At 32.6% G+C, this 115,343-nt stretch carries 116 protein-coding genes and 5 tRNA genes (1 of these 121 running past the window's edge); 69 read left to right on the top strand and 52 right to left on the bottom strand.

Annotation, left to right across the window (positions count from 1 at the left end):
• From H277_RS0111875 to H277_RS0111815, 13 genes are all read left to right on the top strand, one after another.
• Positions 1-721: the 3' portion of an MlaD family protein gene (locus H277_RS0111875; RefSeq protein ID WP_019975817.1), read on the top strand. 254 nt of this gene lie to the left of the window's left edge; the window shows 721 of its 975 coding nt (coding positions 255-975); the start codon falls outside the window, past its left edge; the stop codon is at positions 719-721.
• A gap of 53 nt (positions 722-774) precedes the next feature.
• Positions 775-2,100: a 4Fe-4S dicluster domain-containing protein gene (locus H277_RS0111870; RefSeq protein ID WP_026357564.1), complete on the top strand. Its 1,326-nt coding sequence runs from the start codon at positions 775-777 to the stop codon at positions 2,098-2,100.
• A gap of 68 nt (positions 2,101-2,168) precedes the next feature.
• Complete coding sequence (locus H277_RS0111865) at positions 2,169-2,597, top strand: LNS2 domain-containing protein (protein ID WP_019975815.1); 429 nt, start codon at positions 2,169-2,171, stop codon at positions 2,595-2,597.
• A gap of 37 nt (positions 2,598-2,634) precedes the next feature.
• Positions 2,635-3,426, top strand: coding sequence for a (Fe-S)-binding protein (locus H277_RS0111860; RefSeq protein ID WP_019975814.1), 792 nt, complete (start codon positions 2,635-2,637; stop codon positions 3,424-3,426).
• A gap of 171 nt (positions 3,427-3,597) precedes the next feature.
• Positions 3,598-4,065 (top strand): hypothetical protein, encoded by a 468-nt coding sequence (locus tag H277_RS0111855; protein ID WP_019975813.1) that lies wholly within the window; start codon positions 3,598-3,600, stop codon positions 4,063-4,065.
• A 109-nt stretch (positions 4,066-4,174) separates the two neighbouring features.
• Entirely contained in the window at positions 4,175-4,783 is a 609-nt protein-coding gene (locus H277_RS0111850) for a LemA family protein (protein WP_019975812.1), read from the top strand.
• A gap of 15 nt (positions 4,784-4,798) precedes the next feature.
• Positions 4,799-5,239 (top strand): TPM domain-containing protein, encoded by a 441-nt coding sequence (locus tag H277_RS0111845; protein WP_019975811.1) that lies wholly within the window; start codon positions 4,799-4,801, stop codon positions 5,237-5,239.
• Positions 5,220-6,017 carry a TPM domain-containing protein gene (locus H277_RS0111840; protein WP_019975810.1) on the top strand — a complete coding sequence of 266 codons (798 nt, stop codon included), beginning with the start codon at positions 5,220-5,222 and terminating at the stop codon, positions 6,015-6,017. The genes H277_RS0111845 and H277_RS0111840 overlap by 20 nt, the downstream gene beginning before the upstream one ends.
• Before the next feature lie 94 nt (positions 6,018-6,111).
• Entirely contained in the window at positions 6,112-7,479 is a 1,368-nt protein-coding gene (gene dgt, locus H277_RS0111835) for a dGTP triphosphohydrolase (RefSeq protein WP_019975809.1), read from the top strand.
• Between the two features lie 98 nt (positions 7,480-7,577).
• Positions 7,578-8,030: a GNAT family N-acetyltransferase gene (locus tag H277_RS0111830; protein WP_019975808.1), complete on the top strand. Its 453-nt coding sequence runs from the start codon at positions 7,578-7,580 to the stop codon at positions 8,028-8,030.
• Between the two features lie 277 nt (positions 8,031-8,307).
• A complete protein-coding gene (locus H277_RS0111825) occupies positions 8,308-9,180 on the top strand; it encodes a hypothetical protein (protein WP_146810435.1) in 873 nt (290 codons plus the stop codon).
• Between the two features lie 9 nt (positions 9,181-9,189).
• Positions 9,190-10,041: a hypothetical protein gene (locus H277_RS0111820; protein WP_146810433.1), complete on the top strand. Its 852-nt coding sequence runs from the start codon at positions 9,190-9,192 to the stop codon at positions 10,039-10,041.
• A gap of 2 nt (positions 10,042-10,043) precedes the next feature.
• A complete protein-coding gene (locus tag H277_RS0111815; protein WP_019975805.1) occupies positions 10,044-10,886 on the top strand; it encodes a hypothetical protein in 843 nt (280 codons plus the stop codon).
• Between the two features lie 51 nt (positions 10,887-10,937).
• On the opposite strand, the gene H277_RS0111810 is transcribed toward H277_RS0111815, so the two are convergent.
• A complete protein-coding gene (locus H277_RS0111810) occupies positions 10,938-11,468 on the bottom strand; it encodes an RNA methyltransferase (RefSeq protein WP_019975804.1) in 531 nt (176 codons plus the stop codon).
• An 80-nt stretch (positions 11,469-11,548) separates the two neighbouring features.
• Between H277_RS0111810 and mutS the strand changes: the two genes are divergently transcribed.
• From mutS to H277_RS0111785, 5 genes are all read left to right on the top strand, one after another.
• Positions 11,549-14,104, top strand: a complete 2,556-nt coding sequence (gene mutS, locus H277_RS0111805) for a DNA mismatch repair protein MutS (protein WP_019975803.1) — start codon at positions 11,549-11,551, stop codon at positions 14,102-14,104.
• A gap of 10 nt (positions 14,105-14,114) precedes the next feature.
• The gene (locus tag H277_RS0111800) at positions 14,115-14,918 is read left to right on the top strand and encodes a M48 family metallopeptidase (protein ID WP_026357562.1); all 804 of its coding nucleotides are present in this window, start codon (positions 14,115-14,117) and stop codon (positions 14,916-14,918) included.
• 97 nt (positions 14,919-15,015) lie between these two features.
• Complete coding sequence (acs, locus tag H277_RS0111795) at positions 15,016-16,917, top strand: acetate--CoA ligase (RefSeq protein ID WP_033422694.1); 1,902 nt, start codon at positions 15,016-15,018, stop codon at positions 16,915-16,917.
• A gap of 101 nt (positions 16,918-17,018) precedes the next feature.
• On the top strand, positions 17,019-17,666 hold the full coding sequence (locus H277_RS0111790) for an O-methyltransferase (RefSeq protein ID WP_019975800.1): 648 nt from the start codon (positions 17,019-17,021) through the stop codon (positions 17,664-17,666).
• The gene (locus tag H277_RS0111785; RefSeq protein WP_019975799.1) at positions 17,666-18,427 is read left to right on the top strand and encodes a C40 family peptidase; all 762 of its coding nucleotides are present in this window, start codon (positions 17,666-17,668) and stop codon (positions 18,425-18,427) included. Before H277_RS0111790 ends, H277_RS0111785 begins: the two co-directional genes overlap by 1 nt.
• A gap of 62 nt (positions 18,428-18,489) precedes the next feature.
• On the opposite strand, the gene H277_RS0111780 is transcribed toward H277_RS0111785, so the two are convergent.
• The 4 genes from H277_RS0111780 to H277_RS0111765 all read right to left on the bottom strand — a co-directional run bounded on the left by H277_RS0111780 (position 18,490) and on the right by H277_RS0111765 (position 21,332).
• Positions 18,490-18,906 (bottom strand): hypothetical protein, encoded by a 417-nt coding sequence (locus H277_RS0111780; protein ID WP_019975798.1) that lies wholly within the window; start codon positions 18,904-18,906, stop codon positions 18,490-18,492.
• A gap of 136 nt (positions 18,907-19,042) precedes the next feature.
• Positions 19,043-19,822, bottom strand: coding sequence for an alpha/beta fold hydrolase (locus tag H277_RS0111775; RefSeq protein WP_019975797.1), 780 nt, complete (start codon positions 19,820-19,822; stop codon positions 19,043-19,045).
• Between the two features lie 83 nt (positions 19,823-19,905).
• Positions 19,906-20,472: a guanylate kinase gene (gene gmk / locus H277_RS0111770; RefSeq protein WP_019975796.1), complete on the bottom strand. Its 567-nt coding sequence runs from the start codon at positions 20,470-20,472 to the stop codon at positions 19,906-19,908.
• A complete protein-coding gene (locus H277_RS0111765; protein ID WP_244874891.1) occupies positions 20,472-21,332 on the bottom strand; it encodes a YicC/YloC family endoribonuclease in 861 nt (286 codons plus the stop codon). The genes gmk and H277_RS0111765 overlap by 1 nt, the downstream gene beginning before the upstream one ends.
• A gap of 149 nt (positions 21,333-21,481) precedes the next feature.
• On the opposite strand from H277_RS0111765, the gene H277_RS0111760 reads away from it, so the two are divergent.
• Positions 21,482-22,792, top strand: a complete 1,311-nt coding sequence (locus H277_RS0111760) for a DUF4026 domain-containing protein (protein WP_019975794.1) — start codon at positions 21,482-21,484, stop codon at positions 22,790-22,792.
• Here the strand turns inward: H277_RS0111760 and hutI are convergent.
• From hutI to hemH, 7 genes are all read right to left on the bottom strand, one after another.
• On the bottom strand, positions 22,782-24,011 hold the full coding sequence (gene hutI / locus H277_RS0111755; protein WP_019975793.1) for an imidazolonepropionase: 1,230 nt from the start codon (positions 24,009-24,011) through the stop codon (positions 22,782-22,784). The genes H277_RS0111760 and hutI overlap by 11 nt on opposite strands.
• A gap of 53 nt (positions 24,012-24,064) precedes the next feature.
• Entirely contained in the window at positions 24,065-24,262 is a 198-nt protein-coding gene (locus H277_RS0111750) for a hypothetical protein (protein WP_019975792.1), read from the bottom strand.
• Between the two features lie 120 nt (positions 24,263-24,382).
• Complete coding sequence (locus H277_RS20420) at positions 24,383-24,565, bottom strand: hypothetical protein (RefSeq protein WP_019975791.1); 183 nt, start codon at positions 24,563-24,565, stop codon at positions 24,383-24,385.
• A gap of 6 nt (positions 24,566-24,571) precedes the next feature.
• Positions 24,572-24,781 carry a hypothetical protein gene (locus tag H277_RS0111740; RefSeq protein ID WP_146810431.1) on the bottom strand — a complete coding sequence of 70 codons (210 nt, stop codon included), beginning with the start codon at positions 24,779-24,781 and terminating at the stop codon, positions 24,572-24,574.
• A 71-nt stretch (positions 24,782-24,852) separates the two neighbouring features.
• Complete coding sequence (locus H277_RS0111735; RefSeq protein WP_019975789.1) at positions 24,853-25,905, bottom strand: DUF3078 domain-containing protein; 1,053 nt, start codon at positions 25,903-25,905, stop codon at positions 24,853-24,855.
• 27 nt (positions 25,906-25,932) lie between these two features.
• Positions 25,933-27,033: a DUF3078 domain-containing protein gene (locus H277_RS0111730; RefSeq protein WP_019975788.1), complete on the bottom strand. Its 1,101-nt coding sequence runs from the start codon at positions 27,031-27,033 to the stop codon at positions 25,933-25,935.
• An 82-nt stretch (positions 27,034-27,115) separates the two neighbouring features.
• Positions 27,116-28,099 (bottom strand): ferrochelatase, encoded by a 984-nt coding sequence (hemH, locus tag H277_RS0111725; protein ID WP_019975787.1) that lies wholly within the window; start codon positions 28,097-28,099, stop codon positions 27,116-27,118.
• Between the two features lie 107 nt (positions 28,100-28,206).
• Here hemH and ruvB point away from each other — a divergent pair, with 107 nt between their 5' ends.
• The 7 genes from ruvB (at position 28,207) to H277_RS0111690 (ending at position 32,802) form a co-directional block, all read left to right on the top strand.
• The gene (ruvB, locus tag H277_RS0111720) at positions 28,207-29,244 is read left to right on the top strand and encodes a Holliday junction branch migration DNA helicase RuvB (protein WP_019975786.1); all 1,038 of its coding nucleotides are present in this window, start codon (positions 28,207-28,209) and stop codon (positions 29,242-29,244) included.
• A gap of 11 nt (positions 29,245-29,255) precedes the next feature.
• Complete coding sequence (locus H277_RS0111715) at positions 29,256-29,546, top strand: DUF1272 domain-containing protein (protein ID WP_019975785.1); 291 nt, start codon at positions 29,256-29,258, stop codon at positions 29,544-29,546.
• Positions 29,547-29,559: 13 nt separating this feature from the next.
• Positions 29,560-30,507: a tRNA epoxyqueuosine(34) reductase QueG gene (gene queG, locus H277_RS0111710; RefSeq protein ID WP_019975784.1), complete on the top strand. Its 948-nt coding sequence runs from the start codon at positions 29,560-29,562 to the stop codon at positions 30,505-30,507.
• Between the two features lie 61 nt (positions 30,508-30,568).
• Positions 30,569-31,249, top strand: a complete 681-nt coding sequence (locus H277_RS0111705; protein WP_019975783.1) for an SH3 domain-containing protein — start codon at positions 30,569-30,571, stop codon at positions 31,247-31,249.
• The gene (locus H277_RS0111700) at positions 31,242-31,772 is read left to right on the top strand and encodes a hypothetical protein (protein WP_146810429.1); all 531 of its coding nucleotides are present in this window, start codon (positions 31,242-31,244) and stop codon (positions 31,770-31,772) included. Before H277_RS0111705 ends, H277_RS0111700 begins: the two co-directional genes overlap by 8 nt.
• Complete coding sequence (locus tag H277_RS0111695) at positions 31,762-32,256, top strand: hypothetical protein (protein ID WP_019975781.1); 495 nt, start codon at positions 31,762-31,764, stop codon at positions 32,254-32,256. The genes H277_RS0111700 and H277_RS0111695 overlap by 11 nt, the downstream gene beginning before the upstream one ends.
• Before the next feature lie 30 nt (positions 32,257-32,286).
• The gene (locus tag H277_RS0111690) at positions 32,287-32,802 is read left to right on the top strand and encodes a hypothetical protein (protein WP_019975780.1); all 516 of its coding nucleotides are present in this window, start codon (positions 32,287-32,289) and stop codon (positions 32,800-32,802) included.
• A 61-nt stretch (positions 32,803-32,863) separates the two neighbouring features.
• Here the strand turns inward: H277_RS0111690 and H277_RS19010 are convergent, their stop codons facing one another.
• A complete protein-coding gene (locus H277_RS19010) occupies positions 32,864-33,913 on the bottom strand; it encodes an endonuclease (RefSeq protein WP_019975779.1) in 1,050 nt (349 codons plus the stop codon).
• Between the two features lie 78 nt (positions 33,914-33,991).
• Entirely contained in the window at positions 33,992-34,873 is an 882-nt protein-coding gene (locus tag H277_RS0111680) for a helix-turn-helix domain-containing protein (RefSeq protein WP_019975778.1), read from the bottom strand.
• A gap of 217 nt (positions 34,874-35,090) precedes the next feature.
• On the opposite strand from H277_RS0111680, the gene hemA reads away from it, so the two are divergent.
• From hemA to hemE, 4 genes are read left to right on the top strand one after another with little or no spacing between them, the layout of a single operon-like run.
• Positions 35,091-36,317 carry a glutamyl-tRNA reductase gene (hemA, locus tag H277_RS0111675; protein WP_244874890.1) on the top strand — a complete coding sequence of 409 codons (1,227 nt, stop codon included), beginning with the start codon at positions 35,091-35,093 and terminating at the stop codon, positions 36,315-36,317.
• A gap of 7 nt (positions 36,318-36,324) precedes the next feature.
• Positions 36,325-37,251 (top strand): hydroxymethylbilane synthase, encoded by a 927-nt coding sequence (gene hemC / locus H277_RS0111670; protein ID WP_019975776.1) that lies wholly within the window; start codon positions 36,325-36,327, stop codon positions 37,249-37,251.
• Entirely contained in the window at positions 37,251-37,928 is a 678-nt protein-coding gene (locus H277_RS0111665; protein ID WP_019975775.1) for a uroporphyrinogen-III synthase, read from the top strand. Before hemC ends, H277_RS0111665 begins: the two co-directional genes overlap by 1 nt.
• Entirely contained in the window at positions 37,915-38,943 is a 1,029-nt protein-coding gene (gene hemE, locus H277_RS0111660) for a uroporphyrinogen decarboxylase (RefSeq protein WP_019975774.1), read from the top strand. Before H277_RS0111665 ends, hemE begins: the two co-directional genes overlap by 14 nt.
• A 117-nt stretch (positions 38,944-39,060) precedes the next feature.
• Here the strand turns inward: hemE and H277_RS0111655 are convergent, their stop codons facing one another.
• Positions 39,061-39,861: a coiled-coil domain-containing protein gene (locus tag H277_RS0111655; protein WP_019975773.1), complete on the bottom strand. Its 801-nt coding sequence runs from the start codon at positions 39,859-39,861 to the stop codon at positions 39,061-39,063.
• A gap of 418 nt (positions 39,862-40,279) precedes the next feature.
• Here H277_RS0111655 and H277_RS0111650 point away from each other — a divergent pair, with 418 nt between their 5' ends.
• A complete protein-coding gene (locus H277_RS0111650) occupies positions 40,280-41,056 on the top strand; it encodes a superoxide dismutase (protein ID WP_026357558.1) in 777 nt (258 codons plus the stop codon).
• A 72-nt stretch (positions 41,057-41,128) separates the two neighbouring features.
• Here the strand turns inward: H277_RS0111650 and H277_RS0111645 are convergent, their stop codons facing one another.
• The 10 genes from H277_RS0111645 to H277_RS0111600 all read right to left on the bottom strand — a co-directional run bounded on the left by H277_RS0111645 (position 41,129) and on the right by H277_RS0111600 (position 48,946).
• Positions 41,129-41,452 (bottom strand): T9SS type A sorting domain-containing protein, encoded by a 324-nt coding sequence (locus H277_RS0111645; RefSeq protein ID WP_019975771.1) that lies wholly within the window; start codon positions 41,450-41,452, stop codon positions 41,129-41,131.
• Positions 41,453-41,579: 127 nt separating this feature from the next.
• Positions 41,580-42,404, bottom strand: coding sequence for a translation elongation factor Ts (gene tsf, locus H277_RS0111640; protein WP_019975770.1), 825 nt, complete (start codon positions 42,402-42,404; stop codon positions 41,580-41,582).
• 113 nt (positions 42,405-42,517) lie between these two features.
• Positions 42,518-43,264, bottom strand: coding sequence for a 30S ribosomal protein S2 (gene rpsB, locus H277_RS0111635; protein WP_019975769.1), 747 nt, complete (start codon positions 43,262-43,264; stop codon positions 42,518-42,520).
• A gap of 124 nt (positions 43,265-43,388) precedes the next feature.
• Positions 43,389-43,775, bottom strand: a complete 387-nt coding sequence (rpsI, locus tag H277_RS0111630) for a 30S ribosomal protein S9 (RefSeq protein ID WP_019975768.1) — start codon at positions 43,773-43,775, stop codon at positions 43,389-43,391.
• 9 nt (positions 43,776-43,784) lie between these two features.
• Positions 43,785-44,240 carry a 50S ribosomal protein L13 gene (gene rplM, locus H277_RS0111625; protein WP_019975767.1) on the bottom strand — a complete coding sequence of 152 codons (456 nt, stop codon included), beginning with the start codon at positions 44,238-44,240 and terminating at the stop codon, positions 43,785-43,787.
• Positions 44,241-44,658: 418 nt separating this feature from the next.
• Positions 44,659-45,519 carry a fumarylacetoacetate hydrolase family protein gene (locus H277_RS0111620; protein WP_019975766.1) on the bottom strand — a complete coding sequence of 287 codons (861 nt, stop codon included), beginning with the start codon at positions 45,517-45,519 and terminating at the stop codon, positions 44,659-44,661.
• 122 nt (positions 45,520-45,641) lie between these two features.
• The gene (locus H277_RS0111615; RefSeq protein ID WP_019975765.1) at positions 45,642-46,781 is read right to left on the bottom strand and encodes an acyl-CoA dehydrogenase family protein; all 1,140 of its coding nucleotides are present in this window, start codon (positions 46,779-46,781) and stop codon (positions 45,642-45,644) included.
• A gap of 26 nt (positions 46,782-46,807) precedes the next feature.
• A complete protein-coding gene (porT, locus tag H277_RS0111610) occupies positions 46,808-47,590 on the bottom strand; it encodes a type IX secretion/gliding motility protein PorT/SprT (RefSeq protein WP_019975764.1) in 783 nt (260 codons plus the stop codon).
• Between the two features lie 26 nt (positions 47,591-47,616).
• A complete protein-coding gene (gene ubiE / locus H277_RS0111605) occupies positions 47,617-48,357 on the bottom strand; it encodes a bifunctional demethylmenaquinone methyltransferase/2-methoxy-6-polyprenyl-1,4-benzoquinol methylase UbiE (RefSeq protein ID WP_019975763.1) in 741 nt (246 codons plus the stop codon).
• Between the two features lie 25 nt (positions 48,358-48,382).
• Positions 48,383-48,946, bottom strand: coding sequence for a hypothetical protein (locus H277_RS0111600; protein ID WP_019975762.1), 564 nt, complete (start codon positions 48,944-48,946; stop codon positions 48,383-48,385).
• Positions 48,947-49,071: 125 nt separating this feature from the next.
• Here H277_RS0111600 and H277_RS0111595 point away from each other — a divergent pair, with 125 nt between their 5' ends.
• Both H277_RS0111595 and aroC read left to right on the top strand, forming a co-directional pair.
• Positions 49,072-50,148 carry a 3-oxoacyl-ACP synthase III family protein gene (locus H277_RS0111595; RefSeq protein WP_026357557.1) on the top strand — a complete coding sequence of 359 codons (1,077 nt, stop codon included), beginning with the start codon at positions 49,072-49,074 and terminating at the stop codon, positions 50,146-50,148.
• Positions 50,149-50,157: 9 nt separating this feature from the next.
• Complete coding sequence (aroC, locus tag H277_RS0111590) at positions 50,158-51,222, top strand: chorismate synthase (RefSeq protein WP_146810427.1); 1,065 nt, start codon at positions 50,158-50,160, stop codon at positions 51,220-51,222.
• Positions 51,223-51,456: 234 nt separating this feature from the next.
• Here aroC and H277_RS19005 read toward each other — a convergent pair whose 3' ends face one another.
• From H277_RS19005 to H277_RS0111575, 3 genes are all read right to left on the bottom strand, one after another.
• Positions 51,457-54,066: a M36 family metallopeptidase gene (locus H277_RS19005; protein ID WP_185093392.1), complete on the bottom strand. Its 2,610-nt coding sequence runs from the start codon at positions 54,064-54,066 to the stop codon at positions 51,457-51,459.
• A 220-nt stretch (positions 54,067-54,286) separates the two neighbouring features.
• Complete coding sequence (locus H277_RS0111580) at positions 54,287-55,084, bottom strand: DNA alkylation repair protein (RefSeq protein ID WP_019975758.1); 798 nt, start codon at positions 55,082-55,084, stop codon at positions 54,287-54,289.
• Positions 55,085-55,717: a peroxiredoxin-like family protein gene (locus H277_RS0111575; protein ID WP_019975757.1), complete on the bottom strand. Its 633-nt coding sequence runs from the start codon at positions 55,715-55,717 to the stop codon at positions 55,085-55,087.
• Positions 55,718-55,857: 140 nt separating this feature from the next.
• On the opposite strand from H277_RS0111575, the gene H277_RS0111570 reads away from it, so the two are divergent.
• From H277_RS0111570 to H277_RS19000, 3 genes are all read left to right on the top strand, one after another.
• Positions 55,858-56,199: a winged helix-turn-helix transcriptional regulator gene (locus tag H277_RS0111570; protein ID WP_019975756.1), complete on the top strand. Its 342-nt coding sequence runs from the start codon at positions 55,858-55,860 to the stop codon at positions 56,197-56,199.
• Positions 56,200-56,209: 10 nt separating this feature from the next.
• Entirely contained in the window at positions 56,210-57,094 is an 885-nt protein-coding gene (locus tag H277_RS0111565; RefSeq protein WP_146810425.1) for a hypothetical protein, read from the top strand.
• Between the two features lie 172 nt (positions 57,095-57,266).
• On the top strand, positions 57,267-58,358 hold the full coding sequence (locus H277_RS19000) for a hypothetical protein (RefSeq protein ID WP_019975754.1): 1,092 nt from the start codon (positions 57,267-57,269) through the stop codon (positions 58,356-58,358).
• Between the two features lie 129 nt (positions 58,359-58,487).
• Here the strand turns inward: H277_RS19000 and H277_RS0111555 are convergent, their stop codons facing one another.
• Complete coding sequence (locus H277_RS0111555) at positions 58,488-59,378, bottom strand: alpha/beta hydrolase (protein WP_019975753.1); 891 nt, start codon at positions 59,376-59,378, stop codon at positions 58,488-58,490.
• 358 nt (positions 59,379-59,736) lie between these two features.
• Entirely contained in the window at positions 59,737-60,294 is a 558-nt protein-coding gene (locus H277_RS0111550) for a hypothetical protein (RefSeq protein ID WP_019975752.1), read from the bottom strand.
• A 370-nt stretch (positions 60,295-60,664) separates the two neighbouring features.
• Here H277_RS0111550 and typA point away from each other — a divergent pair, with 370 nt between their 5' ends.
• Positions 60,665-62,467 (top strand): translational GTPase TypA, encoded by a 1,803-nt coding sequence (gene typA, locus H277_RS0111545; protein WP_019975751.1) that lies wholly within the window; start codon positions 60,665-60,667, stop codon positions 62,465-62,467.
• Positions 62,468-62,522: 55 nt separating this feature from the next.
• Here the strand turns inward: typA and H277_RS18995 are convergent, their stop codons facing one another.
• From H277_RS18995 to H277_RS0111530, 3 genes are all read right to left on the bottom strand, one after another.
• On the bottom strand, positions 62,523-62,837 hold the full coding sequence (locus tag H277_RS18995; RefSeq protein ID WP_019975750.1) for a hypothetical protein: 315 nt from the start codon (positions 62,835-62,837) through the stop codon (positions 62,523-62,525).
• Positions 62,838-62,839: 2 nt separating this feature from the next.
• Positions 62,840-65,122: a choice-of-anchor L domain-containing protein gene (locus tag H277_RS0111535; protein WP_019975749.1), complete on the bottom strand. Its 2,283-nt coding sequence runs from the start codon at positions 65,120-65,122 to the stop codon at positions 62,840-62,842.
• Positions 65,123-65,215: 93 nt separating this feature from the next.
• The gene (locus H277_RS0111530) at positions 65,216-65,614 is read right to left on the bottom strand and encodes an SRPBCC family protein (protein WP_019975748.1); all 399 of its coding nucleotides are present in this window, start codon (positions 65,612-65,614) and stop codon (positions 65,216-65,218) included.
• A 41-nt stretch (positions 65,615-65,655) separates the two neighbouring features.
• Between H277_RS0111530 and H277_RS0111525 the strand changes: the two genes are divergently transcribed.
• The 4 genes from H277_RS0111525 to H277_RS0111510 all read left to right on the top strand — a co-directional run bounded on the left by H277_RS0111525 (position 65,656) and on the right by H277_RS0111510 (position 67,943).
• Positions 65,656-66,252 (top strand): NUDIX hydrolase, encoded by a 597-nt coding sequence (locus H277_RS0111525; RefSeq protein WP_019975747.1) that lies wholly within the window; start codon positions 65,656-65,658, stop codon positions 66,250-66,252.
• Between the two features lie 10 nt (positions 66,253-66,262).
• On the top strand, positions 66,263-66,829 hold the full coding sequence (locus H277_RS0111520; RefSeq protein WP_019975746.1) for a DUF4920 domain-containing protein: 567 nt from the start codon (positions 66,263-66,265) through the stop codon (positions 66,827-66,829).
• A gap of 81 nt (positions 66,830-66,910) precedes the next feature.
• The gene (locus tag H277_RS0111515; protein ID WP_019975745.1) at positions 66,911-67,339 is read left to right on the top strand and encodes a hypothetical protein; all 429 of its coding nucleotides are present in this window, start codon (positions 66,911-66,913) and stop codon (positions 67,337-67,339) included.
• A 214-nt stretch (positions 67,340-67,553) separates the two neighbouring features.
• Entirely contained in the window at positions 67,554-67,943 is a 390-nt protein-coding gene (locus H277_RS0111510) for a hypothetical protein (protein ID WP_019975744.1), read from the top strand.
• A 64-nt stretch (positions 67,944-68,007) separates the two neighbouring features.
• Here the strand turns inward: H277_RS0111510 and H277_RS0111505 are convergent, their stop codons facing one another.
• Positions 68,008-69,234 (bottom strand): exo-beta-N-acetylmuramidase NamZ family protein, encoded by a 1,227-nt coding sequence (locus H277_RS0111505; protein ID WP_185093391.1) that lies wholly within the window; start codon positions 69,232-69,234, stop codon positions 68,008-68,010.
• A gap of 76 nt (positions 69,235-69,310) precedes the next feature.
• Here H277_RS0111505 and H277_RS0111500 point away from each other — a divergent pair, with 76 nt between their 5' ends.
• From H277_RS0111500 to H277_RS0111475, 6 genes are all read left to right on the top strand, one after another.
• On the top strand, positions 69,311-70,540 hold the full coding sequence (locus tag H277_RS0111500; protein ID WP_019975742.1) for an ABC transporter permease: 1,230 nt from the start codon (positions 69,311-69,313) through the stop codon (positions 70,538-70,540).
• A gap of 33 nt (positions 70,541-70,573) precedes the next feature.
• Positions 70,574-71,935 (top strand): pyridoxal-phosphate dependent enzyme, encoded by a 1,362-nt coding sequence (locus H277_RS0111495; RefSeq protein ID WP_019975741.1) that lies wholly within the window; start codon positions 70,574-70,576, stop codon positions 71,933-71,935.
• Between the two features lie 30 nt (positions 71,936-71,965).
• Positions 71,966-72,694 carry an LPS export ABC transporter ATP-binding protein gene (gene lptB / locus H277_RS0111490; protein ID WP_026357554.1) on the top strand — a complete coding sequence of 243 codons (729 nt, stop codon included), beginning with the start codon at positions 71,966-71,968 and terminating at the stop codon, positions 72,692-72,694.
• A 44-nt stretch (positions 72,695-72,738) separates the two neighbouring features.
• Positions 72,739-73,581 (top strand): helix-turn-helix domain-containing protein, encoded by an 843-nt coding sequence (locus tag H277_RS0111485; RefSeq protein ID WP_019975739.1) that lies wholly within the window; start codon positions 72,739-72,741, stop codon positions 73,579-73,581.
• Positions 73,582-73,639: 58 nt separating this feature from the next.
• Positions 73,640-74,791, top strand: a complete 1,152-nt coding sequence (locus tag H277_RS0111480; RefSeq protein ID WP_019975738.1) for an alpha/beta hydrolase-fold protein — start codon at positions 73,640-73,642, stop codon at positions 74,789-74,791.
• A 101-nt stretch (positions 74,792-74,892) separates the two neighbouring features.
• Positions 74,893-75,687, top strand: a complete 795-nt coding sequence (locus H277_RS0111475; RefSeq protein ID WP_081623216.1) for a polysaccharide deacetylase family protein — start codon at positions 74,893-74,895, stop codon at positions 75,685-75,687.
• Between the two features lie 15 nt (positions 75,688-75,702).
• Here the strand turns inward: H277_RS0111475 and H277_RS0111470 are convergent, their stop codons facing one another.
• On the bottom strand, positions 75,703-75,945 hold the full coding sequence (locus H277_RS0111470; RefSeq protein WP_019975736.1) for a hypothetical protein: 243 nt from the start codon (positions 75,943-75,945) through the stop codon (positions 75,703-75,705).
• Positions 75,946-76,144: 199 nt separating this feature from the next.
• Here H277_RS0111470 and H277_RS0111465 point away from each other — a divergent pair, with 199 nt between their 5' ends.
• Together H277_RS0111465 and H277_RS0111460 are read left to right on the top strand one after the other, a co-directional pair.
• The gene (locus H277_RS0111465) at positions 76,145-76,729 is read left to right on the top strand and encodes a hypothetical protein (RefSeq protein WP_221406900.1); all 585 of its coding nucleotides are present in this window, start codon (positions 76,145-76,147) and stop codon (positions 76,727-76,729) included.
• A 4-nt stretch (positions 76,730-76,733) separates the two neighbouring features.
• The gene (locus tag H277_RS0111460; RefSeq protein ID WP_019975734.1) at positions 76,734-77,111 is read left to right on the top strand and encodes a hypothetical protein; all 378 of its coding nucleotides are present in this window, start codon (positions 76,734-76,736) and stop codon (positions 77,109-77,111) included.
• 45 nt (positions 77,112-77,156) lie between these two features.
• Here the strand turns inward: H277_RS0111460 and H277_RS20010 are convergent, their stop codons facing one another.
• Entirely contained in the window at positions 77,157-77,285 is a 129-nt protein-coding gene (locus H277_RS20010; protein ID WP_019975733.1) for a 30S ribosomal protein THX, read from the bottom strand.
• Positions 77,286-77,422: 137 nt separating this feature from the next.
• Between H277_RS20010 and H277_RS20305 the strand changes: the two genes are divergently transcribed.
• The 3 genes from H277_RS20305 (at position 77,423) to H277_RS0111440 (ending at position 82,030) form a co-directional block, all read left to right on the top strand.
• Positions 77,423-77,578, top strand: coding sequence for a hypothetical protein (locus tag H277_RS20305; RefSeq protein ID WP_019975732.1), 156 nt, complete (start codon positions 77,423-77,425; stop codon positions 77,576-77,578).
• A 3-nt stretch (positions 77,579-77,581) separates the two neighbouring features.
• Positions 77,582-78,787 (top strand): metallophosphoesterase family protein, encoded by a 1,206-nt coding sequence (locus H277_RS0111445; RefSeq protein WP_019975731.1) that lies wholly within the window; start codon positions 77,582-77,584, stop codon positions 78,785-78,787.
• Between the two features lie 207 nt (positions 78,788-78,994).
• On the top strand, positions 78,995-82,030 hold the full coding sequence (locus H277_RS0111440) for an AAA family ATPase (protein WP_019975730.1): 3,036 nt from the start codon (positions 78,995-78,997) through the stop codon (positions 82,028-82,030).
• Positions 82,031-82,062: 32 nt separating this feature from the next.
• On the opposite strand, the gene H277_RS0111435 is transcribed toward H277_RS0111440, so the two are convergent.
• Genes H277_RS0111435 through rlmH form a run of 4 tightly spaced genes read right to left on the bottom strand, consistent with a single transcriptional unit; the run spans position 82,063 to position 84,854 of the window.
• A complete protein-coding gene (locus H277_RS0111435) occupies positions 82,063-82,989 on the bottom strand; it encodes a ribonuclease Z (protein ID WP_019975729.1) in 927 nt (308 codons plus the stop codon).
• The gene (gene rdgB, locus H277_RS0111430) at positions 82,986-83,567 is read right to left on the bottom strand and encodes an RdgB/HAM1 family non-canonical purine NTP pyrophosphatase (protein WP_019975728.1); all 582 of its coding nucleotides are present in this window, start codon (positions 83,565-83,567) and stop codon (positions 82,986-82,988) included. The genes H277_RS0111435 and rdgB overlap by 4 nt, the downstream gene beginning before the upstream one ends.
• Complete coding sequence (locus H277_RS19765; RefSeq protein WP_019975727.1) at positions 83,558-84,388, bottom strand: CPBP family intramembrane glutamic endopeptidase; 831 nt, start codon at positions 84,386-84,388, stop codon at positions 83,558-83,560. The genes rdgB and H277_RS19765 overlap by 10 nt, the downstream gene beginning before the upstream one ends.
• Positions 84,381-84,854 (bottom strand): 23S rRNA (pseudouridine(1915)-N(3))-methyltransferase RlmH, encoded by a 474-nt coding sequence (rlmH, locus tag H277_RS0111420; RefSeq protein WP_019975726.1) that lies wholly within the window; start codon positions 84,852-84,854, stop codon positions 84,381-84,383. The genes H277_RS19765 and rlmH overlap by 8 nt, the downstream gene beginning before the upstream one ends.
• Before the next feature lie 26 nt (positions 84,855-84,880).
• On the opposite strand from rlmH, the gene H277_RS0111415 reads away from it, so the two are divergent.
• Positions 84,881-85,852: a YihY/virulence factor BrkB family protein gene (locus tag H277_RS0111415; protein ID WP_019975725.1), complete on the top strand. Its 972-nt coding sequence runs from the start codon at positions 84,881-84,883 to the stop codon at positions 85,850-85,852.
• A 1-nt stretch (position 85,853) separates the two neighbouring features.
• On the opposite strand, the gene H277_RS0111410 is transcribed toward H277_RS0111415, so the two are convergent.
• Positions 85,854-86,726, bottom strand: a complete 873-nt coding sequence (locus H277_RS0111410) for an ion transporter (protein WP_019975724.1) — start codon at positions 86,724-86,726, stop codon at positions 85,854-85,856.
• 45 nt (positions 86,727-86,771) lie between these two features.
• Between H277_RS0111410 and H277_RS0111405 the strand changes: the two genes are divergently transcribed.
• From H277_RS0111405 to H277_RS0111395, 3 genes are read left to right on the top strand one after another with little or no spacing between them, the layout of a single operon-like run.
• Positions 86,772-87,656: a TIGR01777 family oxidoreductase gene (locus H277_RS0111405; RefSeq protein ID WP_019975723.1), complete on the top strand. Its 885-nt coding sequence runs from the start codon at positions 86,772-86,774 to the stop codon at positions 87,654-87,656.
• 25 nt (positions 87,657-87,681) lie between these two features.
• Positions 87,682-89,583 (top strand): DUF3857 domain-containing protein, encoded by a 1,902-nt coding sequence (locus H277_RS0111400; RefSeq protein ID WP_019975722.1) that lies wholly within the window; start codon positions 87,682-87,684, stop codon positions 89,581-89,583.
• Positions 89,584-89,643: 60 nt separating this feature from the next.
• On the top strand, positions 89,644-91,512 hold the full coding sequence (locus H277_RS0111395) for a DUF3857 domain-containing protein (RefSeq protein WP_019975721.1): 1,869 nt from the start codon (positions 89,644-89,646) through the stop codon (positions 91,510-91,512).
• A 39-nt stretch (positions 91,513-91,551) separates the two neighbouring features.
• Here H277_RS0111395 and H277_RS0111390 read toward each other — a convergent pair whose 3' ends face one another.
• Genes H277_RS0111390 through H277_RS0111380 form a run of 3 tightly spaced genes read right to left on the bottom strand, consistent with a single transcriptional unit; the run spans position 91,552 to position 94,769 of the window.
• Positions 91,552-92,538: a LuxE/PaaK family acyltransferase gene (locus H277_RS0111390; RefSeq protein ID WP_019975720.1), complete on the bottom strand. Its 987-nt coding sequence runs from the start codon at positions 92,536-92,538 to the stop codon at positions 91,552-91,554.
• A gap of 46 nt (positions 92,539-92,584) precedes the next feature.
• Entirely contained in the window at positions 92,585-93,103 is a 519-nt protein-coding gene (locus tag H277_RS0111385; protein ID WP_019975719.1) for a DUF6584 family protein, read from the bottom strand.
• A 19-nt stretch (positions 93,104-93,122) separates the two neighbouring features.
• Positions 93,123-94,769 carry a Na/Pi cotransporter family protein gene (locus H277_RS0111380; RefSeq protein ID WP_019975718.1) on the bottom strand — a complete coding sequence of 549 codons (1,647 nt, stop codon included), beginning with the start codon at positions 94,767-94,769 and terminating at the stop codon, positions 93,123-93,125.
• A 278-nt stretch (positions 94,770-95,047) separates the two neighbouring features.
• Between H277_RS0111380 and H277_RS0111375 the strand changes: the two genes are divergently transcribed.
• The 4 genes from H277_RS0111375 to H277_RS0111360 all read left to right on the top strand — a co-directional run bounded on the left by H277_RS0111375 (position 95,048) and on the right by H277_RS0111360 (position 95,417).
• Positions 95,048-95,121: transfer RNA gene (locus H277_RS0111375), tRNA-Thr, on the top strand.
• Positions 95,122-95,140: 19 nt separating this feature from the next.
• Positions 95,141-95,222: transfer RNA gene (locus tag H277_RS0111370), tRNA-Tyr, on the top strand.
• A 7-nt stretch (positions 95,223-95,229) separates the two neighbouring features.
• Positions 95,230-95,303, top strand: a tRNA-Thr gene (locus H277_RS0111365).
• A gap of 32 nt (positions 95,304-95,335) precedes the next feature.
• A tRNA-Tyr gene (locus H277_RS0111360) sits at positions 95,336-95,417 on the top strand.
• 96 nt (positions 95,418-95,513) lie between these two features.
• Here H277_RS0111360 and H277_RS0111355 read toward each other — a convergent pair.
• On the bottom strand, positions 95,514-96,272 hold the full coding sequence (locus H277_RS0111355; RefSeq protein WP_019975717.1) for a 5'-methylthioadenosine/adenosylhomocysteine nucleosidase: 759 nt from the start codon (positions 96,270-96,272) through the stop codon (positions 95,514-95,516).
• Between the two features lie 219 nt (positions 96,273-96,491).
• Between H277_RS0111355 and H277_RS0111350 the strand changes: the two genes are divergently transcribed.
• From H277_RS0111350 to H277_RS19760, 3 genes are all read left to right on the top strand, one after another.
• Positions 96,492-97,148, top strand: coding sequence for a YceI family protein (locus H277_RS0111350; RefSeq protein WP_146810817.1), 657 nt, complete (start codon positions 96,492-96,494; stop codon positions 97,146-97,148).
• Between the two features lie 72 nt (positions 97,149-97,220).
• Complete coding sequence (locus tag H277_RS0111345; RefSeq protein ID WP_019975715.1) at positions 97,221-97,547, top strand: DMT family transporter; 327 nt, start codon at positions 97,221-97,223, stop codon at positions 97,545-97,547.
• 41 nt (positions 97,548-97,588) lie between these two features.
• The gene (locus tag H277_RS19760) at positions 97,589-98,413 is read left to right on the top strand and encodes a helix-turn-helix domain-containing protein (RefSeq protein WP_019975714.1); all 825 of its coding nucleotides are present in this window, start codon (positions 97,589-97,591) and stop codon (positions 98,411-98,413) included.
• Positions 98,414-98,789: 376 nt separating this feature from the next.
• Here H277_RS19760 and H277_RS0111335 read toward each other — a convergent pair whose 3' ends face one another.
• The 3 genes from H277_RS0111335 to H277_RS0111325 are packed head-to-tail and all read right to left on the bottom strand — an operon-like array spanning position 98,790 to position 101,784.
• Complete coding sequence (locus H277_RS0111335; RefSeq protein ID WP_019975713.1) at positions 98,790-100,142, bottom strand: UDP-N-acetylmuramate--L-alanine ligase; 1,353 nt, start codon at positions 100,140-100,142, stop codon at positions 98,790-98,792.
• An 18-nt stretch (positions 100,143-100,160) separates the two neighbouring features.
• Complete coding sequence (locus H277_RS0111330; RefSeq protein WP_019975712.1) at positions 100,161-101,045, bottom strand: lysophospholipid acyltransferase family protein; 885 nt, start codon at positions 101,043-101,045, stop codon at positions 100,161-100,163.
• A 19-nt stretch (positions 101,046-101,064) separates the two neighbouring features.
• Positions 101,065-101,784: an NUDIX hydrolase gene (locus tag H277_RS0111325; RefSeq protein ID WP_019975711.1), complete on the bottom strand. Its 720-nt coding sequence runs from the start codon at positions 101,782-101,784 to the stop codon at positions 101,065-101,067.
• Positions 101,785-101,935: 151 nt separating this feature from the next.
• On the opposite strand from H277_RS0111325, the gene H277_RS0111320 reads away from it, so the two are divergent.
• The 5 genes from H277_RS0111320 (at position 101,936) to H277_RS18980 (ending at position 107,153) form a co-directional block, all read left to right on the top strand.
• Positions 101,936-104,044, top strand: a complete 2,109-nt coding sequence (locus H277_RS0111320; RefSeq protein ID WP_019975710.1) for a M3 family metallopeptidase — start codon at positions 101,936-101,938, stop codon at positions 104,042-104,044.
• 95 nt (positions 104,045-104,139) lie between these two features.
• Positions 104,140-104,868, top strand: a complete 729-nt coding sequence (locus H277_RS0111315) for a YebC/PmpR family DNA-binding transcriptional regulator (RefSeq protein ID WP_019975709.1) — start codon at positions 104,140-104,142, stop codon at positions 104,866-104,868.
• 81 nt (positions 104,869-104,949) lie between these two features.
• A complete protein-coding gene (locus H277_RS0111310) occupies positions 104,950-105,357 on the top strand; it encodes a hypothetical protein (RefSeq protein WP_019975708.1) in 408 nt (135 codons plus the stop codon).
• A gap of 134 nt (positions 105,358-105,491) precedes the next feature.
• Positions 105,492-105,576, top strand: a tRNA-Ser gene (locus H277_RS0111305).
• A gap of 302 nt (positions 105,577-105,878) precedes the next feature.
• Positions 105,879-107,153 (top strand): DUF3748 domain-containing protein, encoded by a 1,275-nt coding sequence (locus H277_RS18980; RefSeq protein ID WP_019975707.1) that lies wholly within the window; start codon positions 105,879-105,881, stop codon positions 107,151-107,153.
• Between the two features lie 200 nt (positions 107,154-107,353).
• Here H277_RS18980 and H277_RS0111295 read toward each other — a convergent pair whose 3' ends face one another.
• Complete coding sequence (locus H277_RS0111295; RefSeq protein ID WP_019975706.1) at positions 107,354-108,862, bottom strand: bifunctional GNAT family N-acetyltransferase/carbon-nitrogen hydrolase family protein; 1,509 nt, start codon at positions 108,860-108,862, stop codon at positions 107,354-107,356.
• Positions 108,863-108,966: 104 nt separating this feature from the next.
• Between H277_RS0111295 and H277_RS0111290 the strand changes: the two genes are divergently transcribed.
• A complete protein-coding gene (locus H277_RS0111290; protein WP_019975705.1) occupies positions 108,967-110,004 on the top strand; it encodes a hypothetical protein in 1,038 nt (345 codons plus the stop codon).
• Positions 110,005-110,053: 49 nt separating this feature from the next.
• Here the strand turns inward: H277_RS0111290 and H277_RS0111285 are convergent, their stop codons facing one another.
• The 3 genes from H277_RS0111285 to H277_RS0111275 form a co-directional block, all read right to left on the bottom strand.
• Complete coding sequence (locus tag H277_RS0111285; protein WP_019975704.1) at positions 110,054-110,311, bottom strand: hypothetical protein; 258 nt, start codon at positions 110,309-110,311, stop codon at positions 110,054-110,056.
• 26 nt (positions 110,312-110,337) lie between these two features.
• Entirely contained in the window at positions 110,338-113,337 is a 3,000-nt protein-coding gene (locus tag H277_RS0111280; protein ID WP_019975703.1) for a T9SS type A sorting domain-containing protein, read from the bottom strand.
• 180 nt (positions 113,338-113,517) lie between these two features.
• Positions 113,518-114,957 (bottom strand): glyceraldehyde-3-phosphate dehydrogenase, encoded by a 1,440-nt coding sequence (locus H277_RS0111275; protein WP_019975702.1) that lies wholly within the window; start codon positions 114,955-114,957, stop codon positions 113,518-113,520.
• Positions 114,958-115,343 lie beyond the last annotated feature (386 nt).

The following is a 115,343-nucleotide window of genomic DNA, read 5'->3' as shown; positions in this document are numbered from 1 at the left end:
AGAAAAAAACATCGAATTTTCGAAGAAAACAATTGCCGAAATTTATGAACCGGGACTTATGTCCGGGCCTGAAGTTCGTTTAGTACTGGATTACGGACCAGATATAGCAAAAGACGGAGATTATCTTCAAGGACGTATCGCTGGAGGAATGTTAGATGGTTTTACCAAACAATTATCACCAACTCAAGCAAAGTTAGACAGCGTATTATTAAGTTTTAATCAAACATTAGGAAGTGTAAACAATGTGTTAGATCCAAGTACTCAACAAGATATTAAAGCGATGTTGAGAAACTTAAATCATACCATTGATTCGTTTGATAAAACGGCAAAATCATTAACAGAAACATCAAATAGTGCAAACCGTCTAATTGCGACAAACGAAAAGACATTGAACACAACGCTTACAAATGCAAGTGCTACAATGGCTTCAGCAAAAGCTACGGTAGATAAATTTGGTAAAACAGCAGATAAATTAAACGCGCTAGAGTTGGATCAAGTGATTAAGAATTTTGAAAATGCATCTAAAAACCTAAATACCTTGTTGGAAGACATGAACAATGGTAAAGGTTCTTTAGGTAAATTAGCAAAAGATGAAACACTTGCAAATGAATTGGAAGCAACGATCAAAAATATGAATGAATTAGTAACAGACTTAAAGAAGAATCCAAGTCGTTATGTAAACATTTCTGTTTTTGGTAAAAAACAAACAGTACAACCATAAGATTAGAATAAAAATAAATACTCAAAACTCACAAAAAAGACAAGTTAAAAATGATGAAGTACATTCCAAATGTGATCTTTCTCCTAATTATGATGGGAAGTATTTGGTTTTTTGCACAGAATGTTAAAAAACTGATACGTAATATCAAATTAGGAAAAGAAATCGATCGTTTTGATCATCCTGCTGAAAGGTGGAAAACGATGGCTAGAGTGGCTTTAGGACAAGGTAAAATGACTGTTCGTCCTGTTGCCGGAATACTACATATTTTTGTTTATGTAGGATTTTTATTAATTAATGTTGAAGTGCTGGAAATTATAATAGACGGGATATTCGGAACACACCGTGTATTAAGTTTCTTGGGAGGATTCTATAACGGAATGATCGCATTTTTCGAAATTTTAGCATTTTTAGTAATGGTTTCTTGTATCATATTTTTGATAAGAAGAAATATAGTGAAAATTCAGCGTTTTTGGAAACCTGAAATGAAAGGCTGGCCGAAAGATGATGCAAATTATATTTTGTATATGGAAGTGGCATTTATGCTGGCTTTATTTACAATGAACGGAGCGGATCAGGTTTTGCAAAAAATGGGAGCACCTCATTATATCGAAACGGGTTCTTTTCCGATTTCATCTTGGTTAACAGCACCACTCATTAGCCATTTCAATGACATTACATTTATTACAATTATTGAAAGAGCTGCTTGGTGGTTCCACATCATTGGAATTTTCTTTTTCTTAAATTATTTATATTATTCAAAACATTTACACATTATCTTGGCTTTTCCTAATACATGGTTTTCTAAATTGGAGCCAAAAGGAGAGTTTAATAATTTACAATCTGTGACAGATGAGGTGAAAATGATGATGGATCCAAATGCAGATCCTTATGCAGCACCTGCTGAACCACAGGGAGAGCCGGAAACATTTGGAGCTAAAGATATTTTTGATTTAAACCGTGTACAATTACTGAATGCGTATACTTGTACTGAGTGTGGTCGTTGTACATCTGAATGTCCGGCAAATTTGACAGGAAAAAAATTATCTCCTCGAAAAATTATGATGGATACACGTGATCGCTTAGAAGATGTGAGCAAAAACATCGATGCAAATGGAAAATTTGTGGAGGATGGAAAAATGCTTGTGAATGATTACATCACTCCGGAAGAACTATGGGCGTGTACATCTTGTAATGCATGTACGCAAGCCTGTCCGATAAATATAGATCCGTTATCAATTATTGTTGATTTGCGTCGCTATTTAGTAATGGAACAATCTGCAGCGCCACAAGAATTAAATATGATGATGACCAATGTTGAAAACAATGGAGCTCCGTGGCAATTTAACAATGCAGATAGATTGAACTGGGCGAACGATTAAAATAGTCTAATAGCAATTACTCATTCTCGAAGAACTATTAATTTATACATAACACAAACACAACACACATGGAAAATTTCTTAGAGGAGAAAATTGAAAACGGAGAAAGAGTAAGTCCTATTTTACCAGAAAATGTCAAAAATTATTTGATAGATATTGATGGAACAATTTGCGATGATATCCCAAACGAAGAACCAGAACGTATGTTAACGGCAGCTGTTTATCCAGATGCTTTAGAAACACTAAACAAATGGTACGATGAGGGGCACATCATCACATTTTTTACATCAAGAACAGAAGAACATCGTGAGTATACAGAAATTTGGTTGAAAAAACATGGGTTCAAATACCATGGGCTCTTAATGGGAAAACCTCGTGGAGGAAATTATCATTGGGTGGACAATCATTTAGTAAAAGCAACACGATACAATGGTAAATTTACAGATTTGGTTGAAAAAAATGTTTCGATTCAGGTTTTTGATGATGGAAAACATTAGACCAAATCCATTATTATAACACAAAGACTACAAAAATATGTCAAATATTACAGTTAAAACAATGGCTCAATATATGGCCGAAGGCAAACAACCAGAAGTTTTGTTTTGGGTTGGGTGTGCCGGAAGTTTTGATGACAGAGCCAAAAAAATAACACGAGCATTCGTTAAAATTTTAAATAATATAGGAGTTGAATTCGCCGTTTTAGGAACAGAAGAATCTTGTACCGGAGATCCTGCAAAACGTGCCGGAAACGAATTTGTTTTCCAAATGCAAGCCATGATGAACATTGAAGTTTTGAATGCTTACGAAGTGAAAAAGATAGTGACGACGTGCCCACATTGTTTCAATACACTGAAAAATGAATACCCAAGTTTAGGAGGTGAATATGAAGTTTTACATCATTCTCAGTATTTACAACAATTAATTAACGAAGGTAAATTAAAATTAGAAGGTTCAGAAACATTCAAAGGAAGACGTATCACTTTTCATGATCCTTGTTATTTGGGACGTGGTAACGATGTTTATGAAGCACCACGAGAATTAATCGAAAAATTAGATGCCGAATTGGTTGAAATGAAACGTTGCAAAACTCGTGGATTATGCTGTGGTGCAGGAGGAGCTCAAATGTTCAAAGAACCGGAAAAAGGAAACAAAGATATTAATGTTGAACGAACAGAAGAGGCTTTGGAAAAAGAGCCTCATATCATTGCAACAGGTTGTCCTTTTTGTAACACAATGATGACTGACGGTGTAAAGCATTTCGAAAAAGAATCTTCGGTACTGGTAAAAGATTTGGCCGAATTGATTATGGAAGCGAAAGATTTATAATTGTTTTTTATAAAATAAGACCAAAACCATCTCAAGTGAGATGGTTTTTTTATTTTCAGATGGGTTAGGAAGAAAAATCATTTTCAAGATAAAAAGAGAAGGAATTAAATTTAAAATTCTCTAATTAATTATTTCGTAACTTTGAAAAACAAATTTTTAAATAGAGAGAAAATGAATTTAGCAGACGATTCAAGAATTTGGATTTTTCAAGCCAATCGTAAATTCTCAGTAGAAGAAAAACAAGCTATTACAGCAAAACTAAATAATTTTATTGCGGACTGGAATGCACATGGAGCTGAACTTTTGGCTGACTTCGATTTGCCTTACGATCAGTTTATTGTAGTTGGGGTAGACGAAAATCAAGCAACTGCAAGTGGTTGTTCTATCGATAAATTAACGAAAATTGTTCGCGAAATTGATGCAGATTATGCATTCGATTTGTTGAATAGAATGTTGGTTTCATATGAAAACGAAAAAGAAGTTGTGATTGAAAAATTGCCATCTTTCAAACAGAAAGTGAAAGAAGGTACAATCAAAAATGTAAAAGTTTTCAATAATGGAATTTCATCATTGAATGAGTTTAAACAAAATTGGTTGTTGCCAATAGAAGAGAGTTGGGCAAAAACATTGTTGAACTGATCGTTTATCTAAAATACGATTTAGCCGGGTTATTATAAGCTCGGCTTTATTTTTGTTAAAGTAAATCGAAAAAATACTATTTTTACGTATTAATAAATTGAAAAATACTATGAAAAACAAAGGATGTCTTATCGGTGGTGGTTTTTTGGCTGTCATTGTAATTGTCGGATTATGGTTAATGTCTGTTTATAATGGATTAGTACCTATGCAAGAAAATGTTAGTGCTCAATGGTCGAATGTAGAAAATACATACCAAAAGCGTTCGGATTTAGTAAATCAGTTGGTTGGAACTGTAAAAGGAGCTGCCAACTACGAAAAAGAAACATTAACTGCAGTTATAGATGCACGAGCAAAAGCAACTTCCAATCAAATTAAAATCGATGATCCAAGCCAATTAACACAAGAAAATATTGCTAAATTTCAAGCAGCTCAAGATCAATTAGGCTCAACATTAAGCCGTTTATTGGTATCTGTAGAAAAATACCCAGAATTAAAAGCTGTGACCGGTTTTACAAACTTACAGGCTTCTATTGAAAGTATGGAACAAGAAGTTTTATTTGAAAGAAAAAAATACAACGAGGCAGCAAAAGTATATAATACTAAAATCAAAACATTTCCAACGAATATGATGGCTGGAATTGCAGGGTTTACACAGAAAGGATATTTCGAGGCAGCAGCTGGAACTGAAAATGCTCCTACTGTAGATTTTTCTAAATAATAAATTATCATCATTATGGGAAAAAAGAAACATAAATTTCTTTCTTCAAAAGATGAAAAAAAAATAATCGAAGCCATTCAAAAAGCAGAGAAAAATACAAGCGGAGAAATTCGAGTTCATATTGAGTTCGAATCTTCTCCCAATCATTTTGATAAAGCTTTAGAAGTATTCGAGCAATTGGAAATGCACAGAACAAAAGATAGAAATGGAGTATTGTTTCATGTTTCACCAACCGATCATAACTTTACAATTATTGGTGATAAGGGAATTGATCAAGTGACACCAGATGATTTTTGGGATGACATAAAAGAAGAGGTCATCAAGCATTTCAAAAAAGAACATTATGCAAAAGGACTTTGTGAAGGAATAAAAAAAACAGGCAAAGAACTTAAAAAATATTTTCCTTATCAAGAGGATGATACAAACGAATTACCAGATGAAATCAGCTACAGTTAAATACTTTTTTCTAACTTTATTTCTTTCTATTTTAACGGTTTTTGGACAGACACCAGGTGAATTGGTTAAGATGGAACATCCTCCTCAAAAGTTAGTGCAGGATTATGCACATGTTTTTGATGCGATGCAATTGGATGAGTTGGAACGAAAGCTGGTCGCTTACGACGATTCTACTTCAACACAAATTTTGGTGTTAACAGTTGAATCGTTAGATGGATATCCGTTAGAAACATTTGCAAACGATATTGGAGAAAAATGGGGCGTAGGAACGAAAGGTAAAGACAATGGAGTGGTAATCGTTTTGAGCGAAAAGGATCGCAAGATTACAATCAGAACAGGGTATTCGGCTCAAATTTATTTACCACCAAGTGTCAACAAATCTATTATTGACAATGTCATTATTCCGTATTTCAAACAAGGGGATTATGCCGGAGGAATAAATGCCGGAGTCAATTCTATTTTTCAAGCTTTTGCAGGAAAGTACAAACAAGATAAACCAAAATCCAATGAACCTGAAATGGATTGGGTCGCATTGATTTTTGCAATAGGATTTTTCATTTTTATCTTCATTATTATTTCGAAAGGTAGAGGTGGAAACAATGGAGGAAATGGTGGCAGACGTAGAAGTTTGCTAGACGATATTATCATTATGAATACAGGAAGTTCTGTTTTTGGTTCAGGAGGAAGCTCTTGGGGCGGATCTTCTGGCGGTGGAGGCGGCTTTGGCGGCTTCGGCGGTGGTAGCTTCGGCGGAGGCGGTGCTTCCGGAAGTTGGTAAATCAATTCAAGATAGTAGAATTAATCCGAACGAAACCGTTCGGATTTTTTTAGGACTGAACATTATTCGTTAAATTCGTTTTCTAAATCAGTTTATGGAACTTCTAAATCATATTTATACCAATCAACGCAGCAATACAAACGATACAGCGGATGCACGATCAGAATATCAGCGCGATTATGACCGTATTATTTTTTCGTCTGCCTTTCGTCGATTACAAAATAAAACACAGGTTTTTCCTTTACCCGGAAGCGTGTTTGTTCACAATCGATTGACACATTCATTAGAAGTTTCTTCGGTGGGACGTTCGATGGGAAATTTGGTTGGAAAGTTTATTACTGAAAATTATCAATTGACAAACGAATCGTACGAATTTTACAACTATAGTATTCACGATGTGATTTCAGCAGCTTGTTTGTGTCATGATATTGGAAACCCCGCTTTTGGACATTCAGGAGAGGATGCAATCGCTTCTTATTTTGATCGGCATGAAATGGAATTGAAGGATTATTTTACCGAAGCAGAATGGGCTGATTTAATCAATTTTGAAGGAAATGCAAATGCGATCAGAATTTTAACACAACAACAGAACGGGAAGTCGGAAGGAGGCTTACGTTTGACCTATTCCACTTTGGCAGCAATAGCAAAATATCCATGTGAATCGGTCGCAAAAGATAAAAGCCAATTGCATCGGAAAAAGTTTGGTTTCTTTCAAGCGCAAAAAGAAGCGTTTCGCACAATAGCAGAAAAAACCAATATGATTTTGGAACAGGATGCACCAATTATCTACAAACGACATCCTTTTGTTTGGCTCGTAGAAGCAGCCGATGACATTTGTTACTCGATAATTGATGTGGAAGATTCACAACGTTTAGGAATTATTGACCATGACAAATGCCGAAAATTGTTTTTGAATTTAGTCGAGTCATTAGATCCTTCCCAAATTGATAAAACTAAAAATACATTAAAATCAATTTCTGATAAAAATGATCGGATCGCTTATTTAAGAGCAAAATCTATAAATCTTTTAACATTAAAATCAGTAGAGGTTTACCAAACTAATTTTGATCAAATTGCAAAAGGAGAATTTAAGACAGCCTTGTTGGATGTGATAAAAAATGAAACGGAACAAGTCACAAAGAAAGTTTTGGACGAGATTCAACGTTTCTCGATTGAGAATATTTACAATCACCGTTCTGTTCTTGAAATTGAAAATGCCGGTTATAATGTCATGTCTGAATTACTTTCACAGTTCATACCACCAATTTTGAAAAATGAGAAAGAGCGTAAGACATTTGAAAAAAAAGCCCTGCGATTGGTTCCGGCTCAGTTCTTATACGAAAAAGGAACAGAGTACCAAAAAGTAATGGGAATTTTGGATTATGTTTCGGGAATGACGGATAATTATGCGACTGAATTGTATCGTCGAATAAAAGGAATAGAAATAGGAATGACGATTTAGTTTTTAATGAACGTTACCATCATACAATAAGTATTATACTGAAATTATTGTCGTATTTTAATCAAGAGAAAAATAGAAAATTATAAATCAGACATACCATGGAAAACATAAGCATACGAGCGGCAAGAAGAGAAGATTGTCCTCGAATTTTAGAATTAATACAAGAACTGGCTTTATATGAAAAAGCACCTGATGAGGTAACGGTAACTTTAGAAGAAATGGAAGAATGTGGTTTTGGAGAAAAACCAGTTTGGGGTTCATTAGTTGCAGAAGTAGATGGAAATATAGAAGGAATTGCGTTGTATTATGATCGCTATTCAACATGGAAAGGACGTCGATTGTATTTGGAAGATTTAATTGTAACCGAAAAAATGCGTGGTTCAGGAATAGGGAAATTATTATTAGATGAATTAATAGCTTTTGGGAAAGAAAAAAAATACCACGGAATGGTTTGGCAAGTTTTAGATTGGAACGAACCTGCTATTAATTTTTACAAAAAATATAAGGCTGATTTTGACCCGGAATGGATCAATGTTTCAGTGAATTTTTAATATTGAATTATCTGAATTTAACATTTTGATCTAATTTAGAGAGAGAAAAAACTACAATCTTTCTACTATTTTTATAGAATATAATTACTCATTTATATTTCTGGTTGTTAATTATTTATGTTTACCTATATTATATTATTTAATAATGTTGGATTATAAAATAATAAACATATTGATTATTAAATACTTATAAAATATTACATTTGTATGAATTTAAAAAGGAAAATTAAATATGTTAAAAAACAATCTAATCTTACAAATCTCACTCACCTTAATTTTGTTTTCAGTAAGTTCTATTTATGCACAAATAGGAATTGATACATTTGCTCCTGATAAAACAGCATTATTAGAATTGAACTCAAAATCCATTAATTCATCATCTATTAATGAAAGAGGGTTTTTACCTCCCAGAGTTGCACTATTGAGTAATAGAGATATTGCGACTATTATTGATCCAACACCGGGGTTACTAATTTTTAATACATCTGATGCAGGAGAATATCCATATGAAGTGTCTGCGAACAATTATTATTATTGGGATGGAAAGAATTGGGATAGGTTAATATATAAATCAACTGTAGAAGAAGCTGTAAAACCCAGAATGTTCTATATTGAAGGTATAGATAGGCAGTCTTTTACTCGCAATGATATTAATATACCTTCTGGTACGCCTAGAGATAATGTAGTTAAGTTTATGTCACCTTTGTTGAATATTAAAGATATTATTCAATTTAATAGTACTCAGTCTACATTTATGGTGAATGTATCAGGAATATACGAATTATCGGCTTTTGTAAATTATAATCCTATGGCTAACATAGTTTCAGGATCACATAATAAGAGGGCCTTTCTGAATCTCAAAATTCAGGTATCAAAAGATGGAGGAATTAACTGGATAAATTCAATTGGCACACGTACTAATTGGGGAGTTGATGCAGCGAGTACTTTAAAGACAGCTATTTTATTACCAACACCATTAAAACTAAATAAAGGAGACGTCGTGAGGTTGGTAATTGCTAATCCATTTAATTCTACTGCAAATAATGATCATTGCGGAGGAGGTGATTGTTATATTGGAAATGATTTGGCAAATAACATACCTACTTCAAAAGGCTTAAAAATACAGTTATTAGATTATAATATACAATAAAACCAACCTATGAAAAAATATACCTTTATAACCCTTTTACTCTTTGGGTTCAATTTGTTAATGGCTCAATTTGGTATAGGGACATCTACGCCAAATACATCTTCCGTTTTAGATATAGATGTTTCTACAATAACTCCGAAAAGAGGTTTTTTACTTCCAAGGTTACAGTTACTGAATAACAGAGATAAAGTAACAGTTGAAAATCCGGCAACAGGACTACTTGTCTATAATTTATTGGATAGTGGAATCGGAACAAATAAAGTATTTGCAAATATGTATTACTTTTGGAATGGAACTAAGTGGGCGAGTTTATCCGATATTGAAGAGGTGAAGAGAGAACTTCTTCCGCAAGTATTTTTTATTGCAGAATCAGCAAATGGTATCACAACACCTCAAAATACAACTACAACTACTGGTAATAATATTAATATAGCGCCTATTGTCCTTAAATTTTCTTCTTCATCAATTATGTTGAACACAGGGAATAATATTGATTTAGTAAATGATAATTCATTTAAAATCAATAACGCAGGATTATATGAAATTTCAGGATTTATCAATTATAATCCATCAATACCAATTAATTCAAATACTAATTTAGAATTAAAGTTAGAAGTTTCTACTGATAATGGATCAACTTGGACACAAAAACTTAAGACTTATGGTGTTTGGGGCTATGGAACCGGGCTTAACAATAGAAGTAATAATATAGCACCAACTGTAATAGATTTACCTGCAAATTCATTAATAAGATGTACAGTTTTTAAATCAAACGGAGAAAACCATTCAACTTCTGCTGTAATTAGTGCACCAACTGGATTAACGTATGGTAAAGTAATTAAAATTCAAAAAATAGGATAGGTATGAAAAAGTATATATGTTTTTTGATTCTTAATTTTTATTGCACTCTTTTTGCTCAAATTTCTATAGGAAATAATTCTGTACATCAATCAGCAATATTAGAGTTAAATACCTCTAATATTACTCCTAAAAAGGGTTTTCTACCTACAAGGGGACAATTATTAAATAATAGGGATAAAACAACAATTCCAAACCCTGTCATAGGAATGACCACTTTTAATAAACTTACATCAGGTATAAACCCTAATACTATAGATGCAAATTCGTTCGTTGTTTGGGATGGTTATATTTGGCAAAAAATAAGCAGTCTGGATGAAATAAAATCGCTTAAATTTCCCAAAGATTTTGCAATAGCTACAAATGCAATACAAAATTTTACGACGACAAATCAGTTAGCAACGATTAACCTTAGTCAACCAGTTGAATTAAAATGGGAGAATTCTGAAATTCAAGTTAATAATCCAAGCGATATAGAATTAAGTTCTAATTCCTTTAATTTTTTGAAAGAATCCTATTTTCAGCTTTCAGGAATGGTTACAGTAAAAGTTAATACTGTTTCAAAGTCATCACCATCGCAAGTTATTTTAGCTCTGCAAAAATCAACTAATGGTACCGTATGGACAAACATCTTTTCAAATACGTTGCCTTTTGAACAGTATGCAACAAATAATTCCCAAACGATTACAATTCCTAATTTTATTCATCATTTTACAGTTGGGGAACGGATAAGGTTAGTATTATATAAGCCAACTTCAGCCACAAATTATAGTGATAACTCTGGAATAACAGGAAATGCTAGTATTGATGTTGTAAAATCATTTAGAATTTTAAGAATTGAACAATAAACAAAAAAACTCAAACCATTTGGTTTGAGTTTTTTTGTTTAAATAAAGGATTTATTTCATAAAACCCTCATACCATTTCCACAGAATGATTCCGGTACAAACCGAAACATTAAGTGAATGTTTTGTCCCGGATTGAGGAATTTCAATACATGTATCACATTGGTCGATAATTGATTGTTGAACACCATCCACTTCATTTCCCATTACAATGGCATATTTTTGATTGTGATCAACTTCAAACTCATTTAATAAGACAGAACCTTCAGTTTGTTCTATGGTAATAATTTGATAATTATCTTTCTTAAGCTTTGCAACCAATTCATTCGAATCTTTTACATACTCCCATTCAACTGAATTTTCAGCACCGATGGCAGTTTTATGAATTTCTTTATGCGGAGGCGTAGCAGTAATACCGCACAAATAAATTTTATCAATTAAAAAAGCATCTGAAGTTCTAAAAACAGCCCCTACATTGTGCATGCTCCTTACGTTATCTAATACAACAACAATCGGATGTTTTTCAATTCCTTTATATTCTTCCGCAGAAATGCGACCTAATTCGTCTAATTTTAGTTTTCTCATCACTTCGTTTTTAACTAACTTAGCTGTTCAAAATATATAATAATTTGACAAAAGTAGTAAAGAATAAGGAAACTCCTCTAATGAAACAATATAACCAGATCAAGGCAAAATATCCTGATGCGATGTTATTGTTTCGTGTGGGAGATTTTTACGAAACATTTGGAGAAGATGCAGTACGTTGTTCGCGTATTTTAGATATTGTTTTAACGAAACGTGCCAATGGCTCTGATAATAGTGCTTTGGCTGGATTTCCTCACCATAGTTTGAATACATATTTGCCTAAATTGGTGAAAGCAGGTTTGCGTGTTGCAATTTGCGATCAGCTTGAAGATCCTAAAACGGTAAAAGGAATTGTAAAACGTGGTGTAACCGAATTGGTAACCCCGGGAGTAGCCTTGCAGGATGAGGTCTTATCTTCAAAATCAAACAATTTTTTGATGGCGGTTCATCAAGGAGATAAATCATTTGGAGTTGCCTTGCTTGATGTTTCAACTGGAGAATTTTTGGTTTCTGAAGGACAAGAAGATCAAGTCGCAAAGATTATTCAATCGTTTCGTCCCAGCGAGGTCATTTATCAGAAACGAGTAAAATATAATTTTTCTGATGTTAAGAGCAAATTTTTGTTAGACGATTGGGCATTTCAATATGATTTTGCAGTGGATAAATTAACAACACTTTTCAGAACGAAAAATTTAAAAGGCTTTGGAATCGAAGATTTGAAAGAAGGAGTCATTTCTGCGGGAGCAATTTTAGCTTATTTGGATGATACACATCATTTCGATATTCAACACATTACGTCAATTCAACGTCTAAATCAAGAAAGTTTTGTCTGGATGGATCCTTTTACGATTCGAAATCTAGAACTTGTTTATTCACCGCATCCAAAAGGTGTAACCTTACTGAATATTTTGGATGACACAAAAACACCAATGGGAGCTCGTTTATTGAACCGTTGGATGGTCATGGTGTTGAAAGACTTGAAAACAATTCAAAGACGTCAAATTATTGTTGAATATTTTCATCAGTTTGCAGATATTCGATACGATTTACGGGAAAAACTAGGCCAATTAACCGATTTAGAGCGTTTAGCAGGAAAAGTTTCGACAGGCAAAATTACTCCCCGACAATTGTTGCAGTTGGCGCAAAGTCTAAAACTTTCAGAAGAAATAAAGACAATTTCGGAACAATCAAATATCAAAGAAGTTGCAGATTTATTTACGCGAATTGAACCAATTGAAAGTTTAACACAAAAGATTTTTGATACGCTTTCAGACGAACCTCCACATCAAATAGTCAAAGGAAATGTAATAAGAGAAGGAGTTTCGGAAGAACTGGATAACTTACGTAAAATTCAATTTTCAGGAAAAGATTTCCTGGATCAAATGTGTCAGAGAGAAACGGAAAGAACGGGAATATCTTCGTTAAAAATAGCTTTCAATAATGTATTTGGCTATTATATTGAAGTGCGAAATACGCACAAAGATAAAGTGCCTGAAGAATGGATTCGTAAACAAACACTCGTAAATGCTGAACGCTATATTACAGAAGAATTAAAAGAATATGAAACACAAATTCTCGGAGCTGAAGAAAAAATTCTTGCCATCGAAAATCAATTATTTATTGATTTGTTACAAGAAATTATAACCAAACTTTTACCAATTCAACAAACGGCAAAAGCAATTGCTTTTTTAGATGTCTTATCAACTTTTGCAGAAATAGCCGAAAAAAATAATTATACAAAACCTGTTTTAAATGAAGGGTTTGAATTGAATATAAAAGAAGGCCGTCATGCTGTAATAGAGCAACAATTGCCGATTGGAGAGCAATATGTTTCGAATAATGTTGAATTAAATTCTGAAAACCAACAAATTATTATGATTACCGGACCAAATATGTCGGGTAAATCTGCATTACTCCGTCAAACAGCCTTGATTGTTTTGATGGCACAAATGGGAAGTTTTGTCCCTGCACAAGCGGCAGAATTAGGAATTATTGATAAAGTTTTTACCCGAGTTGGAGCTTCTGATAATATTTCTTCAGGAGAATCGACGTTTATGGTTGAAATGAACGAAACCGCAAGTATCTTAAATAACATTTCGGAACGAAGTTTGATTTTGTTGGATGAAATTGGGCGAGGAACTTCGACATATGATGGAATTTCAATTGCATGGGCGATAGCAGAATTCTTACATCAAAGTGCCTTGAAGCCAAAGACATTGTTTGCAACGCATTATCATGAATTGAATGAAATGTCGAAATCAATGGAGCGCATTAAAAATTTTAATGTGAGTATCAAAGAAACAAAAGATACCATTTTATTTTTGAGAAAATTGATTCCCGGAGGTAGTGAACATAGTTTTGGTATACATGTTGCTAAAATGGCAGGGATGCCAAAAAGGGTAGTTGATAGAGCAAATGATGTTTTGAAAGTTTTAGAAGCTTCCAAAACAGAGGAAGGAATTTCAAATAAAACTGAAAAAATAACGCAAGATAATATGCAGTTGAGTTTCTTTCAGTTGGATGATCCGATTTTAGAATCGATTCGGGAAGAAATCATGAATACGGATATCAATACATTAACACCTGTTGAAGCATTGATGAAGCTGAATGAAATCAAAAAGAAACTTGGGAAATAAACTTAAAAATATGAAAAAAATAATTTTAACTCTAACAGGAGCTTTAGTTTTAGCTTCTTGTGCTACAAATCCTGTTACAGGAAGAAAATCGTTGTCATTGGTCTCTAATGCAGATTTATTTCCAACGGCTTATAACCAGTATTCTCAGGTTCTAAAAAAAGGTAAAGTGATTACAGGAACAGCTGATGCGAAAATGGTTCAAACAGTTGGGGAGCGTTTAAAGTATGCTGCCGAAAAATATTACCAAGAAAAAGGAATCTCATCTCAATTACAAGGTTACCAATGGCAATTTACATTGTTACAAGCCAATGAAGTAAATGCTTGGTGTATGCCGGGTGGTAAGGTTGCGGTGTATACGGGAATCTTACCGGTAACAAAAGATGCAACAGGTTTAGCGGTAGTATTGGGGCACGAAATAGGTCATGCTTTGGCTGGACATAGTGCAGAACAAGCTTCTCAGCAAATGGCTGCTCAAGGGTTAGGGCAAATCGTAGGAGGAACGATTACAAATGCTGATTATGCTGCTGTTTTCGATAAATTATATCCTGTTGGAGCACAAGTTGGTTTGTTGAATTATTCTCGTAAAATGGAATTAGATGCAGATGTTACAGGATTATATTTGATGGCAATGGCTGGTTATGATCCTTCTCAAGCAATTCCTTTTTGGGAACGTATGGCTGCAAAAAGTGGAAATGCAAGTGTTTCAGACTTTTTGAGTACTCACCCTTCAGATGCAACACGTATAGCAAAAATTAAAGAAGCTTTACCAACGGCTTTAGCATATTATAATGCAAGTCCGTATAAAGGAAAATAAGATAGTTTTTATTCATTTTAAAATTATAAGCGAGTTAATTTGATAAATTGACTCGCTTTTTTTATATTGTGTATTCAAAACCACAAAATAAATAATGATGAATGAGTTTAGAATCAATTCTTTTTCTGAATACAAAAAAGAGCATAAAAAGAGTGTAAAAGATCCTGAGAAATTTTGGGACAAAATAGCTGAAAACTTTATTTGGCATCAAAAATGGGACAAAACATTAGAGTATAATTTTGAAAAAGCAGATTTTAAATGGTTCCAAGGAGGAAAGTTAAATATAACTGAAAACGTTTTAGATCGTCATTTAGAAAAAAATGGAAATAAAACGGCCTTAATTTGGGAGCCCAATAACCCTTTAGAAGAATCCCGTATAATTACATACCGTCAATTGTATTCAAAAGTTTGTCAGTTTGCAAATGTTTTAAAAAATAATGGGGTACAAAAAGGTGACCGTGTCTGTATCTATATGCCGATGATTCCGGAATTGGCTATAGCAATGCTGGCTTGTGCCAGAATCGGAGCAGTACATTCAATCGTTTTTGCAGGATTTTCTTCTTTAGCAATTGCCTCTCGTATTAATGATTCGCAATGTAAAGTTTTGGTAACAGCGAATGAAGTTTATCGCGGAACAAAACCAATTAACTTGAAATCGATTGTTGATGAAGCGCTGAAAGATTGTCCGTCTATTCAAACGTGTATCGTATACCGCCGTGCGATAGAACCTACTTCGATGGTAGGAGGGCGAGATAAATTTTGGATGGATGAAATGCATAAAGTAGATAATCATTGCCCGGCTGAAGTAATGGATGCAGAAGATCCATTATTTATTTTATATACATCAGGTTCTACCGGTAAACCGAAAGGTATGGTACATACTTGCGGAGGGTATATGGTCGAAACCGCTTATTCGTTTGACAATATATTCCAAATGGATCCGAACGATATTTATTGGTGTACAGCAGATATTGGTTGGATCACCGGTCACAGTTATATCATTTACGGGCCGTTAGCCTGCGGAGTAACTTCCGTTATGTTCGAAGGTATTCCGAGTTTTCCGGATTTTGGTCGTTTTTGGGAAATTGTTGAGAAGTTGAAGGTGACACATTTTTATACTGCACCTACTGCCGTTCGTTCACTAGCTCGTGAATCATTGGAATATGTTGAAAAATATGATTTATCAAGTCTTAAAGTACTCGGGTCTGTAGGAGAACCGATTAACGAAGAAGCCTGGCACTGGTTAAATGATTATGTAGGAAAAGGAAATTGTCCAATTGTCGATACGTGGTGGCAGACCGAAACAGGCTCGATTATGATTTCTCCATTGGCAGGTATAACACCGCTTCGCCCAACGTTTGCTACTCTGCCCCTCCCGGGCATTCAACCGGTTTTGATGGATGAGTACGGAAAAGAAGTAGAGACAATTAACGAAAAAGCAGAAGGACGCTTGGCAATTAAATTTCCTTGGCCATCAATGGCGAGAACAATTTATGGAGACCATAAACGTTACATCGAAACATACTTTTCTACATTTCCTGGATATTATTTTACAGGTGACGGAGCTTACCGTGATGCAATGGATAATTATAGAATCACAGGCCGAGTAGATGATGTTGTAATTGTTTCCGGGCATAATTTGGGAACAGCTCCTGTTGAAAATGCCATAAACGAAAATGAAGCAGTAGCGGAGAGTGCTGTAGTTGGTTTTCCACATGATATTAAAGGAAATGCCTTGTATGCTTTTGTTATTTTACAAGATGGGATAGAAGGATCACAAGAGTTAGAAAATGAAATTAAAAATGGAGTTTCTAAATTAATAGGTGCAATTGCTAAACCAGACAAAATTCAGTTTGTTTCAGGTTTGCCAAAAACGAGAAGTGGAAAAATTATGCGCCGTATTTTAAGGAAAATAGCAAGTGATGAGACTGATTTTGGAGATACATCGACATTATTGGATCCGGAAATTGTAACACTTATTCAAAAAGGAAAGGTTTAAGAAAAATTTTTTTAAAAAATATAGAACAATTCGCATTGAAATTCGCTTTATATAGCCAATATTCAATGCGAATTATTTATTTTTGTAGACTTTTTAGAGGTATGATAAAAATTTCACCAGTTTTAGAATCGTATTTAGATCATCATGTAGAACAAGAGCCGGAAATTCTTGGGCGTTTACGTGTCGAAACCTATCAATGTACAACACAACCACACATGATTTCGGGCGAATATCAAGGTCGTTTGCTGAGTACATTGTCAAAGATATTAGCTCCAAAAACTATTTTAGAATTAGGAACGTTTACTGGATATGCGACCTTATGTTTAGCAGAAGGATTGACTTCGGACGGGAAGATCATTACGATGGATAAAAATGATGAATTAGAATATCTGTGTCGTAAGTATTTTGACGAATCTGAATTTGCTCAAAAAATTGATTTCCGAATCAATGATGCACGAGAAGAATTGAATACAATTGAAAAAGATTCTGTAGATTTAGCTTTTATTGATGCCGATAAAGAGAGTTATCCTTATTATTTTGAAAAGGTTTTGGAACTTCTTCGTCCGGGTGGAACAATGTTAGTGGACAATGTTTTGTGGTATGGAAAAGTAATGTTGGAGGAGGAAGATAAAAAAGATCCTTCCACAAAAATCCTAAAAGAATTTAATGAGATGGTAACGAAAGATAAACGAGTAGAGTCAATTATTTTACCTATTCGTGATGGGATTACATTAATTCGAAAAAAATAATGAAGTACGCCATTTGTCAAGTAAGTGTTGCGCCATTGCGCTCTGAAGCAAGAGATTCATCAGAAATGGTGAGTCAGGTTTTGTTTGGAGAAAGGTTAATTATTTTAGAAGAATTGGAAAAATGGACGAAAGTTCAGTTAACCTTTGATGGTTATGAAGGTTGGCTTGATCCAAAACAAATCATTATCATTTCTGAAGAGGAATATCACAATAATTTGATTGAGAAATTTGCGATAAATCCATACAATCATGCTATGGAAAACGGATTGCCGATGACATTGACGATTGGTGCTGAGGTTCGTTCGTTGAATGAAAGTAAAATAAAAATTGGTTCAAAGTGTTTTGAATATTTTGGTGTATATACCTCTGGTAAAAAATCGAAGGACCAATTGGTAGAAATAGCAAAAGCTTACCTGAATGTACCTTATTTATGGGGTGGAAAATCTTCTTTTGGAATTGATTGTTCAGGATTGACACAACAAGTATATAAAATAGGAGGGTATAAAATTCCGCGTGATGCTTATCAGCAAGCTGAGATAGGAGAAGTTTTAAGTTTTGTAGAAGAAGCAGAACCCGGAGATTTAGCTTTTTTTGATAATGCAGAAGGACGAATAATACATGTTGGAATAATGTGCGGTAATGGAAAGATTTTACATGCACACGGTAAAGTTCGTATTGATCCAATTGATACGAATGGGATTTTCAATACAGATTCTCAAAAATATTCGCACAAATTAAGATGTATTCGTCGAATTATTTAAAGACATAAAACAAGAGGCAGATAATTCTGCCTCTTGTTTTATGTATAATATGGTCTACATCATTATTCAGCCCAAGCAACAGGAACGTAAATTGTGATATAACCTTCTCCATCCACTAAATTATCTGATAAGGTAGCAGTTGTACTTCCGTATCCAACCCATCCACCTTGACCTTGCATAGCCGAAAACTCGTAAGTACCTTCTGGCAAATCTAAAATAAAGCCTGGTAAAACAGTATTTGATCTTTCGCTGTAAAATACTTCTCCGGTTTCTAAATTTGTTGCATAAAAACCACCAAGATCTTCCCATCCTGATAATCTTTGAGATCCATTAAGATCTAATAATCCTAATCTGATTGTATATTCAGGAGAGGTTGTATTTGACTGTTCTTTTTGAACAGGTGTAGAATCTGAATGGTTATTTGCAAAAGCAAATGTACTGCAAACAGTAGCTAACGCTAAAACTAATACTTTTTTCATGATTGTATATTTTAAAATGATTATGACATAAAATTACATTTTCTTGAAAAAAAAGACTTTACCTGAAAATCAAATAATGTTGACTAAAAGGTTAAGACGTGATGAATAGAACGCTCTGAATTCAATTGGTACGAAATTATTCTTGATAAAGTCGACGAATAAACTCAACCGTTTTTTCTAAGGTTGGTTCACGATTTTCTTTGTATGGTGTATGTTTAGCGTTTGGAACAAGATAGCTTTCTTTTTCACCCTTTACATTGTTGAGAATACCGTCAACTTGCTCTAAAGTTCCGTATTCATCATCAATTCCTTGGATAACAAACGTTGGACATTTAATTTGTGTCAGTTCTTTTCTGATATCAAAATGAAGAAAGTCAGGTCTTAACCAAGTATCTGTCCACATTTCAAAAACTTTTTGGGTATTCTCTCCATGGTATTTTTCCAATCGCTTCGGCAAATCTGTCGTTGAATAGGCAACTTTGGCTTCTCTGATTCCTTGCAACGAAATTTCTTCCACCATGATATGAGAACCAACAACTACGATACCTTTTAGATTTTTGTGGTATTTTGAAGCATATAGTAATGCAATTGATCCGCCGTCACTATGCCCAAACAGAATAATTTCTTTGAATTTGAAATGTTCAACCAAATCATGTAAAAAATCTGCTTCATCGTGCATATAAGTCAATTCTCGATGATCAATTGTAAATGGAGAAGATTTTCCATAGCCTTTTCTATCATAAATAAAGAAGTTGCAATTTGTGCTCTGGGCAACTTCTTTTGGGAAATCTCTCCAAAGTTGTGTACAACCTAAAGAATCATGTAAAAAAATAAGTGTGGGGCTTTCAGGACTTATTTCGTGGTGGTGATAATGAATGTTGGTGTTATTAATTTCTATAGTATGTTCGATATTCATTTTAGGATTTTTAAAAAATTAAAGATAACAAAAATGCCTCGATTTTATTTATTCGAGGCATCTGTATAGTAATTGATGAAATATTATTTGATAAAATCAGTAATAATTTCTAATGTTTTTGCTTTGGCAGTTTCTAAATCATCATTCAAAAGAATAATATCAAATTCTTTGGCTTTTTCCATTTCAATTCCTGCTTTATCAATACGCTGCTTCAGTTTGTCTTCACTTTCTGTATTGCGTGAAATCAAACGTTCTTTCAGGACATCTAAAGATGGAGGGTTTACAAATACCGTCAAACATTGCTCTCCATATAAATTTTTGATATTCAATGCGCCAATTACATCAATGTCAAAAATAACAGAATTTCCTTCAGAAGTGATACGGTCTACTTCCGATTTTAGTGTACCATAAAAATTATCACGATAAACTTCTTCGTGTTCTACAAATTCATCGTTAGAAATCTTTCTTTTAAATTCTTCCGGAGTCAAGAAATAGTAATCTTTTCCATGCACTTCACCTTCACGTTTATCTCTGGTCGTACAAGAAATAGAAAATTTGATATGGTCTAACTTTTCTAAGGCATAACGAACTAAAGTTGTTTTTCCTGCACCCGATGGAGCTGAAAAGACGATTAATTTACCTTTTTTCATTACAAGATATTTAACGATTGTTCCTTAATTTTTTCTAACTCATCTTTCATCTGAACAACAATTTTCTGCATTTCAGAGTGATTAGATTTTGATCCTAACGTATTGATTTCACGTCCGATTTCTTGCGAAATAAAACCTAATTTTTTACCATTGGATGCTGTTCCGGCCAATTCTTTCAGGAAATATTCACAATGATTTTTCAAACGAACTTTCTCTTCTGTAATGTCAAATTTTTCTAAATAGAAAATCAATTCTTGTTCAAAACGATTCTGATCAACATCAACTTTCAATTCTTCTAAACGTTTATTGAAACGTTCTTTTATCGTTTCAATTCGTTCTTTTTCGAAAGGTATAACTTGTGTTAAAAGTTCAAGAATATTATTTAAGTTGAATGTCAAATACTTTTCTAAAACCTTACCTTCATCTAATCTAAATTGATTCAAAGCTGTAATTGCTTCAATTATAGTCGCACGAATTTGGTTCCATTCTTCTTCACTCAAATCATCTTGTGTATACGAGATAACATCAGGCATACGCATTACAACCGGTAACAACTCGCCATCTGTCACAGTAGGTGTGATTGATTTGAATTCTTCCAGATAACTTTTGATTAATTCAGCATTTATATTTTGGTTTCGCGCAGCAGGATTTAATTCCACTAACATTGAAAAATCAACTTTTCCACGCTGAACTTTTTCTGAAATAAGATTTCTGATTTCTAATTCTTTTTCGCGATAAAAAGAGGGAATTCTCGTATTTAAATCTAATGTTTTACTGTTTAGAGAACGGATTTCTATCGTTACTTTTTTTTCAGGTAATTCCAATACGGCTTTACCGTAACCTGTCATAGATGCTATCATAATTGTAAAATTATGCGAGCAAAATTACAATAAATTAACGTAACACGCTCGAATAATCATCTTGAATGATTTTAAAGTTTAACATTTTGCTAAAATTTTGATGAACATAAAACATTTATCTTTAACAAAAATCAAATGAATTATAGACTATGACCAACCAGGAATTGTACAAAGGAATTGCAGAAGATGGACTAAGCTTACCATCTACTATGGGAATATTTCCATCTTCAAAAGATTTTATCTTTTCAAAAGAGTTAATTGAAAACAGCTTACAGTCGAGCCGGTATTTTAAATTAAATGAATTTGAAATTGTAGAAATTGATAAAGACGAAAATACTGCTGTAAAACAGGAATATCAAATTTCTGTTACTTATTTGGATGAAGAATTTGAGGTGAATTTATATGTTGTGCATGCGCAAAGTAACGATTATTCTGAATTTGGTTTCGGGAATATGATTTCGGATGAGGAAATGGAAATTGCAACGCAGCAGGATTTTTATTTAGAGTCTGTGATGTATTTTGGAAATGATGCGTTGGACAGTTTTCATCTGCAGTTGAAGATTATGCAATCTATTGTAGAAAATCCTTCGATCGTTGTGGATTTTATGCCTTATCGATTACTTTCAGGTAAATGGGCAAAGGTTACAGCTGAGTCAGAAATTCCTCCTGCTCCAACTTATTTATATGTCATTCATGGTGTATATGATGAAAATGAAGAAGGTGAACGTGTTTATTGGATGCACACACACGGACTGCATCGTTGCGGATCGGTAGAATTGGAAATGCTGAACATCAAAACCGGGATTGAACAAATGAATTCAGCTTTGGATATGATTGTCAATGCATTTATCAAACCAGATTATCGTTCACCGGAAAATACTGAATTTAATATAGGATACGATGGGTTGGATATCACATTTTGTTGGAAGCGCTGGGAAGATGTAGTAAAAGATTATCCGGCAACAATTCCGGGAGGTTACAATGAACGTCAACCAGAGAACGAAAATTATGAACCTTGCGGCGTTTTGTTAGCTGTACAAGAAGGGCATACATTAACACCGGAAGTTTATGCGACAACAATTGCAGATAATCCAATTTTCTTCATTAGCGATCAGGAAACTGAACGTATGTCAGCTTTGGCTTATCAGCGTTTTGAATCGTATAAAAAAGCGTTTCATACGTATTTTAATCCGGAAGCAGATGAAGAAAATTACTGGAGATTTTTAATCAAATTAGGATTTGATGTGGATCACGACATGAATAAAGAACATATTTGGTTCGATGTGTACGGGATCAATGAAAACAATGAAATTTTTGGCGTATGCTTAAATCGACCATATGCAGTAGAGGGATTGAATGAAGGAGATGAAGGTCTTTATCCGCAAGAAATGATTACCGATTGGTTAATTTATTCGCCGACAAACACCATCACTCCTGATAATATTTATACTATTGATTAATCAAAGAACCATTTTTCCAAACATTCGTTGGCTGTAATTGTCCTTGATGATAAATAATATTACGATAATCAAAGGTAGAGAAGCTGATAAAGTCGGCTTTTTTACCTTTTTCTATTGTTCCACGGTCTGTTAAATTCAATGCTTTTGCAGCACGATAAGTGATAGCAGCTAATACTTCAGCCATTGATAATTTTTCGAAAGTTGCTAAAACAGCAGCTTGTGTTAATAAGTTTCCCATTGGCGCAGAACCAGGATTCCAGTCCGAAGCGATTGAAACACAACAACCGGCATCTAATAATTTTCGGGCAGGTGCATATTGCATTCCTAAACCAATGGAAGCTCCGGGTAGAACTGTTGCAACAACATCAGAATTTGAAAGATTTTTGATTTCCTCTTCTTCCGAAAACTCTAAATGATCTGCACTTAAGGCATTGTATTTTGTAGCTAAATAGCTTCCTCCTGCAGTAAATTGATCGGCATGAATGGTAATATCAAAACCTTGATTTTTTGCTTCGTTTAAAAAATAATCTCCTTCTTCAACAGAAAAAGCTGACTGTTCCACGAAAATATCGATACGATTCGCTAATTCATCTGATTTCAATTTTGGAAAAACTTCTTGTATTAAAAGATCTAAATAAGCTTTATTTGATCCTTCGAAATCTTTTGGTTTTATATGAGCCCCCAGAAAAGTTGGAATCAAATCAATTTCACTTTCTTGATTTGCCATGTTAATGGCTTCTAACATTTTGATTTCGCCATCAACAGAAAGGGCATAACCAGATTTTACCTCAGCAGTTGTAATTCCCTGTTTCGCTAATTGAGCAATATGCTTTAGTGTAATATCTTTCAGTTCATCAACCGTTTTTTTACGCGTTTCGGTTACGGTAGACCAAATTCCGCCACCGCTTTCCGCAATCTCTAAATAAGTTTTTCCATCCAAACGCATTGCAAAATCTTTGGCTCTGTTTCCTCCAAAACAAACATGTGTGTGTGAATCAACAAATCCGGGAAGAAGAATTTGTTCCGTTTCAATTTTTTCAATTTTAATGGTAGGATGATGCTGAAAAAGCATATCAAAATCACCAATCTCTACAATTGATTCATTCTCTACAATAATTCCTCCATCTTTGATAATTTCGATTTGGTTTTCATGAATTGCACCTTTTAAAGGTAAATTGGCAAGTGTTATAATTTGTTTGAAAGGACCTATTAATTTCATTTTTATTGTTTTTATTACACAAGTTTACGAAATTTAGGGGAGAAAGAAGCGTGTTATGCTGTTTCAAATTTAGATTTGTATTTCAAATAATAGTCTTCAAATCTTTTATAAATGAATTCATCCTCATTGTCCAACGTTAGATTTGTGTAAGGTGAATATCCAGTATCTTCAAGTATTTCTAAATCGATGCAAATTTTATAGAAAATCTCTAAATCAGATTTTGAATCTAATTCAGAATGGCTAGTATACATCGTACTTAGAGAAGTATCCTGATTTAAAATTTTATGTAAGAATTTTTTCGAAATATAAAATGCATATTCCTTTAAAAGGAGATTCTTAGAATCAATTTTAAAATCAAAATGATTTAAAATCTAAAAAAAATATTTTTCTCTAACAAGTGTATTCTCATGATCTAAACCTGCAAGGATATATAAATCTGTAGATTCGACTTCTAATTTTAGAATTTCAATCGACCATTTGACTAAATCACTACTTTCAAAAGGGTATATAAAGCGTTTCGCTAGAACAGTAATTGTTAATTCACGAAAAAACATCGTGTATTATTTTTTCTTCAAATAAGTAGGATCGTTGGGGTATTTGATCACTTTTACTAAGGTAATAATAGTGAAAATAACAAAGATTAAAACAACAATTGCACTGAGAATGATACGGTTATTTTGTTCGTTGTTAAGCCCAATATAAAGCTCGAAAGCTGCCCAAACAATCATTAAAATCTGTGGTAAAAGTGCGCCGAAAATATTTTTTGTCATTTTATTCATCTATTGATGATGTAAAAATAAGAAAAATAAAAAACCTGCTTATCAAAAGCAGGTTGAAAATATTATTGCGTAACTAATTTTGTTTCATTAAGAATTGGCTCATTCTTCAGAATATTTGTAGCTACTTCTATTGTATCTTGTTTTTCTTCAAAAATTGGAGCTTCTTGTATAAAAGCTGTAGCAGGTGCTTCTTCTACTTTTGGAGGAGTGTTATCGAATTTGTAATTTAACCCAATTCCAAGTGTTTGTTTTACCTGCGTTTTCTTAATTTGATCTTCATCATACAATAAGTTTACAGCAACTTGAGCAGAAACAAATTTATTTACTTTAAGATCTAAAATACCTTGGTAAGCAATATCCATGTTTCCAAATTTTTTCAGGTAATCAGCATAGACCCCTACACGGTTATCGTAGCTAATGCCGTCCATAATTTGTAATTTATAACGGGCTCCTAAATAAGCACCAAATTCGAATAATGTATTGTCTCCGTCATTTTTAAGGCCAAAATTTCCTTTTTGTTGTAAATCTTTATCCAATACAAATGTAACTCTTGGTGTGAAAGGATGGATGTTCACTTGAAAATTTTCGTTTGGTTTGTAATCAACCCCTAAACCTAAACTTAAATAACCCGGTGCCATTAAATTTGAAATTTTCGTTTTTGGATCAGTTGCATAATCAAAACCTTCTGTAAATTGAGTTCTGAAATTCATAGAGGCAGCTAAATACCAATGATTTCCAATACTGTACCCGTAAGATGATGTTAAGTCGATCACATCATTTGTTTTGCGAGAGCTCTCTCCTTTGTTGGTTTGGATTCCGTAGCCTAATACCACACGATTATCCCAAATATGTTTTTCGCGGGTTAAATTAAATTCGTAATCTACATTTCCATTCAATGCAAACGAGTTTACACCACCTGCAACCCAATTACTAAAAGCACTTTGAGAAAAGAGTAAAGAATTGTTTCCGGAAACGAACCAGCCAGGTTGACGACCGTCGAACTTCTGATCTTTTAAATAACGTTTGCTATCTGTAGAAACTTTCCCATCTTTTACAGTTTGCGCATAAGCGGTTGCACTTCCTATTATTGCTAATGCCAATAAAATTTTTTTCATATAGTTTAGATGATTTTAATTAATAATTTATTCCAAAAATATGGATTCTGATTTTATATAAGTTGAATTTTCATCAATTGTATTTTTTTCAAAAACCCGGTCATAGTTTTGTTTGTCTAATTTTATTCTAGGTAGATGAATAGGAGAAATTCCGGAAGTATCAAAATAAGGAAGAATTTCTCTCTTTCGTTTTCTCTTTTTAGAATTTTTCTTGGTACTGTCTATTTTATAAGTCAAGCCAATTCCTAAAGCTTGTTTAAATTGCGTTTCTTTTACCTGATCTTCATCGTATATCAAATTTATTGTCAGTTGAGTAGACATAAAATTATTAATTTTCATGTCTAACAGCCCGGCATATACAATGTCCAGGTTATAAAATTTGTTCGAATAGTTGGAGAAAATACCAATGTTGTTATCATAGGTGACATTCTCAAAAAGTTTCAATTTATAACGAGAACCTAAATATGCACCGACCTCGAAAAGAAATGTATCGCCATCTTTTCGCAAACCATAGGTTCCTTTCTTCTGTAAATCTTTGTCAGCAACAATTGTGGTACGAGAAGTTAAGGGCTGAAAACTAATTGAAAAATTAGAATGAGGGGTGTAATTAGCACCAATCCCTATTGTCACATAAGCAGGCGCAAAAAGATTTGATAATTTCTTTTTTGGCGTAGCTGAATAATCATAACCGGCTGAAAATTGGGAACGAACATTTAAAGAGGAAGTCAGGTACCATTTTTCTTTGATTAAATAACCATACGAAGTGGTAAGGTTGATGTTATCTGCAGTTTTACGTGTCCCATTTGTTTTATTATCTAAGAATCCATATTCTAAAATAAAACGGTTGTCCCAAAAATGCTTCTTTTTTCGGAAATTAAATTCGTAGTCTGTTTTTGCATTCAAAGAAACTGAATTTTCTCCACCGGCCATCCAGTTAGAGAAAGTATTTTGGTTAACAGTTAAGGTATTTGCCCCGTAAATTTCCCATCCAGATTTTCGCCCTGTTGTATCAACTTTGGACTTTAAATATTTTCGCCCATCAATAATTAGATTTCCGCTGGTGTCTAAAAACTGCGCAGAACTAAAAAAGGATAGGGTTAAAAAAATAAGTGAGAAAATTAGCCTCATTTTTAAAAAAAATATCTTTGTCTAAAATTGAAAAATTCTAAACAAAGATATTTAATTTATTTTGTAAGGATAAAACCCTTTCTTAATTATTTTCCCAACCGTTGAGCCATTTCACCAAAGTATTGATCCAATCTTGGCGATCATTAAGACATGGTATATATGTAAATTGTTCACCTCCAGCTTTTAAGAATTCTTCTTTTCCTTCCATTGAGATTTCTTCTAAGGTTTCTAGACAATCCGCAACAAATGCAGGTGTACAAACAGCTAAATTTTTAACACCTTTTTCCGGAAAATGTTCTAACGTTTCATCTGTATAAGGTTGAATCCAAGGATCTTTACCTAAGCGAGATTGAAATGAAGTGTAATATTTATCTTCAGGTAATTCAAGATATTTGGCCACTAATCTTGTTGTTTCTAAACATTGGTTGCGGTACGTTTCGATTGGAAGCTTACTTACTTTTGCTGCTCTCACTGCCTTTTTATCATGACGTTCCGGAATTCCATGATAAGAAAATAGTAATTTATCATAGTTAGCAGGTAAATTTTCTTTAATAGAGTCGCCTAAAACTTTTATGTAATCCGGATGTTTATAAAATGCTTTTAAGAAATTTACATTAATATCTTTGAATTTTTTCTTTTGAATTTCCAATACTTTATCAGCTACAGTTTCTGTTGTAGACATTGTATATTGCGGATAAAGCGGCACAACCAATAGATCGCGTATACCTTTATCGTAAAGTTCCTGCATTCCAAATTCAATCGAAGGATTTTTGTAACGCATGGCTAAACCAACAGGGATTTCTAATTGTTCCTGAACTTTTTGTTGCAAAATTTTAGAATAAATAATTAATGGAGAACCATCTTTTGTCCAAATCTTTTTATATGCTTCTGCTGAATTGATAGGTCTTTTGGGCAAGATAAAAAGTTCGACAATTATTTTACGAATCAACCAAGGAGAGTCGATTACTTTTCCATCCATTAAAAATTCGCGTAAATAAGTTCTCACATCTTCAACTTCGGTAGAATCGGGCGAACCTAAATTCACTAATAATATTCCTTTACTCATAATTCTTTTTATCTAAAAAAATATTGCGTTCTTTGTAAATGTAAAAGTACAACGGATAATTTAAAAAGTCCTGTGTAATGTTATCATTATAATTTATATCATCATTTATGTCAGATTTATTAAATCCTGATAAAGAATTTTATCCAGACGACGATTTAAATCACGAAAATACCGTTCGTCCGCAAAGTTTTGATGATTTTGCCGGACAAGCTCATATTCTGGAAAATTTAGAAGTTTTTGTGAAAGCATCTAAACTTCGAGGAGAAGCATTGGATCATGTCTTGTTACATGGCCCTCCTGGTTTAGGAAAAACGACATTGGCAAATATCATTGCAAATGAGTTAGGTGTTGGAATTAAAATTACTTCCGGACCAGTTTTAGATAAACCGAGTGATTTAGCAGGTTTATTGACAAATTTAGAAGAAAATGATGTGCTCTTTATTGACGAGATTCACCGTATGTCACCGGTCATCGAAGAATATTTATATTCGGCGATGGAAGATTTTAAGATTGATATTATGATTGAATCAGGACCAAATGCACGTTCCGTACAAATTGGACTGAACCCTTTTACTTTAATAGGTGCTACAACACGTTCCGGATTATTAACGGCTCCACTTCGTGCACGTTTTGGAATCAATTTTAGATTTGAATATTATAATGTCGAATTATTGAGTTCGATAGTGGAACGTTCTTCTCGTATTTTAGCAACTCCAATCGATGAAAGAGCTTCAATCGAAATTGCAGGTCGAAGCCGCGGTACACCTCGTATAGCGAATGCTTTATTGAGAAGAACACGTGATTTTGCCCAAATCAAGGGAAATGGAAAAATTGACTTATCAATTGCTGAATTTTCGTTGAAAGCACTAAAAGTTGATGACAATGGTTTAGATGAAATGGATAACCGAATTTTATCAACCATCATCGAAAAATTTAAAGGAGGGCCAGTTGGAATTACAACTTTGGCAACTGCAGTAGGGGAGAATGGAGGAACGTTAGAGGAAGTTTATGAACCCTACCTTATTCAAGAGGGGTATTTAATGCGAACTGCACGAGGAAGAGTAGCGACAGAAAAAGCATATAAACATATCGGGGTAAAATACCGTGGAGAAAATTCACCACAAACAGATTTGTTTGATCATTAGAAAAATATTTTATGTTAGAATTAAGGCCCAATTGCGAAAATTGTGGAAAGAGTTTATTTCCAGATTCAACAGAAGCTATGATTTGTACATTCGAATGTACTTTTTGCAAAGATTGTGTTGGTAATATTTTAGAAAATGTTTGCCCAAATTGTGGTGGTAATTTTACTCAAAGACCTATTCGACCAGAAAAATATCGTTCTAAATATCCCGCTTCTACACAAATTGTTTTGAAAAAAGTAAATTTTACAGAATTTGAGAATTTAAAAAGTAAATTAAAAAATGTTTTACCTGAAAATCGTTAATTTTTAAAGTAAAATGCATCTTCCAACAGAAGAACATATTAAAATAAAATGGTCCCAACGCATCAAAGACAAAGCTGAAGCGTTGGGATTTATTTCTTGTGGTATTGCGAAAGCAAATTTTTTGGAAGACGAAGCACCACACCTAGAATCTTGGCTGCATAATAATTATCAAGGGGAAATGCATTATATGGAAAATCATTTCGATATGCGGTTGGACCCGCGCCTGTTGGTAGAAGGTGCAAAGTCAGTAATTTCATTGGCATACAATTATTATCAAAACTTAAATCGAAATCCAAATTCGTATAAAGTTGCAATGTATGCTCAAGGAGAGGATTATCATTTTGTGGTCAAAGAAAAAGTACGCGAGTTATTGGATTTTATTCAAGATGAAATAGGAGAAGTGAATGGACGTGCTTTTGCAGATTCTGCTCCTATTTTAGAGCATGCATGGGCACGGAAAGCAGGAATTGGATGGGTAGGAAAGAATTCATTGACTTTATCCAAGCAAAAAGGTTCTTTTTTCTTTTTATCCGAATTGATTGTCGATTTAGATTTAGCTTATGATTCTCCAATTGAAACAGATCATTGCGGAAAATGTACACGTTGTATAGATGCTTGTCCTACAGAAGCTATTTTACCAAATAAAACGGTTAACGGTAGCCAATGCATTTCCTATTTTACAATAGAATTGAAGGAACAGATACCGGCCGAGATGAAAGGTAAATTTGATGACTGGATTTTTGGTTGTGATGTATGTCAGGAAGTTTGCCCTTGGAATCGTTTTTCACTTCCTACTCAAGAAAATCGTTTTACCGGACACCGGAAAATAAATGAATTTTCTAAAAAAGATTGGGAAGAAATAACGGAAGATGTTTTTCGGGAAGTTTTTCGAAAATCCCCTGTAAAACGTACAAAATATGATGGTTTGAAACGAAATATAGATTTTATAAAATCACTATAATTCGTGAAAATTTTTGGATTAGATTTTGCTAACTTTACTTCAAGAAAATCAACTCCAAAAAATGAAAAAAAGTTTATTTTTTCTCACTACTTTTTTAACATATTTTGTACAAGCCCAGTTTGGAATTGTACAGGATAATGATGGTTTTGTCAATGTACGAGATGAAAAAAGTACATCATCTAAAATTTTAGCTAAAGTAAGTTCGAATACAATTTTACCTATTGATGGAGATGAAGAAGATTCGAAGTGGTATTTAGCTGAATTCGAATTAGAAAAAGCAGGTTATATCTATCAGGATCGTATAAAAAAGCTAGAAGATTTTGAACCAATTTTACCAAGCTTTACAGATGGAAATAAGATAATGTTTTCTATTGAGGATTATAGTATACAACTTGAAACTCAAAAATTCAATCCAAAAAATCATATTCTCACAAAGGAAGCCGGAATAATTTATGCCATCGATGGAAAAGATTTTTTTGGAACAGACGGCTTACTTCCTCAAACGGAATATAAATCATTCAAGATTTTATTCAAAGGTAAGGAAGTTACTATACCAAAAGAGTATTATGCAAATTTGTATAATGCACGCCCAAAAGAGATGAAACTGACGTATAATAAAGAACTGAATCAATATTATTTATTTGGAACTTTTGGGGATGGGGCTGGTGTTTATGATGCTCTTTGGGTGTTGGAAAATGGAAAAATAGTGAAACATATAGCTCAAATCAATTTCTATGCTTAACAGAGTTTATTTAACAGCGAGTCTTTTTGTCGTATTGTCTTCCTTGCTATTGGCTCAGAAAGTGACGACGTCCAAATTTGGAGAGATTGGCTATACCATGTCTCAAAAACAAGTTGCAGCGCTTACACCAGACAAACTTGCGGTTTATGAAGTAACAAATAAATACATGCCGGAACAGGATATTATAGTGCATGGAATAAAATATCATATTTCCTATTATAAGAATATGAAAACAAATCAATTTGAAGTGTATACCGTTTCTTCATCAGACCAAAAAATTTCGACATTATCCGGAATAAAAATAGGAAGTACATTGGAGGATCTTTGGAAAAGTTATAAAAAGTATGACATTTCGATACAAGAAGGAAGAGAAGATGAGGAGACGAAATCAACGAGAGTTTTTATGATTAATGATATTGATAATGGTTGTACACTAAGTTTTTATTTAAAAAATAATGTTGTGGTAAAAATGATGTTATCGAACGAATCGGGTTATTTAAATAATAATATTTATGAAGATTAGATTCACATTTTTGGGATTCTTTCTGCTTTCTGCTTTTGGATTTGCGCAGATTTCTACTACACGTATGAATGAATTGAAAATTGGAATGCGTCCTGCAGAAATAATGAAACTGTTAGGAAATAAACCTGTTGCACTGGCAAATGAAAGTGAAAAAAATATTAGCTTAAAAGGAATTCATTACACCATTTACATAGGAAGCGGTTATTTGAGTAAAACGGAGGGAGACGCTTATGTAAATTCAATTTCGACATCAAGTAAAAATATCCAAACACTTTCGGGAATTGGAGTGGGAAGCTCCTTAGAAGATTTGTGGAAAGTGTATTCGACAAAATATAATGTCTTCCTAAATCGATCAGAAAATAATTTGAGAGAATTTAGAATTGACGATAAAGAAAATGGCACAATTTTATTGTTTGATTTAAAAAATGAAATTGTCACTAAAATAACAATTAACTCATATAACCCGGAAGAATGTTTTCTGTAAACAGACTTACTAAATAAAAATAAAAAAACAATGAAAAAAATATTTTTTATAGCGGCATTTGTGGCTGGAATAGCTTTGCAAGCACAAGTTTCGACAACACGAATTAATGATGTTAAACTTGGAATGAAATTAACTGAATTAGAAAAATTAACAGGACAAAAATTTAAACTAAAACTGAACGAATATGGTTATCCGGATGGTGATTTAACGATTGTTTCAAAGGGAGTCACTTATAAAGTCGGATTAACAACGAATGGTGAAAATGAAGGGGCAAATAGTTTGACTGTTTACAGTGTGAAATCTTCGGATTCCAGTCTTAAAACATTATCAGGTATAAAGGTTGGTTCTTCTTTAGATGAATTGATTACAAAATATAAAAACCTGAATATTTCTATTTTCGACGGTTATGATGAGAAAGCAGAGAAAAGAACCAAAGCTTTCCGTTATTTTAATGTGGAAGATTATGATAACGGTTCAATTTTACAGTTTTATTTAGTGAATGATAAAGTGGTTTCTTTTGATGTCATGTACAATGAAGGTTGTTAAAACTAAATTGATATAAAATAAAAAATCCAACACAATAGGTGTTGGATTTTTTTAATTTTTATTATTTCTTAATAACTTTTTTAGTGACGATATTTCCATCTTGTAAGTGGATAGCTAAAATATAGATTCCAGCCGGGTAAGATTTTAAATCGACCTCTGTTCCTAAATTAGTTCCAAGTAATCGCCCGTTAAAATCATATAAATTGGCGCGAACAAAATTCTTCGCATTGATTTTAACCTTGTCAATTGTCGGATTTGGGAAAACATCTACAAGTGTTTGCTGGAAATTGTATTCAATAGAAGACAATTCTTCCCAAGTATTTTCAGCTTTGTCTCCACCCCAAATTAATGTGGCTAAATAGGGATTATCAATAAAAGGATTTCTACTTCCTTGTGTTTCATAAATGATTTCATTTCTTACTTTCTCAAATTCAGAAACTTTATCCAGCGCATTCCATTTCAAGAACATATCTGGCATTCTGTCATCATTACTGGTTGTATTGTTATACGCAACTAATTGAGGATCTGTTTCCATTCCATAATGAACATACATATACATAATAATACGTGCAACGTCACCAGTCCATTCGTCACCCGGATAAAAACCACCATTTATTAATTTAGCCTGACCAGTTACGTCTTGTGTCCACTTTTCGCGGTAAGCATTGTTACTTCTTGTAGAATTGATTTGTCTGTCGACTGCGCGTAAGTTATGTGCATCTGTACCTGTTCCCGGATATCTCGTGTCTAAAACAGGATTTGCCAATGATTTAGGAAAAACATGTTCACGTTCCCATTTTCCATTTGCATTTCCGCCTGTATTGTTTTTATTATTGACATCGCGCGTACGTTGTTCTGAATAAATGGTAGAGTTATCTGTAAAACCATAGATTAACAAAACTCGGCCTTGAGAATCTAAATCCAAGTCCGATTGATCTAAAATATTCCAAACACCCGGAGTATAGCTTACAGCATGATGAGTTGCATTAATTAAATTATGCAATTCTTCTTTTATAGCTTTTCCATTTTGTTTAAAATCTATCCCTTCATAATAATCTGGCTGTTGGGCAAATGAGATGAAAGGAAGTAAAAGGAGTAAAAGTTTTCTCATAATTATTTATAAATATTTGACAAAAATAAGTATTTATAAATAGTTAAGGAATGATAATCAGTTTAAATTATAAAGAAATTAATTTTGAAACTGTTTGATGTATTGTTTTGGAGTTAAACCATATTTTTTCTTAAATGCTGAGATAAAATGAGACGGGTTTTCATAGCCAATTTCGAATGAAATATCTTTTACCATTTGTTGATTCTCTTCTAATCTGTGTAATGCGAATTCTAATTTTTTATCCAATAAGTAGCCATAAACAGTAGTCCCATAAAGCTCTTTAAATCCTTCTTTAAGATGATATTCAGAGATTGAGAATTTTTCGCAAAGTTCTTTTATGGTTGGAGGATTTTTAAAATCAGACAATAGAAAATCTTTGATTTCCTTGATGCGTTTTCCTTCATTTTCATCATTCAGGAAAGGACAATGCTCGGTTTGATTTTCAATCTCAGAAAAGTAAAGCGTAAACAATTCGTACATTTTTCCGATTAGAAATAGATTTTGAAATTGAGGGGAAAGCTTCATTTGTTCAATCTGATTCAAAACCAGTTTAATTGAAGGACCGATTTCTCGCTCAATGTAAAATTTTTCTTGTGTCATACTTGAAATCAGATTATTCTGAATTTGATATTCAGCAAATAATTGATGTAGTTTTTGAATTGACAAGACAACAATATAGACTTTACTTTCAGCATTTATATTCAATGATAAAGGAATATCTAAAGTGGGGTAATAGAATAAAAAACTTTTCCCTTCATGCAAATTGATTTTATAAATACCATTATTAAAATTAAATGTCAGTGAGCCTTTTGTACAAAAATAAAATTGTATATACCGCTTGTCAATACCTTTCAAAATAGTATCTGTAGACGCTGTAAAGTTATCTATCTGAGCAATAAATACGTCTGTTGACAATTTATATTCATTGATTTTACTTTTATGGGTATTTTTTAATTCCATTTCGAATGATGAGGTTTGTCATATAAAAAACGTGACATTTGTCAAGTGCGCTTTTTATAATGGTTTACATACAAATATAAACCATTAATTTATAATTATTCTAAAAAAGCAAACTTTAATTTTTAGCGTTATTTTTTCTTTTTAAAGTTATTTTCGGAATGGTTTTGAAAGTACTTTTGTATCAGTATTTGAAGAAATGACAATTAGAGGTAATAAAATGGAAGAAAAATTTTACGTTATTGGAATTAGTTACGAAAAAGCTGATGCCGTAACAAGAGGTAAATTTACATTTTTTCCAGAACAAGTCGAAACGTTTACAGAAGATTCTAAATCAATTGGTTTAGAAAACTTTTTTATTGTTTCAACTTGTAATCGTACTGAGTTTTATGGTTTTGCAGAAAATGAGGATCAAATCGTTGAGCAATATTGTAAATATACAGAAGGTAATGCAGAGGATTTTCGTCAGTTTATGATGGTAAAGGAAGGTGAGGAAGCGATTAATCATTTATTTCGAGTATCGTCAGGTTTAGAAAGTCAGATTTTAGGCGATTTTGATATTATAGGTCAAATCAAAATTTGGTTTTCGCGTTTCAAAAAACAAGGTGCTTCAAATGCTTTTTTAGAGCGATTGGTCAATACAGCTATCCAAATTAGTAAAAAAGTAAAGAATGAAACATTCTTAAGCAACGGTTCAGCATCAGTAGCTTATTCCGCTGTTAATTTCATTCAGGCAACGCAAGGAGATTTAACAGACAAAAATATTTTGTTGTACGGGATAGGTAAAATTGGACGTAATACCTGTGCCAATTTAGTCAAACATTACCCGAATACCACGATTACTTTAATCAACCGTACAAAAGAAAAGGCAGAAGTTCTTGGATTGAAATATGATATTACAGTCAAAGATCACAATGAATTAAAAGAAGAATTACAAAAAACAGATATTCTGATTGTTGCCACTGGAGCAAATACGTATACGATTACGGAAGAAATGATTCAGTTTGATAAAGAAATGACAATTATTGACATGTCGGTTCCTGAAAATGTGATCCATACATTGGCCTCGCGCGAATCTATTCAGTTGGTAAATGTAGATGGATTATCAAAAATGGTAGATGATACAATTGCTCAACGCCGTAATTCTATTCCGGAAGCTTTGGCAATTATAGAAGAACATTCTGCAGAATTTTACGAATGGTTGGAAACCAGAGAATTGGTTCCGGCGATTCAATCTTTCAAAGATAGATTAGACTTTTTTCAAAGTTTTGCGTTAAATAATTTGAAAAAAGATAATGTAAACATTGATGAAAATGAAACGATTTTAACTGAAAAAGTAATTCAGAAAATTACAAATCAGTTCGCTTCTTATTTAATCGAAAATAAAGAGAATGCGGACGAAACAATTCAGTTAATCGAAAAAATGTTTCATTTAAAACAAGCTTAATACAATCATGAAAAAAATAAAGATTGGTACACGTCAAAGTCCTTTAGCGCTTTGGCAAGCCAATAAAGTTGCTTCTATTTTAGAAGCAAAGGGACATTCGACAGAAATTGTTCCGATTACTTCTGAAGGTGATGCAAATCTAAAACAACCCATTTATTCTTTAGGTTTAACAGGTGTTTTTACGCGTTCATTGGACATTGCGTTATTAAATGATCAAGTGGATATTGCGGTACATTCATTAAAAGATGTGCCAACACTTTTACCGGAAACATTAGAATTGATCGCATACCCGGAACGTGCAAGTTCTGCTGATATTTTAGTGTATAAATCGGAAGATATTTTCGAGAAAGAACATCGTATTATAGCAACAGGATCTTTACGCCGTAAAGCATTCTGGCACCATAAATATCCAAACGATATCATTGTAGATTTACGTGGAAATGTGCAATTACGTCTAAAAAAATTGCAAGATAATACAGATTGGGATGGAGCTATTTTTGCGCTTGCAGGATTAGACCGTTCAGAAATTTTAGAAGAGCTGGCTGCAAAAGGATTGCATTATAAAGTAATTGACTGGATGATAGCTGCCCCTTCGCAAGGAATTTTAGGGATTGTGGCCAAAGAAGGATTGGATTTGAGTGATATTAACAATCCTCAATGCGAACTTTTTGCAACGGTAGAACGTCAGTTTCTGAATGTTTTAGAAGGAGGTTGTACTGCACCAATCGGCGCATTAGTTGAAAAAATTGACGATGAAAATTATTTGTTTAAAGGAGCAATTTTATCAATCGATGGACAAGAAATGATTTCAATCGAAAGACAATTCAAAGCAAATGAATACCGAACAAAAGGGAGAGAATTTGCAGAAGAATGCATTGCACAAGGTGCTGCAAAAATGATTGAACAAATTAAAAAAGAAATCGGATCGAAATAGTGCAAACGAAAATTTTATTTACCAAGTTGATTCCGTCTTCTGTTCTTGAAAAAGAATTTGGAGCTGATGTTGAGGTGGTATGCAAGCCAACTTTGCAAATTGAATTGACTTCGGCAGGTGAAATTTTGAAGCAGATTGATTATTCAATTCATCAATTTATCGTAACGAGTCAAAATACTGTAAATGCCATTCAAGGATTGGAGTTGAATGGCCATTTTTTTGTTGTTGGAAAAAAAACAGCAGAAAAGTTAAAAGCGCAAAACAGAGAAGTTGTGTTGGTTGAAGATTATGCAGAAGATTTAGCTCCCAAATTAATTGCTGGAAATTATGTTCCGAAATGGAATTTCTTGTGCGGTTCTTCTCGTCGTGATTTATTAGTAAATGAATTGTCGAAAGCAAATCATGGAATCAATCAAATTATCACGTATCAATCAAAACAAATTGTTGATCCATTAAATGAAAAATTTGACATTTATGCTTTTTTTAGCCCATTATCGTTCAATGCATTTCATCAACAAAATAAAATTCCGGAAAGTTCACGTATTTTTACAATCGGAAATACAACAACTTCTGCGATACAAGAAGTTTATCCAAATCATGAAATTATAACTGCGCAAACGCCTTTGGTGGAAGTAGTGATAGAAAATATAAAAAAATACATCAATGATAAAAAATGATTTGCTTTTAAAAGCATTGAGAGGAGAGGAGGTAGAGCGTCCGCCAGTGTGGATGATGCGTCAAGCGGGACGTTATTTACCAGAATTTATCGAATTGAGAGATAAATACGATTTTTTTACACGTTGTCAAACGCCTGAATTAGCAGCTGAAATTACAGTGCAGCCAATTCGTCGTTTTCCGTTGGATGCTGCAATTATCTTTTCAGATATTTTGGTTGTACCACAGGCAATGGGAATGAATTTTGAAATGAAACCTGGTGTTGGTCCTTGGTTAGAGAATCCTATTCGTACAGCTCAAGATGTAGAAAAAGTATATGTTCCCGATGTTGAAGAAGAATTGGGGTATGTGTACCAAGCAATGGATTTGACAAAAAAAGAATTGGATAATAAAATTCCGTTGATCGGTTTTGCAGGTTCACCTTGGACATTATTGTGTTATGCAGTAGAAGGTCGTGGTTCTAAATCTTTTGATCAAGCAAAAGGTTTCTGTTTCCAAAATCCGGTTGCAGCACATCAATTGTTAGAAAAAATTACACAGACAACAATTCAATATTTGTTGAAAAAAGTGGAACATGGAGCGAATGTCATTCAGATTTTCGATTCATGGGGTGGAATGCTATCGCCAAAAGATTATGACGAATTTTCTTGGAAATACATCGAGCAGATTGTAAACGAAGTTTCTAAAGTAGTTCCTGTAACCGTTTTTGCAAAAGGTTGTTGGTTTGCTTTGGAAAAAATGGCCGATTCTAAAGCTTCTGCTTTGGGTGTTGATTGGACCATTACGCCACAATTGGCACGTGAGTTTACAGGTTTCAAAAAAACATTACAAGGTAACTTTGACCCATCGAGGTTATTATCACCACCAGAAACTATTCAGCAAATGGTAAAAGAAATGATTGACGATTTTGGTCCTTATAAATACATTGCCAATTTAGGTCATGGAATTTTACCAAATATTCCGGTCGAAAATGCACAAGCTTTTATAGAAGCTGTAGTAAATTATAAAAGAGCTTAAAATCGTTCTTTATCTAATAAATAAAAAAATCCGAAGAATAACCTTCGGATTTTTTTATTATTTAATTTCATTTATGGACAGTGTGCTATAAAAAGGATTGACTAGTAGATTAGCTTATTAATTTACTTTTACAATGTTCTTAAATGTTTCAAATAGCTTTTTGTCATTTTCACTAATTTCTAAATGAGTAGTTGTTAATTCTTCTTCAAAAAACTCAAACATTTCATAAGCTTTTTTAAAAATTGTAATATTTTTATTTTTAATTTCTTTTATTAACGAATCAAATTCTTTAAATAATTGAATCAAATCACAATTATCTGCTTTGTAATTATGATATAAATAACTTATTTTAAAACTTATATAATGATCATAATTGTCTTTTTCTCTAAAATAGAAAGAAGTAAAAAGATTTGTTTTGGCTAATAAAGAGTGATTTGTGTTAGATAAATTTTGTTCTAACTCTTCTGTTTTCTCAAGAATTGTATTATGTAGGTTTTCTGTTTCTTTCTTTAATTCGTCTTTATATTTTTTTTCTGACTCAGAAAGTTTTTCATTAAAATCTTTTAATACTTCATTAATCATTTTAGTATTTGAAGCGTTTAATTCTTTTTCTTTGAGTTCTATAATTTTTTGTTGCTCTTTTTTTAAATAATGGGGTAATACAAAAGTCACTATAGCTCCAATAATTGTAAATAAAACAGCTAAACGATCAAAGTTATTTTGATACATAGAATCTACATTATCAATCATTATTGAAGTTGATTCTGACTTTGCTTTTATAATTTCAATTTCCTTTTTTAAACTTTCGTTTTCTTTTTGGAGATCTTCTATTTTATTTTGTGTTATACTATCATTAGAATTTGCAGAAAAAGCAAATGTCGAAATAATGAATACTATTAGTAAAAGTTTTGTTCTCATATAAAATTTTAGGATTGCAAATATACCTATTGAATGAATATTTAGAGAGTTTTTGAAATACTTTTTTAATTAATTATTAGTCTGTTAATATGGTTGGATAGTAATTTTTTGGTTAAGGATGTTTTTGTTTATGTCAAAATAGAGGTGATTACTTTTCGTGTGTCGACTTTCTAATTGATGAGTGTGTGACGCGATGTCATAGATTAATTGAAATTCTTCTAATTTCTAAATATCCAACGTTTATTAATGGCTTTATTTTGGAAAGTGTTTGTGAAGCTCTCACATATTTTACAGCTGACACCTTAATTTTTTAAAAGACTTTAACAGAAAATTAAAAGTTAAGAATTTTATATTCAATCAAAATCTATTATTTTAGTAGAAATATTCATAATATAAGTAAACTACATAAAAGAATAAGATGAAAAAGGGTATATTTTTGATGTCGGTTTTAGGTGTTCTTTTCTTTGTTCAGTCATGTGAAACGAAGAAAGAAAATACTGACTCAACAAAAGAAGAAGTGGTACAGAAAGATACAGTTCAGTCAACTGAATCTGTCGGAAACCCGACAGATGTTAAAGCTGATCCGGGAACATTTCAAATTAAACCTTTGAAATATGGTTACGATGAATTGAAAGAATACATTGATGCAAAAACAATGGAAGTTCATTTCTCTAAACATTATTTAGGTTACATCAACAAAATGAATACAGCTTTAAAGGAAGCAAATATCAAATCAAATGATATTGTAGACATTTTGAAAAAAATGGATATGAATAATGCGGCTTTGCGTAACAATGCAGGAGGATATTACAACCATATGCTTTATTTCGATATTATGTCTCCTACGCCTCAAAAAGCACCTACAGGAGAACTTAAAACAAAAATTGACGCAACATTTGGTTCTACTGAAGAATTATTGAAACAATTGGATGAAGCCGGAGCTAAACGTTTTGGTTCTGGATGGGCTTGGTTAGTCGTTAAGGAAGATGGTTCTTTGGCTGTGACAAGTACAGCAAATCAAGATAATCCATTGATGCCCGGAGCAGAAGTTGCAGGAATGCCGATTTTAGGAATTGATGTATGGGAACATGCTTACTACTTAAAATACCAAAACAAACGTGATGATTATTTGAAAGCGTTTAACAATGTTTTGGATTGGAAACAAGTTGAAGAAAATTATAAGAAAGCGAAATAATCTTTCACACAATAAACAAATAAAAAAGCTTCTCAAATTTGAGAAGCTTTTTTTATTTGTTTATTTTTTTAATTAATTCTTGATTAATGATTGTGTTTCTGTTGTTCCATCTTCATTAAATACACGAACTATATATTTTCCTTTTTTCAAGCCTTGAACATTAAAATTCATTTTCGAACTTCCATCAAGTTTTTTACTCATCACTTCATTTCCTATAATTGAATAAATAGAAACAGAACTTGCCTTCGACGGATTGTCAAATTTAATTGTAAACGTAGCGCTAGTAGGATTTGGATAAATACTAATAGAGCCTTTGTCCTGATCAAATCTTGACTGGGCTGATGCAGTTCCTAGAGTGAATATTAAAAATGATATAAATAGTATAAAGTGTTTCATATGCTTGTAATCCTAACAAATATAAAAATAAATAATGATAAAACAAATAATTCAAAACTTATACCAAACAAAAAAAGTGATGCTATTTTAGCATCACTTTAAGATATATAATTAAATTATAAACTTATTATAAGCTGTAACGGATAAATCCTGTTACTTTCAAATCAGCGCTAACAGCTTTAACGATGTCTTGAACAGAAGTTTTTCCATCTTTGATTGAAGCTTGGTGAACCAATGTATTCTCTTTAAAGAATTTTTGTAATTTACCTTGAGCGATATTTTCAATCATGTTTTCTGGTTTTCCTTCAGCAGCTAATTGCTCTTTCGCGATAGCTAATTCAGAATCAATTACAGATTGAGCAACTTGTGTTTCATCTAAAGCAACCGGGTTCATCGCAGCAACTTGCATAGCAACATCACGAGCAACTTCAGAAGCCCCTTCTACATTAGCAGATAAAGAAACTACAGCACCAATTTTGTTACCAGCGTGGATGTAAGAATTTACGATAGCACCTTCAATTGCTTGGAATGTACCGATTTCAATTTTCTCACCGATAACACCTGTTTGCTCTGTTAATTTTTCACCAACAGTGATACCAGCATATGGTAAAGCTAATAATTCGTCTTTAGAGTTCACTGTTAAAGCTAAGTCAGCAATTTCGTTTGCCATAGCAACGAAAGCTTCGTTTTTAGCAACGAAATCAGTTTCACAGTTCAACGCAATTACAATACCTTTTGTTTGGTCAGCATTTACTTTAGCAATAACTGCACCTTCAGTAGACTCACGGTCAGCTCTTTTTGCAGCTACTTTTTGTCCTTGTTTACGTAAAACTTCTACTGCTTTATCGAAATCTCCACCAGCTTCTTCTAAAGCTTTTTTAGAGTCCATCATTCCCGCACCAGTTGCGTTTCTTAATTTACTTACCTCAGCGGCTGTTGCTTTATAGCTCATAGTAATATTTTATTTTGTTTCTTAATATTTTAAATAAAAGTAGCTCATACACCATAAAATGGTATAGGAGCTACAAGGTATATTATATCGATGAATAGATCATCAAGTTAATGTTAAGCTTCTTTCGTTTCAGCTCCTTCTTCTTTACCTTCTTTTGCTTTTTCTTTTTCTGCTTTACGTGTAGATAAACCAGTTTTGATAGAATCAGCCACTGTAGATAAGATGATATCGATAGATTTAGAAGCATCATCATTTGCAGGGATTGGGAAATCTACTTGACGTGGGTCAGTATTTGTATCAACCATTGCAAAGATTGGAATACCCAATTTTTGAGCTTCAGCTACAGCGATATGCTCACGTACAATATCTACAATAAATACTGCAGAAGGTAAACGTGTCATATCAGCGATAGAACCTAAGTTTTTCTCTAAAGATGCTCTTTGACGATCAACTTGTAATCTTTCTTTTTTAGATAGTGTTTCAAACGTTCCGTCTTTTTTCATACGGTCGATTGAATTCATTTTTTTAACTGCTTTACGGATAGTAACAAAGTTAGTTAACATCCCACCAGGCCAACGTTCTGTAATATAAGGCATGTTGATTTCTTCAGCATGCTTAGCTACAACATCTTTTGCTTGTTTCTTAGTTGCTACGAATAAGACTTTACGTCCAGATGCAGCAATTTTTCCTAAAGCTTCAGATGCTTCATCTAATTTCACTGCAGTTTTGTGAAGGTCGATGATGTGGATTCCGTTTTTCTCCATAAAAATATAAGGAGCCATAGCCGGATTCCATTTTCTTGTTAAATGACCGAAGTGCACACCAGCACCTAATAAGTCTTTTACATTTACTTTTGCCATTTTCTTTTTTTTAGTTTACGTTCCGTTTTCTCAACAAGCAACAAATAAGCGGTCGAAATTTTCTAGCCTTATTTGTTTAGATGCTAAACCAACGGAAAATGGATTTTTTAATAATTTGAATAAATTAACGTTTAGAGAATTGGAATTTCTTACGCGCTTTCTTTTGACCGAATTTTTTACGTTCAACCATACGTGGATCACGAGTTAATAATCCTTCAGGTTTTAATTGTAAACGAAAATCTGCGTCAACTTCACATAAAGCTCTAGAAATTGCTAAACGAATTGATTCAGCTTGACCAGTGATTCCACCACCAAATACTTTGATATCTACATTGTATTTATCTTTTGTCTCAGTGATTAAAAATGGTTGTTCTACTTTGTATTGTAATACTGCTGTAGGGAAGTAGTTTGCCAACTCGCGTCCGTTAATGAAGATTTCTCCATTACCTTCTTGTAAATATACACGAGCAACAGATGTTTTTCTACGTCCGATTTTATGAACTATTGCCATGGAATTAGATTATAAATATTCGTTAATATCGATTTGTTTTGGTTGTTGAGCTTCGTGATTGTGCTCAGTACCAACAAATACATGTAAATTAGTCAATAATTTACTACCTAATTTGTTTTTAGGTAACATTCCTTTTACTGACTTTTCGATTAAGCGTACAGGATCTTTTGCAAAAACTTCTTTTGCAGTTAATGATCTTTGTCCACCTGGGTAACCTGTGTGACGAATGTATAATTTGTCATCCCATTTGTTACCTGTTAATTGAATTTTGTCAGCGTTTAAAACAATTACATAATCTCCACAATCTGCATGAGGAGTGAAGTTTGTTTTGTGCTTACCTCTGATAAGCTTCGCAACACCTGACGCTAAACGACCTAATGATAAGTCAGTAGCGTCCACAACTACCCATTCTTTCTGAGCAGTTTCTTTGTTGGCTGATGAAGTTTTGTAACTTAACGTGTCCACTATCTTGATTTTTAATATTTTATAAATTACCGACAATCCGATCGGGGTGCAAATGTACAAAATGATTCTGTTTTCCCAAAAGATTTTAGGAATTATTCATCACTTTGATCGATTTGTACCATTTAGACGGTTGTCAAAACGTTTGCAAAATTAAGCTAATTAATTGAAAATGCCAATTAATTTTGATGATAAGGTTATCTTGTGAAAAATGTGGATTAATTAATATTTTTTTTATGTATTAGTTTTTATCAATGAAAGTGAGCAATAACTTATAAATAATCATCATTGCGTGCAAAAAATATAAATTGATAGTTGTTGTCGACGAAGAATATTTTTGTTGACAATGATTCTCTGTAAATGAAAAAGCGTCCAAAATCTAAACTGTTTTGGACGCTTTATTTATTTTATAGTCGTGTAATTAACCTCTTGAAAATGGCAAGATTGTTTGAGTTGTAGAACCTAATCCTTCAATACCATATTCAATTACATCTCCTGGTTTTAACCAAACTTGAGGTGTTTTTCCCATTCCGGATCCAGCAGGTGAACCTGTCGAAATAATATCTCCCGGCATAAAAGACATGAATTGAGATAAATAAGAAACTAATTTTGGAATACGGTAAATAAAATCACTTGTACTACCATCTTGCATTAACTCTCCGTTTAGTTTTAACCAAACACGTAAGTTATTTACATCTTCAATTTCGTCTTTTGTAGCGATAAATGGTCCAACAGGAGCAAAGGTATCACAACCTTTTCCTTTGTCCCAAGTTCCTCCACGCTCTGTTTGAAAAGCACGTTCAGAGATGTCATTGATTAAAGCGTAACCATATACATGATTCATCGCTTCTTCTTCGGTTACATTATTTGCTTTTTCACCAATAATGATACACAATTCTGTTTCCCAGTCCATTTTTGTAGAACCATTTGGTTGCATAATTCCATCTTGAGGTCCATTAAAAGACTGATTGGCTTTAATAAACATAATAGGTTCTGCTTGTTGTTGTAAACCGGTTTCTTTTACGTGGTCATCAAAATTAAGACCTACACAAACAATTTTACCTGGTTTTGTTAATGGTGTACCGATGCGTACATCATCTCCAACTAATGGTAAACTATTAATGTTAAGTTCTATATATTTTTCTAAAGTTTCTTGTTTTTCTGCGTTACAAAAGAAGTCCTCATCATACACAATTCCAGATGCTGAAACATCAAATTTTTTATCATCGATGATGATACCTGATTTTTCTTGACCTTTTGGCCCGAATCTAAAAATTTTCATTTTCTCTATATTTTTTCCGCGGCAAAGATACAACGATTAGATTTTTCCAAATGAAATAAAAAAAAGACATCTGTCAGGAACAGATGTCTTAATAAAATAAATACACGTTTATTTATTTATAATTATTTAGCAATACCTCTCGAAATTACTATTTTCTGAATTTCTGATGTTCCTTCATAAATCTGAGTGATTTTTGCATCACGCATCATACGCTCTACATGATATTCACGAACATAGCCATTTCCTCCATGGATCTGAACAGCTTCAGATGCAACATCATTCGCTGTTTTGGAAGCAAATAATTTTGCCATTGCACCAGAAATTGAAATATCTTTTCCTTCGTCTTTTTCTACAGCAGCTTTGAAACATAACATGCGGGCAGCTGTAATATTTGTCGCCATATCTGCTAATTTGAAAGCGACAGCCTGGTGGTTAATAATTTCTGTTTTGAATGCTTTACGAATTTTAGCATAATCTAAGGCTAATTCGTAAGCTCCTTGTGCAATTCCTAATGCTTGAGAAGCAATACCGATACGGCCTCCATTCAATACATTCATTGCAAAAGCGAATCCAAATCCGTTTTCACCAATCCGATTTTCTTTCGGAACTTTAACATCATTAAAGAATAATGAATGCGTATCTGATCCTCGAATACCCATTTTTTGTTCTTTTGGCCCAATTTCAAAACCTTCCCATCCTTTTTCTACGATGAAAGCATTGATTCCTTTGTGTCCTTTTTCAGGATCAGTTTGGGCAATTACTAAGTAGGTAGAAGCGGTACTTCCATTCGTGATCCAGTTTTTTGTACCATTTAATAAATAGTAATCCCCCCTATCTACAGCAGTAGTTTTTTGAGAAGTTGCATCAGAACCTGCATCAGGCTCAGATAAACAAAATGCACCGATTACTTGCCCGGAAGCTAATGGTACTAAATATTTTTGTTTTTGTTCTTCAGAACAATATTTTTCCATTCCAGCACAAACCAAAGAGTTGTTAACTGACATGACAACAGCAGCAGAAGCGTCTACTTTTGCAATTTCTTCCATAGCAATTACGTAAGAAACGCTATCTAAACCTGATCCGCCGTATTTAGGGTCAACCATCATTCCTAAGAATCCTAGTTCTCCCATTTTTTTTACTGCATCGGTAGGGAAAGTAGATGTTTCGTCGCGTTCGATCACTCCAGGTAATAATTCAGCTTTAGCAAAGTCACGCGCTGCTTGTTGAATCATTAATTGTTCTTCCGATAATTGAAAATTCATGTGATTATTTATTTATGGTTTTTATTTTATTCAAATTTTAATGAAAAGACAAAAGCTCTTGTTGATAATGAGTTTAAACTTCCTGCCCAATATGGAGCTGTAGAAGGTTTGTCAGGAACTAGTTCATTATTAAAAAAGAACATTCCTTTTAGAGCCGGAGTTAGCTTAAATCGTTTGAAATAAATTTCTACTCCAATTTCAGCCTGCCAGTTAAAATTATTTGTTGTTGTTCGAAAAACTCCGGTAGCATTGTCATCTTCTTTATTTTCATTAGATTGAAGGTTCATCATATACCCAATTCCACCTTGTATATATGGACGTGTATTGAACCAGCGATCTCCATGGAAATTAAGTAATAAAGGAATTTCAACATACGTAGATTTTATTTCACGAGATACTTTAGAAGCATCTGTTGATGTCTCTCCTGTTGAAGGATCAATGTAATTGTTAAAATGTAAAATACGTTGAGAAAAATGTAATCCCGGCTCAGATTTTAAATCGATGTAATCATTAACGCGCATTCGGGCAATTAAACCAACAGAAAACCCGGCTTTACTTTCTTGGTCCAAATAAACCAATCCATAGTCATTAACGCCATCATCATCCGGTGTCTGGGTTGGAGCATTTGTTGTTTGAGCTTTTGGTACAATTTTGTAGCTCATCATATTTGTTCCTAAGAAATAGCCAAAACTAAATTTTTTTTGATCCGTTTCTGTTCTATTTTCACCACGATCAGTATTCGGGCGAAACTGAGCATTTGCAATACTTGCAACAGTTAACGATAATGCGATGATTAGATTTTTTCTCATAGACTTTCAACGAATAACAAACAAATTTATTTTATACTTTTATAAATGCTTGCAATACCAAAAGTAAGTTTTTTATCAATTGGTTGTGTAAAATTTACACTTTTCAGAATATTTTTCATTTCTTCTCCATGTGGAAAAGCGCGAACTGAATCTGGTAGATAGGTATATGCACTTTGATCTTTTGAAACCATTTTCCCGATCGCCGGTAAAATATTTTTTGAATAAAATGTATACAATTGTTTCATTGGGAAAGCTGTAGGATACGAAAATTCTAAAATAATAAACGTTCCGCCCGGTTTTAAAATACGATTGATTTCTGCCAAGCCTTTTTCTAAATTTTCGAAGTTACGAACTCCGAAAGAAACCGTTGCACAGTCGAAAGTATTATCCGGAAAAGGTAAATTTTCAGAATCTCCTTGTACCATTTCTATGCGGTTTTCTAATCCGGCTTCTTTCACTTTTTTACGCCCAACTTCTAACATACCGGCAGATAAATCAAGACCGGTAATTTTAGCATCGGTATTTTTTCCCATCATAATTGCCAAATCTCCGGTTCCTGTAGCGATATCTAAAATCGTTTGAGGGTTTGAAGCTTTTACCATTTTAATGACATCTTTTCTCCATTGAATATCAATTCCCATTGATAAAACACGGTTTAATAAGTCATATTTTGGAGAAATGTTGTCAAACATTTGTTCGACTTGTTTCTTTTTATTTAAATCTGATGAATCGTAAGGAGTTACGTTATCGTGTTGATGATTTGCCATTTTGTAAAGTTATAAAATCTAGATTTTATTCGTAATTTTCGAAATAAAATTGTTTGAAATCTTCCTTGCTAAAAATTTTTGATAAATCTGTCGCTTTTTCGCTTCCAGCACTTTTAATAAACATTTTAGGGTAATCCTGGTCAATGTTATAGTAAAAATTTTCGATATACAATTGAGAAGATTTTTCAATAATTCCGTGATATATTTTGTTATCTATCGCAATGTTATTCGATAAAAAGATAGAGTCTTTGTTTTTTCTTACTCCGTAAGGGCGTGTGAAAGTATAGTATTCTTGTCCTGTAGGATTGATAAAGCCATTTGCTCTTGTAATAGTAACAACTGTGTCCACGTTTTTATTATTGAATGTATAGATAATATGAGCTTTTCCTTTTGCTAAATCTACACGAGCATTTTGTTGTGGTGCAATTGTGAAATCTTTATCGTTAATTTTGATAACCAGGGTTTTGTTTGAAGGATTATCAATGACATAACCGTCTTTTTTGCTTAAAAAAACATTATAGATAATGATAATTAAAGCTGCTAAACCACAGACAATTAATAGACCAACTAATGATGGATTTTTTTTCATGCTGCTAAATTAATTATACTTTATTAATTTCGGTATGAGTTATTACATATTTTTTTATCTACTATTTTAATGAAATGTGTAACTTTGCCGGTATTATTTTTTTATTAAAATTGAACAATATTAATATGATAAACTCTGTAATAACAGGTTCTGGACATTACCTGCCAAATAGAATTGTAACAAACGATGATTTTGTTAACCACGAATTTTTTGACGATAATGGAAATCGTTTGGAAAAAAGTGGAGAGGAAATCACCCGTAAATTTGAGGAAATTACAGAAATCAGAGAAAGAAGATACGTTGAAGATGATTTATTAAATTCGGATATAGCAACAGAAGCGGCTAAGATTGCGATTGAAAAAGCAGGAATTAATCCTGAAGAATTAGATTATGTAATTTGTGCGCATAACTTTGGAGATATAGATGCTGTTGCTCGTCAAATTGATATTATGCCATCGATGTCGGCAAAGGTGAAACATAAGTTAGGAATTAAAAATCTAAAATGTAAACCTTATGATATGACATTTGGTTGCCCAGGTTGGATCGAATCATTGATTTTGGCACATCAATTTATCCAGGCTAAAATAGCAAAGAAGATATTAGTTATCGGTTCGGATACTTTATCTCGTGCGGTAGATCCGCATGATCGTACTGCCATGATTTTTGCTGATGGAGCCGGAGCTGTGGTTTTAGAAGCAAAAGAAGCAGAAGTTCAATATGGAATTATTAACCATGCTACATTATCTTACAATGGTGATGAGATGAATTATTTGGTAAATGGAACTTCGTTGAATCCTGATTATGTTGGTTCAATCAAAAATATCAATATGAAAGGCCGTAAAGTTTATGAATTCGTATTGAAGAATGTTCCGCCTGCAATCAAACAATTATTGGATGATTCAGATTTAACCATTACAGATATCAATAAGATTTTATTGCATCAAGCAAATGCTAAAATGGACCATGCGATGATTGAACGTTTATACAAATTATATGGAATTGAAATTCCAGAAAATGTAGATCCAATGACAGTCCAGTTCTTAGGAAATACATCGGTTGCAACGGTTCCTACGATGTTCAATTTAATTAAAGAAAATAATTTGGCACCTCATCAGTTTCATGCAAATGATAAAATTATCATGGCTTCTGTTGGGGCAAGTATGAATATTAATGCGGTGATTTACCAATTTGAAAATAACTAAAACGTATAAATTACTGTGAATACATTCGGGAGACTATATAAAATTTCAACTTTTGGCGAAAGTCATGGTGTAGCAATTGGAGGTGTAATAGATGGAGTACCAAGTGGAATAGAATTAGATTTTGACTGGATTCAGACTCAATTAGATCGTCGTAAGCCGGGACAATCAGCAATCGTGACACAGCGTAAAGAACCGGATACCGTACAGTTTCTTTCGGGAATTTTTGAAGGAAAAACAACAGGTGCTTCTATTGGTTTTATTATTCCGAATGATAATCAAAAATCGCACGATTACGATCATATCAAAGGTGTCTTTCGCCCGTCACATGCCGATTTTACCTACGAAACAAAATATGGTGTCCGCGATCATAGAGGAGGAGGAAGAACTTCTGCTCGCGAAACTGCAAATTGGGTTGTAGGGGGTGCTGTAGCAAAACACATTATTCCTTCTATTGCTATTACAGCGTATGTAAGTGGAGTAGGCGAATTAAAATTAGAGCATGACTACTCTAAATTAGATTTTTCTAAAATCGAAGAAACTGCGGTTCGTTGTCCCGATTTGGAAATGGCAGAAAAAATGATTGATCGTATCAAAGAAATTCGAAAAGAAGGTGATACAATTGGTGGAGAAGTAACTTGTGTCATACAAAATGTACCTATTGGTTTAGGGGAACCTATTTTTGATAAACTACATGCTCGTTTGGGGCAAGCCATGATGTCAATTAATGCGGTAAAAGGTTTTGAATATGGGAAAGGTTTTGCTTCTACATCGATGAAAGGTTCAGAAATGAATGATCAGTTTAACCAAGATGGGACAACCAAAACAAATTATTCAGGAGGAATACAAGGTGGAGTTTCAAATGGAATGGATATATACTTTAAAGTTGCATTTAAACCTGTTGCTACTTTAATGCAAGAGCAAACAACACTTAATGCGGATGGAGAAATGGTAGATATGCACGGAAAAGGGCGTCACGATCCTTGTGTTGTACCAAGAGCTGTTCCTATTGTTGAAAGTTTAGCTGCAATGGTTTTAGCAGATATGACATTGATTCAACGGACAAGAAATTATTGAATGGTGTGATCTTGAAACTGAGATAAACCATTTTTTCATAAAGCTACTTAAATCATTTAAATTTTCTTTGTTATGATGAATTAGTAAAGTTGGGATGTAATGTTTTTGAACTGATAACTATCGTAATTTTTACTCAAAAGAAAATATAATTTTATTCTGAGAAAGAACAATCAATATCAAAAAAAAACAACTCAATTGAGTTGTTTTTTTTTTGATAGTTGTATTCTGAAAAAATTAGTTTCTAATTAATTTTTTTGTAACAGTCCCGTCATTTGTTTCAAATTTTAAGATGTAAACTCCTTTTGGTAAATTTTCTGTAGAAACACTTCCTTTTTGACCATCAAATTTTACAGTTTTAGTTGAAATAATTCTACCGATCATATCAACAATATCAACTTTGATATCATTTTTGATCGATTTGTCTACAATATAAACCATATCTTTAGCAGGATTTGGATACATCTGGAAAGTAGAAGCTTTTAATTCGTTTGTAGCCAATTCACAGTTAAGAACTTCTGTTGGTGGCATGTCAAAAGCTTCAGTTCCGTCAATTCTGCTATTTGAACTACCTTGTTTTGCGCTGTAACCTAAACCTCTATCAGCAAAAGATCTCCAAATATCACATTTATTCGCTCCTTCATTCAGTTGTTCATCAGCCTTAAGAATCGCGTCACGCCCATCCACAAATCCAGGAGAACAAGGTTGCAATTTAAGTCCCGTCATGACTAATTGTAAAGTCATGTTGTTTCCAGCCTTTCCATTGTATAAATCGGGAGAGAAACCATATTTATCAATCATTTTCCAGTTTAAATCCCATATCATAGAAGCCCAAACATATCCGGTATTGTGAGGCGAATCTGAGTTTCCATAATTCTTTAAGAATCCATATTTTGCAGGATTGACAGTCATATCGGTTGAATAAGCTGTAGGTCGAATTCCAGATCCGTCAGTAGCCTGACTCGTTGCAAATGTACCTATACCTCTCTTAGTTGTTCCTGTATCTCCGGGTAATTGAGTTATCATTAATGCGAAGAAATCTGACCAGCCTTCTCCCATTTGTTCAAGATTACTTAAACAACCAGCAGTTGTAATAGGACCAGTTAATCTATTTGATACACCATGTCCATACTCATGGGCAATAATTCCATTGTCGAAACTACCGTCAGCATAAGGAATGTCTTTGTGTTGTAAAGTGGCGTTTACAGTTGTTTCGTTTTCTAATTCTTTTTTTATTTTATCACCATGTATTCGAGGTAATCCAACAACAGGAATAGTAATAGTAGAATCATTTCCGGTGATGGTTAAATTACCACTTGTATTATTCACGATAATGACAGCTTTAGCTCCTGCATTCTGAGCAGCTTTAGCTTTGTATACATAATCACAGTTACCTCCTTTATAAACTACAGCAATTTTATCAGAGATTTCTGCGGTATTTGTAATTGTTCCACATCCATCATATGCTGTACCATCGGTTTCGCTTTTACGGACTAAAGCCAGATCTTTAGTTAAAGGTGTTACAGGTAAATCTGCTCCAAAAGGAGCTTTTGAAACATTTAATTTCCCCGCAATAGTTTCAGGAGAATTAATTGTTAAAGGATTTATATCAGCATTAGCAGGAGGATTCCATAAGTACATCGCCATACGTGGAGATTTTCCATCCGCAGGTGTATAAAAGGTAGCATTATTTAAAACACCCTCATTAAACCTTGTTTGTGCTAATGCGACAACGTCATCATTTCCTGAAGCGCCTTTGTTATAATTATCTTTTTGAAAATTTCCATTTTCTTCTGTAAAACCATAGTTATAAAGTATATCATGCATCATGTTATTCATATAGAATAAATTTGTAGTGGATGCCTGCCAGTTTTTAAAAGGATCTCTATTGAAATCTACAGGGAAATCAAAATTTAATGATTCTCCTGCATCAACATAGCTATTGTCATCAATTGTTACTGTATTTGAGAAAGGATTATACGTTTGATATCCGACTGAATTATGATCTCGAAACGCTCTTACGTTGTTTCCTTCTGTTCTTGTTTTTACAGTTCCTTCAGCTGTATTATGCCAGCCATTTGGTGATGCTATTGTATTGGAAACAGATAAATCTACAATTGTACGATCTCCTCGATTGGGAGCTTCTAAAGGTAATTTGTAAATATTATATTTTGGAGAAGCTGCAGCACTTGTGTCATCGTATAACCAGCTCCAATCAGCCTTATTGAAAGTTGCTAAATTTTCGTTATGAAATGCTCCATGCTCAAAACTACAACTTAAAGTGGTGTTGTGTTTTTCTAAAATATTTCCATTTTTTGCATCAACTATGATATGGATTACATCATTTTGATTCTCGTTTAACAAGCGATATGATAAAGCATAACTTAAGATAGGTTCTTGTTTATCATTAATGTAATAAACTAATTCCGAACGTTCTTCTTTTGTAAAATGAACTCCATGATCTTGAGAGGTTTCATTTGTAATAAGTTTTTGTCCTTCTGATTGCGCAATATTATTTAGGACTTGATTAAGATTAAGTACCGGAGTAACATCAGCTGTTTTAAAATTAGAATGATAATTTTCTGATGCCAAAGCCGAAACAACTTGGTTGTTCTTAATTAAGTAAGTCGTGTAGCTGTTGTAAATAGGAATCCCTTGAAATGTTCTTTGTGTAAATACCCTTTGCGTTTGGTCTTTTTCATCATTAATCGTTTGTACAAATTTGTACTCGACATTGTTTCCTGCTCTTTGTAATTGGTAATTATCAATTAATTGCTCCACATTTTGTGCTTGAACTGTCATTGATAACAAAAACGCAGAGAAGATAAGAGTAAAATTTTTCTTCATTTGTATAGTGTTATTAATTTCAATAAAGTTATTCTTTTTTTATTAAATCCCTAAGAATTAGTATGAAAAATACAAATTATTAAAATTAATACTAATTTATAAATACAAAAAAAGCATCCAGAGAATACCCAGATGCTAGGTAGAAGTTTAAAATTATACTTATTGAAATATACCGTAATAAAATTTTTAAATCTATAAAAAAGTGACTTTTTCTAAAAGATTATTTGTTGAGTGTCCTCAATGCTCTTTTTAGACTGTATGCAGTTTCTTTGGTATGACTTTCCGTCTCCCAACGTTTGCAAAGCTCAATGACAAAGTCAGGCCGTGTTTTGCTTGCGTCATTTAGCCAATTACCAAGGCTGTCCTGGACATATTTAGCCTTGTCCGATTTTAAAGGTTCTAAAATGGATAAAGCCAATTCGGGATTTTGTTTCAACTCTTCAATATGTTCGCACCAAACACCACGAGGTCTGGTTGATTCAGTTGCGAATCTTCTGATATTTTCATCTTCGTTTGCAGTCCATCCGGAAAGGATTTCGATACTTTCTGTAAGATTTTGTTTAATTTTTGATCGTACAGCCATCCAACAGATTTCTCTTACACCAAAATGATTATCTGCCGAAAAAGGCTGAATTTGGTTCAAGGTTTCTGATACATTCAGATCATTATTTTTTCCGATGATATAAGTAGCCCAACAACGAATAAGATCAGCTTTGTGATGAGACATGATGGCTAAAAAATTGTTGTCATTATTTGCTGATGTTAATTCAAAGAGTCCGGTTCCGATAGCTTCGTTTATAGTGTTAACCGTTTGTTTCTTTAATTGGTCTATTTTGGTTAACACAGGTGTTAAATAATCGATGCGATTAGTTTGGATCAGCAAACTTTCAAGTAAAACTCTTTGATCTACTGCCAGCCATTCTACAAGATTTGCTGTTTCAATCTGTCCTGTATTCAATTGCGTTAAAATAGTAGACGGAATATCTTTGACGGAACGTGCCCCTTTTCTTTTTGTCATTTATATGTGCTTTATGAGTTCGTTAATATTGATGCGCTCCATATAATTCGCATTGACAAATTTATACATAATTGTTCCGTTTTTATCTAAAAGATAAACAGCAGGAATAGGTAAACTATGGTTTTGGATCTGGTTAATTTGGGGTAAATCAATTCCTAGATTTTCGTAATAAGGAATAACGAAGTCTTGTAACTTAAAGTCAATTCCAACTTTTTGAGCCAGCTGATTATTTTTATCTGTTAAAATCTCAAATGATGTATTGTGCTGCATATGCCATTCAAGATTTGCCTTTTCTGTTTGCGGTGTAACCACAATGAGTTTTGTATTTTTGAATTTGTCAATTTCATTTTGCAATGCTTTTATTTCTAAATTACAATACGGGCACCAACTTCCTCTTAAAAATGCAATGATGAGTTTTTTGTTATGCAGTAAATTCTGTAATGAAACAGCTTGATGATTAAAGTTGTGAAGATCAAAATCAGGGAATTTTTCTCCGATAGTCAAACTTCTGTTTTCAATTTGTTTTTCTTTTAATTCCTGAATTGATTGTTGAAACGCCGTTAAGCTTTCTAAAGGAATTTGTGAAATTAATTCTTCGTTCAATTTTGCGATTTGTTGTGCTAAATGATCCATCTTATTTGTTTAATTTTATACAAAGATTTATAAGTGTTTTGAGGTAGGCAATACGGCATATTTTAATCTCTATGCAATAAAAAAGTCACTTTTATTGTATGAGCCATTTTGCGAAGGAAAAAATAAAATAAAAAAGACAGATGAAAACAAAACAAGCAGCAATAGAACAAAAAGTTTGTCCATTGGAATTTGCGGTAAATGCCATTAGTGGTAAATGGAAAATTCCTATTGTTTGGCAAATAAACGAAGGTAAAAAACGTCCAAGCGAATTTTTGAAAGGAATTGGAAAAGTAGATCGACGGGTATTGAATCAGCAACTGAAAGAAATGGAACAAAGTGGGATTTTATCAAAAGTTTCGTTTCCAGAATTGCCACCGCGTGTTGAATATTCGTTAACACCTCTTGGAAAAGAATTGGTGAAGGTTTTATGGCAGTTAAATAGTTGGGGTGAACTTTTCTTGAAAGAGAATAACGACTCATAAGATGCTCCGATTGTACTTAATTTTCAGCCTCTTTCTCTGCTCTGTAATTTACGGACAGATTCCGCCTGAAAGAAGTTTGCCTTTTCCTTCCAATGAGTTTGTTGTCTATACTACCTTCAAAGACTCATTGAACAACACCTTGTATCAGATCGGGAGACATGAACCTAAAAACTACAAATTTGAATTAAGCAATACAGGAAAATGGAAAAAGACAAAAATAAAAGCAGATGAAAATCTTTATCACGTGTATGCACCTATTTATCTCAAAACACAAAAAAAGAAACAGGAACGTTTTTATTTGCTGGATGATTATTATGACGTAGATTTTTACAGATTCAAAAAATGGACACCGGAAAAACTACTTTTTATAACAGCCCGGTATCATTTTCATATTTTTGATCAGGAACAACAAATACTGTCCCCAAAAACGATCCCGGGTAGTAATCAATACGAAGGTGAAGACGCCATTAGTGGTTTGTATGATGCGCTGACATTATTTAACAACCAGCAGTTTCTTTTGGGGAATGTACAAGGGTTCGGCGTGTTTTGTTTTGATATATCCAATCCTGTTCAGCCACAAGAATTACAGCAATACGGAATAAAAGAAGCTAATGAAGGGCAGTACTATGCCTTTTTCTACCCAAACAATCAAAACCTGTTTGATGTAATTATTGCTCAAAGTGATAGCAATTCCGAAAACCCAAATATCAGAGCCTTATACACACAACTGAAAACAGTAAGATACGCGGTTAAAAATTGTGGAATTGAGATTTCCTCTTCAGGAAAACCGCTTGTCCGTCAAGAAGAACAGTACCTTATTTTTAAGGCAGATAACAGTTTATATTGTATTGATTTGCGGACAGGAACCATTTCTAAAGAGATAATTTTACAATAACATTTCCCACTTATTTTTTAGCTACTCTTGTTTGTTGTCAGTTTTATAAAACCGGTACAAAGCAGCCTGTCCGCGTAAGCGGCATATTCTGAGTTATTTACTAATTTCATACCTTTGGTTACAGGTAACAAACACGTGATGTTTTACCTGCAACCAAATTGAATTTCAAAACATGAACAAATACAGCCTACTATTACTGCTGGCGTTATTAAGCCCGGCTTTAAAAGCACAAACAGATAAATACTACGGGATACCGTTACCTGAATTTGCTGAGAAGGCCAAATTGTATTTTGATGCGCTAAAGAAGCAAGATTACCCATTTCTTGTTCCCTACTGTGAAAACGGAAAATGGGGTTATTTGCACAAAACATCTTTAAAAAGAATAACGCCGGCTTTTGCAGGCTATCTTAGCTTATACAAAGAAAATGGCTACTTGGGAAGTGTGAGAGACAGTGCCACATCTCAAGAATACCTATTCTATTTGAACGAGGAAGGTAAAATAAAGTTCCAGGTTTCGGTGGTAGCCTTTGCAGAAGCAATGCCGCCGCCCGTTTATTCACGTTCGTTCCCGCAAGAGATAGTGAAAAAATCGTCTAAAAAAGGATACAAGGGGTTTGAATATGCAGAAGCGGCAGGTTATATAAACATCACAGCCTATTCAGATCTTTACGCTTCTTCTAATTCTAAGACACCACTTTTAATACCCCTAAAAATCAATGGTAAGGTATATGCTGTTGCGGGGAAAAAAACAAAAGATCCATACATAACGTATTATGGCATTATTGACCCCAGAGGCAAAGCATTGAAAGGATTTAACTTCATTCACCAGCAGATTCGTCCGGTTACCGGAATGAGAGATACTGAAAACGTATGGTTTGTAGTTCGGGATATTGCAGATAAACAGGAGCGGTACAGTTATGTAAATCACAAAGGTAAATACCTGATGAAAAATGAATTAACCCAGTATATATTCAATGCTTACGAGTCTTCACAAAAATATTTTCCTTATTATGAGCCTAAAAATACTGTTTTTGATTATGTGGTTTCTGACAATGCAGTATTCGATCTTTATGAAATGAAAAAAATGAATATTGTTCCCGCAGGATACCGTGCCATGTCAATTGACTATGCAACCATGGGGGGTGTGAAAACTGAGTCGGTTTCTGAACAACGTAAAAAGGCTCATATTTATCTGTGGATCAGTAAAGATCAGGATTCTTTTTATATAGATTTTGACGGTAAGAAATACCGGCCTTCAGAATAAAACCATCATTTTGCTCTGAAGAAACCGCGTAATGCTGAATTTTATCTTTATGCTGTTTGTAAAAAAGAATATGCCGTCCGCTCTAATCCGGCTTCAATAAATCAGGGGGCATAGGCATGTAGGTGTTTTTTATTGCTTTATGAGGGCTATCATGCTTTTCAAGGCCTGTTTTGCTTCTTTCATAACAGGCAATAACGGCCAGATGTGAGGCATATCTTTTCCGAAAACCACCTTATACCTGATGTTTGCTTTCTGCAGTTTTTTTGCGAAGAGTTGCTGGTCAGGGTAAGTAATATCGTTTTCAGCCAGAAAAAGAATGGTTTCAGGAAACATTTCAACACTTCCCTCAATTGGCGATAATAATGGGTCGGAAAGGTTTTGATTTTCAGCGCACATGAGCTTGGCACTTAACACCCCCTTTTTAGACAATATAGGATCTTTTTTATCTATAAGGGCAATTTCGGGGTTTTTGAGTGCTGCATCAATCACCGGAGAAATCAAAAGCAGTTTAGCCGGCAGCTCTTTGTTTTTTTTAACCAGTTGCTGCACCAGCGTAATGAGTAATGTAGCACCTGCCGAATCTCCTACGCATAATATATCATCTGACCTGAACTTTTCCAGTGCCTTGCTGTAAACAGCGTCAATATTACGTGCTATTTCAGAAATTTTATGCTCGGGTGCTTTAGGGTAATCACACATCCAAACGGTATACCCTGTTTTACCTGCTATCTGTTTAACCGTATCCCAATGGTGTTTTACAGGGCCGTATACAAAAGCTCCGCCGTGAACGAACAGAATCAGTTTGGCTGAATTCTTCCCGGAACATAGTTCTGTAACCATTGTTTTTTGCACCGTAAAAGTACTGCTATCAGGGTGTGCTCTAAAAAATCTACTTCCTGGAAAATGAATATCTTCTTTCCGTAATTTTAGGTAGTCAATCGGGTCTTTACTAAACGTCTTTTTTACTCCCTTCAGCCTGATTACAAATAAGGTAAGATAGTAGGATAAACTTTTTTTCATGATAAGGCATTTATACGTAATTTAACGTAAATAATCCGGAAAAAAAAGCGGATTGGGCGTCTGTTTTAAAAAGCAATTTTTTTAGACATGACAAAAAAGAACAAATACCTAAAAAAGCACGAAATCAGGTTAAAATTATATATCACTGTTCCGGAAGAGATTGCTCTGAACAGAAAAAGAAATAACAAGTGTACCACCTGCCGGACTTTTCAGAGTAAAAGATGGAGGTGTTGTTTCCGGGTTAAAATACTTTATTAGGTCCTGTCCGGTTAATATAACGGGAGATTTTTAATGAGCGAATTAACAAATGTATATTGCACAGCTAAATAATAAAGGGTATAACATTATCGTTTTATACTTATTCCCAAATAACATTTAAATCCCTAAATTCTAACCGTGATTTAGTCGAATCAAAAGGATTTCTTTCAGGCTCATTGCGTGAGTTAAATCGAAATAATTTAATCAATTTGGGTTCTTCAATGATATCTTTAAAAGTTATTTTAATATTCAGAGGAACGTCAACAGAAAGTTTAAGGTATGGATAAGAGGAATTATTGAAATCGATTTGATATTCATTTCCTAATAAATCGACAAGGGAAAAATCTTCAAGAGAGGATGTTTTGTTTTCATCTTTCACCTCGATAAAGAAATGAATAGAGATGGTTTTTTCTGATCTATTTCCCATAACTCTGGTTATTCTATATTCATCGCCATCTTCTTTTTGTTGAATAACAGGAGTATTAATTTCTAAAACTTTCTTAAAATATAAATTCTGAACTTTTACTGAAGTAATTTCGGATTTTAATTCGGTGATATCATTCTTTATTTTTTCAATTTCATTTTTTAATTCGTTGTTATTTTGAGAGTACCCAATTATTGAGAACAAAAGGATGAATGATTGTAACATTTTTTTCATGATTATCTGATTGATTATAGTTTATAGGTATTTATGCTTAAGTGAAAGTGTTTTTTATTTGTACTAATTTAGTTTATTGTTTTTATAAAACAATGCTTTGCATCAACAAATATCTCTTGAAAAACTTATTCTGTTTTTAATTTATATAATCGTACAGCCATCCTTTAATTTTGTAAGATAGAATCGCAGGTATAATTAATCAGATAGAATTACTTTTTATTAATCAATCTGCAAATAAATCAGCGTTTTACTAAAAAGTATTCATTCATATTAAATTTTTCTAAATTAATTCTTGCTTAATTTAAATAAAATCAAAAGTATAGTAATAAAAAATAAATTTGTCGTAAATTTGCACCCATAATTTTCAAGGATGCAAAACATTAGAAATATTGCGATTATCGCACACGTTGACCACGGTAAAACTACATTGGTTGACAAAATTCTTCACTCAACTAACGTTTTTAGAGAAAACCAAGAGTCAGGTGAGTTAATCATGGATAACAATGATATTGAGCGTGAAAGAGGGATTACAATCTTCTCTAAAAATGCTTCAGTTGAATACAAAGGTGTAAAAATCAATGTTATTGATACTCCTGGTCACGCGGATTTCGGTGGAGAAGTTGAGCGTGTATTGAAAATGGCTGATGGGGTTATCTTATTAGTAGACGCTTTTGAAGGTCCAATGCCTCAGACTCGTTTCGTGTTGCAGAAAGCATTAGAATTAGGGTTGAAACCATTGGTTGTAATTAACAAGGTTGATAAAGAAAACTGTCGTCCTGATGAGGTTTATGACAAAGTATTTGAATTATTCTTTAACCTGGATGCAACAGAAGAGCAATTAGATTTCCCTGCATTCTACGGTTCTTCTAAACAAGGATGGTTTAATACTGAGAATGTACGTGTAGAAGATATTACACCTTTAATGGATGGAATTTTAGAACATGTTCCTGCTCCTGAAGCTTATGAAGGGTCATTGCAAATGCAGATTACATCTTTAGATTATTCTAAATTCTTAGGACGTATTGCTGTAGGAAAAGTGACACGCGGTGTAGTTAAAGAGGGTGATTGGATCGCTTTAACAAAACCTGACGGAACATTCAAAAAACATAAAATCAAAGAATTATATACGTTTGCCGGTTTAGGAAAAGTAAAAGCAACTGAAGTAAAAGCTGGTGATATTTGTGCGGTTGTCGGGATTGATGGTTTCCAGATTGGAGATACAATTGCAGATCCTGAAAATCCGGAAGCATTACCGGTAATGCATATCGATGAGCCTACGATGAACATGTCTTTCGGGATTAATAATTCGCCTTTCTTTGGGAAAGATGGTAAATTTGTTACTTCTCGTCACTTGGTAGAACGTTTAGAAGATGAGTTAGAACGTAACTTAGCTTTACGTGTTGAACCAACAGCGGATTCTAATACACAACTTGTATACGGACGTGGTATTATGCACTTATCTGTTTTGATAGAGACAATGCGCCGCGAAGGTTACGAGTTGACAGTAGGACAGCCTCAAGTAATCTTTAAAGATATTGATGGTGTAAAATGTGAACCATACGAAACATTAGTTATTGATGTTCCGGATGACTATTCTTCAAAAGCGATCGATTTAGTTACCCAACGTAAAGGTGATTTATTGGTAATGGAAGCAAAAGAAGGAATTCAACACTTAGAATTCGAAATTCCATCTCGCGGATTAATCGGATTACGTTCTCAAATGTTAACGTCTACTGCAGGTGAAGCTGTAATGGCACACACATTCTCTGAATACAAACCATTCAAAGGTGCTATCGCAGGACGCTCAGCAGGTGTAATTATTTCTAAGGATCAAGGTGTTTCTACTCCTTATTCTATTGATAAATTACAAGATCGCGGTAAATTCTTTATCGCTCCGGGAGAAGATGTTTATGAAGGAATGATTATTGGTGAACATTCACGTAACAATGACTTGGTTGTAAATGTTGTTGAGGCAAAAAAGTTGAACAATATTCGTGCAGCCGGTAAAGATGATTCTACAGCAATTGCTCCGAAAACTGAAATGACTTTGGAAGAATGTATGGAATATATCCAAGCTGATGAATGTATCGAAGTAACACCAAACTTTATCCGTTTACGTAAAATTCACTTAAAAGAAGTTGATCGTAAACGTTTTGAAAAATCAATGGGATAATTTGATATTGATATAAAACGAAGGAAGGAACATCATATGATGTTCCTTTTTTTATTTATTGGATAATAGTCTTTAATTGAAGAACGGCAAAATTTAGTTCATTTCGAGAAGCTCCATATTCCAGGATTTCGTGTTTAGTTGAAAATGTAGAAATATTGAACCCCTCTTCAATATCATTGTACCAAATAATATAATGCTGATATTGGGCTACAACCCAGAAATTTTCTTCAATAACGTCTGAGCATTTCCAAACTTCCGGAGAGAGTTTAATTTTTTTCCAAAATAAAAGAAGTTCTTCTTCCATGTTTTGTTCACCCAAATGGATTTCCATCATCAACTCTTTTTTTTGAAAACTGATCCAATCATTCATTCTTAATTATTTTTTAGTAAAATAGATTCAGTAATGGTTACTTTCTTCGTAGTATGAGGTTCTGTCCATTCAATTTTGTACCAATAACTTCCTGTCGGAAGCTTGATTTCATTATATTTTCCGTTCCAGATAAAATTATTAGCTTCTGAGCCTGAGAAAATAATTTTTCCAAAACGATCAAATATCAAAACGGATGGATTTGTTTTATTTTTTAATTCAGATAAATCGAAGACATCATTTATCCCATCTCCGTTTGGCGAAATAAAATTAGTGACTTTAATTAATGAGAAATTCATTGAGATTGGGGTGCAACCGCCGGATTGTACATAAACGGTATGATTCCCTAACATAACATTCGTAAATACATTAGAGTTTTGATATGGTCCGCCATCTAAAGAGTATTGATAAGGAGGAGTTCCTCCGCTTACATTTATCGTAACAGTAGAAGCTTGAATATCGATAGACGTAATAATGGGGTCTTCAAATTCTAAAACATTCACTTCTTGAACATAAATACAACCGTTAAAACCTAATTCTACTTGGTAAGTTCCTGCCGTCACATTTGTAATAGAAGAAGACGTTGATCCATTGTGTAACCAACGATAAGAGTCAAATCCTGGTCCTGCATCTAAAGTAGTTGTAGTACCTTTGCAAATGGTTTGATTAACTAAGACGGAAGATGACTTTGGTTGTTTAAAAATAAACTGAACCGGTGTCACATTTTCACATAAACCTGTTTGTTTAAATCTCATCCAAAATGTTTGGTCTGAACGAAGAATTTGAGTAAAACTGATTGCATTTTTTCTACTTTTAGCATCAACTTCTGTCAAATAAAATGTAGGAATTCCTTCCGGGTTTGTGACTAAACTATTGATATAGTCTGACAGATTGATTTCTTGACTATTACTTAAATCTGAATCACAAATTTCTATGGGTGAAGTAGGATTGGCCTGACTCAAATTATTAAGTGCAAAAGTGATTGGTTTAATTACAGGGGTACAACTTCCAATTTGAACCCGTATGTATACTGTTTTAGAATTTTGAGTTTGATTAAGAGTAAAACTTGAAATACCAATTGTTAAATTATCTTTTGCTTCCTGCTCTGTTTCAAAATATTTAACTTGATGAGCTGCGTAATAATCTTCTACAATTCTGTCAGTATAATCTTGTAAATTGACCTGAACATTTCCATCCAAATCATCGTCACAAATAGAAAAATTATTTTGTGAAATCACCGGTTCCTCCTGCAAAGAAACATGCATAAATCCTTTAAGCATGCAGCCACTGTTCTGTGTAATTTCGACTTCGTAATAACCAGGGTTACTAACGACTAATTTTGCGTTCGTTTCTCCAATAATTTCTTCTCCGTCTTTGTACCATTTATACGTAGAGTCTGGTGTTGTCGCATCTATAACGTCTGATGTTCCCGGGCAAAGAGAAATAGCCGGACCTAGACTTTTGGTACCTGTAAAACTTCCTGCTTTTAAAAAAACTCCTGAATCATACATTCCATTTCCTTGATCTGCAATAACAATTTTAAGATGATATTTCACTCCGGTTTTTATGCCGGTTTGTGCGGTCATTATTTTGGTTTGACCATTGAAACTAATCGGAGCATATACTGGATTAAATTGATCAAAGTATCGGGGATTAACTGCTGTACATTTTCCTCCGTTTCCGTAAACTGTATTGACAGAAACCGGTGTATTTGTACCGGGAATTACAGCTAAATTTGTATAAGATTCTGAACTTCCTGTTTCTTTTATTAAAAAGGCAAAACCATCTGTATAGCCACAGTTGCCTGCGTCATTTCTTTTCAAATATTGTTCTGATGCAAATAGATAATTAAAACTAATTTGATTGGTTTGGTGAGAAATAAAATCAAATTCTAAAACTGTAGCATTTGTTGTTCTTGAAATACCTAAAGCTTTTTCTAAATCAAGATCTCCTTTCCAATTACTGTCATCTGCGCTATTAATACCGTTATTCGGACCCGGTGCATCATTTAGTTTACCTGTTGATAATAAAATACCTTTAGATAAAGGAAAAGAACTGGAGCTTTTGTCAAAAAAACCATAACTTTTGTCTCCGTCACCAAAATTCCAACCTGTAATTTTAATTGAATTCTCATCAATATCTATGCAGCTTGTTCCCACAAAAATATCCTTAACTAATTCTTTTGGAGTATAGGAAGTGTCAACGTTGATATATTGGCCGAACAGGCTGCCATTCAGTATTAAAAAGAAGGTGAATAAGAGTGTTATTTTAGCGTAAAAATGCGTCATTTTTAAAATAATTAAGGACAAAAAAACTGCTAAATTACTTTAGAAATAAAGCCTATTTAACAGTTTAGAAATCGTATTTTTAGAAAATAGGGATTAACCTATTTTACCTAAATTTTCTGCAATCGTTTCGATGAAAGATGTTAATGGTTTCTTCGCCATCATCTCGATCATCATATTGAAATTCCCATCAAAATCTAATGTGACATCAGATGAATTGTCATCAACAGCATCAATTGAAATGCTTAATGTATATTCAAAAGCAGGGGCTGGAGATTCGAAAATTATTTTCGAGGGTTCAATGGTTTCTTTCAAACGCATTCCTACTTTTGGTAAAGCACCAACTCCAACAGTAAATCCTTTTCCGGACTCATGAATCTCAAATGATTTTGTATCTTCAGGCATCAATTGCTCATAATTCTTCATATCCAATAGAAAAGTATAAGCATCTTGTTGGCTTTTTGCAAAATGGACTTTATTTGTATTTACCTTCATATCCTTGTGAGTTTTTTATAAATTTGTAACAAATCGTTCAAATGTACAAAGTTTTTTTTAATGAAAGTTTGTTAACTTTCAGTAATCAACCTAATCCCGAAGCAAAAAATGTTTTGTTTCAAAATGAAGCCCAATTCGATGAATCGTTTCATTTATTATCTACAAAAACTGTAACTTTAGTTAATATTTTTAGTGAAGATATTGAAGCTGTTTGGACGAAATTTTTAAAATATTACAAGCATATACAAGCTGCGGGTGGTATTGTTCGTAATCCGCAAGATGATTACTTATTTATTTTCAGACTTGGAAAATGGGATTTGCCTAAAGGTAAAATGGAGAAAGGAGAATCGAAAGAAGAATCAGCAATTCGCGAAATAGAAGAAGAATGCAGTCTAACAAATTTGGAATTAAAACGATTTTTAATGCCAACTTTCCATATCTATTTTATGAAAGAATATATTATAAAGGAAACGTTTTGGTTCGAAGTCTTTTACGATGGGATTGAATTACCTTTACCACAGACAGAAGAAGGAATAGAAACGGTTGAATGGAAAAAAGAAAGTGAAATTCCTCAGCTATTGCAAAATTCTTATCCAAACATTAAATTGTTATTGAATAATTATTTAAATTTGGAATAAATAAAATTAAATGAAAAAACATGTCCTAACTTTTTGTGCTTTAACAAGTTTCGCGCTAGTGACGAATGCACAAACGAAACAAGCTGATAAAACGAAGACCGAAAAAATATCGAAACCGCAGGCGAAAATTTTAGATAACGGAACAGCAAAGATTGACAATTTACAGACGTATCAATTATACGGAGAGTCTTTTGATGTGAAGAATACTTTGACAAAAAATGAGCTTGGAAAACTGTACGATAACATGAAAAAAGGAAATTCATTGGAAAACGTACAATTTGTTTCAACAATTGAATCTGTTTGCAAAAAGAAAGGTTGTTGGATGAAAGTTGATTTAGGAAAAGGAGAAGAACAATCTTTTGTACGTTTCAAAGACTATGGTTTTTTTATGCCATTGGATGGAGAAAAAGCGAATGTAATTGTTCACGGAAAAGCCTTTGTAAGTGAAATTTCTGTTGAAAAATTACGTCACTACGCTGAAGATGCAGGAAAATCTAAAGAGGAAATTGCAAAAATAACACAACCCCAGCTACAATATAATTTTGAAGCAGATGGTGTTTATTTGAAAGCAAATTAAGATTTAAAATTGAGATAAAATAAAAAAACCTTTCTATATTAGAAGGGTTTTTTTTATAAACTTTAATTTCAAAAATATACGATGAATTTGTTTCAGACTAATCCGGATTACTATTTTTCATTGATAGGAAAAACAAAAGAGGACGAATTGTTTCAATTATTTCAAACTGAATTTGAATCCGAAGTTTCAGTCCAAAATATTCAACAAGGAAAAGTTATTTTGTATAAGAATAAAGGAATTGCAGTGAAAATTGTTGAAAACATATTTGTTTCAATCAAGTTTTTTCTTTCTCCAAATCCTGTCTGCAAGGTTTATGAAGGAAAGAATGTTTTTAATTTGAACAGAATCACAGATGAAACTCAAGTTCGAAAAGATGAACATTATCAACGAATAAAAAATGAAGATCCCAACCGTTTAACAAATAAATATATAAGAGCAAACTGCCTGTTTAGTTTTGATTCGATGACCGGTGAATTTTTAAGCATCGAAATTTTAAATAAATTGGAATAAAGTTTTCAGTTAAAAGTATATACTGAAAAATAATCAGTTTTCTTAATCGTGAAATTCTTTTAATCAAAATTATCAATAGAACCAATACTTAAAAAGCCGTAATTTTAGTTACAGTTTTATCATATTCGAACGCAATATTTGCATTAACCCTTCGTTAACTGTTCATTAACGGATGTAAACGGATGTTTTTCAGAAATTTATCAAAAAATAAATCATGAAAAAAATAATTTTAATTGGGACAGTTTTACTTGTATCATTAGCTTGTCAGGGACAAACAGCGAAGTCTTACACGAAATCTAAAACATCTGGAGCTACAACACATTCAAGTGTTTCGGTTAGTGTGAGTGATAGTAACGAAATCTACTCTTATTCTGCGATTTTTGATAAACCTTATACGAAAGATGCGGTGAAAGAAATAGAGAAAGTATTTGGTAAATCTAAAACAGAAGGGAAGAATTTTGTTTGGAGAGAAGGCGAAGATCTTGAAATAAAAGCACGGGAAGGAAAAATAACAATGGAGTTTGAAAAAGGTTCTACAGCTCTTTACGAAAAAGTAAAAAATTTAGGAGAAGCTATTTCTGCAATTGTTGGAGAAAAAGAATAGTATTTTATCCATATTAAAAATATCCTCTTATCTAATTTTAAGAGGATATTTTTTATTAATCTATTTAATCTTTATAAATCAGGTACTTTGCTCTTATTGTTTTGAAAGTTTCCAGTTCTTTTTGCCAAGTTGCTTTAATCTCTTCTTCTGATAAACCGGCTTCTATTTGCTTGCGTAATTCATCTGTTCCGGAAAGCTGATCAATCCAAAGTTTTTTTCCATTCATCGTCCAAAAAGGCTGCTTTGTATTGTTTTTATATGCGTTGATTAACCATTTCAAGTTAATTGCAGATTGGTAAGGAACTTCAGATAAATCTTCTCCAAAACACACTTGATCCTTAAATTTAGGATTACTCGCTCCAGGTTTTGAAATCGGAGTATATTGAAACGGCATATTTTTTAGAAATGGAGAGCCATAAACCTGAAATTGGATATCTGTTCCGCGCCCTTCATTGACATTTGTCCCTTCGAACAAGCAAGTACTCGGATATAAATTAATGGCATGTGCATTTGGCAAATTTGGCGACGGTTTTACAGGTAAGTTATATCTTGATTGATGGGTGTAATAAACCAATGGGATAACTTCTAAATCAGCTTTAATTCCATTTGCCAGCCAGCCTTCACCATTTATCATTTGCGCATATTCACCAATTGTCATACCGTACACAATCGGAACATTGTGCATGCCTACAAACGATTTGAATTCATTTTTCATCACCGGTCCATCTACATAATGCCCGTTGGGGTTCGGTCGATCCAATACAATCACTTTTTTCCCATTTTCTGCAGCAGCTTCCATGACATAGTGTAAGGTTGAAATATAAGTGTAAAAACGTGCTCCGACATCTTGCATATCGAAAACGAGAATGTCTACATCAGAGATCTGGTTTGCTTTTGGTTTTTTGTTATCTCCATAAAGTGAAATAATGGGTAATCCGGTTTTTGCATCAACACCGGATTTTACTTTTGCACCTGCGTCAGCATCACCGCGAAAACCATGTTCAGGAGAATAAAGTTTTACCACATTGAGGTTGTTTTTCAAGAATAAATCAACTGTATGCATTGTTATCCCGTTAACCGTAGCTATTCCTGTTTGATTAGAAATTAAACCAATTTTTTTTCCTTTTAATTTTGAAAGATAATTGGTTGTGTTTTCTGCTCCGACAATTATTTTAGATTGAATTTCATGTGTTTCAGATGTGTCATTTTGAGCTGAAAGGTTGATTGAAAACCCTAAAAAAATAACTGAACTAAGTAAACCAATTGATGTATATTTGACAAAGTTTTTCATTTCGTTTTGAATCATTTGAATTTAGGCGAAAAATAAAGCCTAAAGTTAGTTTTAATCTTAATAAAAAATATATAGTTTGAGTTTTTCTTGGTGGTTTTCAAAAAAAATTGCGCTTGGTAAAAATACGAAAAATAACTTATCGAGTATTATTATTCGCGTTGGTCAAATTGCAGTTGCATTAGGGCTGATTGTGTCTTTGGTGACAATTTCTACAGGGGTTGGAGCAAGAAAAGCAATCAAAGAAAAGTTAGCGGATTTTAATGGACACATTACCATTCGAAATTATAACAGCAATACATCCTTGAATTCGGATTCGCTGTCACTCCATCAAAAGTTTTACCCAAGGTTTAAAGAGATTCCGGAGATTGAACATGTACAGGCGATTGCAAATAAAAGTGGTGTTATTCGAACAAAAGAAAATTTTAGCGGGGTTGTTTTCAAAGGAGTAGGGACGGATTATGATTCAGTTCGTTTTGAAAAATTTATGGTAAAAGGACATTTTCCTCGTATTAATAAAGATTCGATTATGGATGAGGTTTTATTATCCAAAAAAATCGCAGACGAAATGAAATTGGATGTTGACAGCTCGTTTGTCATGTATTTTATACAGGAAGATGCAAAACCAATTTACCGCCGATTTACAATTTCAGGATTGTTTAAAACAGATATTAAAAACTTTGACGATCAAATCATGTTTGGTGATATCAAACATGTGCAACGGTTGAATCGATGGGATTCGACAACAGTTGGAGGTTTCGAATTATTTGTCAACGATGTGGAACATATCGATCCTGTAGCAAAACGTGTGCAAGAGAATATTCCATATAATTTATATGCAGAATCGGCTACTGCTTCTTTTGCACAGATTAATGATTGGATTTCAATTTTTGATAAAAATATCGTCATCATTGTCTTCATCATGCTCTTCGTGGTGATAATTAATATGGTGATGGTTTTGTTAATATTAATTTTAGAACGGACACATTCGATCGGAATCCTAAAAGCATTTGGTGCAACAAATTGGCGAATCCGAAAATTATTCATCAATTACGCATTATTTATCATGTTGCCGGGGTTAATTGCAGGAAATGCAATAGGATTAGGTTTGTTATTTGTCCAGAAATATTTCGGAATTATTAAGCTTCCGCCGGAAAATTATTATTTATCAACTGCTCCGGTTTATTTAGACTTTGGTACAATTGTTTTATTAAATGCAGGAGCTTTATTAGTTTGTGCAATTGTATTACTTTTGCCATCGTATATGATATCTAAAATTACACCGGCAAAAGCAATTAATTTTAGATAAAATTTAATCATTTAATTTAAAAGTTAGAAAAAAATGAAATACGCAAATAATATATTAGAAACGATAGGAAATACTCCTTTGGTTAAGATTAATCATATTACAAAGGATTTACCATGTACAGTTTTAGCAAAAGTTGAATATTTTAATCCAGGTCATTCATGTAAAGACCGTATGGCATTAAAAATGGTAGAAGATGCTGAAAAAGATGGTCGTTTGGTTCCTGGTGGTACAATTATCGAAGGCACTTCAGGAAATACCGGAATGGGATTGGCTTTAGCTGCGGTTATTAAAGGGTACAAATTAATTTGTGTCATTACTGACAAGCAATCGAAAGAGAAAATGGATATTTTGCGTGCTGTTGGTGCGAAAGTAGTGGTTTGCCCTACAGATGTTGAACCGGATGATCCTCGTTCTTATTATTCAGTTTCAAAACGTTTGGCAGAAGAGACTCCAAATGGATGGTACGTTAATCAGTATGATAATCCATCAAATACACAAGCAAATTATGAGCAAACAGGACCTGAAATTTGGGAACAAACAGAAGGAAAAGTAACTCATTTTGTAGTGGGAGTAGGAACAGGAGGAACGATTTCCGGTGTAGCCAAATATTTGAAAGAGAAAAATCCAAATGTGAAAATTTGGGGAGTAGATACGTATGGTTCAGTTTTTAAGAAATACAAAGAAACAGGTATTTTCGATGAGAACGAAGTATATTCTTACGTAACAGAAGGAATAGGGGAAGATATTTTACCAAAAAATGTAAATTTTGATTTAATTGACGGATTTACAAAGGTGACAGACAAGGATGCAGCAGTTTATACGCGACGTTTAGCTTTAGAAGAAGGTTTGTTTGTCGGAATGTCTTCTGGGTCTGCAATCAAAGGATTGTTGCAAATGAAAGATGAATTTGGCCCGGATGATGTTGTAGTTGTTTTGTTCCATGATTCTGGTTCTCGTTATGTTGGGAAAATTTTTAATGATGATTGGATGCGCGATAGAGGATATCTAGATGAAGAAATCAAAACAGCTGTAGATTTAATCAAAGAACATGTTGACAAACCTTTGGTAACAGTTCGTACAGAGGAATTAGCCGCTCATGCGATTGATCGTATGCGTCGTTTCAAAATTTCTCAGATTCCAGTGATGGACGTGACAGGAATTGTAGGGTCTTTGGATGAATCGGATTTATTCCAGGCATTTTTAGAAGATAGAAATGTCGCTGAGAAACCTGTTCATGAAATCATGGGTAAACCTTATCCAATCGTAAAAGCAGGAACTTCGATCGAAGAAGTCTCGAAGTTAATTACGAAAGATAATCAAGCCGTTTTAATAGAATTAGAAAACGGGAAATATCATATTATCACAAAATATGATATAATTAACTCGATTAAATAACAAAAATTCTATCTTTGAATCGATATGGGAATTGTATTAAAAGGTCAAAATTTAGTAAAAGATTACGGTAAAAAACATGTTGTAAAAAATGTGTCTTTTCAAGTAGAGCAAGGAGAAATTATTGGATTATTAGGACCAAACGGTGCCGGTAAAACAACTTCTTTTTATATGATTGTTGGTTTGGTAAAAGCGACACAAGGAAAAGTTTTTTTGGATAAGCAAGATATCACAAGTGATGCGATGTACAAACGTGCACAAAAAGGTATTGGGTATTTGGCTCAAGAAGCTTCCATTTTCCGTAAACTTTCTGTAGAAGATAATATCAAATCAGTTTTACAATTCACTAAATATTCAAAAAAAGAACAACAAATGCGAACAGATGCTTTAATAGAAGAATTTTCATTAGAGCATGTACGTAAAAATCGTGGAGATCTGCTTTCAGGAGGGGAGCGTCGCCGTTGCGAGATTGCGCGTTGTTTGGCAACGGAACCTAATTTTATCTTATTAGATGAACCTTTTGCAGGAGTTGACCCGATTGCGGTGGAGGATATTCAGAAGATTGTCCGTTCTTTAAAAGAGAAGAATATTGGGATTTTGATTACCGATCACAATGTTTCGCAAACATTGGCTATTACAGACAAAACCTATATCATGTTCGAAGGTAAAATTCTTAAAGAAGGCTCACCCGAAGAATTAGCAAATGACGAAGATGTTCGCCGTGTTTATCTTGGTGAGAACTTTATGTATCAGCAGATTTAGAATTTATTATAACTTTAATTCCAACATATGTTGGAATTTTTTTTATGTCGAAAATATTTGTAACGCATCAGCCCAAGAAATCTTGGCTTAAAAAGTATATTTCCTATTACTATTTTCATCAAAATACGATTTCAGGAGATGAAAATCGGTTTATCTATTATTCAAATGTTGAAAATGCTTTAACCATTTACAAAAATTCATTGGTTGATTTTTCTAACGAAAAACTGTCCACGACTTATCCTTGTGAAGGTCAATATTTCTTTCTTTATTCAGGTATCATAAAGGATTATTTTCTGGTAAATTTAATCGCTCCATACGACAAAATAGGAATCGTTTTTAAACCTTTAGGATTGCAGTATTTTATAAAAGATTCTGTTGATTTTATATTGAAATTAACAGAAAGAAAACGTTCCGAATACTTTCAGAATTTATTGAAAACTGATTTAGACAAACTGTTTGATAAAAATATTGAAAAAAGAGTGAAAGGCTTGGATCAATTATTTTCAGAATTATTTCATGTGTTTGAGGATGAGAAATTTATTCAGATTATGGATGAAGTTATAGATGGTTTAGATGAAACTAACATCAATCAATTATCACAAAAATTCGGTTTATCAACTAAAACATTACAACGGAAATTTCAGAAAAATTTTGCTGTAACACCTAAACAGTATTTGAAAGTGGTGAAGTTTAGACGTGCTTTTAATCATTATATGCAAGAAAATAAAGCGATTAATTTTACCGATTTATCTTATTTTTATCATTATTATGATCAATCTGAATACATCCATCACTTTAAATCTATTACAGGAACTTCTCCCAAAAAACTATTCAGAAATATTGAAAAATTAAGTGAAGAAGATATTTATTGGAATTTTAAAGTGTAATGTCCCAAATTACCAATTATTGTTGTTTAAAAGGGGATAAATTTGAGAAAAAAACAAGATGAAAAACTACGTATTATTCTTAACTATGCTTGCCTCGAATTTTTTATTTTCTCAAAATAAAGAGAAAATATCGATTCACTCAACTATACTTAATCAGGACAGGGAAATATGGCTGTATACGCCTGAGGAAATGGACGCAAACGAAAAATATGACGTCATAGTTGTTTTTGATGCTCAATATCAAACGTTTTTGGACCTTGTGCAATCATCCATTCCTTTTCGAGACGAATTAAATTACAGAGAAAGTATTATTGTAGGAGTTGTATCACCTTATGTAGAAAATGAGTACAATAGAAATAACGATTTGCTACCAATGGCAAACGACACAGAAGAGTTAAAAAGAAGAAGTCCTTACATTGGGAATGCAGATAAGGTAATTGAATTTATGGACAAAGAATTATTTCCGAATTTAGAAAAAAAATATGCTCTAACTAAAAATAGATTAGCGATTGGGCATTCAAATGGAGGAACGCTAATTTTATACTCTTTGTTGAAGAATCCTGCATTATTTACAGATTATATTGCTGTTTCTCCAAATTTTGCTTTTGATAAAGAACGTTTGGTGGGTGAGTTTAAACATTTCAATTTTGATCAATTGAAATCAAAGAAATTTATTTTTATCAGCCAGGCCAATGAAAGTGAAGCAACTAATTTTAAAGGTTGGGATTTTGCTTTTACAAATATTATAAACGTTTTATCAACTAAAAATAGTTCGAATCTGGTTTTTAAACACGAAGCTTATCCAAAAGAAAGTCACTTTTCATCTTTTCCAAACGGGATGCTTCAAGGGTTAAGAGAATACTATAATAACAGTAATTCAATTCATCAAATTATTGATTATATTGAGAAAAATAATTGGATAAATTCTTCAAAAATTAATCAAATAGGCTATAACTTATTTTATGATGATAGAATAGATGAAGGTATTCGTATACTTCAAATTGGTATAAAAAAATACCCGAATGATGTGAATTTGTATGATAGTTTAGGTGAATTGTACTTTAATAAAAAAGATATCAAAAATGCATCTAAGTACTATAAACTCTTTGGCGAAAAAGTAGAACAATCTAAATCAACTTTAAGTCAAGAGAATTATAAAAAATACAAAGAATTGTACCATAGACGTATGGAGGAGATCAAGAAAATGTAATGATTAATTGGTACTTGTTACTTGAAGAATTAAGCCAATCTTAACTTTAGAATTTATTCTTTTTAGGTATATTTAATTTAACCAAAATGAAATAAGAAAGTTTGAAGTATTTTAGATTTCTGTTGATTATTTACTTTTACTTGTATTTGATTTCATGTACAGACCAGGAAGATAATACACTAAATAAGATAAAGGATGCTGACCAAGGTGGAGTAGTGCTAACTTTTGATGATGATTATGTTGATGAATGGTTTAATGTAAATATCAAATTGAAACAATATAATTGGAAAGGAACTTTCTATATAACACATTTTAACAAACTTTCCGAAAATCAAATTCAAGAGTTAAACTACTTACAACGAAATGGTAATGAAATTGCAGCACATGGACTGAGTCATGTGCATACGGTAAAGTTTATAAAACAATTTGGACAAAAGGTATTTATCAGTAAACAAGTCTTGCCTATGTTAGATCTGATGAAAAAGAAAGGGTTAAAAATCACAGATTTTTCATATCCGTATGGAGAGCGTAATATAGAGTCTGATACATTACTTTTTGAGCATTTTAAAATGCTTAGAGGAACTACTTATGGAAAAGAACCACCTCAATTTCAGAACTGTTACTATGAAAATAAGTCCTTGATTTTTGGCTTGGGGCTAGATAATAGTTATTCTCATTTTGATATTCCTTATTTTATTTCGTTATTACAATATGCAAAGGAACATAACAAAATAGTTATTTTTTATGCACATAAGACAGTTTTGAAATCGAATAATAAATATGAAACAGAATTTAAAACATTAGAAGAAGTTTGCAAATTTGTAAAGAATAATAAGATGAAATTTTATACAGTTGCAGATTTACAAAAATTAAATAATCAAAAAACCCTCAATTAATTGAGGGTTTTTTGATTATAGATTAACGAAACGTAAGTTTCCTTTTCGATTGAACGTATTTTTAAAATGTAAAAAAACATCTTGAATATCATATCGTTTGAAGTTTATGGTATGAGATATATTTTCATCTGGAATCTGATAAGTCATTTTAAAATTCAACATATTACCAAAACCTGAACTCTCAATTTTCTCGACCAAAATTCCTAAAGATTCTAACCGTTCGATCAAACGGTTAATTTCCAAATCATTATGTTTCATACTCCCTAAGCCTACTAATTATGTGGCGTCAAAGCTAAAACATAATTGATAAATAACGAAGTTTAATCAAAAAAATAAGTAGGATTTTATTTATTTTTTTTGATTAATTTAGAGATGTAAAATAACTTTTTCTACTCATTTATACTTTATGAAATGTTCAGCTTTTTATTCTTTTATCTTCATTTTTATTCTTTCGAATATGAGTTTTGGTCAGGCTAAAATTTCTAGATATACACCAAAAGATCAGCAATTTGAGAAGACAATAGAAGAAACAGGAAATCCTGTTCATGGAACGCCTGTTTTGATAGTGAATTATTTTTCGCCAAAAACAGGAAGTTATTTATGGTACCTCAATCAAAATAAATCAACAATGAAAGGTGCTATAACAGACAACGCATATGATTTGTATTCAGGAATTTATTTGGAAGACCACGGAGGTTTGTTAGAACAAATAACGTTTAAAGATTTTGCAGGAATTTTATCCCAACCAAATTATTTACTCGATTATTGTCTGGTTGAGGACAAGGATAAAGATGGGAATCCGGAATTTTATCTGACGTATTTTATGGATTCAGACGGATTGGATGAAAAACCTTTGAAAGTAATTGTATACACCAAAAAAGGAAAAAAAATTACGAAAGCTAAAGTAACAGCGTGGATTCCATTTCAACCGGAAGACAAATATAGAATTGAAAAGGATGAACATTTTAATAAATTACCTTTATCCATTCAGAAAAAAGCATTATCATTACTCAAAGAGATAAAACAACGCAAAATAATTTAAAAAAATGAAACAATATATTTTATTCGTTATTCTATTGGCATCGTTTTCAAGCAGCGCTCAATCTATTTCAGCATGTGAAAAAATTGCAGCAGCAGCTTTGTATAATTCAGACTATATAAAAGAATTGACAAAAGACTGGGACGAATTGATCAAAGAAAACGGAGGAACAAATTATGGCTTGCAACCTGTTGAAGCGGAAAAAGGAATCTATCGATTTGTGTTAGTTCAACATTATCCGGAGCGGGACTATAATGCGAATTGGTTTACCATTGATTTAAAAAACAACCAAGTATTTGAAGAAAGTATGGCTGATCCCTCGTATAATAAATTCTTTAATTTAAAGCTTCAGGATGTGAAAAAGTTGAAAAAATGCAAGCATTAAAAAAGCTGAAAATCATTTTGATTTTCAGCTTTAAAAATTACATTTTTAGCTTTTTTTAGCAGGCTTCTCTTGTACCACCTCATCCTCATAATAATATTTTTTACGTGGACGTTTTACACCATAAGAGCCATTTACAATTTTTCCTCTTCTCGATTTTTTATCACCTTTTCCCATTCAAAATGTTTTAAAATTAATAAATTCGATTACTTTCTAACCAAGTTAATAAATTCAATTTAGTTGGACAAAAAATTCACACTTCTTTATGATTTGAGTTAACTTTACGGCATTGATTTTATTTAGAAATTGAAAAAATGAGTAGAAATACAGAAGCAAATAAAAAGGCTGTAAAAGCTAAAAAAGCACAAAAACGTAAAAAAGTAAAAGATGCCGAAGCTGAACGAAAGGCTCGTCTGAAAGAAATTAGTAAGCAATTTAATGCGAAAAATAATTCAGGAAAGGAAGATTAAATAATGAGAATTCTACATACAGCCGATTGGCATTTGGGTAAAAAATTGGATAGTTTTTCACGTTTAGAAGAACAAATTTTAGTGATGAATGAAATTGTCGAAATAGCGAACGAGCAACAAGTAGATTTGGTACTTATTGCAGGTGATTTGTTTGATAATTTCAACCCAAGTGTAGAAGCTGTAGAATTGTTTTATAAAACATTGAAACGACTTTCCGAGAATGGAAAACGTCCGGTTATAGCGATTTCTGGAAATCATGATTCTCCAAGTCTAATTGACGCACCGGATCCTTTGGCGCGCGAATGCGGAATTATTTTGATTGGATACCCAAATGCAAAAGTTCAGGAATTTGAAGTGACAGGTTTTCAATTGATAAAGTCAGTTGAAGGAATGATTGAATTGAAATTGAATTCATTTGATTTTCCGATTCGAATTTTACATACAGCCTATGCAAATGAAACCCGCTTGAAACAGTATTTAGGTGAAAAAAAAGAAGATGCTTTGAATGAAATACTGGCAGCGAATTGGAAAAATAATGCAGATGAATATTGTGATGAATCCGGTGTTAACCTATTGATGGCTCATTTGTATATGAACAAAAAAGGAGAAGAAATTTTAGAAGAACCTGAAGGAGAAAAACCAATTAAAATAGGAAATGCTGATCTGGTTTTTTCTGAAGCGATTCCATCTCAAATTCAATATACTGCTTTAGGACATCTTCATGGTTTTAAAAATATTGGAACTGAGGAAAAGCCTGTTGTTTACAGCTCTTCCCCTCTGTGTTATAGTTTTTCGGAAGCGGGGCAAACGAAATATATTTCGATTGTAGATGCACAACCAAATCAAACGGTAGCTTACAATAAAATCGAATTGAAAAACGGAAAACCATTAATTCGTAAAACGTTCGACTCGGTAGATAAAGCTCTTGAATGGTTAAATGAAAACCAAAATGCGTTGGTTGAACTAACTTTAGAAAGCGAATCTTTTTTGAAAGCAGAAGACCGTAAATTAATTTATCAAGCTCATTCCGGAATTGTTCATTTGATTCCAAAAGTGAAGAATCAAGAGGTTGAAGCAGTTGAATATAGATTTGCAGATCAAACAAAAGATATGAAAGAGTTGTTTGTGGATTATTTTAAATCCAAAAATGGAAATCAAGAACCAAATGAAGAACTTAAAGAGTTGTTTAATGAAATTTTGAATAACTAATCATTAGATTGAGGTTATTGAATAAGCGAGAATCTTCATTTTGTTAACACTCTATATCAGAATGACGTATTTTAATCATGAAAGTACGGGGAACATCTAATTATTATGTCTGTAAATAATCCATGAATTTAAATACAATTGTCATTTCGAGCTTGTCGAGAAATCTTTCACTCTTTCTAATTTATTTTTAATAATTAAATCAAAACAATGATTCCAGTAAAATTAACCATAGAAGGACTTTATTCGTACCAAGAACGTCAAACAATAGACTTTACAGATTTAACAAGTGCAGGATTGTTTGGTATTTTTGGAAATGTTGGTTCTGGAAAGTCATCTATTTTAGAAGCGATTACGTTTGCTCTGTACGGAAACTCTGATCGTTTAGGCGCTACAAACTTTGCTTATAATATGATGAATTTGAAATCCAATAAATTGTTTATTGAATTTGAATTTCTCAACGCAGAAGAGCAATTGTTTAAAATAACAAGAGAGTATAAAAGAAATGGAAAGAATTTTGAGAAAATTGTAAATTCTGGTGTGGTTTTATACCGATTTGAAAACGATTGGATACCACAAGAAAGTTCAGATGTAGAACCAATTTTAGGACTAAGTTCAGAGAACTTCAGGAGAACAATTATTATTCCTCAAGGACAATTCAAAGAATTTATTGAATTAAAACCGACAGCAAGAACGCAAATGATGAAGGAAATTTTCGGACTTCATCGTTACGATTTGCAAGATAAAGTGGCGGTTCTCAATACTCAAAACCTGACCAATCTAAATCAGTTGCAAGGAAAATTATCTGGTTTTGAAGAAGTTTCGGAAGAAAAAATAAAACAACTTGAAGAAGAGTTAGCTCAGCATATGAACATAACCAATCAAATTCAAGATGAATACAACCAAATCAATGAATCGTTTCAACGATTAAAAGCGTTGAAATCTGATTTTGAGCATTTGAAACAAAAGAAAATCGAGTTTGAAAAAGTTTCTGTTCAGAAAATTGAGATGGATCGGCAAAAAGCTGAAATGGAGAGATATGAATTGATTTTTAATGGTTTTCATCGATTACTGGAAAATCAAGCTAAACTTGAAAATCAAATCAATGGAAAAACAACTTCGTTAGATGTCCAGTATAAACAATTGACTTTACTGGAAAATCAAATGCAAGAAGTTTCAAATCAGATTGAAAGATTAAAAAATGCATATGAAGCTTTACCAACGAATCGAAAAGAAGAAGCTGATTTAGAATTGATTCTTCAGATTTTGACTTTTTCTCATGAAATTGAACAATTAAAAGAACGGACATTTAAAGGATTAAAGAAAGTTGAAGAGGTTCAGGAAAATGAACAAAAAATAGAAGATTCAATCAAATCTTTGGAAAAAGAAATAACGATTTTATCTCAATCGAAAATCGATTCACAAACGTTGATAGAAGTTGGAAATTGGTTTGTTTACTCTCAAAATTTAAACCAATTAATTCAAAAACAACAAACTAAAATACTTGAACAGCAAAATCAAATCAATGTTTTGAATGATCAATTGAAAGAAAATGAAATTGAGATTTCCACTTTTGAAAATAAATTTAATACAGCATTTGACGTTTTAAAATCAACCAGGCAATCACTCGAAAAACAAAAAACTGATCTAGAGCTTCAACAAAAGTTAGCGCAGTATACACATAATTTGCATGATGGGGAAGCGTGTCCGCTTTGCGGCGCTTTTGAACATCCGAATATTGTTGAGGTAGATGATGTTACATCAAATATCAATGCAATCAATGAAGAATTAAAAGAGGTTGAGGAAAAAGCGAGATTACTTCAGAAAAACCAATATGAAGTTCAAAAAGTAATTGACCAAAAGCAATTTATAGAAAAACAAAATGAACACGAAATTCAGGTTCTAAATGAATTGAAAATACAACTAAAAGAACAGTTGAATTTGTTTGTCTGGAAAGATTTTGAGGCGGAAAATTTTGAGTTGTTTGAAGAGAAAAAGAATCAAACTATTTCATTAGAACAAACAATTTCCGATAAAAACAAAGAGATTGTAACGTACCGGGAATCATTAGTAAAAGAACGTCAGGATTTAGATAAATATAAAAAAGCTTTAGAAAAATTTAAGTTAGAAGAGACGGGAAAAGCTTCTCAAATTAAGCAAAATCAATTGAATTTGAAAGTGTTAAAGTTTGAGGAGTTTCAGAAAGAAACAACTGAAAATGTTCAACATAAATTAATAGATTTAAACGTACATAATTCAAAGATTGAACAAGATTATATTCGATTAACCGAAAGTTTAAATAAACTGACTCCGGCATTCGCTTCTCAAAAAACGACGATCGAATCGGTGGAGAAGCAAATCAATGAGTTGAATGATGAATTAAAGCAAAATCAAATTGAAATTGAACATGGGTTAACACATCATCAGATTCAATCTACAGAAGAGGTTCAGCAGGTTTTGAATCAGCAATTGAATGTGATGCAAATCAGAAAAGAATTGGATGACTTTAGAGTTTTGTTTGAGACCTTGAAAAGTTCAATCAAAGAATTGGAGCAAAAATTAAATAAGGTTTCTTTTGATGAAATTGTTTTTCAGAAGCAAGAAGAAAAATTAGTTGTGGTTACTCAGCAGTTGAAAGAAGCAACAGAAATTGCAACAAAAACAAAAACTGAAATAGAACGGTTGGCAAAATCTTTTGCGGAGAAAAAAGAGTTGTTACTCGAATTGGATAAATTACTGAAACGAGCAACTAATTTACAAACGATGCGGAATTTGTTTAATTCTGCTGGCTTTGTGCAATATGTTTCGTCTATTTATTTGAAACAGTTGTGTGACAATGCGAATGTTCGTTTTCACCGAATGACAAGAAATCAATTAAGCCTGCAAATAAATGAGAACAACGAATTTGAGATTGTAGATTATTTGAATGAAGGAAAAAGCCGTAGTGTGAAAACACTTTCAGGAGGGCAGGCTTTTCAAGTTTCGTTAAGTTTAGCTTTAGCATTGGCTGAAAGTGTGCAAACAAATGCAAAATCGGAAAAGAATTTCTTTTTTATTGATGAAGGTTTTGGAACACAAGATGCAGATGCAGTGAATATAGTTTTTGAAACCTTGATGGGATTACAAAAAGAAAATAGAATTGTCGGTATTATTTCTCATGTAGATGAATTAAAAGATCGAATTCCTGTCGCACTACAAGTGACGAAAGATGAAGAAAAAGGAAGCTTAATAGAAGTCATCTCTTAACTAAAAAATCCTCTGTTTAGAGGATTTTTTAGTTAAGAGATGATTTCTATTTTAATTGTTTTAAGTAATTCAGGTAAAACAGTATGAGGAAATTCTTGTTGCGCTTCAATTAATAACGGTTTGTAATCATGGTAACGATTAGAGAAATGTCCTAAAATTAATTTTTTAACATTTGCTTGTTTGGCAATCAAAGCAGCTTCCTTTGCAGTTGTATGTCCTGTGTAAACAGCCAAATCTTTCAATTCATGTAAAAAAGTAGATTCGTGGTACAAGACATCTACATTTTTGATAATAGGGACTATGTCCGGTTTATATTTTGTGTCTGAACAAAAAGCATAACTTAATGATTTTTGCGCCTCAAACGTTAAATAATCATTCGGAATTATTTTCCCCGATTCTAATGTAAAGTCTTTTCCATTTTTCAAATTCTGATAATCACAGATTTCAATTTCCGGAAATTCAACAATCGTGTCCATGTTCAGTTTTCGAGGTTTTGGTTTTTCCCTAAAAAGATAGCCATTTGTATAAACACGGTGATTGAGCGGAATAGAATATACCTCAACCTTATCATCTTCAAAAACCAATACAGATTCTTTTGTATGCAGTTCATTGAAGATAATTTCGAACGAATTATTCGATTCTGTTAAGCGCAATTGCGTGGAGATAAATTCGTCAATCCCTTTTGGACCATGGATATGCAAAGGAGTATCGCGGCCAAGTAACTGAAAAGTAGAAATTAAACCAATTAATCCAAAAACATGATCACCATGTAAATGTGAGATGAAAATATGATTAATTCGGTTGAACTTGGCCTTGGCTTTTCGCAGTTGAACTTGTGTTCCTTCTCCGCAATCGATTAAAAAATGTCGTTCGGCAATATTTAATAATTGTGCAGTAGGATGGGTAAAAGCTGTTGGTAAAGCCGAATTAAATCCTAATATTGTTAGTTGTAAACTCAATTTACGTTTAGATTAGTTAAAAAATCGTTTAATTTTTCGACGGCTTTTCCTCGATGGCTGATGGTATTTTTTTCTTCAGCTGTCATTTGAGCAAATGATTTTGTGTGACCATCAGGAATAAAAATCGGATCGTAGCCAAATCCATTATCACCTAAAGTTTCAGTTGCAATAGTTCCGTTTACCCGGCCTTCGAAAAAATATTCTTTTTCATTTAAAATTAAACAGAAAACAGAAATAAAGTATGCTTTTCGATTCGTTTTTCCTTCTAATTCTTTTAATACTTTGGCAATGTTATCTTCATCTCTCCCTGTTCCGGCATAACGGTGAGAATAGACTCCGGGAGCACCATTCAATGCTTCGATAACTAATCCGGAATCATCTGCAAAGATGTTTTTTCCTGTTTTTTCGAAAATAATTTTCGCTTTTAATTGTGCATTTTCTTCGAAAGTTTCTCCTGTTTCTTCAATCTCATCAAAGAAATGAATATCAGTCAAAGATTTCATGGACAAATAAGAAGGCAGCATCTTTGTGACTTCTTTTACTTTATTGTTGTTATGTGTGGCAAATATTAATTCCATTTTATATTGTTTTTTGTTTTGTTTAATAAAAAAATCGATAAAATTCCTAAAAGTGTCATTCCTCCAATTAAAACATAATTTCTTTGGGCAAAAACATCTCCTTCCATTCCGCCTTGCATCAGCATTAACGAATAAGAAAGGGTATTATTTAGAAAATGTAATAAGATGGGCAAAAACAACGATTTCGTACGGTAGTATACAATTCCGAAAATAACTCCTAAAATTCCGGCACCAATAAATTGCCAGGGATTCATGTGGGCGCAACCAAAAACAAAACCATTGATTAAGATGGCTATCGTTGGTTTTATATTGAAATTCAACATGCCTTTCAGAATAATTCCTCTGAAAATAATTTCTTCGAAAACAGGTGCCAAAATACAAACCATTATGAAACCTGCAACTTTATAATCTAACATCATTTCGAAAGAATTCTGAAAGATTTTATAAATTTCTTCCAAAGGACCTGTGGTAGGAATTAAGCTTGTGAAAACTTCGGCTAAAGGCAAAAGAAAAATCCAGCAAGCAATGGATAAGATGAGTTGAATAATTGTAAATGGATGTTTGATGGATTGTATAATGGATGCAAATTTTGTTTGTGTCAATACCAATAAAATAATGATTGCGCAAACAGTTCCGGTTAAAAAACCTAACGGAAGAAGAAGATGATTCAATGGTTTATAGAATAAAGCCGGCAAAGAAACTATTCCGCCTGCGAATTGCATAATCATAACCGCAACAGCACTATAAAGAAGTGCTTTACCAATTCCAAAACTCAACTTTTCGGGTTGTGGTAGTTCTTTAAAGGGGGATGAGTTATTCATGGTGATAAGGTTTTCCCTGCAAGATACTAAATCCTCTATAAATTTGCTCTGTTAAAAATAAACGGACCATTTGATGAGTAAATGTCATATTTGATAAGGACATTTTTTTGTTCCCGCGGTTGTAAACGGATTCATCAAAGCCATAAGGACCTCCAATGACAAAAACCAGATTTTTTACCGATTGATTCATGTAATTCTGAATGTCATCTGCAAATTGTTTTGAAGTGGGCTGTTTTCCTTTTTCATCCAAGATAATGACAAAATCAGTATTTACGATTTTACTTAAAATGTGCTCAGCTTCTTTTTGTTTTTGTTGAATTTCGGACAAATTTTTACGATTTTTGATGTCAGGAATTTCAATTCTTTGATAATTAATATGCGAAGGCAATCGATTTTCATACTTTTGTAAAAGCATTTCGATAGCTTTTTCGTCTGTTTTACCGATACAAATGGTCGTAATATTCATTCAAAATTATTTATTAGGACAAAAATATGCGCATTCTACAAGATTTTAAAACATATACAGGAATAAATTATTTTCGAGATTGGTCGAAAACAAAGATGATGAATAAAAAGACAGGTATTACTGTATATGATTTCTTAAAGGTTTTTTGGATTCGTGTCATGAAAGGTAATTTTCCGTTGCGTTCGGCAGCAGTTTCGTGGATATTATTTTTTAGTATGTTCCCTTTTCTTCTTTTTCTGTTTAGTGTTTTGCCTCATTTGGTTTATTATCAGGAGATAAAAAACCTTTTGTTTACGCAGCTTCTTCCTCAACTTTTACCAAAACATGTGAGCAACGAAGTGATTTCGTATATTGATAAAACGACTGCATTACAAGGGAAACGAAAAGTAAATTATTTCTTGATTTTGGTAACTATTTTTATGTCGTCAAATGGCATACAAGGGATTATCAATGGTTTTAATGTGTCTTACCAAGATGTGTATGTGAAACGTAAGAATTCGAAATCGAGGTTGATTTCGATTGTCTTAACCTTATTTTTTACAGTTTTTATTGTGTTACAAGTATTTTTATCGTACTCAACATCTATTATTTGGAAATATTTGAGTAATGTTTCATTCTTAAGTAAACTAGGACAATTTTCGTATTTGATTAATTATTTTACGGTATTTATCTTCTATTTTGTTTCGATGTGTATGCTGTATTATTTTGGACCCAATCATAAAAAATCACGTAGTACAGTTTTACCTGGTGCAATATTGACTTCTGTTTTATTCTTATTAACAGTAATCGGGTTTAATTCGTATCTGAGTTATTTTACCAATATAAATTTGTTGTACGGCTCACTTGGATTGGTTATGATTATGATGATTTTTGTGTACATCAATGTCATTCTGATGCTGGTTGGGTACGAATTGAATATGTCAATTAATTACACGAAAAACTATGAACATGTAAATCATATCGATAACAATCGATACATCAATTTAGATAAACAATAAATTACTCATTGAGCTTGTGTCCACATGTTTTGCAGTAAATGGCACCATCAAGATGATAATCATCTCCACAATTACGACATCTTTCTGTATTTGTAGGAATTTCATCTTTCATTTTAGCAGCTTTATTCATTTCCATCGTTACAATACTCGTCGGAACTGCAATTACACCATAGCCTATAATCATCACTACAGAAGCTAAAAATTGACCCAATCCTGTTACTGGAGAAATATCTCCGTAACCAACTGTGGTTAATGTAACAATTGCCCAATAGATACTGATTGGAATACTTGTAAAACCGGATTCAGGGTGGTCGTGTTCGACCATGTACATAATTGAACCGATTACAACTACAATCAAGATAACAAATGAAAGAAAAACAATGATTTTATCTTTACTTTCCCTTAAACCAAGTACCAATACATTTCTTCCCCGTGTAAAACGAGTTAAGTTAAAAATTCTGAAAATTCGTAGTAAACGTAAAATTCTAATACTAGATAAATACTTGCTTGTAGGGAAGAAAAGTCCAAGATAAAATGGCAGAATCGAAAGTAAATCGATGATTCCGTAAAAACTGAAGACATACCTCCAACGGTTTTTTACACAATAAATTCTTAGTAGATATTCTAGTGTAAATAAACTTGTCAAAATCCATTCAAGAGAGACCAAAGTAGTATGGTGACGTGCATTGATTGCAGGAATCGATTCTAACATTACCAAACCGACACTTACCAATATTAAGAGTAATAAAGAGATGTCGAAAAGTTTTCCGTAAGGGGTGTTAGCTTCAAAAATAACATCGAAGATTTTCTGTTTCAACTTCTTTTCTTCATCCGCACCCATTCTTTTGAGGTAAGGAAATCGGCCTTTAAACATTGGTTTATATTTTAGGAAAGAGCTAAATTAGGAAAAAATTTTAGTATGAATATTCTCTTAACTGGTGGAAGTGGTTTAATAGGTTCAGAATTAACGAAAATTTTAATCGATCATGGGCATCAAGTGCGTATTCTAACGAGAGAAAAGGAAGTCGAGCATCCGTTTTATCATTGGAATAAAAATAAAATTGATGAAAAAGTTTTTGAAAATCTTGATGGAATTATTCATTTGGCAGGTAGTTTAATTGCCAAGAGATGGACAGATTCCTATAAGAGAGAAATTTTTTCAAGCAGAGTAGATACCGCTAATTTGCTTTTTGAGTATGTCAAGAAATTAAAGGTCGATTTAAAGTTTTTTATTTCTGCTTCCGGAACAGCATATTATGGACAGATAACTTCAAACACGATTTTTAAAGAAACGGATGAGGCAAATACAGATTTTTTAGGAAAAATATGCGTCGCTTGGGAAAACGCAGCTCATCAATTTGAAGAAATTGGAACACGTGTTGTTTGTCTTAGAACATCGTTGGTGCTGTCAAAAAAAGGTGAAGGATTTAAATTATTGAAAAAGCCAATTCAACTTGGAGTAGGAGCTAATCTCGGGGATGGGAAGCAATGGATGCCGTGGATACATATTGACGATTTGTTACAGATCTATGTAAATGCGGTGGAGAATATAGAAATGAAAGGGAGTTATAATGCTTCTGCTCCGGAAAATGTCAATCATTCAACCTTCAATCATACATTAGCCAAGAAACTGAATAAACCACTTTTTTTACCAAATATACCAGCTTTCGTTATGAAAATGGCTTTAGGAGAGATGAGCGATTTAGTTTTGAAAGGTTCACGAATTGATGTTGAAAAAATACAACTAACAGGATTTGAGTTTCAGTATCCAACCTTAGAAAAAGCGTTAAATGATTTGTTGTAACCTAAGTTAAGTATTATATTTGATTATGAAAAGACTATTACTCATTATTGTATTCTTAACGACTTATTCATTAAATGCTCAAAAATCATTACCCGGTTTTGACAAAATTACACAAGAGCAAATAAACTTAACATCTGTTTCGTTTGAAAAAGATGCTGATGCCGTTATTCTCTCGGAAATAGGACAAATTAGCATTTCGGGGAGAGATTATTACATCGATGTAAAGAAACGAGTAAAGATCTTAACAGAGCAAGGAAAAAAGAATGCTAATATTGAAATTGAATATTACTCAAATCAAAATTTGGAAAGTATTTCTGATTTGAAAGGGCAAACAATCAATCAGGAAAATAATCAATTTGTAAATTATCCTCTTGATTATAAAGAAATATTTGATGTAAAAGTGAACGATTATTACAGTGTAAAACGGATAACTTTTCCTAATATAAAAGTAGGTTCGATTATTGAATATCAGTATAGAGTAAGAGGAAATCATTTATATCTAATCAATGCTTGGGATTTTCAACATTCATTACCAACATTAAATAGTAAATTCAGAGCTGAAGTTACAGGATATTTGGATTACACCAATTTATTAATAGGTAAACGTTTGGTAGAGAAATATGAAAATAAGAACAGCAAATCTGAATGGGAACTAACAAATGTACCAAGCATTAAAGAGATAAAATTTGCTTATAATAATAAAGATTACAGTGAACGAATCCGTTTGCAATTAAAGGGGTATTACGGCGAAAAAGCAAATGTGTTTGGAAATACAGTAGAATATAAAACCGCAATACACACCTGGAAAGATCTGAAAAAAGAATTATCAGCAAATAATGACCGTTTTCTAAATGAAGCGTATGTTTCTAAATTGGCTATAGAAATTCCTGATGGAACGACTCAATTAGAAACATTAAAAAATGTTGTGAATTATTTCAATAAGAATTTTAGATGGAATTATTTTCGTTCTATTTTTTTGAGCGAAACTCAGCGTACAATTGTAGATAAACGTACAGGTAACTTAGCCGATTTAAATGCACTTTTCCAAACCTTATTGAAAGCAAAAAATATAAAATCTGATTTGTTGCTGGTAAGTACGAGACAACATGGAAAATTAATGACAAATTTTCCTTATCTGAACCAATTTGATGCAATTATAAATTTAGTTGAACTGAATGATAAATCTACTTATATTATAAACGCAGCGAATGTTTCGGTAGAACAGTTGAAATTTCCTTCGCTTCATATTTTTAATGATTTAGCTTTTAATATTAACGCGAAAGAGGATGTTTTTCTAAACCTAAAACCGTTTTTATCTTCTTATGAGTCAAATATGACTTATACTATTCAGGATAATAACGAAATAATGGAAACAAGAAAGGAAATGTTTGATGGATATTTTTATCATGAAAATAGTAAAGATAAAACTGATTTGATTCATCAATATTTAAATTCTGCGATTAATACGACTTATGATGATGTAAACAACAAAAAGATATTTTATGACTCGACAGATGAAAAACATAAAATAATGGCTGTTGGGAAAACAATAATAAATGAAAATAATAATTTTTATACCTTGGAAAACCCTTTAAAGCATTATCTGTCTACATTTTTATTTAATGAAAAAGACAGAAAAAATAATATAGAATTTAACTTTCCTCAGTATTTTGTGATCAATGTAAAAGTTAAAATTCCTGAAGGATACAAGGTCGTTCCTCCAATAGATTTTACAAAAACATTACAACCAAATGAAAATTTATTATACCATCAAAATTTTATTGTAAAAGACAATTCAATACAATTATTAATACAATTTCTATCCAAAAAATCGGTTTACGAGTATAAGGAGTATTCGACATTAAAAAATTTCTTTGATGCTGCTCAAAAGTTATCACAGCAAGAATTTATAATCAAGAAAAACTAACACGTAAATATATTTTAATGTTAATTGTATATTGTATTTTTGCAGGAATTATTAACCAGAATGAAATTAAAAATAACTTTACTCTTTTTACTTTTCGTATTATATACGAATGCCCAAACAAAAGATTTTAAACTTGGAAAAGTTTCAGAACAAGAAATCAAATTAAATCAAGTTCCTTTTGAGAAAGATGCAGATGCTGTCATTCTTTCTGAGGAAGGAAAAATGGAATTAACTCCTGCGAATTATTATTTAACTGTAAAACGAAGAATTAAAATATTAACGGAGAAAGGTATCGACGAAGCTAATATTCAGTTGAGTTATTATAGTAAAAATAAAAGAGAAGCTATAAGCGGAATCAAAGGAAGTACAATTAATATTGTCAATGGAACTGAACAAATTTCTGCAATTGATGAAAAAGAAATTTTTGAAGTTTCGATAAACGAGTTGTATTCTGCAAAGAAATTCACCTTTCCAAATGTAAAAGTCGGATCAATTATCGAATACATCTATAGAAAGAGTAGTGAACATAACTTCTCCATTGATGCGTGGAATTTTCAGCACGAATTACCGACACTTTTAAGTAAATTTCGTTTAAATAACCAGGCATACGGAACTTATTCTATTATCTCGATTGGAGATGCGTTAAATACAAAGTATAAAGGAAAATCAAGTGCAACAGAATGGGTATTAACAAATATTCCGAGTTACAAACAGCTGAGATATGTATACAATCCACAAGATCAGAGTGAACGTATAAAAATTCAAGCAGATAATTACCATACAGATGGGGCTAAAAAAACAACTGTAAATGCTTGGAAAGATTTGATTCAAGATATAAATAATCAATATGATTCGTACAGAAATCCTTTTGCTGTAAAAGATATTGCTCAAAATATCCCCAATGGAAAAGATGAAATTGAAACCTTGAGAAATGTGATTCATTACATTAACACGAATGTAAAATGGAATAGATTTTATGGAATTATTCCATCACGCTCAAATAAAACGTTATTAAAAGAAAAATCAGGTTCTACAGCAGACATGAATCTTCTTCTGCACGAAATACTCACAGCCAAAGGATTTGAAACGTCATTGATTTTATTTAGTAGCCGTCATCATGGACAGATTTTGTTTTCTTACCCAATTGTTAATCAATTTAATTCAGTTTTAACGGTAGTAAAATTAAATAAAGGAACTTCAAATGTTATTTTAGACGCTTCAAAATTAAACAAAGAACAAATAGAGTTTGGTCCGTTGGATGCGTTTAACTACCATGGAGTAGTCCTAAAAAAAGGAGAGCCATCTTTCGTGAAATTAAATCAAAAGTTATCTTATTACGAATCATCTATGAAGTATGATTTTATGAATAATGGAAATTTAGTTCTTTATCGAAAAGACAAATTAAATGGTTATTTCTATGATGATGATGTAGATGAAAAAAATGTACTGAATCGATTTGTGACAGAATCTTTAGATGTTCGTTTGGATGAAGAAAAAAGCGATAAAACGTTTTTTGAGACAGATTCTTATGTTAAAAATTATAGAGCAAAAGCTATAATTCCGAATGCTCCATTTTATACGTTTATAAATCCTTTGCGTGAATTTCTAAAACATTATACATTCGAGGATAAAAACCGTCAACGCAAAATAGAATTCGATTATCCTTATTTATTTAATATTCAGGTCAAATCTAAAATACCGGAAGGTTATGAAGTTGTGATAGATGAAAAATATAAGGCACATCATAAAATAGAACTTGGTTTGGAATATTATCAGGAAGCTAAAGTAAAAGACGGACAATTGATTTTAGCCATTCAATTTTTATTACCTGAAGGGGTATATGAAGCAGAGAAATACAATGAATTGAAACAATTCTTTGAGAAAATTAAAATTGAAGCTGTAAAAGAAATTTTAATGAAAAAGAAATAAAATAAAAAACGTGCTGAAAAATTCAGCACGTTTTTTATTTTATGATTCAAGTATCATCAAGTTGCAGCCTCGTACGTCTGAATGATCGAAACGTCCTAAGATTTCAAACTGATTAGATGTTATTTTTTTTCCTAAATCATCAGTTGCAATAAAACTGATTGAATTGTAATTTGCTAAATCAATTACATTTACGCCTCCTGTTTTTCCTTCTTCAACATAGCGAAGAGGATCTTCGGTTTCGCGAATTATAATTCGCATCCAATTAGGGGATTTAAACGTTAAATCTCCTCGTGAATAACCTTGAGAAAGCAATTCTGTCATGCCATATTCTGAATGAATTTCGGTTGTTCCGAATCCTTCTTTTAGGATACGGTGCAATTCTTCACGGGTAATTTCTTTTTTGCGACCTTTCATTCCGCCCGTTTCCATAACAATTGTATGTTTCAAATTCATTTTATAATGCTTAACAAAATCCAGCAAAGCAAAAGAAACACCAATCAAAATTGCTTTTTTGCCCGTTTTTTCATGAGCCAAAAGGTTTTCGTACAATTCGTGGTGGTTATATAAATAAAAACCGCTTTTTTCGTTCTCGGATTTCTCAATCCAATATTCAACCATATCAATAAGCGATGAACCTGTACGTTCCAGATAAGAAGGTAGAAGAGCGAAAATTGTATAATCTGAAAGCGGACCGTAGAATTGTTCAAAACATTTTTCTAAACTATAATGATACAAAGCCAAATCTGTAACCAAGTGTTTACTCGTTGTCATTCCTGTTGTTCCGGAACTTGTAAAAACTTTTTCAACTGTTCGGGTTCCGGAAATAAGATCATATTTCTTGAAAAACTGAATGGGTAAAAAAGGAATATCGTCTGTATGTTTTACAGTAGAATAATCAACATGCAAGAAATTCAAAAAGTTTTTATAAACTTCATTTTCTTGTGCTTGATAACGGAAAACTTCCAATGCAGCGTTTTGGAAATCTTCTTCGGACTGAATAGAAAAAATTTGCTTTGAATCAAACATCTTGCAAAATTACAAAATAGAGGAGAAGTGAACGAATTTTTGAAAACTAAAACCATTCAGTAATTTTAATAATTCCAAGAATGAGGAGTAAAAGGATAAAAATAAGAAAAGCAAAAAAGGAATACTTTAATATTTTATCTTTGAATGTTTCTTTATAATCATCATTTTCACGATAATTTTTCTTAGGTTGAAAGTTGGGAATGTTTTTAGTTTTTTCGAAACTATCTTTTTCTAAATCGTTTAAAATTGTTTGCAGATTAAATGATAATTTAGTTTTATCCCCACGAAAAACGATATCTTTTAGAATTTGATGACCAGAATTATTAACAGAGTTTTTGTAGACTTCGATACATCGGTCAATTTCAGAATTTCTTTCTTCCGATAGAAGCCAAAATTTTCCAGCTTCATCATAAAAACCGCTATCATAATAAATTTCAGCCAATTTATTTCGTAAAGTTAAATCATTGGGAAATTCATTGATCAGGTTTTTTAATCGCAAAGTTGCTTTATATTTTCTTCCTTGCGCTAAATCATAAGCTATTTTTTCAGCAACACTTCTTCGCATAAAGTAAACATACAAAAAACTACTGATTTTTCAGTTTAACAATTGTTGCATTGGCTTTATACAAATGATCGCCAAGAATTTCGTAATTCTGGATCAAATCTTTGTAAAAAAGCGCACTTGTGGTCATTAACTTGTCTTTTTCGATGGTTTTCATCAAATTTACTTCGGCTTCTTTGTAAATTGTATTAATGGTTTTTTCTATAAATTCGGCCTGTTTAATGGAAACTTCTTCCTGTGTTTCGTTCAAATTTTGGTTTAAAATCCGAGTCGTTTGATTCAAATTGATTTGAAATTCGACCAAATAAGTCCTCATTTTTGGAGTAAAATAACTATTGGTCATACGACGACGACGATGGATGGAAGAGATTTTAATAGCAATATCTCCAACACTTTCCAAATGATGACAAAGTGTAATCAATTGATGAATTGCAATTGTATTTTCGTTTGGTAAATCCAAATCAGCAATTTCATTTAAGAATTCATTTACTTCACGTTCTAATTGATCACCTTCTTTTTCAAGTTCTAAAATTCGTTCACGAAAAACCAAAATCTTTTCCTCGTCACTTTCGGTAATCATTCGACCAAGTGTATAAATCGTTTGTTTGGTTGTTGAAGCAAGTTTCAGCAATTTTTTGTTGGCTTCATTTTTATATAGGTCAGAATTTGTCCCAAAGGGAATCGCATAGAATTCTAACTTATTATCAGTACGTTTATATGAAAAATACTTTTTCTGACAATAGAAAGCCAGCTTATTGATAAAAGGGGTTAATAGCAGAACGCCAACCAAATTAGTAATGGTATCAAATGTTATCAACTGAACGGCTATGTTAGAAGAAATTGATGCACCTATAAACTGTAACAGCAAGTTTCCGAGAAGCATAAAGATGAAAGCAACCACAAGATTAAAAAATGTGTGAAAAGCAGCTACAACTTTTGTGTATTTATCACCAATGGCGGCAACCAAATGCGCTGTGAATGTTGTTCCGATATTTGCTCCCAAAACAATCATTGCAGCTAGTTCAATGGGTAAACCTTTACTTGCTAATAAAATTGCAATGGTAATTGATGCAGAGGAAAAATGAACTAAAACAGTTAATAATATTCCAAAAAGAATAAACAACAAGTTGGTTAAAAATCCGTAATTGGATAAATGCTGAAAAAACTCTTGTAACTTCTGGTGGTTTTCAATAGAAGGTAAAAATGTTTTTAGAAAATAGAGAGACAAGAATAACAACGAAAGTGAAAATAAAATTCCACCTATTTTTCTTTGATTTCGTTTTTTCGAAAGATAAAATGGAAAAGCAATTATAATAAGAGGCAAAGCGAGCTGAAGTAAATCGAATTTCATTCCGAAATAAACTAGCCACAATGTTAATGTTGTTCCGATATTCGCTCCCAATATTAACCCAAAAGCTTTTCGTAAATTAATCAATCCGGCATTTACAAATCCTAATATAAACACACTTGCAGCGGACGAAGACTGTATAGCTGTTGTGAAAAGTGTTCCTGTAACAATTGTTGAAAAATTGTTTCTGGTAAGTTTGTTTAGAGTACGTTTAAAATTTGATCCGGATAACGCTTGTAAATTTTCGCTTAATAATTTGATTGCAAAAATAAACAAAGCAATAGCCCCGAAAAGTTGCAAAATTTGTATGATAAGGTGCATTAATGATTAATTGACTACAAAAATAGGGACTCTAATGTAAATAGAATATTATCTTTTTGACTTTTTCAACAAAAAAAAGTTTATTTTTTTTTGAATTCTAAAATTCTGATTTTCAAAATTGAAGTGATTATTTCTTCAACTCTTCTGATTTTTTTTGAAAAAACATTTGCGAGATTCGAAAAACTGCCCTAATATTGCACCACGAAAAAGGAACAATACTTCTTTCAAGAAATAAACTTCCTGTTTTCAATTTGAAATATTCAAATAATAATATTTTTGCCGATGTAGCTCAGCTGGCTAGAGCAGCTGATTTGTAATCAGCAGGTCGTGGGTTCGAGTCCCTCTATCGGCTCTCAGTAAAAATATAAGTTGGGGAGATACTCAAGCGGCCAACGAGGACGGACTGTAAATCCGTTGGTTTCACCTTCGCAGGTTCGAATCCTGCTCTCCCCACAAAATTGCCGATGTAGCTCAGCTGGCTAGAGCAGCTGATTTGTAATCAGCAGGTCGTGGGTTCGAGTCCCTCTATCGGCTCTTCTTTTTTGAAGAATACTTTATTATTAGGCGGGGAGATACTCAAGCGGCCAACGAGGACGGACTGTAAATCCGTTGGTTTCACCTTCGCAGGTTCGAATCCTGCTCTCCCCACAATTCCATTTTACTTACAGGATAGAAATAAGCCATCAATCATGATGATTTTATTACTGTATGCATCAAAAAAAAAAGCCCTTTTTAAAGGACTTTTTACTTGATGATATTTTTTATAATTTCTATCGAATAGACATTCGAAATCTTTTCAATAAAACTGTTAAAATCAATTGTAGAATGATCGTCTGCATCATCAGATATTGTTCTGATAATAATGAAAGGAATATCAAACTCATAACAAACTTGTGCGACAGCGGCTCCTTCCATTTCTACACAAAGAATAGCTGGTAAATTTTGCTGTAATTTCTCTTTTTGAGAATTAGTGGAAAAGAATAAATCTCCGGAACCAATTAAACCAATATGCAATTGAGGGGTATGAATATTAAATTTATTGAGATCCATATCCGAAATTACATGATGCAAATGTTGTTCTTCTAATAATTCTAAAATAGCAGTTGTAGCAATTTGTATTTGAGAATCATCAGCTTCAAAAAAAGCTTTACTTAGCATAGGGATTTCATATGCAGGAAATAGAGGCTGCGCATTCATATCATGTTGAACCATGCTTTGCCCCAAAACAATATCCCCAATTCTTACGTCTTTATGTATTCCTCCTGCAACACCGGTAAAAATTAGTTCCGTAATCTTAAATTCTAAAATAAGTGTGGAAACTGTAGTTGCTGCAGCAACTTTTCCTACACGAGAATAAACAACAACAACCTTCTGATTGTTTAGTTCTCCAGTGAAATAGCTTCTTCTCCCGATTTTATATTCTTGCTTATTTGATAATAAATTGACTACACCATTTATTTCTTGAGGTATAGCGCCCATTATTCCAATTATTCTTTCGTTCATTTTTTCAATTTGCCAACGAAGTTACCAATTTATTTTTTGTATTTGTAGACGGTACAATAAATCTCATACAGTAAAATAAATGGTAAACAAATGATAATCAGACAAGTGTTTAGTAGGTTTTTTATCATGGTACAAAAGTAGACTTTTTTTCAGAATATGTTAAAAATCAATGGTGAATTCGAGTAGGCTTATTGTATTTTTGTAAGCTAAAAGTTTGAAATGAGAAAAATATTTACTGCTATTGTATGCTGTATGTCTGTCATGTTGATGAATTGTACAAATCAACCGGAAGAAAATATAAAAGAACAACACGACACAAAAACAGAAGTAACTGTTGAAGAGCCTACCGAAATTGTAGAAGGTGTGATTCGTAAATCGGGAGTAGAGTGGACTGCTTATAAAACAACGGATAAAGTTGCTGTTTCCGGACGCTTTGACGTGGTTTTAGTGAAAGATGCAAAAGAAGATGGTAAAACGCCTGAAGAAGTTTTAGAGGGAGCAAATATTATTGCTTCTGTCGCTACACTAAATTCTGATCAAATTGATCGTGATCAAAAGTTAAAAGATATTTTGTTTGGAAATATGGCCAATACAAACGAAATAAAAGGTCAGCTGCATTTTAGAGAAGGCAAGACTTTTTTGAATTTAACATTGAACAATACCTCAAAGGAATATGAGGTGAAATCAACTTTTGAACATAATCTATTTACCATAGAAACAGATGTTGATTTAATGGACTTTAATACTGCTAAAGCAATGGATGCTTTGAATAAAGTTTGTTTAGAATTGCATAAAGGTGCAGATGGAATTTCTAAAACCTGGAGTGAAGTTCATGTCAAGGGACAAGTCGAATTTAGCGAAAGTTTCGGAAAATAGCTGAAAGAAAAATGATAAAAATTAAGGCTACAAAAAAAAGTAGCCTTAATTTTTATAAATAAAAACAAAACAATGAATTGGATTATTTTACTTATTGCAGGATTATGTGAAGTCGGTTTTGCATCTTGTCTAGGAAAAGCAAAAGAGGCGACAGGAAATGACACATATTTATGGTATGGAGGGTTTCTTTTTTTCTTAACAGTAAGTATGGTTTTGTTGGTTAAAGCGACACAAACTTTACCTATTGGAACAGCCTATGCTGTATGGACAGGAATTGGTGCTGTAGGAACTGTTTTGGTAGGAATTTTTATTTTTAAGGAACCGGCAAGTTTTTGGAGAGTCTTCTTTTTAACTTCTTTAATTTGTTCCATTATTGGATTAAAATTTGTGTCAAATTGAACAGTTAAGTTGAGTGAAATATAATCTTATCGAGTTGATTTATGGATAATTTTAATGTTTTTGAGCAAGATGAATTTCTTAAACAGACCGTAGAAAATAAGCGTTTGAAGAAAGATTTAATTCAAACAATTTTTATTAGAAAAGGGAATTTAATAATTTATCAAAATGATCAAGAGATCAAACTTAAACAATACGATGTCTTCTTTCCGGAACCGGATAAATCGTATCAAATCATCTCCAAATCTTTTGATTTGGAATTGTTAAGTTTGGCCTTGACCAAAAAGATTCTAGATACATCTATCATAGATTTAAGTGGTTATGAATACAATCATTTTTTCAATTCAACTAGAATTAACAATTATAATTTTAAAGAAGTTGAATTTTTAGCGTTGGTAGAACTTTTATTGCAATTGAAAAAACGATTGAAAGAGAAATCCACAAAGTTCGTCCGTTATATCCAATATAATTTATTTTATGCTATAGTGTACACAACTTTTAGCGAACTTTCTAAACAGCAAACAATTATTGTCCGAAAAGGAACCCGTAAAGACGAAATTGTAAAACAGTTTTTGGTAGACCTCAACAATCATTATATTGATAACAGAGATGCGAAATATTATGCGGATAAATTGAATATCACTGTAAGGTATTTGACAGAGTGCTGCAAATCGATTACAGGAAGAACTACCAAAGAATTGATAAGCTCTGTTGTTATTCGCGCTGCGAAAGTTTTGCTGAGCGAGACGACAAAAACAATTTCAGAAATATCGAACGAATTAAATTTTTCTGATCAATATTCGTTTGGAAATTTTTTTAAAAAACATCTAAACATCAGCCCTACTCAATTTAGAAAAAATTTACAGTAACTTCCGTTTTTAACATCATTAGAGTACTTTTTAAACTTTTTTTTACTTAAATTTTTTACAACTTTGCCCATATCAAAAGGGTCACTATAATTTTCTAGTGTAAAACAGGGGTGATATTTTGAAGGCGTAGCCTACAAAAGTGAGTAGAGTAAGTTATATCACCTCTGTTTTTAAACTGAAATAAAATGTTTTTAAAATTAATAGTTCCGAAAGTTTAACATAGTTCAACGTTTACTAATATTGAAAAGAAGTAATCCTGAAACTCAATTTATTTTGACCATTTGAAAAAAATAAAAAGAGAACCTAAAATAAGTTCTCTTTTTTCTATATTTTATAGATATTTAAGTAAAAATCACCTTTTTAAAAGGTGATTTTTTTATGCGTTAAATAATTCGTTCAAATGAATTCCACCAAAATTACCAGAACTCATCATCAAAAATACTTTCTCTTTTTTATCTAAATTTTCGATATAAGTTTGTAATTGCTCTCCGTTTGTAAACACTAAAATAGAATCGTCTCCAAATGCTTTTTTGATATCTTCCGGGGAAATCATTGGCATACGTTTTATTTCTAAAGCTTCCGGACTGTACATAACAATTTTGATATCAGCTTTATCCAAAGCACCTTTATATTGTACTAAAAATTCTGGATTTAAAGACGAATAGGTGTGAATTTCTAAACATCCTACAACAGTTTTAGTTGTATATTGTTCTTTTACAGCATTTGTTACCGAAGTGACTTTGCTTGGCGCATGGGCAAAATCTTTGTAGGCAACAAAATCAGGTGTGCGATGAATTAATTCTAAACGTTTTGAAGCTCCTTTGAACGATTGAATGGCTTCATTAAAATCATCATCCATAACACCTAATTGTTTACAAATAGCACGAGCACCTTCTAAATTCATCAAATTGTGGTTCCCAAAAACTTCTAATGGAATCGGGCCATCTTCAGTGTTTATAAATGTACTACCATTGTCAATAAAGTGTTCCGGCAAATGATAAGGAAACTTCTTAATGGCCTTTTCTGTTGCCTCTACAACTTTTACGACCTCTTCATCTGTTTCGTTGTAAATCAAAGCACCTCCATTCACGATAGATTCTACAAATTTTGAGAATTGAGAAGTATAATCTTCAAAGGTTGGGAAAACATTGATATGATCCCAGGCGATACCGGAAATCAACGCAATGTTGGGTTGATACAACAAAAATTTTGAACGGCGGTCTAAGGCAGACGATAAATATTCGTCACCTTCCATAATCATAAACTCATTTTCATCGGTTAATTTTACCATAACATCAAAACCATCCAATTGTGCACCAACCATATAATCAACATCAATGTGGTGGTAATGTAACACATGTAAAATCATGGATGTAATTGTTGTTTTTCCGTGAGAACCACCGATTACAACACGTGTTTTATCTTTAGATTGTTCGTATAGATATTCTGGATATGAATAAATTTTTAATCCCAATTCTTGCGCACGTAATATTTCAGGATTATCTGCGTGAGCATGCATCCCCAAAATTACAGCATCTAAATCTTCTGTAATTTTTTCAGGAAACCATCCCATTTCTTCAGGCAAAATTCCACGTTGAGCTAAACGAGTTTTTGAAGGTTCAAAAATTGCGTCATCAGAACCTGTTACTTGATATCCTTTTTCGTGCAAAGCAATTGCTAAATTGTGCATTGCACTTCCACCAATTGCAATAAAATGAACTTTTTTCATTTTGAGTGTTGTCTTCTTTTAGTCTTTTTTGTTTTCTTCTTCGTACCCCATTTCTTCAAAATCATCAAATTCTTCGTCATCTTCATTTAGATAATCATCTAATGATTTCTCACTGTTTTCTGCAAGAATTTCTCCCATTGGACGAACTTTATTGAATTCCGGAGCTTGCTCAATGGCATTCATTATTTTTTGCATAATCGCATCACTAGAATCATTTTCGTAATCTATTTCTAATGGTTCTTTGAATGTCATTGTTGCATTAATTCCACGCTTTTTGATGCGTAAACCTTTTTTGTCAAAAGCTCTACGGAAACCATCTATCACAACCGGAATAACGATTGGTTTATTTTTTTTAATTAAATGCGCAGTACCTCTGCGTCCTGGGGCAAATGCTGTTGTTGTTCCTTGTGGAAACGTAACTACCCAACCGCTTTGTAAGGCGATATCAATATTGTTGATTTCGCTTAAATCAACTTTTCTATTTACATTTTCACCTTTTGCACGCCACGTTCTTTTAACGGTAACCGCACCTGTGTATGCGAAAAGTTTTGTCAAAAGATTATCTTTCATTGTTTCTTCGGCCGCAACGTAATAGAAATCAATCTTTGGATTTAATAAATAAATGGGATTTTTGATGGTATCAATAAAGCCATTTTTTACACTGCAAAATACATGATACATCGCAAATACATCAGCAAAATAAGTTTGATGATTCGAAACAAATAAAACATTTTGAGCCGGTAAATGAACTAAATTTTTGGTACCACTAACTTTTAACTTATTAAAACCATTGTAACGATTATAGGTAAATGATCCTAATAAGAAAATCAAAGTTCTTTTTAGGAAATATAGATGTCCAAATGAATCGCGAAATGCGTTCTTCTTCTTTGCTTTTTGAGACACGAGTTCTGAATTGTTTAAGTTACAAATTTAATACGATTTTTAGATAATCTTTAAATTCTTCTAAAATCATTGCTGTTGCGCCCCAAAGATATTCATCGTCACCAATATTATAACCTGGTATTTCCACAACTTGTCCGGAAAATTCTCTTTCAAAAACTTCGTAATCAGCATTCAAAAAAGCTTCTAAATTTAACGGAACAACATATTGTACTTCGCGTTCATCCGGATTAAATAGTGGTTCCCCGTGATAAATTCCGATATATGGATAAACCAAAAAATTACTTGGCGGAATATACATTTCGCTTAATTGTCTTACAATTTCAATGTTTTCGTAATCTACACCAAGTTCTTCAACAGTCTCGCGAATAGCAGTTTCATCAAAACTAATGTCTTGTTCTTCAAATTGTCCACCTGGTAAAGAAAACTGATGCGAATGCGCACCTTCGTAAGAAACACGCATGGTAACAGGGAATTCTATTTCACCAAATTCATTTTGATACAATAAAATCATCACAGACGCACTTCTCGGATTGGTACGTTTTACATATTCTAAATCAAATTTTTGGCGATATGGAGGCGAAAGTTTTTGGTGCGAATCCCAATTAGGTAATGCTTCGACACTTTCGGCTAATACATATTTTAATTCTTCTAAATCTAAATACAAAATGGATTGAGTTTTTAGGGTAATAAAAAAGAGTGAAAACTTTTCTTCACTCTTTCCAAAGGTAATTATTTTCACCGAAGAAAATTGAACCTTTTCAGTAAGGTTTATTAATTATTTAACTTTTAAGATTTAGCTTAAATATTTTTGAGCTTTTGGATGAAAAATAGAATATTTTTGAAATTTAACATTATAAGTTTTAACTTCGTTAGGTCTAAAAATAATAAAAATGTTTAATAAAAAACTTTTTTACGGAATGATGGTTGGATCGTCAATCCTAGCCACTTCTTGTAGCGAAAAGTCAACAAATAGTATGTGGAACGATAAAAATCCTTTTTTTGAAGTGAGCACTTTGCCTTATCAAACGGCTGATTTTTCAAAAATTAAAAACGAAGATTTCAAACCTGCTTTGTTGCAAGGAATGGCTGAACAATTAGTCGAAATCAATAAAATTGCTGATAATTCTGAAGCACCAACTTTCGAAAATACATTAGTTGAGATAGAAAAATCAGGGCAATTATTAACACGAGTTAATCATGTTTTTGGATTATTGACTGGAGCAAATACTAACGAAACGTTACAAGTAGTAGAGGAGGAGATGTCGCCTAAATTTGCCGCTCATAGTGATGCAATTTACTTGAATGATAAATTATTTCAACGTGTAAAAACCTTACATGATAATAAAAAATCATTGAATTTAGATAAAGAATCATCTCGTTTGTTAGATGTGTATTATCAACGATTTGAATTGGCTGGCGCAAATTTATCTACTGCACAAAAAGATGAATTGAAAAAATTGAATGGAGAAATAGCCTCTCTGGAAACTAAATTCTCAAATCAATTATTAAAAGGAACAAAATCTGGTGGTGTAATATTCTCGAAAGAAGAATTAGCAGGTTTGAGTGATGCTGATTTAGAAGCTTTCAAACAAGCTGATGGAACATATTTGATTAGTTTACTGAATACTACTCAGCAACCTGAATTGCAAAATATGACCAATGCAGCTTCTCGTAAAAAATTATTTGATGCAGCTTGGATTAGAACAGAGAAAAAAGACGAAAATGATACGCGTGCTACAATTTTAACTTTGGTTAAAAAACGTGCAGAGAAAGCTAAATTATTAGGATTTTCTAATTATGCAGAATGGAATTTGCAAGACCAAATGGCACAAAATCCAACAGCAGCAAAAGGAATTTTGAATCAAATGATTCCGGCAGCAACTGCAATGGCACAAAAAGATGCTAAAGAATTTGAAGCCTTAGCGAAGAAAGAAAATTCGTCAAATACATTAACAGCTGCGGATTGGAACTATTATGCGGAGAAAGTTCGTAAAGAGAAATATGATATCGATGAAAATGAAATGAAACCTTATTTCGTTTTAGATTCAGTTGTAGAGAATGGAATTTTCTTTATGGCGAAAGAATTGTACGGCATCACATTCAAAAAACGCACAGATATTCCAACTTGGCACGAAGATGTAAAAGTGTACGAATTGTTTAACGAAGATGGTTCTCAGTTGGGATTATTTTATACCGATTATTTCAAAAGAGATTCAAAACAAGGAGGAGCCTGGATGAGTAATCTTGTTGAACAATCGCACTTATTCGGAACAAAACCTGTTATTTATAATGTCGGAAACTACACAAAACCTGCAAATGGTCAACCTGCGTTGATTTCGTATGATGATGTAGTGACAACTTTTCACGAATTTGGGCATGCGTTGCACGGTTTCTTTGCGAATCAAAAATATCCAACTTTATCCGGAACAAATGTTTCGAGAGATTTTGTTGAATTTCCATCACAATTTCATGAGCATTATGTGACGGAGCCATCTATCTTGAAAAATTATGCAAAACATTATGAAACAGGAGCGGTAATTCCTGATGCATTAGTTGAAAAGATGAAAAAAGCATCAAATTTTAATAAGGGATATTCGTTAACAGAATTACTATCTGCAGCGGCTCTAGATTTATCATGGCACACTGTTTCTGTTGATAAGCCGATTGTAAGTGTAGACGAATTTGAGAAACAAGCGTTGGTTGATAATAAAACAAATCTTTCCCAAGTTCCACCTCGTTACCGTTCTTCTTATTTTAGCCATATTTTTGGTGGTGGTTATGCGGCGGGTTATTTCGCTTACATTTGGGCAGAAATGTTAGACCACGATGCATATGAATGGACGTTGGAAAATGGCGGAATGACGCGTAAAAATGGTCAGATTTTGCGTGATAAAGTATTTTCTCAAGGGAATTCGGATGATTTAAATACAATTTACAAAAATTTCAGAGGGAAAAAACCATCAATTGAACCAATGTTAAAATACCACGGATTGAAATAATTCGTCGAAAATAATAACAACTTAAAAATCCAGGACATAGTTCTTGGATTTTTTTTGTTTTATGAATAAATTTGCAGCTATTAAAACAAGTATAAATGGGAAGAGCATTTGAATTTAGAAAAGGACGTAAAATGAAACGTTGGGCGGCAATGTCTAAAGCGTTTACTAAAATTGGGAAAGATATCGTAATGGCAGTAAAAGCTGGAGGACCTGATCCGCATTCAAATTCTCATCTTCGTGCGGTGATTCAGAATGCGAAAGCGGTAAATATGCCGAAAGATAACATTGAACGCGCAATCAAAAAAGCATCTGATAAAAATACAGAAAATTATAAAGAAGTTATTTTTGAAGGGTATGGACCACATGGAATTGCAGTTTTAGTAGAAACATCTACAAATAATAACAATCGTACAGTGGCGAATGTCCGTTCATATTTTAATAAATGCAATGGACAATTAGGAACACAAGGTTCTGTTGAGTTTATGTTTGACCATATTTGTAATTTCAAAATCCAAAAACCTGAAGGGGTAGATATGGAAGAATTGGAATTTGCAATGATTGATTTTGGAGTAGAAGAAGTCTTTGAGGACGAAGATGGGGTTGTGTTAATTGCTCCTTTTGAAAATTATGGAACAATCTTTAAATCATTGGAAGAAGGAGGATACGAAATTATTTCATCTGAATTTGAACGAATTCCACAAACAACAAAAGAATTGACAGAAGAGCAAAAAGCTGACATTGAAAAATTATTAGAAAAATTTGATGAAGATGAAGACGTGAATAGCGTTTACCATACGATGAAAGAAGAAGATGAAGAAGAATAATTTTTTCTGAAAATAATAATTTAAAAACCGTTCGAGAGATTGAACGGTTTTTTTATCTTTAAAGTTTTTAAAGAAGCTTAGATGATAAAAGTCTTTACAATTTTAGGTTTAGTCCTGCAATTTCTTGCTTTTTGGATGGCAGCACCAGAAATTCTTGGTGTAGATTGGTTAAGAAAAACAGAAGGATTGATTCGGAAAATGATTAGTCAATTGCCTCAATTGATACTAGCGGTACTTGGGATGGTACTTGGAGTAATGTTTTATCATTCAATGCGCTCTATTTTTGCATTTGTTGTGGTTATCATAATTATTGCAATATTGCTTCTCTTGTATAAAAAATTGGGACAGGTTTTGGATGAAAAAATTTCAAAACCTTTGATCAAAAAATTAATTCTTAATGATACCTTCCGATTTACTTTATTGAAATTTGCAGCATTGTTTTTTACACTTGGTTTTATCATTCAAATCGCATTGGTTCTTTTTTTATGATTTTTTTGAAAAAAATATTTATTTGATACTGAATAAACTAAGGGTTGGTATTAAAAAAACTTTAAATTAATGTTTGGAAAAATAAAAAAGCGTTCTATATTTGCACTCGCAATACCGCAATATACAGCGTTATTGGAGAGTTGGCAGAGTGGTCGAATGCGGCAGTCTTGAAAACTGTTGAGGGTCACACCTCCGGGGGTTCGAATCCCTCACTCTCCGCTAAAAAACCTCAATAGAGAAATCTATTGGGGTTTTATTTTTTTGATATTTTTGAAATCATATTTCAAAGAGTAGAAGAAAAACAAAAAAAACATAAGCGATGCGTGTAAGGTTTCTTAGGAATATTTTGCATTACGTGGGATAATGAAATAGTCCCCACTCTCCACGAAAGCTTCAAACAATTTGTTTTAGAGCTTTTTTTATTTTATCTCCTTTATGATGATCAACTATTGTGATATATAATTATTACCTTTATATAAGAATCTTTTTTAAAGTTTTACTCTTAAAATTAAATCATCAACTTGAAATCAGTTAAACTAACCCAACTTACTTTCGAAAATTTCGGACATACATTACATCATTTTCAAATAGAATCTCCTGACCATTCATTTTTAGTTTATGACAGGAGAAATGATGATACAAAAATAGGAGAGACTTCTATCATTTCTTTATTGGACACCCAAACTTTTGAAAGTACAATTGTTTACCAAACAAAAAAACAAACTCAATTTGGGCCTGGAGTTGGAGCAGCTTCTTTTTCTCCGCTAGAAAATAAAATTATTTTTATTCATGGAATTCGAAATGCAAACAAATCTAATCCTTATTCAGCAACAAGGCGAACAGGAGTAGCAATTGATTTAAAATATCCTGAACAGTCTATTTTTATGGATGCCAGAAATATTACTCCCCCTTTCACAACAGGAGCTCTAAGAGGAGGAACGCATTCTCATTCTTGGAAAAAAGATAAGAACTGGATAAGTTTTACTTATAACGATTATATTCTGGAGCAGAAAGCTAAACACAATTCTCTTATAAAAGATCAACGTGTTGTAGGAATGATGTTTCCAAAAAAAGTAGAAGTTGCAAAAGATGAAACATTTGAAAATAATTCAGGCGAAATGTTTTCGATTATTGTTTCAAAAGTAGTAACAAGCCCTGTTTATGGAAGTGACGAAATAGAAAAGGCCTTTGATGAATGCTGGATAAATTCGACAAATAATATTGCTTTTCAAGGCCATGTTCGAAATGAAAAAGGTAAACTGAAAACAGAAATTTTTATTGCTACAATTCCTAATGAAATTACTTTTAGCGAGAATGATGATCTATTGGGAACAGATACAACTTTACCAAATGTTCCAACTTGTATTTCTCAAAAAAGAATCACGTTTACTGATAATGGAATTAGTCATTTTCGTCACTGGTTACGCTCATCTCCTGACGGAAAAATTATTTATTTTTTAATGGAAGATCAATTTGAAATTACACAATTATTTGGTGTTGATTTAACCACAAATAAAATAACTCAATACTCTTTTTTAGAAAATTCAATAGCATCTCCTTTCAATTTATCATCAGATGGAAAATATGCTGTTTACTTTAGTGGTAAAAAAATTATATCTTCGGATTTATCTCAAAAAAAAGAGCAAATACTCTTTGATTCAAATTTATACAATAATGAATTAACGGGAATTCCTCATTTTTCTAATGACAGAAAAAAAATCTATTTTAATCAATATGTTCAAAATAATTTTAACAAAAAATTCATTCAAATCTTTCAATTAGACATAATATTCTAATTCTCTGAAATGTTAAATTTTCAATTAAACCTAAAAAAGATTTGTTTTGAATAAAAAATAGTTCTAATTTTAGTATAGATACTTAACCGAACCTAGGATCTATACTTACAGAAAAAGTTAGATTGCTTGTTCTTATTCAAGTCCAACCAACAAGAATAAGAACTAAAACAAAACCTCCAATTAAGGAGGTTTTTTTTATATTATTTGATCAGTTTTACTTCGTATAAGTCTTTTCGGCGATCTTTCATTGTCTTTACAGTTCCATATTCATGCAATTCTTTCAAAAGGTACAAATCTACATCGGCAACCAAAACCATTTCCGCATTTGGGGTAGCTTCTGCTTTTACACCATTATTTGGGAAAGAGAAGTCGGATGGAGTAAATACAGCTGACTGAGAGTACTGAATATCCATATTGTTTACTCGTGGCAAATTCCCTACAGAACCCGCAATTGCAACATAACATTCATTTTCTATTGCACGGGCTTGAGCACAGCTTCGTACACGCGTATACCCATTTTGTGTATCTGTCATAAAAGGGACAAATAAGATTTCCATTCCCTGATCAGCTAAGATTCTACTCAATTCCGGAAATTCGACATCATAGCAGATTAATAAACCCACTTTTCCACAATCGGTATCAAAAACTTTTATTTCATCTCCTCCATTCAATGCGTAATATTTGAATTCATTCGGAGTAATATGAATTTTACTGTAAGCATCTAATTTGCCTGAACGATGACACAGAAAAGAAGTGTTATACAATTTCCCATCTTTCAAATGCGGCATAGATCCCGAAATAATATTCACATTATAAGTAATTGCAAATTCTTGAATTTTCTTTACTATATCATCAGTCATTGTTGCAAGCTGATGCATTGCTTCAATTTCTTTCAGGTGATTATAAGGACTCATCAATGGTGTATTGAAAAACTCCGGGAACATAATAAAATCTGAACCATAATCACTCACTGCATTTACAAAAAACTCGATTTGATCGTAAAAATCCTGTAACCCATTAAATAGACGCATTTGCCATTGTACCAATCCAAGACGAATTGTACGTTTTGTCGGAGAGTTTGATTTTAATTCAGGTTCATAGTAAATATTGTTCCATTCTAATAAGGTTGCATATTCTAACGATTCTTTATCATCTTTCAAATAATTTCTTAGAATTTTTTTGACATTAAAATCGTTTGAAATTTGAAAAGCTAAAGTAGAATCGTAAATTTCTTTACTTTTTACTTTTTCAATATACTGACGAGGAGATAATTCTTTCGAATATTTATGGTAATGAGGAATACGTCCCCCGGCAACAATTGATTTAAGGTTCATCTCTTCACAAAGCTCCTTTCTTGCATCATATAAACGTCTTCCTAAGCGAAGTTGACGATAATTAGGATGTACAAAAACTTCAATCCCATACATTGTATCTCCGTCAGAATCATGTTTTAAAAACTTTCCATTAGAAGTTATTGTATCATAATTTGATTCAATATTTGTTTTCTTTGAATTGACAACAATACTCAATGCCGATGCGACAACTTTTCCATCAACTTCTACGCAAAATTGTCCTTGTGGGAAAAGAGCTAACAACTCTTTTATTTCATTAACTGTCCATGTTCCGAGTTGATTTTGATAAGCTTCTTTTGTCGATTCAGTCAAATCACTATAATCTTCAAGTGTCAAATTCCTGACCTGAATATTCATTTTGTTAAGATTTAGATTTTGATTGAATTTAGCAAATATTAATCCAATAAACAATTTAAAAAATAAATTTAAAGCTATCTTCGTGTTGTACAACGAGAGAAAAAATGAAAGATGTTAAAATAGAGTTCAAGAAACCTATTTATCCTGTGAGTTACGAATTGAACCTTTATTTGGAAAAATATCATCGGACGACAAAAGCAAGCATCGAATATGATGATTTGATGCGTTTTTCGGGTTGTGTCGCTTTAGAAGATAAAGAAGGAAATGACACACATTGGTTAGGTGTTTATTATACCGATTCGGAACATCAGGAGATACAAGATAGTTTGAATAGAATTTACACTTATTTACATTCAGATGGAGACGAAGAGTCTTTACCTTATCTTGTTGTGGATTCTATTGATTATTGTACGTTTGGAAATTCAAAACCTTTTAGGATTCGAGTGCGAAATATTTTGAACGATAACTATACTAATTTTTATATTAAAAAAGCGGATGCTTCACGTATTTACGGATTAGAATTAGAAGATATTTTATCACCTCATCGGATCAATTTTTTGGTGTACAAGAACACATTAATCGAAGAACATATTTTAGGTATTCCGGGAGATGTTTTTATTAAAAAGTATTTGGATAAATGCAACGATTTGGAAAAAAATCAGATTGCGAAAGAATTTGTCAAATTCAATGAGCGATGTTTTATAGGTCTTTTAGGCGATATGCGCTCTTACAATTACGTTATCGTTCCTATTCACGATTTTGATCAGGTTATTTACAGGGTTCGTCCCATCGATTTTGATCAGCAGTGTTATGAAGGGAATTTAAAAATTTATCGGCCACAATATTTCAAAGAAAATAAGATTATGGTTGATTTGGTGACGAATCGTTTAAAACCAAATTCAATTGATCAATATCGAAAAGAAGTGAAATCACTTATTTCAAAAAGAATTTCAAATAGTTCGAAACGTTTTCGTGATTTAATGAAAATCATAAAAAACGATATAATTTCTACAGATGAAAATATTATTCAGCTACGAACAGGTTTTGCTAAACTTTATAAAGATCAATCCTATGAAGAGTGTTCAACAATGGGAGAAATACTATACAAAGCAATTGCAAACAGTTTAGAACAGATAAAATAATAAAAGCTTCTCAATTTTGAGAAGCTTTTATATTTAGAATAATTATGATTTACTTTTTAAGCAATTGCTTTCTGAAACGTAAAGCCACTAATCCTGCGCCTATTACCAATAATGGCAAATAATCATCGATTGGTGTTGGATCCGGATCTTCAGTATCTGCTCCTCCTCCTCCAGTACCGGGGTCTACAGCAGAAGTTGTATTTTCATTGTTCGATTCAAAGAACGAAATCTTATTTTTCTGAGCTGATACACCTATCGTACAAAGTAAAGCTCCTACGACCAAGATAATTTGTTTTATATTTTTCATATTGTACTATTTTATTAGATGTTAAATTATTTATTTATAACTTTCTGAGTCTTCACTTTTCCGTCTTCAGTCAGAACTTTTATAACTAAAACTCCTTTTGCAGAAGATTCAACTTGATAAACACTTGTACGAATGTTATCTTTTACAAATATTTTTCTTCCTTGAATATCATATACCTCTACCGAAGAAATTTTATTTTGTTTTGCATCCACTACAATTGTGTTGTTTTTAGTATAAACAATAACATTTTCTTTTGACAATTCATCTGTACCTAATGTTTTATTTGTATACACAAGTTCAAAACGAGTATCAAATATCCCTGCTTTAGAAGCAAATGAATAAGCTGATTCTGATAAGTTATGTACTTGATTTAATTCTTTATCTCTTAAATAAACAATTTGACCTTTTTCGAACAATCCATCAACTTTCTCAATATTAATTGAGTAATTTCCTTGCTCTAACGCCTCAAAACCTAATTTTACGACATCATCGGTTTTAAAAGGTAAGCTACGTCCTTGGATGGCATATGCTTCATTATTAATCAATGAGTAGATTGCTGAAGAACCTCTCTGCATCACTTTTGCATCAATTTGATTATCCGCATCGTTCGTAGCTCCATCCATATAAGCCAATAGAATTTGGCTAATTGTTTTACTTTCTTTTGATAAACTCAACCAAACTCTGTTTTTTTCTGCAATTGAATTTTTATAGAAAAATGCATCTTGTGAAGTTCTCATTGCATTGTTAAAATTAACTGTAGATGTAGCTTGAGAAAGTCCTACGATAAACCCTTGTCCAACAGAAATGTTTGACAAATCAGGAATAACACCACCTACAACATTGAATGCGGCATAATTATTTGCATATTCTGAAGAACCAACAGGGAATTGATGTGTCCAGAAATACAATGAATTAACATTCTCATTAGCTAATAAGAATTTTTCCACATTAATGTTAGAAGCATAAGGGTTACCAACTAAATTGTATCCATTTGCTGTAAATTGAACAGGTACTGTTACATCTCCATTGAACGGAACTCCTAAAAATGCACCATTATGAATTGTATTTTGTCCTGTTGGTAAAGTGTTTTTAACACGGATAGAAACCCCTTTACCCGGTTCAAATAATTTTGAATCTGTATCTGAAGTTAAGATTTGACTAAATTCATCTGTTGTTTCATTATATGTCCAAAAACGATTGTATAATGTTTCCGGAGAGAATGAACGTATAGTTTGTTGCCATGCTTCCTGCTGAACCGGAGAAGACCAGAACGTCATATCATTACGAACCATCGATTTACTATCACGATTAACTGTAATCGCTCCTGAGTTCGCAACGTTTTGATTTTGGATTAAATTAGCACCATTTTCTACAACTAATCCTGTAAGACCAGCTTGATTGTCGATTTTCCCATCAACGATTAAATAAGCACCTGACTTTAAGACAATTGAACCTCCAGCATCTGAAACTGTAAGTGTTTTAGCTTCTAATTGCGTATCAATCGTTACTTCGCCTTTGATGATTACATCTTTTGTAAGATCCGGCGTTCCGTTAGACCATGCTGTTCCGTCCCAAGTTGTAGAATTCTCATCTGTTGAACATTGAATTTTAATATTGTCAATAAATGCTCTTCTCGCTGAAGTTTCTAATTTTAAAGTAGAACCGGCAGCTACGTTTTCAAAACTTACAGTTTGTGTTTCGAAATTATCTGCCATTTTTGCTGTATAAACAACATTTTTAGTTTCTGAACCTAGCGTAAGATTGATACTTCCTTCAACTGCTGTCCAACCTTTTACTTCAAAAGAAACTGTAACATTTCCTGATATTTGATCTAACACTTTTGATGTTACCCCCCCTTTGTTATTACTTGAACCTAATCTAATAGCATTTCCTGCTTGATAAACAGTAGCTACAGTAGGAAAATTAGAATTCCCATTCCAACTTACTGATGAACCAGTTGTTGACGTGTTATTTCCTGATAGCCCTTCAAATTCTTCTTCAAAACAATACGTTGCATTTGGATCTGTTACTGAAACATCAAAAGTTGTACTAAATTCGTTATAATTATTATTACTAACGGCAGTTGCTGTAATAGTTGTAGAACCAAGTCCGTCAAAAGATAACATATTTCCATTTGTAGAAACAATAGAATTATCAGCAGAAGTATACACAATATTTAACCCTTGATCTGTTTGTGATGGTAAACCAGAAAAAGTAGTTCCTTGGTTTTGAGTCAAATGCTCAAAAGTATAATTGACTGTTTGATTTGCTTTTGCTATTTCAAAAGTTACATTAGCCGGATCAGAAGTTCCATATTGATTTGTGGCTGTTACCTGTGCTGTAAATGTTCCTGGTTGTTCAGGTGTACCTGAGAAAACGCCATTGTCAAAGGTAATTCCTAAAGGTAATGTCCCCGTTTGCGTCCAAGAGGTAGGGTTATTAGTCGCTGTCACAGCTCCATCAGACAACAATACACCATAAGTTCCTGTAATTGTTCGTGGAGACACAACTGGTTTTTCCGTTGCTACTCCTGCAGCTGTCCAAGAAATATTATCTAAAGTAAGTTGGGGTCCTGCATTTCTAAAAGTAATAGTTACAGCCCCTGTTTTGTTTATTTCTACTTCATAATTATGAATAGTAGAATCTGTTTGGGATGTTCCAAATGTTGGTGAAGTATAAACAACTACATTATCTACTAAAACTTCAATCTTTCTATTATTTGAACCTCCAGTAAAAGCTTTTCTGACATCAAAAGATAATTTTCCGATTCCATTAGAAATTGTAGTTTCTAATGTATTTCCTGAAGCTTGAAATAAAATTCCTTTGTTTGTGATTGGATATGTACCTTCATTTCTTGCATTTGTATAATTCCATACAATTCCTCCTGTTTCTCCATCAAATGATCCTGTTGCATAAGAATTACTTAATGCTGTTTGGGACTCAAAAGTTTCTGTTCCCTGTCCAAAAGCAAATCCTGTCAACAAACAGGTTAGCAGAGATGTTTTAAAAAAGTAAAGTTTTTTCATACAATAAATTGTTTTTAGTTTTTTTCAAAAATAATGTTAATTTTTAATTCTTGCATTAATATAACATTAACAAATGTAAGACATAAAATTAACTTAGCTGTTTTTAAACGAATATGTTACAAAAAAATCCACCAACTTTCCAGTCAGTGGATTAATTTTAAATAAAGGGAAAAAATACTATTAATAGTATGTGTATCTTCTAACACCGGCAATATGTTTTGCTAAACGCATTACCTGGTGGCTATATCCATATTCATTATCGTACCATACGTACAAGACAACATTTTTACCATCTGCAGATACAATTGTTGCATTGCTGTCAAAAATAGAAGGAGCAGAAGTTCCTACAATATCAGAAGAAACCAATTCGTTGTTCAACGAATATTTAATTTGCTCTACCAATTCTCCATTTAATGCCGCACTTTTCATAATATTATTTACATCCTCTACAGAAGTATTTTTATCAACTTCCAAATTTAACACAACTAATGATCCATTTGGAACAGGTACGCGAATTGCATTAGATGTTAATTTACCTCCTAAACTAGGTAAAGCTTTCGCTACAGCACTACCGGCACCAGTTTCTGTAATAACCATATTTAAAGCAGCAGCACGTCCACGACGGTATTTTTTGTGCATATTATCAACCAAGTTCTGATCATTTGTATAAGCATGAATCGTTTCTAAATGACCTTTCACAACACCTAGGTTATCTTCTACAACTTTTAGTATTGGAGTGATTGCATTTGTAGTACAAGATGCCGCTGAGAAAATATCTACATTTTCCGGGCTGTATTCTTCATGATTAACACCATATACAATATTTGGAACTCCTTTTCCGGGAGCTGTTAATAATACTTTATCAGCTCCTTTAGATTTTAAATGACGAGACAAGGCTTCTTCATCTTTAAAAACACCTGTATTATCGATCACTAAGGCATTGTTAATACCATAAGCAGTGTAATCTATATCTTCTGGCTGTGCAGCAGAAATCATATGTATTGTCACGCCGTTTACGATCAACGCATTGTTTTCATGATCTGCTATAACGTTCCCATCAAAATCACCATGAACAGAATCATGACGTAATAAAGAAGCTCTTTTTTCTAATAAAACAGGATCATTTTTATCACGAGTGACAACAGCCCGTAATCTTAATTGTTGTCCTTTTCCCATTTGAGAAGCTAACTCACGTGCTAACAAACGTCCAATTCTACCAAAACCGTATAAAACAACATCTTTTGGTTCAACACTTTTAACATTTCTACTTGCACTTAATTTTTCTTCCACAAAAGCTTCTGCAGAAGTATAGTTTCCTGAAGTGTATTCTTTTGCCAATTTTCCAACATCAAGTCTTGAAGCTGGTAAATTTGCCTGAGAAATTGCTTTTGCTATCGCTAGTGTATCATCAATTGCAATCTTTTTCTCAACAAATTCTTCTGCATATTGGTGTAAATTTACGATATCACTAACGTTTTTGTCAACCAGTTGATTACGGAAAATTACCAGTTCAACAGATTGATCATACCATAGATCAGAAACAATTTTAATGAATTCTACAACTTTTTTGCTCATTTCATTGAAAGATGCGAGTTGCTGATCATAAGAAGAGTGGTTCATTTTAGAAAATGTTTATTTTGTGTTTATTTACTTAATTCTTGGCAAAAGTAATCAATTATAACGATTTCGTATATTTTTTTTACAAAAACTAATTATTGTCATGTAAATGTACCTATTTCTGCGAAAAAAAGAAATAAAAGAAATGAAATGTTTTTTATTCAAAAAATAATGAATATTCCATTTATTTATAAATAACTGATTTTTATAGTTTTAATTATTTAAGGCAATGTAAAATAAGTCTACGAAAACGTTTTCGTTAAATTGAGGTTGAAAATTTTAATTTGGTAATTCAAAAAAGCGTTCTATATTTGCACTCGCAATACCGCAATATACAGCGTTATTGGAGAGTTGGCAGAGTGGTCGAATGCGGCAGTCTTGAAAACTGT

Source organism: Empedobacter brevis NBRC 14943 = ATCC 43319 (genome assembly GCF_000382425.1).
Taxonomy (GTDB): Bacteria; Bacteroidota; Bacteroidia; order Flavobacteriales; family Weeksellaceae; genus Empedobacter; species Empedobacter brevis.
Note: the sequence above shows the minus strand (reverse complement) of the source record. Positions and strands in the feature narration are given on the sequence as shown.

Bases quoted from the DNA above. Each gene is read 5' to 3' on its own strand.
- H277_RS0111870 (WP_026357564.1), top strand. From the start codon at position 775: ATGAAGTACATTCCAAATGTGATCTTTCTCCTAATTATGATGGGAAGT.
- H277_RS0111865 (WP_019975815.1), top strand. From the start codon at position 2,169: ATGGAAAATTTCTTAGAGGAGAAAATTGAAAACGGAGAAAGAGTAAGT.
- H277_RS0111860 (WP_019975814.1), top strand. From the start codon at position 2,635: ATGTCAAATATTACAGTTAAAACAATGGCTCAATATATGGCCGAAGGC.
- H277_RS0111855 (WP_019975813.1), top strand. From the start codon at position 3,598: ATGAATTTAGCAGACGATTCAAGAATTTGGATTTTTCAAGCCAATCGT.
- H277_RS0111850 (WP_019975812.1), top strand. From the start codon at position 4,175: ATGAAAAACAAAGGATGTCTTATCGGTGGTGGTTTTTTGGCTGTCATT.
- H277_RS0111845 (WP_019975811.1), top strand. From the start codon at position 4,799: ATGGGAAAAAAGAAACATAAATTTCTTTCTTCAAAAGATGAAAAAAAA.
- H277_RS0111840 (WP_019975810.1), top strand. From the start codon at position 5,220: ATGAAATCAGCTACAGTTAAATACTTTTTTCTAACTTTATTTCTTTCT.
- dgt (WP_019975809.1), top strand. From the start codon at position 6,112: ATGGAACTTCTAAATCATATTTATACCAATCAACGCAGCAATACAAAC.
- H277_RS0111830 (WP_019975808.1), top strand. From the start codon at position 7,578: ATGGAAAACATAAGCATACGAGCGGCAAGAAGAGAAGATTGTCCTCGA.
- H277_RS0111820 (WP_146810433.1), top strand. From the start codon at position 9,190: ATGAAAAAATATACCTTTATAACCCTTTTACTCTTTGGGTTCAATTTG.
- H277_RS0111815 (WP_019975805.1), top strand. From the start codon at position 10,044: ATGAAAAAGTATATATGTTTTTTGATTCTTAATTTTTATTGCACTCTT.
- H277_RS0111810 (WP_019975804.1), bottom strand. From the start codon at position 11,468: ATGAGAAAACTAAAATTAGACGAATTAGGTCGCATTTCTGCGGAAGAA.
- mutS (WP_019975803.1), top strand. From the start codon at position 11,549: ATGAAACAATATAACCAGATCAAGGCAAAATATCCTGATGCGATGTTA.
- H277_RS0111800 (WP_026357562.1), top strand. From the start codon at position 14,115: ATGAAAAAAATAATTTTAACTCTAACAGGAGCTTTAGTTTTAGCTTCT.
- acs (WP_033422694.1), top strand. From the start codon at position 15,016: ATGAATGAGTTTAGAATCAATTCTTTTTCTGAATACAAAAAAGAGCAT.
- H277_RS0111790 (WP_019975800.1), top strand. From the start codon at position 17,019: ATGATAAAAATTTCACCAGTTTTAGAATCGTATTTAGATCATCATGTA.
- H277_RS0111785 (WP_019975799.1), top strand. From the start codon at position 17,666: ATGAAGTACGCCATTTGTCAAGTAAGTGTTGCGCCATTGCGCTCTGAA.
- H277_RS0111780 (WP_019975798.1), bottom strand. From the start codon at position 18,906: ATGAAAAAAGTATTAGTTTTAGCGTTAGCTACTGTTTGCAGTACATTT.
- H277_RS0111775 (WP_019975797.1), bottom strand. From the start codon at position 19,822: ATGAATATCGAACATACTATAGAAATTAATAACACCAACATTCATTAT.
- gmk (WP_019975796.1), bottom strand. From the start codon at position 20,472: ATGAAAAAAGGTAAATTAATCGTCTTTTCAGCTCCATCGGGTGCAGGA.
- H277_RS0111765 (WP_244874891.1), bottom strand. From the start codon at position 21,332: ATGATAGCATCTATGACAGGTTACGGTAAAGCCGTATTGGAATTACCT.
- H277_RS0111760 (WP_019975794.1), top strand. From the start codon at position 21,482: ATGACCAACCAGGAATTGTACAAAGGAATTGCAGAAGATGGACTAAGC.
- hutI (WP_019975793.1), bottom strand. From the start codon at position 24,011: ATGAAATTAATAGGTCCTTTCAAACAAATTATAACACTTGCCAATTTA.
- H277_RS0111750 (WP_019975792.1), bottom strand. From the start codon at position 24,262: ATGTATACTAGCCATTCTGAATTAGATTCAAAATCTGATTTAGAGATT.
- H277_RS20420 (WP_019975791.1), bottom strand. From the start codon at position 24,565: ATGTTTTTTCGTGAATTAACAATTACTGTTCTAGCGAAACGCTTTATA.
- H277_RS0111740 (WP_146810431.1), bottom strand. From the start codon at position 24,781: ATGACAAAAAATATTTTCGGCGCACTTTTACCACAGATTTTAATGATT.
- H277_RS0111735 (WP_019975789.1), bottom strand. From the start codon at position 25,905: ATGAAAAAAATTTTATTGGCATTAGCAATAATAGGAAGTGCAACCGCT.
- H277_RS0111730 (WP_019975788.1), bottom strand. From the start codon at position 27,033: ATGAGGCTAATTTTCTCACTTATTTTTTTAACCCTATCCTTTTTTAGT.
- hemH (WP_019975787.1), bottom strand. From the start codon at position 28,099: ATGAGTAAAGGAATATTATTAGTGAATTTAGGTTCGCCCGATTCTACC.
- ruvB (WP_019975786.1), top strand. From the start codon at position 28,207: ATGTCAGATTTATTAAATCCTGATAAAGAATTTTATCCAGACGACGAT.
- H277_RS0111715 (WP_019975785.1), top strand. From the start codon at position 29,256: ATGTTAGAATTAAGGCCCAATTGCGAAAATTGTGGAAAGAGTTTATTT.
- queG (WP_019975784.1), top strand. From the start codon at position 29,560: ATGCATCTTCCAACAGAAGAACATATTAAAATAAAATGGTCCCAACGC.
- H277_RS0111705 (WP_019975783.1), top strand. From the start codon at position 30,569: ATGAAAAAAAGTTTATTTTTTCTCACTACTTTTTTAACATATTTTGTA.
- H277_RS0111700 (WP_146810429.1), top strand. From the start codon at position 31,242: ATGCTTAACAGAGTTTATTTAACAGCGAGTCTTTTTGTCGTATTGTCT.
- H277_RS0111695 (WP_019975781.1), top strand. From the start codon at position 31,762: ATGAAGATTAGATTCACATTTTTGGGATTCTTTCTGCTTTCTGCTTTT.
- H277_RS0111690 (WP_019975780.1), top strand. From the start codon at position 32,287: ATGAAAAAAATATTTTTTATAGCGGCATTTGTGGCTGGAATAGCTTTG.
- H277_RS19010 (WP_019975779.1), bottom strand. From the start codon at position 33,913: ATGAGAAAACTTTTACTCCTTTTACTTCCTTTCATCTCATTTGCCCAA.
- H277_RS0111680 (WP_019975778.1), bottom strand. From the start codon at position 34,873: ATGGAATTAAAAAATACCCATAAAAGTAAAATCAATGAATATAAATTG.
- hemA (WP_244874890.1), top strand. From the start codon at position 35,091: ATGGAAGAAAAATTTTACGTTATTGGAATTAGTTACGAAAAAGCTGAT.
- hemC (WP_019975776.1), top strand. From the start codon at position 36,325: ATGAAAAAAATAAAGATTGGTACACGTCAAAGTCCTTTAGCGCTTTGG.
- hemE (WP_019975774.1), top strand. From the start codon at position 37,915: ATGATAAAAAATGATTTGCTTTTAAAAGCATTGAGAGGAGAGGAGGTA.
- H277_RS0111655 (WP_019975773.1), bottom strand. From the start codon at position 39,861: ATGAGAACAAAACTTTTACTAATAGTATTCATTATTTCGACATTTGCT.
- H277_RS0111650 (WP_026357558.1), top strand. From the start codon at position 40,280: ATGAAAAAGGGTATATTTTTGATGTCGGTTTTAGGTGTTCTTTTCTTT.
- H277_RS0111645 (WP_019975771.1), bottom strand. From the start codon at position 41,452: ATGAAACACTTTATACTATTTATATCATTTTTAATATTCACTCTAGGA.
- tsf (WP_019975770.1), bottom strand. From the start codon at position 42,404: ATGAGCTATAAAGCAACAGCCGCTGAGGTAAGTAAATTAAGAAACGCA.
- rpsB (WP_019975769.1), bottom strand. From the start codon at position 43,264: ATGGCAAAAGTAAATGTAAAAGACTTATTAGGTGCTGGTGTGCACTTC.
- rpsI (WP_019975768.1), bottom strand. From the start codon at position 43,775: ATGGCAATAGTTCATAAAATCGGACGTAGAAAAACATCTGTTGCTCGT.
- H277_RS0111620 (WP_019975766.1), bottom strand. From the start codon at position 45,519: ATGAAAATTTTTAGATTCGGGCCAAAAGGTCAAGAAAAATCAGGTATC.
- H277_RS0111615 (WP_019975765.1), bottom strand. From the start codon at position 46,781: ATGAATTTTCAATTATCGGAAGAACAATTAATGATTCAACAAGCAGCG.
- porT (WP_019975764.1), bottom strand. From the start codon at position 47,590: ATGAGAAAAAATCTAATCATCGCATTATCGTTAACTGTTGCAAGTATT.
- ubiE (WP_019975763.1), bottom strand. From the start codon at position 48,357: ATGGCAAATCATCAACACGATAACGTAACTCCTTACGATTCATCAGAT.
- H277_RS0111600 (WP_019975762.1), bottom strand. From the start codon at position 48,946: ATGAAAAAAAATCCATCATTAGTTGGTCTATTAATTGTCTGTGGTTTA.
- H277_RS0111595 (WP_026357557.1), top strand. From the start codon at position 49,072: ATGATAAACTCTGTAATAACAGGTTCTGGACATTACCTGCCAAATAGA.
- H277_RS19005 (WP_185093392.1), bottom strand. From the start codon at position 54,066: ATGAAGAAAAATTTTACTCTTATCTTCTCTGCGTTTTTGTTATCAATG.
- H277_RS0111580 (WP_019975758.1), bottom strand. From the start codon at position 55,084: ATGACAAAAAGAAAAGGGGCACGTTCCGTCAAAGATATTCCGTCTACT.
- H277_RS0111575 (WP_019975757.1), bottom strand. From the start codon at position 55,717: ATGGATCATTTAGCACAACAAATCGCAAAATTGAACGAAGAATTAATT.
- H277_RS0111570 (WP_019975756.1), top strand. From the start codon at position 55,858: ATGAAAACAAAACAAGCAGCAATAGAACAAAAAGTTTGTCCATTGGAA.
- H277_RS19000 (WP_019975754.1), top strand. From the start codon at position 57,267: ATGAACAAATACAGCCTACTATTACTGCTGGCGTTATTAAGCCCGGCT.
- H277_RS0111555 (WP_019975753.1), bottom strand. From the start codon at position 59,378: ATGAAAAAAAGTTTATCCTACTATCTTACCTTATTTGTAATCAGGCTG.
- H277_RS0111550 (WP_019975752.1), bottom strand. From the start codon at position 60,294: ATGAAAAAAATGTTACAATCATTCATCCTTTTGTTCTCAATAATTGGG.
- typA (WP_019975751.1), top strand. From the start codon at position 60,665: ATGCAAAACATTAGAAATATTGCGATTATCGCACACGTTGACCACGGT.
- H277_RS18995 (WP_019975750.1), bottom strand. From the start codon at position 62,837: ATGAATGATTGGATCAGTTTTCAAAAAAAAGAGTTGATGATGGAAATC.
- H277_RS0111535 (WP_019975749.1), bottom strand. From the start codon at position 65,122: ATGACGCATTTTTACGCTAAAATAACACTCTTATTCACCTTCTTTTTA.
- H277_RS0111530 (WP_019975748.1), bottom strand. From the start codon at position 65,614: ATGAAGGTAAATACAAATAAAGTCCATTTTGCAAAAAGCCAACAAGAT.
- H277_RS0111525 (WP_019975747.1), top strand. From the start codon at position 65,656: ATGTACAAAGTTTTTTTTAATGAAAGTTTGTTAACTTTCAGTAATCAA.
- H277_RS0111520 (WP_019975746.1), top strand. From the start codon at position 66,263: ATGAAAAAACATGTCCTAACTTTTTGTGCTTTAACAAGTTTCGCGCTA.
- H277_RS0111515 (WP_019975745.1), top strand. From the start codon at position 66,911: ATGAATTTGTTTCAGACTAATCCGGATTACTATTTTTCATTGATAGGA.
- H277_RS0111510 (WP_019975744.1), top strand. From the start codon at position 67,554: ATGAAAAAAATAATTTTAATTGGGACAGTTTTACTTGTATCATTAGCT.
- H277_RS0111505 (WP_185093391.1), bottom strand. From the start codon at position 69,234: ATGAAAAACTTTGTCAAATATACATCAATTGGTTTACTTAGTTCAGTT.
- H277_RS0111495 (WP_019975741.1), top strand. From the start codon at position 70,574: ATGAAATACGCAAATAATATATTAGAAACGATAGGAAATACTCCTTTG.
- H277_RS0111485 (WP_019975739.1), top strand. From the start codon at position 72,739: ATGTCGAAAATATTTGTAACGCATCAGCCCAAGAAATCTTGGCTTAAA.
- H277_RS0111480 (WP_019975738.1), top strand. From the start codon at position 73,640: ATGAAAAACTACGTATTATTCTTAACTATGCTTGCCTCGAATTTTTTA.
- H277_RS0111470 (WP_019975736.1), bottom strand. From the start codon at position 75,945: ATGAAACATAATGATTTGGAAATTAACCGTTTGATCGAACGGTTAGAA.
- H277_RS0111465 (WP_221406900.1), top strand. From the start codon at position 76,145: ATGAGTTTTGGTCAGGCTAAAATTTCTAGATATACACCAAAAGATCAG.
- H277_RS0111460 (WP_019975734.1), top strand. From the start codon at position 76,734: ATGAAACAATATATTTTATTCGTTATTCTATTGGCATCGTTTTCAAGC.
- H277_RS20010 (WP_019975733.1), bottom strand. From the start codon at position 77,285: ATGGGAAAAGGTGATAAAAAATCGAGAAGAGGAAAAATTGTAAATGGC.
- H277_RS20305 (WP_019975732.1), top strand. From the start codon at position 77,423: ATGAGTAGAAATACAGAAGCAAATAAAAAGGCTGTAAAAGCTAAAAAA.
- H277_RS0111445 (WP_019975731.1), top strand. From the start codon at position 77,582: ATGAGAATTCTACATACAGCCGATTGGCATTTGGGTAAAAAATTGGAT.
- H277_RS0111440 (WP_019975730.1), top strand. From the start codon at position 78,995: ATGATTCCAGTAAAATTAACCATAGAAGGACTTTATTCGTACCAAGAA.
- rdgB (WP_019975728.1), bottom strand. From the start codon at position 83,567: ATGGAATTAATATTTGCCACACATAACAACAATAAAGTAAAAGAAGTC.
- H277_RS19765 (WP_019975727.1), bottom strand. From the start codon at position 84,388: ATGAATAACTCATCCCCCTTTAAAGAACTACCACAACCCGAAAAGTTG.
- rlmH (WP_019975726.1), bottom strand. From the start codon at position 84,854: ATGAATATTACGACCATTTGTATCGGTAAAACAGACGAAAAAGCTATC.
- H277_RS0111415 (WP_019975725.1), top strand. From the start codon at position 84,881: ATGCGCATTCTACAAGATTTTAAAACATATACAGGAATAAATTATTTT.
- H277_RS0111410 (WP_019975724.1), bottom strand. From the start codon at position 86,726: ATGTTTAAAGGCCGATTTCCTTACCTCAAAAGAATGGGTGCGGATGAA.
- H277_RS0111405 (WP_019975723.1), top strand. From the start codon at position 86,772: ATGAATATTCTCTTAACTGGTGGAAGTGGTTTAATAGGTTCAGAATTA.
- H277_RS0111400 (WP_019975722.1), top strand. From the start codon at position 87,682: ATGAAAAGACTATTACTCATTATTGTATTCTTAACGACTTATTCATTA.
- H277_RS0111395 (WP_019975721.1), top strand. From the start codon at position 89,644: ATGAAATTAAAAATAACTTTACTCTTTTTACTTTTCGTATTATATACG.
- H277_RS0111390 (WP_019975720.1), bottom strand. From the start codon at position 92,538: ATGTTTGATTCAAAGCAAATTTTTTCTATTCAGTCCGAAGAAGATTTC.
- H277_RS0111385 (WP_019975719.1), bottom strand. From the start codon at position 93,103: ATGCGAAGAAGTGTTGCTGAAAAAATAGCTTATGATTTAGCGCAAGGA.
- H277_RS0111380 (WP_019975718.1), bottom strand. From the start codon at position 94,769: ATGCACCTTATCATACAAATTTTGCAACTTTTCGGGGCTATTGCTTTG.
- H277_RS0111355 (WP_019975717.1), bottom strand. From the start codon at position 96,272: ATGAACGAAAGAATAATTGGAATAATGGGCGCTATACCTCAAGAAATA.
- H277_RS0111350 (WP_146810817.1), top strand. From the start codon at position 96,492: ATGAGAAAAATATTTACTGCTATTGTATGCTGTATGTCTGTCATGTTG.
- H277_RS0111345 (WP_019975715.1), top strand. From the start codon at position 97,221: ATGAATTGGATTATTTTACTTATTGCAGGATTATGTGAAGTCGGTTTT.
- H277_RS19760 (WP_019975714.1), top strand. From the start codon at position 97,589: ATGGATAATTTTAATGTTTTTGAGCAAGATGAATTTCTTAAACAGACC.
- H277_RS0111335 (WP_019975713.1), bottom strand. From the start codon at position 100,142: ATGAAAAAAGTTCATTTTATTGCAATTGGTGGAAGTGCAATGCACAAT.
- H277_RS0111320 (WP_019975710.1), top strand. From the start codon at position 101,936: ATGTTTAATAAAAAACTTTTTTACGGAATGATGGTTGGATCGTCAATC.
- H277_RS0111315 (WP_019975709.1), top strand. From the start codon at position 104,140: ATGGGAAGAGCATTTGAATTTAGAAAAGGACGTAAAATGAAACGTTGG.
- H277_RS0111310 (WP_019975708.1), top strand. From the start codon at position 104,950: ATGATAAAAGTCTTTACAATTTTAGGTTTAGTCCTGCAATTTCTTGCT.
- H277_RS0111295 (WP_019975706.1), bottom strand. From the start codon at position 108,862: ATGAATATTCAGGTCAGGAATTTGACACTTGAAGATTATAGTGATTTG.
- H277_RS0111290 (WP_019975705.1), top strand. From the start codon at position 108,967: ATGAAAGATGTTAAAATAGAGTTCAAGAAACCTATTTATCCTGTGAGT.
- H277_RS0111285 (WP_019975704.1), bottom strand. From the start codon at position 110,311: ATGAAAAATATAAAACAAATTATCTTGGTCGTAGGAGCTTTACTTTGT.
- H277_RS0111280 (WP_019975703.1), bottom strand. From the start codon at position 113,337: ATGAAAAAACTTTACTTTTTTAAAACATCTCTGCTAACCTGTTTGTTG.
- H277_RS0111275 (WP_019975702.1), bottom strand. From the start codon at position 114,957: ATGAACCACTCTTCTTATGATCAGCAACTCGCATCTTTCAATGAAATG.